This is a genomic window from Arthrobacter sp. 'calajunan', assembly GCF_046940185.1.
In the GTDB taxonomy this organism is placed as follows: Bacteria; Actinomycetota; Actinomycetes; order Actinomycetales; family Micrococcaceae; genus Glutamicibacter; species Glutamicibacter soli.
Genome location: NZ_JBKZDY010000006.1, coordinates 1 through 114691 on the forward strand (window position 1 = coordinate 1; position 114691 = coordinate 114691).

Annotated in this window: 104 protein-coding genes and 1 pseudogene (1 of these 105 cut by a window edge); 53 read left to right on the forward strand and 52 right to left on the reverse strand. The window is 63.5% G+C overall.

The window, feature by feature from the left end:
• Positions 1-160: pseudogene (locus RF641_RS10730) on the reverse strand (serine hydroxymethyltransferase); the annotation flags it as partial.
• 153 nt (positions 161-313) lie between these two features.
• Between RF641_RS10730 and RF641_RS10735 the strand changes: the two are divergent.
• Complete coding sequence (locus RF641_RS10735) at positions 314-973, forward strand: GntR family transcriptional regulator (RefSeq protein ID WP_120991801.1); 660 nt, start codon at positions 314-316, stop codon at positions 971-973.
• Here RF641_RS10735 and RF641_RS10740 read toward each other — a convergent pair.
• Positions 939-2489, reverse strand: a complete 1551-nt coding sequence (locus RF641_RS10740) for a PucR family transcriptional regulator (protein WP_424573142.1) — start codon at positions 2487-2489, stop codon at positions 939-941. The genes RF641_RS10735 and RF641_RS10740 overlap by 35 nt on opposite strands.
• A gap of 183 nt (positions 2490-2672) precedes the next feature.
• Between RF641_RS10740 and RF641_RS10745 the strand changes: the two genes are divergently transcribed.
• From RF641_RS10745 to RF641_RS10780, 8 genes are all read left to right on the forward strand, one after another.
• The gene (locus tag RF641_RS10745; protein WP_424573143.1) at positions 2673-4301 is read left to right on the forward strand and encodes a purine-cytosine permease family protein; all 1629 of its coding nucleotides are present in this window, start codon (positions 2673-2675) and stop codon (positions 4299-4301) included.
• 85 nt (positions 4302-4386) lie between these two features.
• Positions 4387-4866, forward strand: a complete 480-nt coding sequence (locus tag RF641_RS10750; RefSeq protein WP_424573144.1) for a nucleoside deaminase — start codon at positions 4387-4389, stop codon at positions 4864-4866.
• Positions 4867-5001: 135 nt separating this feature from the next.
• Entirely contained in the window at positions 5002-5796 is a 795-nt protein-coding gene (locus RF641_RS10755) for a creatininase (RefSeq protein WP_424573145.1), read from the forward strand.
• A gap of 1 nt (position 5797) precedes the next feature.
• Complete coding sequence (locus tag RF641_RS10760; protein ID WP_424573146.1) at positions 5798-7540, forward strand: BCCT family transporter; 1743 nt, start codon at positions 5798-5800, stop codon at positions 7538-7540.
• Between the two features lie 266 nt (positions 7541-7806).
• Positions 7807-9063: an aminopeptidase P family protein gene (locus tag RF641_RS10765; RefSeq protein ID WP_120991805.1), complete on the forward strand. Its 1257-nt coding sequence runs from the start codon at positions 7807-7809 to the stop codon at positions 9061-9063.
• A gap of 96 nt (positions 9064-9159) precedes the next feature.
• Positions 9160-9570 carry a cupin domain-containing protein gene (locus tag RF641_RS10770; RefSeq protein WP_120991806.1) on the forward strand — a complete coding sequence of 137 codons (411 nt, stop codon included), beginning with the start codon at positions 9160-9162 and terminating at the stop codon, positions 9568-9570.
• A gap of 126 nt (positions 9571-9696) precedes the next feature.
• The gene (locus RF641_RS10775; protein WP_120991807.1) at positions 9697-11043 is read left to right on the forward strand and encodes an MFS transporter; all 1347 of its coding nucleotides are present in this window, start codon (positions 9697-9699) and stop codon (positions 11041-11043) included.
• A gap of 73 nt (positions 11044-11116) precedes the next feature.
• Positions 11117-11929 carry an IclR family transcriptional regulator gene (locus tag RF641_RS10780; protein WP_424573147.1) on the forward strand — a complete coding sequence of 271 codons (813 nt, stop codon included), beginning with the start codon at positions 11117-11119 and terminating at the stop codon, positions 11927-11929.
• Between the two features lie 82 nt (positions 11930-12011).
• On the opposite strand, the gene RF641_RS10785 is transcribed toward RF641_RS10780, so the two are convergent.
• The 8 genes from RF641_RS10785 to RF641_RS10820 all read right to left on the reverse strand — a co-directional run bounded on the left by RF641_RS10785 (position 12012) and on the right by RF641_RS10820 (position 23028).
• Complete coding sequence (locus RF641_RS10785) at positions 12012-14597, reverse strand: exo-alpha-sialidase (protein ID WP_424573148.1); 2586 nt, start codon at positions 14595-14597, stop codon at positions 12012-12014.
• A gap of 241 nt (positions 14598-14838) precedes the next feature.
• A complete protein-coding gene (locus tag RF641_RS10790; protein ID WP_424573149.1) occupies positions 14839-15528 on the reverse strand; it encodes an N-acetylmannosamine-6-phosphate 2-epimerase in 690 nt (229 codons plus the stop codon).
• Positions 15528-16475 (reverse strand): ROK family protein, encoded by a 948-nt coding sequence (locus RF641_RS10795; RefSeq protein ID WP_424573150.1) that lies wholly within the window; start codon positions 16473-16475, stop codon positions 15528-15530. Before RF641_RS10795 ends, RF641_RS10790 begins: the two co-directional genes overlap by 1 nt.
• An 11-nt stretch (positions 16476-16486) precedes the next feature.
• A complete protein-coding gene (locus RF641_RS10800) occupies positions 16487-17428 on the reverse strand; it encodes a dihydrodipicolinate synthase family protein (protein WP_424573151.1) in 942 nt (313 codons plus the stop codon).
• Positions 17429-17502: 74 nt separating this feature from the next.
• Positions 17503-18309, reverse strand: coding sequence for an ABC transporter ATP-binding protein (locus RF641_RS10805; RefSeq protein WP_424573152.1), 807 nt, complete (start codon positions 18307-18309; stop codon positions 17503-17505).
• Entirely contained in the window at positions 18306-20324 is a 2019-nt protein-coding gene (locus RF641_RS10810) for a dipeptide/oligopeptide/nickel ABC transporter permease/ATP-binding protein (protein WP_424573258.1), read from the reverse strand. The genes RF641_RS10805 and RF641_RS10810 overlap by 4 nt, the downstream gene beginning before the upstream one ends.
• Positions 20325-20336: 12 nt before the next feature.
• On the reverse strand, positions 20337-21293 hold the full coding sequence (locus tag RF641_RS10815) for an ABC transporter permease (protein ID WP_424573153.1): 957 nt from the start codon (positions 21291-21293) through the stop codon (positions 20337-20339).
• Positions 21294-21408: 115 nt separating this feature from the next.
• Positions 21409-23028, reverse strand: a complete 1620-nt coding sequence (locus RF641_RS10820; RefSeq protein WP_424573154.1) for an ABC transporter substrate-binding protein — start codon at positions 23026-23028, stop codon at positions 21409-21411.
• 141 nt (positions 23029-23169) lie between these two features.
• Between RF641_RS10820 and RF641_RS10825 the strand changes: the two genes are divergently transcribed.
• From RF641_RS10825 to RF641_RS10845, 5 genes are all read left to right on the forward strand, one after another.
• The gene (locus RF641_RS10825) at positions 23170-23898 is read left to right on the forward strand and encodes a FadR/GntR family transcriptional regulator (RefSeq protein WP_047120413.1); all 729 of its coding nucleotides are present in this window, start codon (positions 23170-23172) and stop codon (positions 23896-23898) included.
• A gap of 243 nt (positions 23899-24141) precedes the next feature.
• Entirely contained in the window at positions 24142-24918 is a 777-nt protein-coding gene (locus tag RF641_RS10830) for an electron transfer flavoprotein subunit beta/FixA family protein (RefSeq protein ID WP_424573155.1), read from the forward strand.
• Between the two features lie 13 nt (positions 24919-24931).
• A complete protein-coding gene (locus RF641_RS10835) occupies positions 24932-25912 on the forward strand; it encodes an electron transfer flavoprotein subunit alpha/FixB family protein (protein WP_424573156.1) in 981 nt (326 codons plus the stop codon).
• A gap of 2 nt (positions 25913-25914) precedes the next feature.
• Positions 25915-27741, forward strand: coding sequence for a cytochrome b/b6 domain-containing protein (locus RF641_RS10840; RefSeq protein ID WP_424573157.1), 1827 nt, complete (start codon positions 25915-25917; stop codon positions 27739-27741).
• A 109-nt stretch (positions 27742-27850) separates the two neighbouring features.
• A complete protein-coding gene (locus RF641_RS10845) occupies positions 27851-28501 on the forward strand; it encodes a class I SAM-dependent methyltransferase (RefSeq protein ID WP_424573158.1) in 651 nt (216 codons plus the stop codon).
• Between the two features lie 131 nt (positions 28502-28632).
• Here the strand turns inward: RF641_RS10845 and RF641_RS10850 are convergent, their stop codons facing one another.
• Both RF641_RS10850 and RF641_RS10855 read right to left on the reverse strand, forming a co-directional pair.
• Positions 28633-30399 (reverse strand): plasmid pRiA4b ORF-3 family protein, encoded by a 1767-nt coding sequence (locus tag RF641_RS10850; protein WP_424573159.1) that lies wholly within the window; start codon positions 30397-30399, stop codon positions 28633-28635.
• A 183-nt stretch (positions 30400-30582) separates the two neighbouring features.
• The gene (locus RF641_RS10855) at positions 30583-31383 is read right to left on the reverse strand and encodes an IclR family transcriptional regulator (RefSeq protein ID WP_053799068.1); all 801 of its coding nucleotides are present in this window, start codon (positions 31381-31383) and stop codon (positions 30583-30585) included.
• Between the two features lie 254 nt (positions 31384-31637).
• On the opposite strand from RF641_RS10855, the gene RF641_RS10860 reads away from it, so the two are divergent.
• From RF641_RS10860 to RF641_RS10880, 5 genes are all read left to right on the forward strand, one after another.
• The gene (locus tag RF641_RS10860; RefSeq protein ID WP_424573160.1) at positions 31638-32453 is read left to right on the forward strand and encodes a fumarylacetoacetate hydrolase family protein; all 816 of its coding nucleotides are present in this window, start codon (positions 31638-31640) and stop codon (positions 32451-32453) included.
• Positions 32453-33427, forward strand: a complete 975-nt coding sequence (locus RF641_RS10865; protein WP_424573161.1) for an acetaldehyde dehydrogenase (acetylating) — start codon at positions 32453-32455, stop codon at positions 33425-33427. The genes RF641_RS10860 and RF641_RS10865 overlap by 1 nt, the downstream gene beginning before the upstream one ends.
• Positions 33424-34431: a 4-hydroxy-2-oxovalerate aldolase gene (gene dmpG, locus RF641_RS10870; protein ID WP_424573162.1), complete on the forward strand. Its 1008-nt coding sequence runs from the start codon at positions 33424-33426 to the stop codon at positions 34429-34431. Before RF641_RS10865 ends, dmpG begins: the two co-directional genes overlap by 4 nt.
• A 32-nt stretch (positions 34432-34463) precedes the next feature.
• Positions 34464-35645: a flavin reductase gene (locus RF641_RS10875; protein WP_424573163.1), complete on the forward strand. Its 1182-nt coding sequence runs from the start codon at positions 34464-34466 to the stop codon at positions 35643-35645.
• A 312-nt stretch (positions 35646-35957) separates the two neighbouring features.
• Positions 35958-36398 carry a hypothetical protein gene (locus RF641_RS10880; protein WP_113607380.1) on the forward strand — a complete coding sequence of 147 codons (441 nt, stop codon included), beginning with the start codon at positions 35958-35960 and terminating at the stop codon, positions 36396-36398.
• 25 nt (positions 36399-36423) lie between these two features.
• On the opposite strand, the gene RF641_RS10885 is transcribed toward RF641_RS10880, so the two are convergent.
• The 7 genes from RF641_RS10885 to RF641_RS10915 form a co-directional block, all read right to left on the reverse strand.
• Complete coding sequence (locus RF641_RS10885; RefSeq protein WP_113607379.1) at positions 36424-36669, reverse strand: hypothetical protein; 246 nt, start codon at positions 36667-36669, stop codon at positions 36424-36426.
• Positions 36670-37094: 425 nt separating this feature from the next.
• On the reverse strand, positions 37095-38396 hold the full coding sequence (locus RF641_RS10890; protein WP_424573164.1) for a TetR/AcrR family transcriptional regulator: 1302 nt from the start codon (positions 38394-38396) through the stop codon (positions 37095-37097).
• 209 nt (positions 38397-38605) lie between these two features.
• Entirely contained in the window at positions 38606-39976 is a 1371-nt protein-coding gene (locus RF641_RS10895; RefSeq protein ID WP_424573165.1) for a cytochrome b/b6 domain-containing protein, read from the reverse strand.
• Positions 39976-40965, reverse strand: coding sequence for an electron transfer flavoprotein subunit alpha/FixB family protein (locus RF641_RS10900; RefSeq protein WP_424573166.1), 990 nt, complete (start codon positions 40963-40965; stop codon positions 39976-39978). The genes RF641_RS10895 and RF641_RS10900 overlap by 1 nt, the downstream gene beginning before the upstream one ends.
• Position 40966: 1 nt before the next feature.
• Positions 40967-41752 carry an electron transfer flavoprotein subunit beta/FixA family protein gene (locus RF641_RS10905; protein WP_424573167.1) on the reverse strand — a complete coding sequence of 262 codons (786 nt, stop codon included), beginning with the start codon at positions 41750-41752 and terminating at the stop codon, positions 40967-40969.
• A 55-nt stretch (positions 41753-41807) separates the two neighbouring features.
• Complete coding sequence (locus RF641_RS10910) at positions 41808-42614, reverse strand: MaoC/PaaZ C-terminal domain-containing protein (protein WP_053799075.1); 807 nt, start codon at positions 42612-42614, stop codon at positions 41808-41810.
• Positions 42611-43513 (reverse strand): SDR family oxidoreductase, encoded by a 903-nt coding sequence (locus RF641_RS10915; protein WP_047120426.1) that lies wholly within the window; start codon positions 43511-43513, stop codon positions 42611-42613. Before RF641_RS10915 ends, RF641_RS10910 begins: the two co-directional genes overlap by 4 nt.
• A 107-nt stretch (positions 43514-43620) precedes the next feature.
• On the opposite strand from RF641_RS10915, the gene RF641_RS10920 reads away from it, so the two are divergent.
• The 5 genes from RF641_RS10920 to RF641_RS10940 all read left to right on the forward strand — a co-directional run bounded on the left by RF641_RS10920 (position 43621) and on the right by RF641_RS10940 (position 48047).
• Positions 43621-44367, forward strand: a complete 747-nt coding sequence (locus RF641_RS10920; RefSeq protein WP_113607375.1) for an enoyl-CoA hydratase family protein — start codon at positions 43621-43623, stop codon at positions 44365-44367.
• A gap of 2 nt (positions 44368-44369) precedes the next feature.
• Positions 44370-45215, forward strand: coding sequence for a CoA transferase subunit A (locus tag RF641_RS10925; protein WP_424573168.1), 846 nt, complete (start codon positions 44370-44372; stop codon positions 45213-45215).
• Positions 45208-45975, forward strand: coding sequence for a CoA-transferase subunit beta (locus RF641_RS10930; RefSeq protein ID WP_053799076.1), 768 nt, complete (start codon positions 45208-45210; stop codon positions 45973-45975). The genes RF641_RS10925 and RF641_RS10930 overlap by 8 nt, the downstream gene beginning before the upstream one ends.
• On the forward strand, positions 45972-47063 hold the full coding sequence (locus tag RF641_RS10935) for an NAD(P)H-dependent flavin oxidoreductase (RefSeq protein ID WP_113607373.1): 1092 nt from the start codon (positions 45972-45974) through the stop codon (positions 47061-47063). Before RF641_RS10930 ends, RF641_RS10935 begins: the two co-directional genes overlap by 4 nt.
• 567 nt (positions 47064-47630) lie before the next feature.
• Positions 47631-48047 (forward strand): hypothetical protein, encoded by a 417-nt coding sequence (locus RF641_RS10940; RefSeq protein WP_146956025.1) that lies wholly within the window; start codon positions 47631-47633, stop codon positions 48045-48047.
• Positions 48048-48055: 8 nt separating this feature from the next.
• Here RF641_RS10940 and RF641_RS10945 read toward each other — a convergent pair whose 3' ends face one another.
• On the reverse strand, positions 48056-48334 hold the full coding sequence (locus RF641_RS10945) for a hypothetical protein (RefSeq protein ID WP_146956024.1): 279 nt from the start codon (positions 48332-48334) through the stop codon (positions 48056-48058).
• Positions 48335-48493: 159 nt separating this feature from the next.
• Positions 48494-48943 carry a MarR family winged helix-turn-helix transcriptional regulator gene (locus tag RF641_RS10950; RefSeq protein WP_231735873.1) on the reverse strand — a complete coding sequence of 150 codons (450 nt, stop codon included), beginning with the start codon at positions 48941-48943 and terminating at the stop codon, positions 48494-48496.
• Positions 48944-49025: 82 nt separating this feature from the next.
• Between RF641_RS10950 and RF641_RS10955 the strand changes: the two genes are divergently transcribed.
• Entirely contained in the window at positions 49026-50474 is a 1449-nt protein-coding gene (locus RF641_RS10955) for an MFS transporter (RefSeq protein WP_424573169.1), read from the forward strand.
• Positions 50475-50627: 153 nt separating this feature from the next.
• Here the strand turns inward: RF641_RS10955 and RF641_RS10960 are convergent, their stop codons facing one another.
• From RF641_RS10960 to RF641_RS10970, 3 genes are read right to left on the reverse strand one after another with little or no spacing between them, the layout of a single operon-like run.
• On the reverse strand, positions 50628-51779 hold the full coding sequence (locus RF641_RS10960; RefSeq protein ID WP_113607372.1) for an acetyl-CoA C-acetyltransferase: 1152 nt from the start codon (positions 51777-51779) through the stop codon (positions 50628-50630).
• Positions 51780-51791: 12 nt separating this feature from the next.
• Positions 51792-52595: an SDR family oxidoreductase gene (locus tag RF641_RS10965; RefSeq protein ID WP_047120433.1), complete on the reverse strand. Its 804-nt coding sequence runs from the start codon at positions 52593-52595 to the stop codon at positions 51792-51794.
• Positions 52592-53761 (reverse strand): acyl-CoA dehydrogenase family protein, encoded by a 1170-nt coding sequence (locus RF641_RS10970; RefSeq protein WP_082124024.1) that lies wholly within the window; start codon positions 53759-53761, stop codon positions 52592-52594. The genes RF641_RS10965 and RF641_RS10970 overlap by 4 nt, the downstream gene beginning before the upstream one ends.
• 151 nt (positions 53762-53912) lie before the next feature.
• Between RF641_RS10970 and RF641_RS10975 the strand changes: the two genes are divergently transcribed.
• The 5 genes from RF641_RS10975 (at position 53913) to RF641_RS10995 (ending at position 58706) form a co-directional block, all read left to right on the forward strand.
• Complete coding sequence (locus tag RF641_RS10975) at positions 53913-54764, forward strand: enoyl-CoA hydratase (protein ID WP_047120435.1); 852 nt, start codon at positions 53913-53915, stop codon at positions 54762-54764.
• The gene (locus tag RF641_RS10980; protein ID WP_047120436.1) at positions 54765-55943 is read left to right on the forward strand and encodes an acyl-CoA dehydrogenase family protein; all 1179 of its coding nucleotides are present in this window, start codon (positions 54765-54767) and stop codon (positions 55941-55943) included. It begins immediately after the preceding gene.
• On the forward strand, positions 55940-56926 hold the full coding sequence (locus tag RF641_RS10985; RefSeq protein WP_047120437.1) for an acyl-CoA dehydrogenase family protein: 987 nt from the start codon (positions 55940-55942) through the stop codon (positions 56924-56926). Before RF641_RS10980 ends, RF641_RS10985 begins: the two co-directional genes overlap by 4 nt.
• An 8-nt stretch (positions 56927-56934) precedes the next feature.
• Positions 56935-58050 (forward strand): acyl-CoA dehydrogenase family protein, encoded by a 1116-nt coding sequence (locus RF641_RS10990; protein WP_424573170.1) that lies wholly within the window; start codon positions 56935-56937, stop codon positions 58048-58050.
• Positions 58051-58244: 194 nt separating this feature from the next.
• Positions 58245-58706, forward strand: a complete 462-nt coding sequence (locus RF641_RS10995) for a DUF3817 domain-containing protein (protein ID WP_047120439.1) — start codon at positions 58245-58247, stop codon at positions 58704-58706.
• 258 nt (positions 58707-58964) lie between these two features.
• Here the strand turns inward: RF641_RS10995 and RF641_RS11000 are convergent, their stop codons facing one another.
• Positions 58965-59696, reverse strand: coding sequence for a hypothetical protein (locus RF641_RS11000; RefSeq protein ID WP_146956022.1), 732 nt, complete (start codon positions 59694-59696; stop codon positions 58965-58967).
• 615 nt (positions 59697-60311) lie between these two features.
• Here RF641_RS11000 and RF641_RS11005 point away from each other — a divergent pair.
• The 3 genes from RF641_RS11005 to RF641_RS11015 all read left to right on the forward strand — a co-directional run bounded on the left by RF641_RS11005 (position 60312) and on the right by RF641_RS11015 (position 63004).
• Positions 60312-61184 carry a CoA transferase subunit A gene (locus tag RF641_RS11005; RefSeq protein WP_047120441.1) on the forward strand — a complete coding sequence of 291 codons (873 nt, stop codon included), beginning with the start codon at positions 60312-60314 and terminating at the stop codon, positions 61182-61184.
• Positions 61177-61944 carry a CoA-transferase subunit beta gene (locus RF641_RS11010; protein WP_113607368.1) on the forward strand — a complete coding sequence of 256 codons (768 nt, stop codon included), beginning with the start codon at positions 61177-61179 and terminating at the stop codon, positions 61942-61944. Before RF641_RS11005 ends, RF641_RS11010 begins: the two co-directional genes overlap by 8 nt.
• A gap of 361 nt (positions 61945-62305) precedes the next feature.
• On the forward strand, positions 62306-63004 hold the full coding sequence (locus RF641_RS11015; protein ID WP_424573171.1) for a hypothetical protein: 699 nt from the start codon (positions 62306-62308) through the stop codon (positions 63002-63004).
• A gap of 172 nt (positions 63005-63176) precedes the next feature.
• Here RF641_RS11015 and RF641_RS11020 read toward each other — a convergent pair whose 3' ends face one another.
• The 6 genes from RF641_RS11020 to RF641_RS11045 all read right to left on the reverse strand — a co-directional run bounded on the left by RF641_RS11020 (position 63177) and on the right by RF641_RS11045 (position 70073).
• Complete coding sequence (locus tag RF641_RS11020; RefSeq protein ID WP_047120443.1) at positions 63177-64397, reverse strand: acetyl-CoA C-acetyltransferase; 1221 nt, start codon at positions 64395-64397, stop codon at positions 63177-63179.
• A complete protein-coding gene (locus RF641_RS11025; RefSeq protein WP_424573172.1) occupies positions 64397-65212 on the reverse strand; it encodes an SDR family oxidoreductase in 816 nt (271 codons plus the stop codon). The genes RF641_RS11020 and RF641_RS11025 overlap by 1 nt, the downstream gene beginning before the upstream one ends.
• Positions 65213-65345: 133 nt before the next feature.
• Complete coding sequence (locus RF641_RS11030) at positions 65346-66101, reverse strand: ABC transporter ATP-binding protein (RefSeq protein ID WP_204676033.1); 756 nt, start codon at positions 66099-66101, stop codon at positions 65346-65348.
• Between the two features lies 1 nt (position 66102).
• Complete coding sequence (locus tag RF641_RS11035; protein WP_424573173.1) at positions 66103-67926, reverse strand: ABC transporter permease subunit; 1824 nt, start codon at positions 67924-67926, stop codon at positions 66103-66105.
• 1 nt (position 67927) lies between these two features.
• Positions 67928-68785 (reverse strand): branched-chain amino acid ABC transporter permease, encoded by an 858-nt coding sequence (locus RF641_RS11040; protein WP_047120447.1) that lies wholly within the window; start codon positions 68783-68785, stop codon positions 67928-67930.
• Positions 68786-68861: 76 nt separating this feature from the next.
• A complete protein-coding gene (locus RF641_RS11045) occupies positions 68862-70073 on the reverse strand; it encodes an ABC transporter substrate-binding protein (protein ID WP_424573174.1) in 1212 nt (403 codons plus the stop codon).
• 133 nt (positions 70074-70206) lie between these two features.
• On the opposite strand from RF641_RS11045, the gene RF641_RS11050 reads away from it, so the two are divergent.
• The 7 genes from RF641_RS11050 (at position 70207) to RF641_RS11080 (ending at position 77503) form a co-directional block, all read left to right on the forward strand.
• A complete protein-coding gene (locus RF641_RS11050) occupies positions 70207-70974 on the forward strand; it encodes an SDR family NAD(P)-dependent oxidoreductase (protein ID WP_424573175.1) in 768 nt (255 codons plus the stop codon).
• Between the two features lie 106 nt (positions 70975-71080).
• Positions 71081-71524 (forward strand): acyl-CoA thioesterase, encoded by a 444-nt coding sequence (locus RF641_RS11055; protein WP_424573176.1) that lies wholly within the window; start codon positions 71081-71083, stop codon positions 71522-71524.
• Positions 71525-71573: 49 nt separating this feature from the next.
• Positions 71574-73010 carry an MFS transporter gene (locus tag RF641_RS11060; RefSeq protein WP_424573177.1) on the forward strand — a complete coding sequence of 479 codons (1437 nt, stop codon included), beginning with the start codon at positions 71574-71576 and terminating at the stop codon, positions 73008-73010.
• 64 nt (positions 73011-73074) lie between these two features.
• The gene (locus tag RF641_RS11065) at positions 73075-74286 is read left to right on the forward strand and encodes an NADH:flavin oxidoreductase/NADH oxidase (RefSeq protein WP_424573178.1); all 1212 of its coding nucleotides are present in this window, start codon (positions 73075-73077) and stop codon (positions 74284-74286) included.
• Between the two features lie 376 nt (positions 74287-74662).
• Positions 74663-75613: an ABC transporter ATP-binding protein gene (locus tag RF641_RS11070; RefSeq protein WP_424573179.1), complete on the forward strand. Its 951-nt coding sequence runs from the start codon at positions 74663-74665 to the stop codon at positions 75611-75613.
• Positions 75613-76878 (forward strand): hypothetical protein, encoded by a 1266-nt coding sequence (locus tag RF641_RS11075; RefSeq protein WP_161449102.1) that lies wholly within the window; start codon positions 75613-75615, stop codon positions 76876-76878. The genes RF641_RS11070 and RF641_RS11075 overlap by 1 nt, the downstream gene beginning before the upstream one ends.
• A 1-nt stretch (position 76879) precedes the next feature.
• A complete protein-coding gene (locus RF641_RS11080; protein WP_161449100.1) occupies positions 76880-77503 on the forward strand; it encodes a hypothetical protein in 624 nt (207 codons plus the stop codon).
• A gap of 116 nt (positions 77504-77619) precedes the next feature.
• On the opposite strand, the gene RF641_RS11085 is transcribed toward RF641_RS11080, so the two are convergent.
• Entirely contained in the window at positions 77620-78201 is a 582-nt protein-coding gene (locus RF641_RS11085) for a recombinase family protein (protein WP_161449098.1), read from the reverse strand.
• A 200-nt stretch (positions 78202-78401) separates the two neighbouring features.
• Here RF641_RS11085 and cmtR point away from each other — a divergent pair, with 200 nt between their 5' ends.
• The 4 genes from cmtR (at position 78402) to RF641_RS11105 (ending at position 82155) form a co-directional block, all read left to right on the forward strand.
• Positions 78402-78770: a Cd(II)/Pb(II)-sensing metalloregulatory transcriptional regulator CmtR gene (gene cmtR, locus RF641_RS11090; RefSeq protein ID WP_161448516.1), complete on the forward strand. Its 369-nt coding sequence runs from the start codon at positions 78402-78404 to the stop codon at positions 78768-78770.
• Positions 78767-80695, forward strand: coding sequence for a heavy metal translocating P-type ATPase (locus tag RF641_RS11095; protein ID WP_424573180.1), 1929 nt, complete (start codon positions 78767-78769; stop codon positions 80693-80695). Before cmtR ends, RF641_RS11095 begins: the two co-directional genes overlap by 4 nt.
• Positions 80696-80786: 91 nt before the next feature.
• Positions 80787-81476, forward strand: coding sequence for a DsbA family protein (locus RF641_RS11100; RefSeq protein WP_161448512.1), 690 nt, complete (start codon positions 80787-80789; stop codon positions 81474-81476).
• A 271-nt stretch (positions 81477-81747) separates the two neighbouring features.
• On the forward strand, positions 81748-82155 hold the full coding sequence (locus RF641_RS11105) for a four-helix bundle copper-binding protein (protein WP_161448510.1): 408 nt from the start codon (positions 81748-81750) through the stop codon (positions 82153-82155).
• Positions 82156-82290: 135 nt separating this feature from the next.
• Here RF641_RS11105 and RF641_RS11110 read toward each other — a convergent pair whose 3' ends face one another.
• The 13 genes from RF641_RS11110 to RF641_RS11170 all read right to left on the reverse strand — a co-directional run bounded on the left by RF641_RS11110 (position 82291) and on the right by RF641_RS11170 (position 95146).
• On the reverse strand, positions 82291-82524 hold the full coding sequence (locus tag RF641_RS11110; RefSeq protein WP_161448508.1) for a hypothetical protein: 234 nt from the start codon (positions 82522-82524) through the stop codon (positions 82291-82293).
• 47 nt (positions 82525-82571) lie between these two features.
• Entirely contained in the window at positions 82572-83255 is a 684-nt protein-coding gene (locus RF641_RS11115; protein ID WP_424573181.1) for a GNAT family N-acetyltransferase, read from the reverse strand.
• A complete protein-coding gene (locus tag RF641_RS11120; protein WP_161448504.1) occupies positions 83252-84124 on the reverse strand; it encodes a F510_1955 family glycosylhydrolase in 873 nt (290 codons plus the stop codon). The genes RF641_RS11115 and RF641_RS11120 overlap by 4 nt, the downstream gene beginning before the upstream one ends.
• Positions 84125-84253: 129 nt before the next feature.
• Entirely contained in the window at positions 84254-84859 is a 606-nt protein-coding gene (locus tag RF641_RS11125) for a DUF305 domain-containing protein (protein WP_424573182.1), read from the reverse strand.
• 1425 nt (positions 84860-86284) lie between these two features.
• Complete coding sequence (locus RF641_RS11130; protein WP_424573183.1) at positions 86285-87811, reverse strand: multicopper oxidase family protein; 1527 nt, start codon at positions 87809-87811, stop codon at positions 86285-86287.
• A gap of 207 nt (positions 87812-88018) precedes the next feature.
• On the reverse strand, positions 88019-88627 hold the full coding sequence (locus tag RF641_RS11135; protein ID WP_424573184.1) for a DUF305 domain-containing protein: 609 nt from the start codon (positions 88625-88627) through the stop codon (positions 88019-88021).
• 95 nt (positions 88628-88722) lie between these two features.
• Positions 88723-89205 (reverse strand): hypothetical protein, encoded by a 483-nt coding sequence (locus RF641_RS11140; protein WP_424573185.1) that lies wholly within the window; start codon positions 89203-89205, stop codon positions 88723-88725.
• Positions 89206-89294: 89 nt separating this feature from the next.
• Positions 89295-91376 (reverse strand): copper-translocating P-type ATPase, encoded by a 2082-nt coding sequence (locus RF641_RS11145; protein WP_424573186.1) that lies wholly within the window; start codon positions 91374-91376, stop codon positions 89295-89297.
• 208 nt (positions 91377-91584) lie between these two features.
• Entirely contained in the window at positions 91585-92268 is a 684-nt protein-coding gene (locus RF641_RS11150; protein ID WP_424573187.1) for a GNAT family N-acetyltransferase, read from the reverse strand.
• On the reverse strand, positions 92265-93137 hold the full coding sequence (locus RF641_RS11155) for a F510_1955 family glycosylhydrolase (RefSeq protein ID WP_424573188.1): 873 nt from the start codon (positions 93135-93137) through the stop codon (positions 92265-92267). The genes RF641_RS11150 and RF641_RS11155 overlap by 4 nt, the downstream gene beginning before the upstream one ends.
• 354 nt (positions 93138-93491) lie before the next feature.
• Positions 93492-93938: a DUF6153 family protein gene (locus RF641_RS11160; protein WP_424573189.1), complete on the reverse strand. Its 447-nt coding sequence runs from the start codon at positions 93936-93938 to the stop codon at positions 93492-93494.
• A 696-nt stretch (positions 93939-94634) separates the two neighbouring features.
• Positions 94635-94901: a Txe/YoeB family addiction module toxin gene (locus tag RF641_RS11165; protein WP_161449083.1), complete on the reverse strand. Its 267-nt coding sequence runs from the start codon at positions 94899-94901 to the stop codon at positions 94635-94637.
• Complete coding sequence (locus RF641_RS11170) at positions 94898-95146, reverse strand: type II toxin-antitoxin system Phd/YefM family antitoxin (protein ID WP_022876888.1); 249 nt, start codon at positions 95144-95146, stop codon at positions 94898-94900. Before RF641_RS11170 ends, RF641_RS11165 begins: the two co-directional genes overlap by 4 nt.
• Before the next feature lie 142 nt (positions 95147-95288).
• Here RF641_RS11170 and RF641_RS11175 point away from each other — a divergent pair, with 142 nt between their 5' ends.
• Positions 95289-96425, forward strand: coding sequence for a ferrochelatase (locus RF641_RS11175; protein WP_161449082.1), 1137 nt, complete (start codon positions 95289-95291; stop codon positions 96423-96425).
• 352 nt (positions 96426-96777) lie between these two features.
• On the opposite strand, the gene RF641_RS11180 is transcribed toward RF641_RS11175, so the two are convergent.
• The 4 genes from RF641_RS11180 to RF641_RS11195 all read right to left on the reverse strand — a co-directional run bounded on the left by RF641_RS11180 (position 96778) and on the right by RF641_RS11195 (position 100701).
• Positions 96778-98337, reverse strand: coding sequence for a molybdopterin-dependent oxidoreductase (locus tag RF641_RS11180; protein WP_161449079.1), 1560 nt, complete (start codon positions 98335-98337; stop codon positions 96778-96780).
• Positions 98338-98476: 139 nt separating this feature from the next.
• Positions 98477-99283, reverse strand: coding sequence for an anti-sigma factor (locus tag RF641_RS11185; protein WP_424573190.1), 807 nt, complete (start codon positions 99281-99283; stop codon positions 98477-98479).
• The gene (locus RF641_RS11190; RefSeq protein WP_161449076.1) at positions 99283-99861 is read right to left on the reverse strand and encodes a sigma-70 family RNA polymerase sigma factor; all 579 of its coding nucleotides are present in this window, start codon (positions 99859-99861) and stop codon (positions 99283-99285) included. Before RF641_RS11190 ends, RF641_RS11185 begins: the two co-directional genes overlap by 1 nt.
• Before the next feature lie 147 nt (positions 99862-100008).
• Complete coding sequence (locus RF641_RS11195; RefSeq protein ID WP_022876894.1) at positions 100009-100701, reverse strand: fasciclin domain-containing protein; 693 nt, start codon at positions 100699-100701, stop codon at positions 100009-100011.
• Between the two features lie 268 nt (positions 100702-100969).
• Between RF641_RS11195 and RF641_RS11200 the strand changes: the two genes are divergently transcribed.
• A complete protein-coding gene (locus RF641_RS11200; RefSeq protein WP_161449074.1) occupies positions 100970-101203 on the forward strand; it encodes a hypothetical protein in 234 nt (77 codons plus the stop codon).
• A 437-nt stretch (positions 101204-101640) separates the two neighbouring features.
• Here the strand turns inward: RF641_RS11200 and RF641_RS11205 are convergent, their stop codons facing one another.
• A complete protein-coding gene (locus RF641_RS11205) occupies positions 101641-102063 on the reverse strand; it encodes a hypothetical protein (protein ID WP_424573191.1) in 423 nt (140 codons plus the stop codon).
• A gap of 517 nt (positions 102064-102580) precedes the next feature.
• On the opposite strand from RF641_RS11205, the gene RF641_RS11210 reads away from it, so the two are divergent.
• Positions 102581-103669, forward strand: a complete 1089-nt coding sequence (locus tag RF641_RS11210; protein WP_424573192.1) for a PDDEXK nuclease domain-containing protein — start codon at positions 102581-102583, stop codon at positions 103667-103669.
• A gap of 198 nt (positions 103670-103867) precedes the next feature.
• Here the strand turns inward: RF641_RS11210 and catA are convergent, their stop codons facing one another.
• Complete coding sequence (gene catA / locus RF641_RS11215; protein WP_235359867.1) at positions 103868-104572, reverse strand: type A chloramphenicol O-acetyltransferase; 705 nt, start codon at positions 104570-104572, stop codon at positions 103868-103870.
• Between the two features lie 497 nt (positions 104573-105069).
• Between catA and kdpA the strand changes: the two genes are divergently transcribed.
• The 6 genes from kdpA to RF641_RS11245 all read left to right on the forward strand — a co-directional run bounded on the left by kdpA (position 105070) and on the right by RF641_RS11245 (position 114042).
• Entirely contained in the window at positions 105070-106740 is a 1671-nt protein-coding gene (gene kdpA / locus RF641_RS11220; protein ID WP_161449068.1) for a potassium-transporting ATPase subunit KdpA, read from the forward strand.
• Positions 106741-106744: 4 nt separating this feature from the next.
• The gene (gene kdpB, locus RF641_RS11225) at positions 106745-108907 is read left to right on the forward strand and encodes a potassium-transporting ATPase subunit KdpB (RefSeq protein WP_161449066.1); all 2163 of its coding nucleotides are present in this window, start codon (positions 106745-106747) and stop codon (positions 108905-108907) included.
• A 22-nt stretch (positions 108908-108929) separates the two neighbouring features.
• On the forward strand, positions 108930-109532 hold the full coding sequence (gene kdpC, locus RF641_RS11230) for a potassium-transporting ATPase subunit KdpC (RefSeq protein WP_161449064.1): 603 nt from the start codon (positions 108930-108932) through the stop codon (positions 109530-109532).
• Positions 109516-112020 (forward strand): DUF4118 domain-containing protein, encoded by a 2505-nt coding sequence (locus RF641_RS11235; RefSeq protein WP_047117819.1) that lies wholly within the window; start codon positions 109516-109518, stop codon positions 112018-112020. Before kdpC ends, RF641_RS11235 begins: the two co-directional genes overlap by 17 nt.
• A complete protein-coding gene (locus tag RF641_RS11240; RefSeq protein ID WP_047117820.1) occupies positions 112020-112697 on the forward strand; it encodes a response regulator transcription factor in 678 nt (225 codons plus the stop codon). Before RF641_RS11235 ends, RF641_RS11240 begins: the two co-directional genes overlap by 1 nt.
• 271 nt (positions 112698-112968) lie before the next feature.
• Positions 112969-114042, forward strand: a complete 1074-nt coding sequence (locus RF641_RS11245; RefSeq protein WP_424573193.1) for an AAA family ATPase — start codon at positions 112969-112971, stop codon at positions 114040-114042.
• A 119-nt stretch (positions 114043-114161) separates the two neighbouring features.
• On the opposite strand, the gene RF641_RS11250 is transcribed toward RF641_RS11245, so the two are convergent.
• On the reverse strand, positions 114162-114691 hold the end of the coding sequence (locus RF641_RS11250; RefSeq protein WP_237562315.1) for an APC family permease. The gene runs 817 nt beyond the window's last position; the window shows 530 of its 1347 coding nt (coding positions 818-1347); its start codon lies beyond the right edge, outside the window; it ends in the stop codon at positions 114162-114164.

The window sequence follows — 114691 nt, forward strand, 5'->3', positions numbered from 1 at the left end:
CCTGCATCACGGCCTGGGCCGTGTGGTTTTCCGAGGCGATCATTTCCAGGCCGCGCTGCTGGCGGGCCAGCTCAGCATCGATCCGCTGCGCCACCTCCGGATCCAGCGAAGCAAGGGACTCGGTCAGTGAATCTACGACAAGTGATTGGGTGTGAAGCAAAGCATTCTCCCTAAATGTACGAATTGCCGACGGTTGATATATCAATGTTTGAACACTAGCGTATGATCTAACTCACAGCGCGTCAACGGGTCGACCAAAATATTTCTCCCCGGCTTCATATCGGGGCAGAATTGAAACGAAGGGAGCATGGGAATGACAAGCACGACCGAACTGATAGCTGGCAGCGAGTCCATGGCGGAACGCTCGTATCGCGTCCTGCGAGACCGGCTGATCATGATGGACATCGGCCCCGGCGATCCAATTAACGAGGCGGCATTGGCAGCGGACCTGGGCATGGGACGCACGCCCATCCGCGAGGCGCTCAAGCGCCTTGAGGTGGACCACCTCGTGGTTTCCTACCCGCGCCGCGGAACCTTCGTCACCAACGTGGACATCACCGAGCTGGCGGCCATCTCGGAGATGCGCATGGTGCTCGAGCCGCTGGCCTCGCGCAAGGCGGCGGAGAACCGCGGAGGCATCCACCGCACCGAGCTGGAACGCACCATGCAGGCCATCTTGTCGCTGGACCCCAAGGGGAACCGCCGCGAACTGATGGAATACGACCTGGAGGTGCACCGCCTGATCTACCGGGCGACGCAGAACCACCACCTGGAGGAAACGCTGGTCCGGCTGGACAATCTGGCCACCCGGATCTGGTGCATGGTGCTGGACCGGCTGCCCGATATCCACGAGCACATTTCAGAGCACGCCACGCTCATCCGGCTCATCCTGGAGGGCGACGACCTGGAGGCTTCGCGCCTGGCCGCCGAGCATGTGGTCAGCTTCGAGCAGACGGTGCGCGCAGTCCTCTAGCGACCGGCTCATGGCCCCGCGGCACCCCCAGGGCCAACCGGCAGGCCAGGTGCACAACCAGGATCCGCCCGTCCTCGCGCGGGTCGCCTCCGATGAGCGCAAAGATCTTGCCCAGGCGCTTGTGCAGCGTCTGGCGTTCCAGGTACAGCTTGGCGGCGGTGGCAGTCGTATTGCATCCGGTGTCCAGCCAGGTCAGCAACGTGGTTACCAGTTGTCGGCTGCGCGGCTGGCCCAGCTCCAGCAGCCCGTTCAGTTGCTCGCGCACATACTCGCCCAGTTCCGAGGCGTCGGGGAATTTCACCGCAAGCCGCTCCAGCGCGTAGTCGCTGGCATCGCGCACCCGCCCCTCGGCCGGATTCAACGCGGCAAATGACTCCAGCTGCAGCGCCTCTTCCAGCGAGCGAGCGGCGCGGCCCACGCCGTCCACGACCGGCCCCACGCAGCATTCGACGGAGATCCCGGACAGCGCATTGCGCAGGGTTTCGACCAGCGCCGTCCGGGTGGCGCGCGGCTCGTCGCCGGCCAGGACCTGCAGCGCATAGAGCCGGCTTCCCTCCAGGTAGGTGCGGATTGACGGCACATGCTGGCGCAGCACGCGCTCCATGCTGGCCCTGATGCGCGACATGTCGTAACTCTGGAACACCATCAGGCATACCGGCATCTCGACATCCAACTGCGCCTGGTGCGCCAATTCCACGACGTAGTTCTCCCCCGCGCCATTCACCACCGCCTGGAGCAGCGAGGTGGTGGCCAGCTGCACCGCGCTGGGGCGGTAATGCTGCGCATAGGCCAGCCCCACGATGCTGCCCAGCCGGTCCGCGATCACCTCCAGGCGCTCGCGCGTGAACCCCCCGCTGCTGCGCAGGACCAGCTGCGCGGCCACATCGCTGCCGACGAACAGGTCCGTGGCCACCTCGACGCCCTCGTCCTCGGACGCAGCGGTGCCCGGCATGGCAGATTCCAACATCACCCTGCCGGCCAGGTCGACCAGACTCGCGCGCACCGAGAGCGCGTGAGCGATCATGTCCAGCAGCGGACGCAGGTTGGGGCCGACCGAGGCGATGTGCCGGGCCAGGTACTGCGAGACCTCGTCGGCCTGCTGCAGCGTGACGGCCTGGTCCGAGACGATGCGCCGGTTCACCTTCTCCGCCAGTTCCACAAAGGGCACCGTGGATTGCAATCGGTACAGCGGCAGTGACAGCCGGTCGGCCTCGGCAATGAAATCGGCCGGAATCAGCGTCTCGGGTACCAGCGGTTCCAGCACCAGCGCGGCGACCCCGCGCTCTGCCAGCGACTGCAGGTAGGCGTGCTGCGCCTCGGGCCGCAGCTTGAACACCGCCTCACCGGTGGTCAGTAACATTTCGTTGCCGTGCAGCAGGCTCGCAATTTGCACCACCTCGCTGGGATGCACCCAGCGGACCTGGGATTCCGCGACTTTTGCGGCGCCGGCAAGCAGCTTCGGACGGGCGCTGCGGAATAGCGGCTCGTTAATAATTGAGCCCAGTGATACGAGCATGAATACCTCTAAAACTGCAGGTCAGAAACTTTATTCGATGAAGTAGGTGTCAGTTTGTCACCTTTTTGATGACAAAATACGACGATATGAGTGTATCGCCGATCACATTCAATCCCTAGGCTTTGTAGCGATCCACTAACCACTAGGTAGCCGCAAACTCGCTGCGGCATGGAATGAGGAGACATGCACGTGCAAAGTCCCAAGGGTTCCGAAGAGGCAACCCATGAAGTTGAGGACATGCTCCAGCCAATTCCCGAATCGGTACGCACCACCAAGCTGTCCGGACAGTTCTGGATCTGGGCCGGCGCCAACGTCGCCCCGATCAACTGGATCCTCGGAGCACTGGGCATCCAATTGGGCCTGGGCTTCGCCGACACCATCACCGTTCTGGTCATCGGCAACGTCATCGGCATGCTCGGCTTCGGCTGCTTCGTCCTGCTCGGACAGAAGACCGGCGCGACCGGCATGCTGCTCGCCCGCGGAGCCTTCGGCCGCCGCGGCGCCTACCTGCCGGCAGCCATCCAGGCGGTCATCGCCATCGGCTGGTCGGCCATCAACACCTGGGTCATCCTCGACCTGGTGCTGGCACTCTTCGGCAAGATCGGATGGGTCGACCCGGAGCAGGAAAACATGCTCATTCGCATCGCCGTTGCTGCGGTCATCATGACCCTGCAGGTCATCATCTGCTACCGCGGCTACCGCGCCATCTCGCGTTTCGAACGCCTGACCATGCCGCCGACCGTGATCGTACTGGTTGCCATGTCGATCATCGCCTGGACGCAGCTGGACATCGACTGGAGCTACGCAGGCCCGGAAGGCGCCGTGCTGACCGGCATGCCGCGCATTGCCGCCATGAGCTCGATCATGACCGCCATCGGCATCGGCTGGGGCATCGGCTGGTTCACCTACGCACCCGACTACTCGCGCTTTGTCTCCAAGAGCATCAAGCCGCACAAGCTGTACATCGTCTCGGTGCTCGGTCAGTTCCTGCCGGTGGTCTGGCTCGGCGTACTGGGTGCCTCGCTGGCAACCAAGCACGGCACCGCCGATCCGGGCGAGCTGGTCGTCGAGAGCTTCGGCGCCCTGTCCATCCCGGTGATCCTGCTGGTCATCCACGGACCGATCGCCACCAATATCATTAACATGTACACCTTCGGCGTGGCGGTCCAGGCCCTGGACATCGAGGTCTCGCGCAAGAAGATCTCCATCCTGGTCGGCGTGCTGGCCATGGGTGCGGTCATCGCCTTCCTCTACGCGCACGACTTCGCCGAACTGCTGCACAACTTCATCGCCTCCATCGCAGCCTGGGTCGCCACCTGGGGCGGCATCATGGCGGTGCACTACTTCATCTTCGAGCGCAAGCACAAGGACTTCTCCTACCTGTTCCTCGATCCGAAGTCCTCGCGCCTGAAATCGGTCAACTGGTCGGCATTCATCGCGTTCGCCGCCGGCATCGTGATGACGTGGATGTGCATGTACGGCTCGGTTCCCGCACTGCAGGGCCCGATCGCCAGCGCCGTGGGAGGCATCGACTTCTCCTGGCTGGGCGGCACGCTGACCAGCGCCGCGGTCTACTTCGCCCTGGGCTACCCACGCTTCCGCGCCCGCATCAACGCCGGGGTCCCGCTGGGGCTGAAGATGGACCTATCCGAGGGTGAATTCCTCAAGGAGTTCGGCAGCGCCGAGGACCTGCGCCTCGAACAGCGTTACGACCTGGGCACCGCCCAGGCCCCGGATGCCGCGGCCCCGCCGGTGAACCGGCCAGAGGCCCCGGGTGCCACGGAGTCCACCAAGGCCACCGTCGACAGTTGAACCCAATCAATAATCCCCATTCCATGGCGCCGACCCCGAGTTCTCGGGATCGGCGCCGTGGCGCACCCACCGAAAAGGACAACCCATGAACCTGACGAGCATCGACCACGAAGGCTACCGCGCGGCGCTGGACGCTGCCCGTGCCGGCGCAGCTGAGGGTGGGGTCCCGATCGGCTCATCGCTCGCCGACTCCCGGGGAGTCATCGCCGCGGGTCACAACCGCCGCGTGCAGCAGGCGGATCCGACCGCGCACGCCGAGATTGACGCGCTGCGTGCCGCCGGGCGTCGCGCGGACTACCGCGACACCACGCTCTACACCACCCTGGCCCCCTGCGCCCTGTGCTCCGGGGCCATCGTGCAGTTCAAGATCCCTCGGGTCGTGATCGGAGAGGCCGAGAATTTCCCTGGCGAGCTGGACTGGCTGCGCCAGCGCGGCATCCAGGTGTTGGTCTTGGATGACCCGGAAGCCACGGGGCTGATGGAACGCTTCATCCGCGAGCAGCCGGCGCTCTGGCACGAGGATATCGCCGAGGAGGCTCCAACGCGGGTCGAGCCGCGCAGCTGAGCACCAACCCCTTGACTGTGACTGGTGTCACTGGCAAGATTTTGCACAACCCTGTTGCACTGGACGCAACACAACGCTGCGTCCCCGCGTAAATAGTTCCCGCGGCCTTCGGCCGCCATCACCGAGGAGAGCCCAGTGCCCGCCATTTTCCTTGAAGATCTTGACGCCGAGACCTTCGCCGCCCGAGTCGCCCAAGAGGGCTCGACGGTCATCATTCCCACCGGCGCCACCGAGCAGCATGGCCCGCACATGCCGCTGGGCGTGGATGCCATGCTGTCCCGGGCCATCGCCGGCCAGATCGCAGAAAAGATCGGCGCCCTGGTGGCCCCGGTCTTCTCCTACGGCTACAAGTCCCAGCCGCGCTCCGGCGGCGGCAACCACCGCATCGGAACCACCAGCCTGGGCGCCGCAGCGCTAACCGGAATGGTCGACGACGTGGTCTCCTCCTTCATTGCCCAGGGCTTCACGAACGTCGTGGTGCTCAACGGGCACTTCGAGAACTACCAGTTCATCTACGAGGGACTGGACAACGCCGTGGCCCGCTCGCGGCGCGACGGCTCCGGATCCCGCGCCGTGCTGCTGTCCTACTGGGACTTCGTCAACGAAGACACCTTGCAGAAGGTCTTCCCGGATGGGTTCCTGGGCTGGGACATCGAGCACGGCGGGGTGCTGGAAACCTCGCTAATGCTGCTGCTGCACCCGGAGAAGGTCGACATGTCGCGCGTGGTGGACCACCCGCCGGCCAAGCTGACCCCATACGATATCTTCCCCGAGGACCCGGCACGGACCCCGGCCAGCGGCTGCCTGTCCAGCGCTGTGGGCGCCAGCGCCGAGAAGGGCAGGCTGCTGCTGGACGCGGTCACCACCGCGGTCAGCGAATCGCTGCAGGCCGAGCTGATCCTCGGCTCGCTGCCGGCGGAGGTCAAGTAGCATGTCCCGCAACGACATAGACCAACGCGACAACCGCGAACCCCTCACCACTGCGAAGAATGACCTGCCCCCTCCGGCGGTGGAGGTGCCGCGCTTCATGGGGCGCAACATCCCGCCGCTGGACCGCCTGCTCATCCGCCTAATCCCGCCCACGCTGATCATCGGCGTGCTCGTCTGGGTGCTGCTGCAGCCAGCAGCGGCCGCGGAGACCATCTCGCAGCTGCGCACCTTCGTCACCGGTCGCTTCACCTGGCTGTTCATCCTATATTCGGTGTTCACCGTGGCGGTGTGCATCTGGCTGTCCACCAGCAAGGTCGGCCGCATCCGCCTAGGCGGGCCGAAGGCCAAGCCCGAGCACAGCAAGTTCGCCTGGTACTCGATGCTCTTCGCCTGCGGCCAGGGCATCGGGCTGATTTTCTGGTCAGTCGCCGAGCCGATCATGCTGCGTGACGAGAACCCGGTGATCCCCGCGGCCGATGGGCAGGGCGCGGCCGAGGGAGCCATCGTGTGGACCTATTTCCACTGGGGCCTGACCGCCTGGGCCATGTACTGCGCCGTGGCGGTGTGCCTGGCCTATTCGCACCACAACCTGGGCAAGACGCTGACCTTCCGCGAGGCCACCGTGGACATCCTGCCGCGCTGGTCCCAACGCGGGGCTGGGGTCATCGTCGAACTGCTGGCGATCATCGCCACCGTGCTGGGGCTGGCCACCTCCTTCGGCTTCGCCGCGCTGCAGTTCACCTCCGGGCTGGCCTCCTTCACCGGGCTGTCCTCGACCCCCATGATCTGGCTGATGGTCATCGCGATCTTCGCCGGCATCACCTGCATTTCCGCGATCGTGGGCATCAGCAAGGGCATGGCTCGCATCTCCAGCCTGAACTCGATCCTGAGCATCGTGCTGGTTGCCGGCGTGCTGATCTTCGGCCCCACCCTGTACATCATCTCGATGATCTCGCAGACTTTCGGCAGCTTCATGGCCAACTTCGTGAACATGAGCCTGTGGACCGATGCGGGGATCACCGCGAACCCGCTGGCCAGCTGGCAGGACAGCTGGAACGGCTGGTGGACGGTCTTCATTTGGTGCTGGGTCATCGCCTTCTCCCCCTTCGTGGCCGGGTTCATCGCACGGATTTCCCGCGGGCGCACCATCCGCGAATTCGTGCTCGGCGTGACCGTCATCCCGACCCTGATCGTGATGATCTGGGTTGGAGTGATCGGCGCCAGCGCCATCTACTACGACGACCAGACCAACCGCGCGGTCAGCAACGCTGTCGGCGAGGATACCTCGGCCGGGCTGTTCGCGATGCTGGAGCACCTGCCCTGGGTGGGCACCATCCTCATGGTGGTGGCCACGATCCTGGTGGCGACCTATTACGTCACCTCGCTGGACTCGGGCATCTACGCCCTGAGCGAGTTCGTCTCCGCACCGCACAAGTCCGGCCCGGTGTTCCGCGTCGTGCTGGTGCTGAGCATCGGCACCGTGGCCACCGTGCTGCTGACGCTGGGCGGCACCGCAGTGGTGGATACCGTGCAGACCGGCACCATCATCGGCGCATTCCCGTTCTCCTTCGTGATCATCCTGATGATCATTAACCTGATACGACGCCTGATCAAGCGAGACAAGGCGATCAAGCAACTGGAGAAGGACATCAACAACCCTGACCCGTCGCTGACCTTCGTCCCGGATCCCGATGGGACCCAGGCATTACGCGCCCCGCAGGACCGCGGCTCAACGGAGCAGTAACCGCGCTTCAACGACACCGGGGTCGCCGCCGAAAGGTTGGCGGCCCCGGTGTCGTATTTAATTCCCGCGGATGACGCCGGAGCGGCGTGTGAAGTGCCCGCGAAAATTCTTTTCCTGCAGCCCTTGACAGTGACGTGAACCACAAATAGTCTAGGTGCAACAGCGTTGCAGACAATGCAACTTTGATCTGAATAAGTTGACTGAAAGCGCTGACCACTTTTCTTCTTCAAGCTCTATTTGAGCCCTAGACTCCAGGAGATTTCGACATGACCACTACCGCAAACAACGCAACCAACGTCTCCGAGCTGGAGCGCCTGAAGACCCTGCACAACGGCACCAAGCAGCAGCTGACCTTCTCGGACGCCGAGTTCGAGCGCCGCCTGACCGGCCTGCGCCAGATCATGGCCGCCAAGAACCTGGACGCCGCGATCCTGACCAGCTACCACGGCATCAAGTACTACTCGGACTTCCTCTACACCACCTTCGGCCGCAACTACGCGCTGGTGGTCACCGCGAACAACACCACCACCATCACCGCCAACATCGACGCCGGCATGCCATGGCGCACCAGCTACGGCGACAACATCGTGTACACCGACTGGCGTCGTGACAACTTCTACTTCGGCCTGCAGGAGGCCCTGCGCCGCGATGGCGTCAAGGCCCGCCGCATCGGCGTCGAGGACGACTTCCTGCCGGGCCTGACCCGCGAGAAGATCGCCGCCGCCTTCGACGGCGCCGAGCTGGTCGACGTCTCGCAGGACGCCATGCGCCAGCGCATGATCAAGTCCGCCGAGGAGATCGAGGTCATCAAGCACGGCGCACGCATCGGCGACCTGGGCGGCGAGGCCATCAAGGCAGCGATCCGCGAGGGCATCACCGAGTACGAGGTCGCGCTGATCGGCACCGAGGCCATGGTCCACGAGATCGCCAAGACCTTCCCGCACCGCGAAGTGCGCGACACCTGGGTCTGGTTCCAGTCCGGCATCAACACCGACGGCGCCCACAACTGGGCCACCACCCGCAAGCTGGAGCGCGGCGACATCCTGTCGCTGAACTGCTTCCCGATGACCTCCGGCTACTACACCGCACTGGAGCGCACCCTGTTCCTGGGCGAGCCGGATGCCCGCAGCCTGGAGCTGTGGAACATCAACGTCGAGGTGCACAAGCGCGGCCTGGAGCTGATCAAGCCGGGTGCAGTCTGCAAGGACATCGCCGCAGAACTGAACGAAATCTACATCTCCCACGGCCTGCTGCCCAACCGCACCTTCGGCTACGGCCACTCCTTCGGCGTCCTGTCGCACTACTACGGCCGCGAAGCGGGCCTGGAGCTGCGCGAGGACATCGACACCGTGCTGCAGCCGGGCATGGTCGTCTCGATGGAGCCGATGATCACCGTCGCCGATGGCGAGCCGGGCGCCGGCGGCTACCGCGAGCACGACATCCTGGTGATCAACGAGGATAACACCGTTGAGAACATCACCAAGTTCGGCTTCGGTCCGGAAAACAACATCATCGATGCCTAAGGCCCCGCAGGCCTGAAGCCCCAGTGCCGGGACGCCGTTCAGCGTCCCGGCACTGGGGCGTTAAAAGCCCCCGCAGACCCCCAGGAGTAACCCACCATGTTTGAGCGGCGCGATGACTCGGCGTTCGACTACTGCATGCACGAAGGCACGCCCCTACAGGTCAGCCACCACTTCCTCGGCAGCACCGGGCTACCGGTGGCGATCCAGACCTGGAGCATCCCGCCCGGCGGCTTCGAGGGATTCCACCGCCACGAGGGCGAGGAAGCCCTGACCGAGTTCTACCAGGTGCTCAGCGGCACCGCACGCATGCGCATCGGCGAGGACACCCGCATCCTGGGCCCCGGCGACAGCGCACTGGCCCTGCCCGGGGTGGACCACGACCTGGTGAATCCCGGCCCGGAGGAGCTACGCGTCCTGGTGGTCTGGGGGCCGCCGGGAGAACTCGACCTATCGGGCTTCGGCTCCCACCGGGCGGCCCTCGCGGCCCGCAAAACCGCGGAAAAATGACCCCCGGCGCACGCACCGGTCACATTCCACAAAACCCTTGACCGTGAGCCAAATCACCCATAGCTTTAAGCAACGAAGTTGCAATCACTGCAACCAATATTCCTTCGACACCAATGGCGGTGGCACATGACAACCCCCGAGCATTCACCGGCACCCAGCGCGGTGCGCACCTCTTCCGAACCGCAGCAGGCACCGCGCAGCATCGACAGCGCCACCCGGCGCAAGGTCGTGGCCGCCAGCTTCATCGGCAACTTTGTTGAGTGGTTCGACTATGCCGCGTACGGCTACCTGGCGGTGACCATCGCCGCGGTCTTCTTCCCGTCCGAGGACCGCCAGCTGGCGCTGATGATGACCTTTGGCGTGTTCGCCATCTCCTTCCTGGTCCGTCCGCTGGGCGGCTTCATCTGGGGCCACCTGGGCGACAAGATCGGCCGCCGCGAGGCGCTGTCCTGGTCGATCCTGCTGATGACCGGCGCCACCGCCTGCATCGCCCTGCTGCCGGGCTACGCCAGCATTGGCTTCGGCGCACCGCTGCTGCTGCTGGGCCTGCGCCTGATCCAGGGCTTCTCCGCGGCCGGCGAATACGCCGGCGCCTCCGCGTTCCTGGTCGAATACGCCCCGGCCAATCGCCGCGGGCTGTACGCCGCGGTCGTGCCCGCCAGCACCGCCACAGGCCTGCTGCTCGGTTCGCTGATGGCCGCGGTACTCACCGGCGTGCTGGAGCCGGCGCAGATGGAAAGCTGGGGCTGGCGTATTCCGTTCCTGCTGGCAGCGCCGATGGGCCTGATCGGCCGCTACATCCGCACCAAGCTGGAAGATTCGCCCGCCTTCCTCGAGGCCTCCGAGGAATCCGAGACGCAGGAAGCCTCCCCGGTGCGCGATCTGTTCCGCAACTACTGGCGCCAGCTGTTGCAGGCCGCCGGCGCGGTGCTGCTGAACGCCGTGGGCTTCTACGTGATCCTGTCCTACATGCCGACCTACCTCTCCGAGGAACTCGGCCTGGACGCCACCCGCTCCTACCTGGCCACCACGGTGGCACTGGCCACCTACATCGGCTTCATCTTCCTCACCGGCATGCTGTCGGACCGCTTCGGGCGCAAGCGGGTGCTGATGAGCGCTTCGGTCGTGTTCGTGCTGTTCACCGTGCCGGCCTTCATGCTACTGGACACCGGCAACTTCCTGGTGATCATCCTGGTGCAGGTCCTGCTTGGCGGCATGCTGACCCTGAACGACGGTACGTTGCCCAGTTTCCTTGCCGAAATGTTCCCGACCAAGGTTCGCTACTCGGGCTTCGCGGTCTCGTTCAACCTATCGAATGCGCTGTTCGGCGGCACCGCGCCGTTCGTGGCGACGCTGCTCATCGCTACCTCGGGCAACCTCCTCGCCCCGGGCTGGTACCTGATGGGCGCCGCGGTCATCTCGCTGATCGCTGTGGCCTGCTCGATGGAAACCAGCCGCAAGCCGCTGGCCTAGCAACTGTCCGCCGAGTGCCTAGCGCACCCGGCTAGGATGATTTGTAGTTGAAGACAACCCCTCAGGAGTCCGAATGACCACCATCGAGAACGAAAGCTCCGCCAAGGCGCGCACCGAGAGTGCCGGCGAGGGCCGCGGGGCCTCGGTCATCGTCAACGTGATCGATGTCCTGCGCTGCTTCACCGTGGACCGCTCGCTGGTGGGAGTCACCGAGATCGCCGCCGAGGTGGGCCTGCACAAGTCCAGCGTCTCGCGCATCCTGGCGACCCTGGAGCAGGAGCGCATCGTGGAACGCGACGAGCAGTCGCGCAAGTACAAGCTCGGCCTGGGGCTGATCGCGATCACCGGTCCGCTGCTGGCCAACCTGGACGTGCGCCAGGTCGCCTACCCGCTGCTCAAGGACCTGCGCGACAGCACCGACGAAAGCGCCGCGCTGACCATCTGGGACGGCGGGGAGTCGGTCACCGTGGAGCAGATCCCCTCCACCCGCCTGGTCAAGCACACCTCGGTCATGGGCAGCCGCTACCGCACCGCGCTGAGCGCCACCGTCCAGGTGTTCCTCTCCGCCCAGCCGCACGAGCTGGTGCGCGAGCTGCTGGACTCCGGGAAGATCGAACTGCCACAGGTGATGGCCCCGGAGGACTACCTGACCCGGCTGGAGGTGGCGCAGCGCCGCGGCTACGCGTTCAACTACGGGGAAACCTCGCGCGATGAGGTAGGCGTGGCGGCCCCGGTGTACGACCACCGCGGCGAGGTGATCGCCAGCGTCATGGTGGCCGCCCCGTACTACCGCATTTCCTCCGAGGACCTGGAGCGCCTGTGCACCGAGGTGGTGCGCACCGCGCGGAGAATCAGCGCACGGCTGGGCTACCAGAACAACTCCTAATTCTCCGGGCAAGAAGTTCGGCCCCAACCCCGTGACGGGGGTGGGGCCGAACTTCTGGGTTCAGGCGCTGTTCCGGCCGGGACTATCCGGCGCGGTCCACCTTGACCGTCTGGGTGGCGGTCTTCTTGCTTCCCGCCTCATTGACCAGCACGCCCTGGAAACGGTGGTTGCCCTTGGACAGGCCGGGCACCTCCACGAGCGCCTGTTGTACGCCGCCGGTGGCGGCAGTCAGCTCCTGGCGCGCGATGTCCTTGCCGTCCTGCAGGAGGATGAACTCGGTGGCGTTCGCTCCCGAGCGCAACTGCATGCGGATGGCGAAGGTATCGCTGCCCGGCTCGCCCTCGCTGGAGAGCACTGCCTTGCCCGGCTTGGCGGAAGCCTGCCCGGCAGGGGCCAGGGTGAGCGTGGTCTCGGCCAGCCGCACCTGAGTGGCAGCCTGCTTCAACCCGTTGGCACCTCCCAGCGGCACGGTCTGCGCTGCGAGCACGCCGGCCTCCAGGTCCGCGGCGCCCAGCTGGCGGGTGAGGGTGCCGGTGGCGCTGGCCCCGGCGGCCAGGTCACCGAGCTCCAGGCCGTTGCCGGCGACGCCGGTCAGCCGGACGTTGCCGGTATTGGTGGCGGTGACCTCGTAGCTGACGGTGTCGCCCTGGGAGGCGTAGCCGTCCCCGTCCAGGTCGTGGAAGACCGGCTCCGCGGACCGCGCATCCAGTGCCGGACGGCGGGTGAGCAGGTCGACCTCGCCGCCGTTGACCTGGTAGTCATTGACCACGGCGCGGTAGTCGCTGAGCTTTCCTGCGGTCCAGGTGCTCAGCGGGGTGAAGAAGCCGTCGGCCAGCTCCTGGGCGGTGACGGTGTGCCGTGGGGTGGTGCAGCGGTAGGAGGCCCCGGCGGCCAGGTTGGAGTAGCGGCAGTTGCCTGCATCGCTCGGCTCACCGACCGGGCGCGCGGCGAAGGGCGCGAAGTTGCCTTCGGTAGGGACCACCCACTGGTTGATATTGCCGGTGTTCTTCACCGAGAAGGTGTAGGGAAGCTTCTCCCCGGCCGTGTACGGGTTGGTGCCCAGGTCGCGGCCCGTGTCGGCGCGTTCGCCCTCGACGCTCAGGCCGGTGACTTCCTTGCCGGCGATGGACGCATCGATGAGCGACTGCGACATGGTGCCGTCCGCGGCGGTGAATTCGAGCTGGATACGGTGCTTGCCATTGGCCAGCGCCGACACTGCCACCGGGAGGGTGAGCGTGCGCTGCCCGCCGGCGGGCACGCTGTCCACGCGCAACGGCTCGGAGCTGATCGGCTGGCCCGCGGCAACCTGCAGCGTGCCCTCGATCGCGTGCTCCTCCTGGTTGCTGATGGTGACTTCCAGCTGGCTGTTGGCGCCTGCCTGGGCATTCAGTTGCGGGGCGCTCAGCGGTGCGCAGACGTAGTTGAGCCATTCCTCGTCGAAAGCGGCGAACTGCATCGAGTCCGTGTAATTGCCCTCGTAGAAGACACCGAAGCGCCCGTGATCCAGCGCGGTGGCCACCGAGTAGGCGGAGAAGCCGCGGCGGATGGTGCGCAGTCCCGGCCAGGTCTTGCCGTCGTCGCAGGACACCCGGGCCGACACGTTTTCGCGTCCGGTCTGCGAGTTGGCGCCGGTGTACAGCAGTTTCCTGGCGTCGTCGCTGCCGGCCTGCGCCTGGGGGAACATCTGGGTCAGATGCGCGTTGTTGGTCGGGTCCGGCAGCTGGCGGTCTTGGTTCACGGCGGAGTAGCTATGGCCGCCGTCCTCGGAGATGGCGACCTTGCGGAAGCCGCCGCCGGCCGAATCCCGCGAGTTGAGCATGATCCTGCCGTCGGAAAGCTCGACCACTTTGTTTTCGTCCATGGAGGTTCCGGTGAACTCGCCGCGCCGCCAGGTGGCCCCGTGGTCGTCCGAGTACACGGAGTACGCCTGGTAGGTTCGCGAGCCGTTGGCCTGCACCACGTCGCCGGCGTACTGCTGGATCAGCCGGCCCTTGTAGTCTCCGCGGGCGACCTGGATGCCGGCGCCCGAGGTGGCGAAGGTGCTGCGCACCGCACCGGGAACTGGCCCGTCCCCGGGCTTGACCACTTCGGTGATCAACCGCGGCGCGCTCCAGGTCTCGCCGCCATCCGAGGATTCGACCACAGCGGCACTGATCACCTGCCGGTTGCTGTCGTCATGGCCCCAGGTGCTGCCATGGAAGCCCTGGTCCTTGGAATAGACGAAGAAGTTGAAGACCTTTCCGGATTCTTTGTCGAAAATGTAACTCGGATCAGAGTAGCCGTACTTGCCTTCGGCGGCGCTGCCGGGGAAGCCGGCGGCCACGGTGGTCATCGGACCCCAGGTCTTGCCGTTGTCGACGCTGCGGTGCTGGACGATGGAGTTCGGGTTCGGCGCATCGGCCGCACTGCCCGGTCGCGCGTCCCAGGAGGCCAGCACGACGCCGTCGCCCAGATGGACCAGGGCGGGGATGCGGTAGAAGAAGTTCGCGTCGGTGCGGTCCTGCGCGAGGTTCTGTTCCTCGAACTGGCCAGGGGCCGCGGCCGGGTTGGCTTCGCTGAGCGAGCCGGAGGCCTGGGCCGGGGCGGCCAGCGACAGCGGCACCAGCAGGGATGCTGCCACCGACAGGGCAAGGGATCGTCGGCGGGTACGGGTGGAAGGCTGCGACATGGGGGCATGTTCCTCTCATTGGGGGTGCACTGCGATGCCATCCCTCGTCGGAGATCAGACGTAGGATGTCACCCCAGCCTAGGTGTTCCGCGTCACCTTGAGAAGCCTTTTAATCTTAAATCATGAATATTTCATAACCAGTCATCGCATTATTCGCTTAAAAAGAGAAAACACCCCAGCGGGCGGAGCTGTGCGGGGCTCCACCCGCTGGGATGGGGGTCAGGGTGCGCTGCGCGCAATCCTAGCCGCCTCTTAGTGCGTCCCCGAACCAGGAGGTGATGGTCGCCGGGTGCGTGATGGCGGTGCCCACGACCACGGCGAAAGCGCCGGCGTCCACGGCCGCGCGCGCCTGGGCCGGGGTGTGGATACGTCCCTCCGCGACCAGCGGGCGGTCCAGCCCGGCACCAGCGATCTGGGAGATCAGCTCCAGGTCCGGGCCCTCGGTCTTCGCCCGTTCACCGGTGTATCCGGCCAGCGTGGTTCCGATCAAATCCGCTCCGGCCTCGGCCGCGGCCAGCGCATCGCCCAGTGAACCGCAGTCGGCCATGACCAGTGCGCCGCTGTTCTCGTGCACGGCGCGGATGGTCTGCTCCAGACTCAGCCCGTCGGGCCGCTCGCGGCGGGTGCCGTCCAGCGCCACGATGTGCGCCCCGGCCTGCGCCACTGCCAGCGCATGGTGCACGGTGGGCGTGATGAACACGCCCTCGTGGCCGTCCTTGAACAGGCCGATGACCGGGACTTCCACCGCGGAACGGGTGAACTGGATATCCGCCAGGCCCTGCACGCGCACCGCTGCCGCACCGCCGACGACCGCCGAGGCGGCCACCTGCGCCATGGTCTGCGGCAGCCGCATGGGTTCGCCGGGGTAGGCCTGCGCGGAAACGATGAGTTTGCCCCGCAGGCTTTCAAGTTGGGCTGGAGTCAGCAGCATCAGGGAGTTGTCCTTTCGGGGGTCCAGAACAGGCTCGCGGCGCCGTAGAAGGCGGCGCTGGTGCCCAGCTGCGCGGGCACCAGCTGCGTGCCCTGCAGTGAGTCGATCGCGGAGGCGGCGTAGCCTTCGCGCAGCCACTGCCACCAGGCGGCCCCGGCGTTGGCCATGCCGCCGGAGATGATGACCAGCTCGGGGTCGAGGATGTTCGCCAGCGACCCCGCGGCCATGCCCGCGGCCAGTGCGCCGGCGCGCAGCGCCGCCACGGCCAGCTCGTCGCCGGATTCGGCCCGGCGGGCCACCGCGCGGGTGTCGACCGCGCCCGGGTCGCCGCCCAGCCGCAGGTAGTGGCGGTGGATGGCGGGCCCGGCGGCGATGGCTTCCAGGTGCCCGGTGCGCCCGCAGGAGCACGGGATCCCGGCGGCCAGCGGGGAGTCGAGGTGGCCCATGTGCCCGGCCACGTGGTGCGCGCCGGAGTGCGCCTGCCCGTCGATGAGGTGGGATCCGCCGATGCCGGTACCGACGGCCAGCAGCAGCACCTCGCGGGCGCCGCGGCCAGCACCGAACCGGGCTTCGCCCAGCCCGTGCGCGTGCACGTCGTTGACCGCCCGGGTTTCCAGGCCCGTGCGCTCGCGCAGCTGGCCGGCCAGGTCGGTGCCCGCCCAGCCGGAGATGGTGTCCGTGGCCGAGAGCACGCGGGCGGTGGCCGGGTCGATGACCCCGGCCGCACCCAGGCCCAGGCCGTCGATGCGGCACCCGGTCCGCGAACGCAGGTCGGCGACCAGCCGGGCCATGGCCTCGAGCACCGCGCCGGCGCCCTGCGTGGCAGGGGTGGGCAGTTCGCTCGAGGCCAGGATGCCGGCCTGCGGGTCCATGACGGCGCCGGCGATCTTGGTGCCGCCCAGGTCCAGGGCGATCACCGCACCGGCGCCGCGGGGATTGTGCTGCATGCCGGGCGGACCTACTTGGCGCCCAGCAAGCCGGTCTCGGCCAGGATCTCGCGGATGGCGGCGGCCTCGGAGACGTTGAGGTCGGCCATCGGCGCGCTCATCGTGTTGCCGGCGATGATGCCCATTTCCACCAGGGCGGTCTTGAAGGCGCCCAGGCCTGCGGCACCGCCGGAGACGCGGGAGGAGTCCGGGGTGTAGACGATGTCGAAGACGCGGGCCAGGCGGTCCTGCTCCTTGGCCGCCTGCGCCCAGTCGCCGGCCACGGCGGCGTCGAACAGGCGGCGGTAGCCTGCCGGATCCACGTTGCCCAGGCCCGGCACCACGCCGTGCGCGCCACCGAGCAGCGCGCCGTCCACCACGACCTCGTGGCCGGTGAAGACCGAGAAGCCCTCAATGTCCTTGGTGGCCAGCAGCAGCTGGCGGAAGGAGACGTCGTCGCCGGAGGAGTCCTTCACGCCCACGATCACCCCGTCCTTGGCCAGGCGGACCGCAACGTCCAGCGGCAGCTTCACGTGGGTGCGCACCGGCACGTCGTAGGCGAAGATGTCGGTGTCCAGGGCGGCGTGGATGATGCGGAAGTGCGCCTCGATCTCCGCGGCGTTGGACAGCGCGTAGTACGGGGTGGTGACCACCAGCGCCTGGGCGCCGAGCTCGATCATGCGGCGGCCCTCCTCGATGACGCGCTGCGTGGTCTGCTCGTTGGCGCCGACGATCAGCGGCACGCGGCCGTTGTTGGCCTCGGCGATGGTGGAGACCGCCAGCTCGCGTTCGGCGTTGGTCATGTAGGGGACCTCGCCGGAGGAGCCGAGCACGAACAGGCCGGTCACTCCCCCAGTAACCAGGTGCTCCACGACCGAGCGCAGGCCCGGCACGTCGATGGCGCCCTCGGCGGTGCGCGGGGTGACTACCGGCGGGATGACGCCGGTGTACTTGGGGTTGTTCGCAAATGCCACGAAACTTGTTCTTTCTACTGATGATCCGGCGGACGCCGGGTCGAATTCTTCTGTGCCCGCAAGGATGCCGGCGGCTAGTGCTCCAGCAGCTCGGGGGCGGCGCCGAGCAGGGTGCGGGTATAGTCGTTGGTCGGGGTGTCGAAGACCTGCGCCGCGTCGCCCTCTTCCACGATCTGCCCGGCGTTCATCACGCAGATGCGGTCCGAAACGTAGCGCACGGTCTGGATGTCGTGGGAGATGAACACCATGCCCAGGTTCAGCTGCGCCTTCAGGTCGGTGAGCAGATTCAGCACCTGTGCGCGCACTGAGACGTCCAGCGCGCTGGTCGGCTCGTCCGCGACGATGACTTCGGGCTCAAGGGCCAGCGAGCGGGCGATGGCCACACGCTGGCGCTGGCCGCCGGAGACCTGGCTGGGCAGCGCGGAGGCGGCCGAGGGCGGCAGGCCCACCACGGAGAGCAGCTCCAGGGCCTTGGCCCGGCGGCTGGCCGCGGTGCCGATGCCGTGCACGCGCAGCGGATCGGTGAGCGTGTCCATGATGCTCATGCGCGGGTTCAGCGCGGTGGCCGGGTCCTGGAAGACCACGCCGACCGAGCGGCCGAAGCTCTTGCGCGCGGCGGCGTTGCGCCGGCCCACTTCCTTGCCCTGGAACAGGACGGTGCCGCTGGTCGGCTCCTGCAGGCCGACCAGCACGGAGGCCAGTGTGGACTTGCCGCAGCCTGACTCGCCCACGATGCCCACGGTTTCCCCGCGGCTCACCGAGAAGTCCACGCCGTTCACTGCCTTGACCAGCCGCGGGGAGAAGAGCTTTGACCCGCGGATCTTGTGGTGGACGTGGATGTCCTTCAGTTCGATGACCGGATGGCGATTGGTGGTGCTCATCGCGCTGCTCCTGACTGTTCTGCAACCGGGGTGTCGCCCGCGCCGCGGTGGCTTGCCCAACGGTGCTCGCTGCCGGCGGACACCGGCACGAAGGCCAGGTGCGCATCCGGGTCGGCATCCGGGCGCTGGGAGCGCTCGGCAAAGCGGTCGCCGTCGGCGAAGTCGTACGGGCTGGGGACGGTGCCGGGGATCTGGTGCAGGCGGTCGGCCTGCGACTCGATGGAGAGCACCGCGCCAAGCAGGCCGCGGGTGTATTCGTGGTGCGGGGCGATCAGCACGTCGCTGATCGGCCCGGATTCGACCACCTGTCCGGCGTACATCACGGTGACACGGTGCGCCAGCGAGGCCACCAGGGCCAGGTCGTGGGAGACGAAGACCATCGCGAAGCCTAGCTGCTCGCGCAGCTCGTTGAGCAGGTCCACGACCTGCTTCTGCACGGTGACGTCCAGCGCGGTGGTCGGCTCGTCGCAGACCACCAGCTTGGGGCTGCGCGAGAGGGCCATGGCGATCAGCACACGCTGGCGCTGTCCGCCGGAGAGCTCGTGCGGGTAGGACTTCATGGTCCGCGCCGCATCCAGCTTCACCAGGGTCAGCAGCTCCTCGGGGCTCTTGCGCCCGCCGCGGCGGGTCAGCTGGCGCAGCTGGTCGCCCACGAGCATCGAGGGGTTCAGGCTAGACAGCGCATCCTGGTAGACCATGGCGATCTGCTCGCCGCGCAGGCCCTTGTAGACCTTGTCGTCCCCGGCCAGGGTTCCGCCGTCGGCGGTGGCCGGCAGCAGCTCGCGGCCCTCGAAGGTGATGGAGCCCGACAACTTGGCGCTGGGGCCCAGCAGGCCCATGATGGCCAGCGAGGTGATGGACTTGCCGCAGCCGGATTCCCCGACCAGCGCCATGGTCTCGCCCTCGCGCACCGAGAATGACACGTTCTGCACGATCGGGGTGTCCTCGTAGCGTTCCGGGAAGCGGATGGACAGGTTCTTGACCTCGAGGATGGTGCGCGGGGCCCCGGAGGACTCGTCGAGCACCAGGCGGTCGGTGCGCGCGGCCTCGGTGCGGGCCAGCGCGGCGAGTTCGGCTTCCAGGCGTTCGGCTTCGGCGGTGTCAGCTGCCTGCTTGGCAACCTGCGCCTTTTCCTCGCCGGCGGCCTTCTTCTTGGCCGAGCCCTTGACGTTGACCAGCGCGTCGGTCATTCCTTCGGCCAGGATGTTCAGCGCCAGCACGGTCAGCAAGATGGTCAAACCGGCGAAGGTGGTGGCCCACCATGCGCCGTTGAGCACCAGGGTGCGGCCGTAGGAGATCACGTTGCCCCAGCTCGGGGCCGGGTCCTGGATGCCCGCTCCGAGGAAGGATAGCGAGGCTTCGAGGATGATCGCGTCGGCGACCATCACGGTGGCGAACACCAGCACCGGGGCGGCGCAGTTGCGCACCACGTGGGTGATGAGGATGAAGAAGCGTCCGGCGCCGATCACGCGTTCGGCGCGCACGTAGTCCTCGCCCCACTGGGCCAGCACGTTGGCGCGCACCACGCGGGCGATCTGCGGGGTGTAGATCACGGCGATGGAGATGATGATGACCGGCAGGGTGTTGCCCAGCGAAGCCAGCAGCGCGGCGGCCAGGGCGATGCCCGGGAACGCCATGAGCATGTCCATGATGCGCATGATGGTCTCGTTGGCCCACTTGGAGCCGGTGGCCGCCAGCGAGCCGAGCAGGCCGCCGGCCAGCAGGGCCAGCGCTACCGAGCCGAGGCCCACGAGCAGCGAGGACTGGGCGCCGTAGAGCAGGCGCGAGAAGATGTCTCGGCCCAGGCGGTCGGTGCCGAAGGGGTTCTCGGCGCTGGGCGGCTGGGCGGGGATTCCGGTGGCCAGCGGGTCGTGCGGGGCGATCAGCGGCGCGATGACCGCGATGATGCCGATGACCAGCAGGAAGGCCAGGGCGATTTTCGAACCCAGCGTCAGTGACTTGAAGCGTGCGCCCGAGTCGCTCAGGCGCGCCACGAGCTTGTTGCGCGGTGCCATGATGGTCATTTGCTACACCGTCCTAATACGCGGGTTGATCAGCAGGTAGAGCAGGTCGACGACGATGTTCACCAGCACGAAGGTGATCGCGATGGCCAGCACCACGCCCTGGACCAGGTTGGTGTCCTGGTTGGTGATGCCGTTCATGATCAGCTGGCCCATGCCGGGCAGCGAGAAGATCATTTCGATGACCACCGCGCCGCCGAGCAGGTAGCCGATGCGCAGGCCCAGCACGGTCACCGGGGTGACCAGCGCATTGCGCAGCACGTTGCGGCTGATGACCTCGTTGCGCGGCACTCCGTTGCCGATGGCGGTGCGGACATAGTCGCGGTCCAGCTCCTCCACCATCGAGGTGCGCACCACGCGGATCAGCGAGGCGGAGACCGGGATGGCCAGCGCGAGGGCCGGCAGCGCCATGTGCTGCAGCCAGGTTCCCGCACCGGATCCGGCCGGGGCCGCGCCGCCGGAGGGGAACAGCGGGTTCTCACCCAGGGCCAGCCACTGGATCAGCAGGATGCCAAGCCAGAAGGACGGGGTGGCAATGGCCGCGATGGAGAAGATGCGCACCAGCTGGTCCGGCCACTTGTCGCGGTACAGCGCGCCGATGACGCCGAAGATGAGGGAGATGACCACGGCGATGATGACGCCCAGGAAGGTCAGCTGCAGGGTCAGCGGGAACGCCTTGGCGATCATCTCGGAGACCGGCTGGGCCGGCGGAGTGGTCACGCCGAAGTCCAAGCGGATCAGGCGGCCCAGGAAGGAGAAGTACTGGATGAATAGCGGGTCGTCCAGGCCGCGCTCCTCGCGGTAGGCCTCTTTGGCCTCGGCGCTGGCGCCTTCGCCCAGCGCGCTGGTCGCCTCATCGCCGGGGGCGAGTTTGAGGATGATGAACACCAGCAGCGAGATGCCCAAAATCATCACCGGCAGCGCCGCCAGGCGGCGCAGCAGCAAGTTCAGGAAATTTCCCACGCAATGACTCCGTTGGGTTTTGGGGAAGAATATTTCGGCGGGTGTGCAGGGCGCCGCACCCGGGTGCGGCCGGACGCGGCGCCCTGCACGAGGCCTTCATCGAAGCAGGAAGGCGCTAGCCCTTCGGTGCAACTCCGACGAAGGAGATTCCGGTGGTCGGCAGCGGCTGGAAGGCATCGAGCTTGGCCGAGTCCCAGGCCGTTGGCAGCTGGCGGTGCAGGATCGGGTACAGCGGCACCTGCGCGGCGACCAGGTTGATGGCCTTGGCCCAGGCGGCCTTGGCGCCGGCCTCGTCCTTGGCCTTCACCGCGGCGTCCAGGTTCTTCTGCAGTTCCTTGTACTCGGCGGTACCGGTCCAGCGGAAGCGGTTCTTCGGCCAGACGTCGCCGCGGTAGAACCAGGACAGCAACAGGTCCAGGTCGTTGCCGAAGACCGACGGGTCGCCCGGGGCGGCCACCACGGTGAACTTGCCGGCGTCCACGTTATCCGCGTACAGCGCGCCGGACTGCAGGTTCTGCATGGTCACGGTGACGCCCGGCAGCTTGTTCCAGGATTCGAGCATCAGCGGGGCGATGTCCTTGACCCAGGAGGTGTCGGTGGTCAGCAGCTCGAAGTTCAGCGAGGTGACGCCGGCTTCCTTGAGCAGCGACTCGGCCTTGGCCGGGTCGTAGGTGTAGACGGTGTCGGCTTTCACGTACTGCGGATGGGTGTCCTGCACGTAGGAGGTCGCGGCTTTGGCGTTGCCCAGCAGCGCGGTCTTGATGATCGATTCGGTGTCCAGCGCGTAGTGCAGGGCCTGGCGGACGCGGACGTCGGTGAACGGCTTCTGCTCGCAGTTGAACATCAGGAACAGCAGCCCGAAGGACTGCACGGACTCGACGTTGACCTTGGACTTCAGGCGGTCTACGTCCAGGTACGGCACGTCCTCGATGGCTGCGACGCGGCCGGACTCCATGGCGGTCACGCGGGCCGCGGCGTCCGAGAGCAGGAACCAGGTCATGGTGTCGGCCTTGGCGGCGTACTTGCCGTTGTAGTCAGCGAACTTGGCGAACTCGATCTTGTCGTCCTTGGTCGCCGAGACGAACTTGTACGGGCCGGAGCCGATTGGCTTGGCGTCGAAGCCTGCCTGATCTTTGGAGGCAACGGCCTTCGGGACGACCTTGACCACGGAGATGCGGGTCGGGAACAGCGGGAAGGCGTAGTTCAGCGTGAAGGTCACGGCGGAATCTCCCTTGGCCTTGACCGACTTGATGAACGGGATGAACTGGGCGAACAGCGAAGCGTTCTTCTCATCCAGCACGCGCTCGAAGGAGTAGACCACGTCGTCCACGGTCACCGGCTCGCCGTTGTGGAACTTCGCGTCCTTGCGCAGTTCGACTTCCCAGGTGGTGTCGTTGACCTGCTTCGGATCGGCCGCGGCGAGGGCCAGGTACGGCTCGCGGGTTGCCGGGTGGAGGTCGACCAGGCCTTCGAAGATGTGCATGTTGGCGGCGAACGGGGTCGCGCCCGACGAGGTCATCGGGTCGAAGCCGGTCGACAGCGCGTAGGAGATGCCGGCGGTGAGCGCCAGGGATCCTGCCGCGCCGCTGGCATCAGCGCCGGTGCTGGTGCCGGTGTCGCCCGAGGAGCAGGCGGCGAGGGTTGACGAGAAGACCGCCGCGGCACCGATCATGCCGCTGATCTTGAGGAAATTTCGACGTTCCATGGATTTGTTTGCCACGTCCTTGATCGGCATTGTTTTCCACCTCCGAGAGAAAAATGTCTGTTCGTCGGACGTGGGATGTCCGATCTATGGATTAGACTGTAATAGGAATCACGCAATTTCGTCAACAGCATCACATTCCGCACCGAAGCCCCCGGAAAGGAAACCCGAAATATGAGTACAGCCGCTCGGCGATCCGACGCCAGATCTCGCCTTCGCGCTCTGACGAACGACATCACGGGGATCATTCTCGATCGCAACCTGGCTCCGGGCGATCCCATGCCCACCGAGCAGGAACTCATGGCCGAGCTGGGCGTCGGACGCAACTCCCTGCGCGAGGCGATCAAGGTACTCCAGGCTCAGGGCATCATCGACACCCGCCACGGCTTCGGCATGTTCGTCGCCGAGGAAAATCTCAGCGCCCTCTACGACACGCTATCCTTCCGCGGCCAGATGTCGCTGCGCCAGAACGGCCAGAGCGCCAGCGAACTGGTCGACGTGCGCCAAGCCCTGGAAACCGGACTGATCGGCATCGCCATCGCCTCCGCCACCGAAAACCACCTGCAGCGCTTGGGCGACTGCGTGCAGCAGATGGAGCAGCACGCCGCCGCCGGCGAGGGATTCACCGAAGCGGACCGCCAGTTCCACCAGATCCTCTTCGAACCGCTGGACAACCGGCTGCTCTCCAACCTGATGGGCGTCTTCTGGGACGTCTACCACTCGATCCACGATTCAATCAGCAACTTCCCGCACGACCAGGAAATACTGGTCGAGACCGCCCGCGGCCACCGGCGCATCCTGGATGCGGTCATCGCCAAGGACGTCCAGACCGCCCAAGCGCTGATGGCACACCACTTCGACGGCATCCGCACCCTGCTGGAACAGCGTTCCGCGGCGACCTGAAGAAGCTAGCGGCTCCGAGCCCCGCGCGCCCCTCCTCCCCCTGCCGGCGATTCCCGCTTCACCTCGCCTTTTCCATGACATGACGGTGAACCACGACCCGCAATCCGACACCAGGCGGCATTAATCAGTATTGTGTTTTACAACACATGCTTCATTTGGCGGTCGGCATCCTCGACCGCCCGACAGCGGCCCGACAACCACCGGGCTGCGTGCAGCGCGTGGCGATTAGCTGAGGAGAGATTGATGAAGATCGCTGTTCTGATCAAGGAAGTCCCCGACACGGGGGCGGACCGGCTGCTGAATCTGGAAACCGGTTTGGCGGACAGAGTGGCATCCGAGGCAGTCCTCGATGAAATCGGCGAGCGCACCCTGGAAGTCGCGCTCAAGTACGCCGACGGCACCCCGGGAACGGAGATCACCGTGCTGACCATGGGCCCGGATTCCGCTCAGGCAACCCTGCGCAAGGCCCTGGCCATGGGGGCAGCGTCCGCAGTGCACATCAGTGACGAGCAGCTGCTCGGCGCCGACCTCCTGCTCACCGCAGACACCTTGGCCGCCGCGCTGCGCCGCGGGAACTACGATCTGGTCCTGACCGGCAACATGTCCACCGACGGCGCCGCCGGGGTGCTTCCCGCCATGCTGGCCGAGCTGCTGGACCTGCCGGCCGCCACGGGACTCTCCGAAGTCCGGATCAGCCCGGAGGCTGTGGAAGGATCCCGCGAATTCGACGGTGTCCGCGCCCAGATCAAGGTGCCCCTGCCGGCCATCGCCTCCATCACCGAGTCCCTGCCCGATGCGCGGTTCCCGAACTTCAAGGGCATCATGGCCGCCAAGAAGAAGCCGATCGAGGCCCTCGGCCTGGCGGACCTGGGCATCGACCCGCTGCCGGCGGACACAGCGAGGACCATCATGCTCTCGGTGGCCAAGAAGCCGCCACGCGAGGCCGGCACCGTCATCACCGATGACGGCGAGGCGGGCAACGCCCTGGCCGATTTCCTGGTCAAGAACAACCTGGCGTGAACGGAGAACACTCATGACAACTTTTGCCACCGATTCAATTCTCGTTCTCCTGGAAACCGCGCCGGGTCCCGCCTTGGCCAAGAACCATGCCGAGCTGCTGGGCGCCGCGGCGGCCGTGGGAACCCCCGTGGCACTGGTGTCCGGGCCGGCGCAGGCCCTGCCCGCGCTGGCGGCGCAGGCCAGCTCCTCCGGGGCCGTCCAGGTGCTGACGGTGCCGTTGGAGGGCCGGCCGACCGTCCCGCTGGTGGATGCCCTGCAGGCAGCCGCCGCTCTGGTCCAGCCGCAGGCGGTCCTGGCCGGCCACACCGACTCCAGCCGCGAGGTCGCGGCCCGTTTCGCCGTGCGCGCGCGGGCCTCGCTGAGCGTCGACGCCGTCGGAGTTTCCCGGGATGACCAGGGTGTTGTCGCATCGCATGCGATCTACGGCGGAAGCTTCTCCACCACCAGCGCCCCAACCTTCGGCGCTCCGGTGATCACCGTGCGGGTGGGCAGCATCGAGACCCGCGCCGACGCGCAGCCGGAGCAGTCCACCGCATTGGAGGTCGCCGCCAGCGGCAAGCCGGACATCGAGGTCACCAACCTGGAGACCATCGAGTCGACTTCCTCTCGCCCGGAACTGCGTTCTGCGGACCGGGTGGTCTCCGGCGGCCGCGGTCTGGGCAGCGCGGAGCAGTTCGCGCTGGTGGAGCAGCTGGCCGATGCATTGGGGGCCGCCGTGGGCGCATCCCGCGCCGCAGTGGATGCGGGCTTCGTTCCCCATGCAGCGCAGGTTGGCCAGACCGGCGTCTCGGTCTCCCCGCAGCTGTATGTGGCGCTGGGAATTTCCGGGGCCATCCAGCACAAGGCGGGGATGCAGACCGCCAAGACCATCGTGGCCATCAACAAGGACGCCGACGCACCGATCTTCGACATCGCCGACTTCGGCGTGGTCGGCGACGTGTTCAAGGTGGTTCCGCAGCTGATCGCGGCGCTGGAAGCCGCGAAGGGCCGGTAGCCATGAGCACCCCGACTCGTCTGCCGCGCCAGGGGCTGCCGCGCATTCCCGGCGGCGAACCGTGGCCTCCTGCCAAGTTCCTGGCCGCGGCCTCCGAAGCGCTCCCTGCCGATCCCGGCCAGCTCGATGCCGCGCAGCCATCCGCCACGGCTCCCGCTGTCGAAGGTCCCGCCGCCGAAAGTTCCACTGTGGACAGTCCTGCGGCCGGGAATCCGGTGGTTGAGGCTCCTGCGCCACCGGTGCAGTCCGCTTCCCCGGCGGCTGCAGTAGCAGGCACCCTGCGTCGCGGTCTGCCGCGTGTGCCGGGCGGGGAGTCTTGGCCTCCGGCGGAAAGGTCCGTGGCGTCGGCCGGTTTGGCCGATGCAACCGAAGCTGCCTCCCTGCCGGCGGAAGTCGCGCCCGCCGCAGAACCGGCCGTCGCCGCGTCAGCTGGCACGGTAGCTTCCGAACCATCTGCCCCTGAGGTCCAGGCATCGGCCGATCCGGCCGCTGAATCCGCTCCGGCGGAGAAGCTACGCCGCGGGCTGCCCCGGACACCCGGCGGCCAGCTATGGCCTCCGGTCTCGGCCGCTCCGGCCCACTCGGCTCCGGCGACTCCTGCCCCCAAGAGCACTGTACCCGCACAGCCCGCAGCCCCCGCTGCGCAGGAACCCGTCGCACCGGCAACGCCGACCAAACCTGCCGCGGCACGTGTGGCGAAGCCCGAAGCACCTGAACCCCAGGCTAAGTTGACCCAGCCCGTTGCGGCGGCAGCCTCGGTTGCCGAGCCCGCGCCAGCGCCTGCCCCAGCGGCGGCCGCATCGGCCAAGCCGACTGCGGCACCACAGCCGCGCAAGCCGCTCGCCCCGGCAACTGCCCCAGCAAGGCCTGCCGCGGCTGCCACGGCGGCACCCAGGAAGTCCGAGCCGAAGCGCCACGGCCCGCTGACCACCAGGCAGTGGGTGCTGGCCGGGGTGCTGGGCGCCTTCTGCGCACTGGGCATGGCCACCGCGGTCGTCCTGCTGGCCCGCTGGTTCGTCGGGTTCGACGCGATCTCCAGCTTCATCGCCCGCTACCCGGGCGAATACCACCTGCCCGAATCGGCACCCGTGGGGATCCCGGGATGGCTGGCCTGGAACCACTTCTTCAACCTGTTCCTGATGGTCTTGATCATCCGTACAGGGTTGCAGGTCCGGCACCAGCGCAAACCGCCTGCCTATTGGTCCTCGAAACGCAGCCCCAAGGTGAGCATCAACCTGTGGCTGCACCAGAGCCTGGACCTGCTCTGGCTGGTTAACGGCCTGGTGTTCGTGGTCCTGTTGTTCGCTTCCGGGCACTGGATGAGAATCATCCCGACCTCCTGGGAAGTTTTCCCGCACGCCATCTCCGCCGCACTGCAGTACATGACGCTGGATTGGCCCACGGAGAACGGCTGGGTGAACTACAACGCGTTGCAGCAGCTGGCCTACTTCGCGACGGTATTCATCGCCGCGCCGCTGGCGGCCGCCACCGGATTCCGCCTCAGCGCGTTCTGGCCCAAGAACGCGACGGCGCTGACCAAGCGCTATCCGATCGAAGTGGCCCGCGCGCTGCACTTCCCCACCATGCTCTACTTCGCGCTGTTCATCGTGGTGCATGTGGCGCTGGTGTTGTCCACTGGGGCCCTGCGCAACCTGAACCACATGTTCGCAGCCCAGGGTTCCACGGATCCGACCGCGTTCGCCGACAATTGGACCGGTCTGTGGCTGTTCGCCGTGGCCATCATGGCCACCGCGGCCGCCTGGGCTGCCTGCCGGCCGATGATCCTGGCGTCCATTGCCCGGCTCTTCGGAAAGGTCAGCGCACGGTAGGCAACGTATGGGTTTTTGCCGGTGGCGCAAACTGCCTCGCCCGGCCCGCCGCCTGCGCCTAGGATCGTTGATGACGACCCATCGGCTACGGACTAAGGGGAATGCAGGCATGGACCACCATCACGATACCGAGGAGCTTCGCGGAGTCGAGTTCTGGGAGAAGCACTACGGCGGTTCAGAGCGCGTCTGGTCAGGGAAGGTCAACCAGGTCATTGAGCGTCTGGTCGCACCGTTGGCCCCGGGCACCTCCCTGGACCTGGGCAGCGGCGAGGGCGGCGACGTGATGTGGATGGCATCGCGGGGATGGCAGGCCACCGGCGTCGACATCTCCCCGACCGCTGTGGAACGCGCCCGGCAGGACGCTACGAAGCACGGCTTCACCGAGCCGCAGGCCACCTTCATCGCCGCGGACCTGTCCGAATGGAATACCTCCCAGACCTTCGACCTAGTGACGCTGAGCTTCTTCCAAGCGCCGTTCGAGTTCGCGCGCGCCGAGATCCTGCGCAGAGCCGCACAGCTGGTGGCACCCGGCGGGCATCTGCTGGCGCTGTCCCACGCCGCACGCCCGTCCTTCGCCCCGGCCTTCGACGGCGACGTTCCTGCTTTCCCGCAGCCGGATACCGAGCTCGAAGCGCTGCAGCTGGATTCCGATGCTTGGAACATCCTGCAGGCGGAGGTCGTTGAACGGGAGATCACCGACCCGAATGGGAATCCGGCCACCCTTGAAGACACCGTGGTGTTCATCCAGCGCAAGCCGTAACGTCAACACCAAAGATCCCCTTGGACCTGCATCACAGCAGGTCCAAGGGGATCTTTTGCCGGCTTGAATACCGGGTCACAACGCGGCCCAAGGGAAGTTGGGCGCTGCGGGGCCAACGACGGCTTGGAGTCTTAGAACTCCGCCATCAGCCGTTCGTTGACCGATTCAATGGTGAACTCCGCAGGATCCGGGATCTCAAAATACGTGTCGGCCAGCCACTCCTGGACTTCCTCGTGTTCCGGATGCCCAGCGTCCCGGATGATGTCCATTTTGGCGTCCCACCCCTCGGTTCCGCCCGAGTTCTCCAGCGGCGAGAAGCGCCGGCCTCCGGTGCACCGCGGCAGGAATTCCCCGTCCCCGTCGAGGACCTTCTCCACGTCGATGCGCACCCGCCAGTCGTCGCCGAAGTCGTAGCTGTACTCCAGCCTGTCGTTCTCGGCCTTGAGCACCTCCGAAACCAGGGCCGCGGTTTCATCGACGTCGACTTCCAGCTCGGGGATGTCCGCCCCGTAGCTGGTTCCGTCGTAGAGTCCGGTGCGGAAGATGTGCAGGTGGGTGTTGTCCCAGTCGAAGGCGGCTTGGATGATGTCATGCAGGTCGCCGAGGTGCAGGTCCATAGGCACCAGCACCCGGCGCCAGATCGGCGGCTTGGTATCCCGCAGTCCGAGCTTCAGCTGCAGGACCTTCCCGGTATACGGCTCGGTGCGTGCGGGGCGGAACAGCTCTTCTTCCTCCCAGTCCGCGGCGTCGCCGTAGAGTGATTCCTCGTCGTCTTCGGGGCCCAGATCCTCGTCTTCCAGGTCTGCCAGAATGGTCTGCACCATGGGCGGCACCGTGTAGTAGTCGCCGGATTCGACGATTCCCAGATCAATCATTTCCCGCATTCGTGCGTGGGCCTTCGCCCAGACTTCCTCGCTGCGGTCCGGGTACCGATCTTCCGCCACCAAATGGGGCTCGCCGTCCTGGGCTGCGGTAAGCCAGCCCAGCGTCAGATCCCAAACTTCGTCGGCTTCCTCGTTGCCTTCTTCCGGCGTCGCGATCAGCAGCTGGACCATCGAACGCACCAGCAGATAGGTGGCACCCAGGCCCACGTCACCTTCGGCCGTCGCGAATCCCTCGGCATTCTCCATGAGCTGCGGCTGGCCGAAATCGAGGCTCAGCACCCCTGCCATAACCAGGCTCATGAAGACATAACCCATGATGATCTCACGGCGTTCGCCGGTAATTCCGGAGGGAATTGATGCTTCCAGCTCCTGCATGGCGGACTGGATGAAAGGCTGCGGATCATTGGAGTCCCACCGGCGTTCCGGCGATTGGACAACCCACGCGGCCATCGCGTGCCCGAGCGCGACTACCGGCATGGCATCGAACTGCGCTTTCGCAGCGGCCTCGCGTTCTTCCGTGCTCAGCTCGGCTTCTTCCTCGAAGATCCCGCCGATTCCAGGCCCCCCGTTGAACGAGAACTGCGTGCTGTGCAGGCCGTCGCGCAGCATCTCCAGCTCTCTGGCGTGATGCTTCCAGAGTCCGGACTCTTCGAGGAACAGGCTGTAGGAAATCCAGGCCTCGGACAGGATCATGCCGAGGTGCTTCTGGTCCTCGCGGTGCTCCTCGCGCTCAACCAAGCCGTGGACAATGGCCACGATTGCCTGGGGATCGAAATCCGTCACCGAATCCAAACCAACGAGATCCGCGTAGAAGCTCAGCGAATCGCGCACCGCCATCAGATCCATTTCCACCGCACCGGTGCCCTGGTAGGTCTGCTCGTACCACCGCACGTAGTCCGGCGTCAGCGCGTCGAGACCCCGCTTGACCTTTGCATGGGCCAGCGACATCACGTTGGCGTTGACCTTCGCCGGATGCCCCTGCTTGCGTTGCGGCTTCTTCTTTTTCTTGGCCATGGGGACCACCTCTTTCCAGCGTCACCTTGCTTTCTTCAAGGTTACGGTGGTTCGCGTCCCGTTATCGCCTTATTGCCCGCGCAAAATACCGAACGACTGGAAATGCTGCCAGACTTCCGTGGAGCAGGGGCTGGCAGCATACATGCGATGCCGGTCAACGAGCGGAGCGCCGCCGGGTGCGAGTCAGGCGGTCATGGAGGCCGGAGCGCTCAGCGCTTCGGAGATTCGATGCGCAGCCTGCTGGACCAGCGGAGCCACCAGCTCCATGGAGTCGCGGCCTCGCCCCACGAGCGACAAGGCGGCAACCGGCTTGCGGCGAACGCGGATGGCCGCTGCCACGCAGGTGATACCCTCATAGCTCTCGCCGGATTCGTAGGCCAGTCCCCCACGGCGTCGAATGCGGGCGAGTTCCGAGTACAGCAAGGTCGAGTCGGTCAGCGTCTTGCCGGTGACCCCGGGCAGGCCGTTGGCGAAAATCTCGTCCAGGTCCTCCGGGTCCATCCACGCCAGCATCGACTTGCCCAGTGCGGTTCCGTGGGCGGGGTTGACGCCGCCCACGCGGGACGGGATGTTCACCGCGGTCGGGCCGCCCAGCTTATCCAGATAGCGGATGTTCGCGCCCTCGAGCACCGCGAGGTGCACCACCTTGCCGGTGCGGATCTGCAGATCGTGCAGCAGCGGCGCAGCTTCAGCGCGGATGCGGCTGCTGATCGAGTCGTTGTTGCGGTACTTCAGCGAGCGCCACCCCATGCCATAGCCGTCGGGGGCGTGCTCCAGCCATCCGAGCTGCACCAGCTGGTCGAGGATGCGGTGGGTCGTGGACCGCGGAAGGCCTGCACGGACGGTGATCTCGTCCAGAAGCAAGCGAGCATCCTGCGGCTCGAAGGCCTCCATGATCATCGTCATCCGGGAGACCATGGACGGCGCCTGGGTGGTGGCCTGAACGGTCGGGACAAGGGTTGGGGCAGAGGTCAGAACGCTCATTTGGAAACCTTCCTGGGAAAAGGGATTCAGGTCTTCTACTGCGCTTCGCTGCGCAGGCCATGCTTGTGTCCACCTCGCGGAAGCTGCTGCAAAACTTCCATGTGATGTGAACCACGTCTTCGTTTTCATTCACTGTACACGTCACTACAGAGAAAAACTAGAACTAGTTTCAATTTATTTATCCCGCTCTCTGAGACAACAGAATCACGCCTCGAAGCGAGCTGTAGATACTGGAGTTTCACTTTGGAGGACGGATGACTACACACACTCAAACGGTTCGCGCACAGTCCACGGCACTGGCGGATCTCGCCCTGCGTCTGCGCGAGGCTGAACTCAACGGCGTTGCCATCAGCCCCATCCGCGACGAGCTGGCAGCCGGCGGCATCGAAGCCGCCTACGAGGTCCAGCGCCTGAATGAGGACCACGCGATCAGCGCCGGGCGCCGTGTCGTCGGCCGCAAGATCGGACTCACTTCGCCGGCCGTCCAGGCCCAAATGGGTGTGAACCAGCCTGATTTCGGGGTGCTGTTCGCAGACATGTGCCTGGCCGACGGCGAGCCGCTGGCCGCCAACGCGGTGCTGCAGCCGCGGGTCGAGGCGGAAATCGCGCTGGTCCTGAACAAGGACCTGCCGCACCCGGACACCACCATCAACGAGCTGATCTCCGCGGTGGACCACCTGCTTCCGGCCATTGAAATCGTCGGCTCCCGCATCGAGAACTGGGATATCTCGATTCTGGACACGATTGCGGACAACGCCTCCTGCGGGCAGATCGTCACCGGCACGGTGCCGGTGCTGCCCACGGCGCTGGACTTGTCGGCCGTCGGCATGGCCATGGAAGTCAACGGCAAGGTCCGCTCGGTCGGATCCGGCGCCGCCTGTCTAGGCCACCCGTACCGCGCCGCGCTCTGGCTGGTGCGCCGCATGGCTTCGCTCGGCCGGCCGCTGCGCGGCGGAGAAATCCTAATGACCGGGGCGCTGGGCCCCATGGTCGACTTCCCCGCCGGAGCCAACGCGGTGGCAACCATCCAGGGCCTGGGACAGGTCCGCATCACGCACGAGGAGAACTAATGGAACAGCACAATCGCTGGCCGGTGGCCATCATCGGCTCCGGCAACATCGGCACCGATTTGATGATCAAGGTCATGCGCGGCTCGACGCGCCTGGAAATGGGCGCCATGGTCGGCATCGACCCGGAATCCGACGGTCTGCGCCGCGCGGCCAAGTTCGGGGTGGCCACCACCGCTGAGGGCATCGACGGGCTGCTGGCGCTGCCGAACTTCAAGGACATCAAGATCGTTTTCGACGCGACCAGCGCCGGCGCGCACCGCGCCAATTGGGAGAAGCTGAAGGACACCGGGGTCCGCGTCCTTGACCTGACCCCTGCCGCCGTCGGCCCGTCCTGCATCCCGGTGGTCAACCTGGAAGACCACCTGGATGACTCGAACCTGAACATGGTCACCTGCGGCGGCCAGGCCACCGTGCCGATGGTCGCGGCCATCAGCGCCGTCGCCCCGGTGCGCTACGCGGAAATCGTTTCCTCGGTTTCCTCGCGCTCCGCAGGCCCGGGCACCCGCGCCAACATCGACGAATTCACCGAGACCACCTCGCAGGCGCTGGTGGACATCGGCGGCGCGGGCCGCGGCAAGGCCATCATGATCCTGAACCCGGCCGAGCCACCGATGCTCATGCGCAACACCGTCTACGCGCTGGTGGAGGGCGATCCGGACCTGGGCCAGATCGAATCCTCGATCCTTGAGATGGCCACCAAGGTGCAGGGCTACGTCCCGGGCTACCAGCTCAAGCAGGCTGTGCAGTTCGAGACCTTCACCGAGGAGAACCCGCTGCACCTGCCGGAATCGGGCAACTTCACCGGCGTGCGCGTCACCGTGATGCTCGAGGTCACCGGTGCGGCGCACTACCTGCCGGCCTACGCGGGCAACCTGGACATCATGACCTCGGCGGCCATGGCCGTGGCCGAACGCTGGGCGCAGCACCACTCAACCACCGCAGAAAACCCAGAACTCCAGGAGGCCCGGGCATGAGCAAGCTCTACATCTCAGATGTCACCCTGCGCGATGGCATGCACGCCATCCGCCACCAGTACAGCGTCGAGTCGGCAGTCGCCATCGCCACCGCCCTGGACAAGGCAGGGGTCGCCTCCATCGAGGTGGCGCACGGCGACGGCATCAACGGCTCCTCCTGCGTCTACGGCTTCGGCGCCCACACCGACCTGGAGTGGATCTCCGCGGTGGCCGCCGCGGTGAAGAACGCCAAGGTCGCCACCCTGGCGCTGCCGGGCATCGCCACCATCACGGATCTCAAGGCCGCCAACTCGGCCGGCGCCACCGTGGTGCGCATCGCGACCCACAGCACCGAAGCCGACGTCTCCGCGCAGCACATCGCCGCCGCGCGCGAGCTGGGCATGGACACCGTCGGCTTCCTGATGATGTCCCACATGACCGAGCCGGCCGAGCTGGCCCGCCAGGCCAAGCTCATGGAAAGCTACGGCGCGACCTGCGTGTACGTGGTGGACTCCGGCGGAGCGTTGACCCCGAAGGGCGTGGGCGAACGCGTCGACGCCTTCCGCCAGGTGCTGGATCCGACCACCGAGATCGGCATCCACGCGCATGAGAACCTGTCGCTGAGCATCGCGAACTCGCTGACCGCCGTGGAGCACGGCGCGAACCGGGTGGACGCGTCGCTGGCAGGCATGGGCGCAGGAGCGGGCAACGCCCCGCTGGAGGCGTTCATCGCCGCCGCGGACAAGTACGGCTTCGAGCACGGCTGCGATTTGCCAACCCTCATGGACGCCGCGGACGACCTGGTCCGCCCGCTGCAGGACCGCCCGGTGCGCGTGGACCGCGAGACCCTCTCGCTGGGCTACGCCGGGGTGTACTCCAGCTTCCTGCGCCATGCCGAAGCCGCCAGCGAGCGCTACGGCATCCCGACCACCGACATCCTCATGGAACTGGGCAAGCGCCGCATGGTCGGCGGCCAGGAAGACATGATCGTGGACGTCGCGCTGGACCTCATCGGCCAGAAGTAGCTGCGCCAGCGAAGTACTGAAAGGAAAAGACCGTGAATGCAGTAGCACTGGGGGCACAGACCCCGCCCGTCTCAGATCCGATGGCGTTCCGCAACGTCCTGGGACACTTCCCGACCGGCGTCGTGCTGATCACCGGCATCACCGAGGACGGCGAACCGGTCGGCATGATCGTCGGTTCCTTCACCTCGGTGTCGCTGGATCCGCCGCTGGTGGGCTTCCTGCCCACGGTGGCCTCCTCCACCTTCAAGAAGCTGCGCACCGCCAGCTCCTTCTGCGTGAACGTGCTGGCCGCCGACCAGGAAGAGCTGTGCCGCCGCTTCGCCGGCCGCGCGCCGAACAAGTTCGAGGACATCGAGTGGACCCCCGCTCCGTCCGGAGCCCCGGTGCTGGAGGGAGCGGTCGCCTACATCGACTGCACCTTCGAATCCATCACCGACGCCGGGGACCACTACATCGTGGTCGGCGCGGTGCAGGAGCTGCAGGTCTGCTCCCCGGTGGCCCCGCTGCTGTTCTTCCAGGGCGGCTACGGGCGCTTCGCCCCGCTGTCGCTGCATGCGCCGTTCGAGACCGACCTGATCCGCGGGGTGCGCCGCGCGGAACGCCACAGCTCGACGATGAAGCAGCTCGCGGCATCGCTGGACGCGGATATTTCCACCATGGCGGTCATCGGCGACGAGATGGCGGTGATCGTCTCCGGCACCGGCGAGTTCCACGACGGGCAGCGCCTGGGCGAACGCATCCCGCTGATGCCGCCCATGGGCGAAATGTGCCTGGCCTGGGAGGACGAGGAAACCATCGAGCGCTGGCTGGCCCGCGCCCTGCCGGCGGACGAATGCACCCCCCAGGACTACCGCGCCCGCCTGCAGGTGGCCCGCGACCGGGGCTGGTCGGTAACCATGCGCGGGGACTACGCGGATGAAGAGGTCTACTCGGTGCTGCGCGAATACTCCTCGGGCCTGTACACCCCGGCCCAGGAGCGCAGGCTGCGCGAGATCATCGCGCAGACCTCCTCCGGCTACGCCCCGGTGGACTTCGGCGCAGAGGGAAGCTACGACGTGGATTCGCTGCTGGCTCCGGTCCGCGACGCCGCCGGCAAGGTCCGTCTGGTGCTGCGCGCCTCCGGCCTGCCGCAGGGCGCTTCCGGCGCCCAGGTGCTGGCTTGGGCCCAGGAACTGGTGCGCACCGCGGAAGAAATGAGCGGCACCGAAGACTAGGCCGCCTCATCCTCCAGCCCGGGTAAGACCTCCGACGGAAATTTTCCGCCGGGGGTCTTCTCCGTCGCATTGCTCACAAGCGCCGAGCCGGATCGACCGCCGAGGGACAATCCGAACTCGCAGAGCGTATTATCCGTACATAGTGGTAGACAGCGAATGTGATATTCGGGATTATGGGCGTATTGTCAGAGGAATACTCCACGATGATCACCGAGCGCCGAAGGCGACACCCGGGGATTCCTGCGGGCACGAGCTGCCTCAGGATTTCGTGGGCAATCACCTTGCGGAGAGCTGCCGTCAGCGGAGGAAAATATGGAATACCCGGAGCTGCGCACATACGCCAGCCAGCGCGTCGAAGAGCTTCTCAGTTCTCCCGCCGCCAAACGGCATCTAGCTAGCTACGGTTGGGTCGAAGGCATGCCCGTGGTGCTGGCCGACCCCACCGAGCGGGTCGACGACGTGATGGGATTTGTATCCATCCACGGCCGCGCAGTGCTTCTCGCGTTATGCGACACGGACAGCGAGCATTTGGAGCTGTGGCACATTACCATCCCCAGCCCCATTTTCACCAGAGTCGAGCCCTTGCGGCCCGAAACCACCTTGGCCGAACTATGCGTCAGGAACGACCGCAGCCGGCTTTCGCCATTCCGGGTATCTTTTTGGGCCCATAGCGCTGCGATCCACGAGGTGCCGTGCTTCGTCCGCACGGATGCATGCTGGGCTAGGACAGCGACGCCCGCAGAGCCGCACTAGGATCGGAAATTCAGGCGGTCCGCCGCTAGGATTCCTCGTAGCCCGCCGTGCGCGAGCCGAGGTCATCTTCGCCGACCAGGCGATGCACCGTGTCGAGCAGGTTCTGCACATCATCCACCCGCCCCTGCCAATAGGTGGAATCCAAGCCGAAACCCAGGCTGGCTTCCGCAGCCAATTTCTTGAATCCGTCGCGATGCGCTTCCAACGCACTGACGAGATCGTCCAGCTGGTCGCTTGTCAGCGACAAGGGAATGGCGGTCTGCCGACCCATCATGATCTCCTCGGTAATCCAATAGATTCATGTTCCCTTGGCATTGAGCACTGCAATCATCGTCACGCGCTGTGGCCAGGCGCCGCATTCCACCAGCGTGATGGAGTATCGAGGAGCCTGCATTTCGTTACCTGCGGAAAAGCTCGACGGGGAATATGAACGTTCTTCCCTAAAGTATAAGCATCAGGGGCGAAGCGCGGAACATTGGCGTATGTATGACTCGGCGCACCGCGCTTCCGAGGTCCCCAATCGTCTGGTTCCGGCATCCGGACAGCCTTGCCTGATGCCGCCGGATGGAGCCATCCTGCGCCTCGGGCGCATACCTGCCAGGATCGGACCCCTGCGGGGTGGCACCGTTGCCGCGGCCAAACCGCCTGTAGGCAGCTTGTACGGAATTCTCCGGAAAACGATGCCCCGCGGAGGATTCACGCGGCTTGGGCGTCCCGTTGCGCAATCTGGACGATGGCGTTGCTGATCAACGTTGCCAGCAGCTGCGGATCATAGAACTGATCGTCAACCCGGCGTCCGATGAGCATCCCGTCAAGCATGCGGAACAGGCAGATGGCGACATCCTGGGCATGGCGGCGTTGCGGCCCGGCTGCGGAGCCCAGCAGCGCGGCGAACCATTCGACGGTCGCTTCGAATGTCTCCTGCAGTACTCCTTCAAGCTCGCTGCGGCCTGCGTGGACGTGCTCGGCACGCTGCAGGAGCAGCAATAGGCTCATCGGCACCGCGCTCTGGCCGTGCTCCGAGCCCTTAAGCGATGGCAGGATGAACGAGCGGATCTGTTCGGCCCAGTGCTCGCCCGGGGGCAGCGCGAATTCCTTTTCGCGCAGCTGCTTCCACCCAGCGCAGGCGTTGGATATCACCGTGGACAGCAGCTCGTCCTTGTCCTTGAAAGACCAATACAGGGAGCTGGCGGGAAGCCCGGCACGTTCGCAGACCTTGGAGATGCTCACCCCGTCATATCCGGACTGGCCAATGACCTCCTGCGCAGCCCGCAATAAGGCTTCACGCCCCGATTCCGCGTCTTCGGCGGATACCAGCACCGCCATCTGCGGCGGGGTCGGCGTGGATGGCGTGAGGTCATGGGTCTCGGCCAGCACCGGCAGCTGCTCTGCCACCGTGTCCAGCGCGGCGGCGATCATCCGGGTCAGCCGGGCGGTATCGGTGGTGCGCGGGCCGCGCAGCTTCAGGAAGCTGCCTTCGCGCTCGGCGACCGTGAAGTTCCCCATCAGGCGGGCCGCGTCCCGGCGTTGCGGCATGTTTTCCGGCAGCGTGCGCTCCCACCAGTCAGCCGTCCATTCGATGGCTTCTGCGCGGATTTGCAGGAAGCGGTCGCGGGCCGGGATCGGTTCTTCGGGTTTGGTCAGCGCCAGCTGGAGGCCAACGCGCCAGTAGCCCATTTCACCTTCGCCATTGGGCAAGTGCATGAGCTGCGAATACAAGTCGTGCGCGCGCGAGGAGGATGGCGGGGTGTCCAGCCAGTTCGGCAGCCGCTGGGCCTGGGAACGGTAGGCGTGCTCGAGGGCGGCCGCGACCAGCTCATCCTTGCCCGAATAGTGCCAGTAGATGGAGCTTGCGGATACGTTGCAGGTCCTGCGCACCATGCTGAGGCTGGTTCCAGAGTATCCGTGGACCGCGACCAGTCGCATGGTCTTTTCAAGAATTCTGGTTCGGGTTTCTTCGCCCTGCAGGTTCTTTCGTTCTGTCTTGCGCTGTGCCAAACGTCTACTCGTTTCTCAATCCTGCCCGGTCCCCAACCCGAAATGATGGACTCTCGATATTCAAGTGAACCCCGCGCGAGGGAACCCTGCAAGGGCAGTCCCACTTTCGCACTCTCAAGGATCAATTAATCGCTTATCATCCCGTTGGAAACCACGAAGGACCGCCCCGTCGCAGAAATGCGCGGAGCGGTCCTTCCAGAGTGCAGCAGCTAGCGCCCGACCTTGCCGAACAGCGAGGCCAGCGGGGCCAGCAGGATCGGCCGGGCGGCGAACCAGCCGCCGACGATGACCAGCAGCGAAGCGAAGAAGATCCAGAATCCGGTCCAGTTCACCGCGTCCTGCGCCGCGTACATGTGGTTCAGGTTGCGCAGCGCCCCGGTGGAGAAGACCAGGGCCACGTGCACCACGATGAATGCCGCGAAGTAGAACATCACCGGCAGGTGGATCGCCCGGGCTACCTCGATCGGGTAGGCGCGCGACAGCTTCTCGGCCCTCGTAGGCCAGGCTCCGGACATCCGGAATCCCGTGATCGCGGCCAGCGGCGCGGCCAGGAAAATGGTCGCGAAGTAGGCCAGCACCTGCAGGCTGTTGTAATTCACCCAGCCGTTCTCGGTCGGCCAGTCCAGGGACAGGTACTGCAGCGCGGCCGAGAGCGCGTTCGGGAAGACTTCCCAGCTGGTCGGCACCACGCGCATCCACTGGCCGGTGGTCAGCAGCAGGATGACAAACACCGCGCCGTTGACCAGCCAGAGGATGTCGAGGAATTGGTGGAACCACAGGTTGATACCGATCTTCTTGGGGTTCTTGCCGAATTTCGCGGTCCAGCTGGCTGGCGGGCGGCGCTGCGTGCGCACCTGCCATCCCGAACGGATGATCAGCACCATCAGGAAGATGTTGAAGAAGTGCTGCCATCCCATCCACGCCGGCAGCCCGACCGGAGCTCCTTCGGGCAAGTGGGTCTCTCCCGGGTAGCGGGCCAGGAAGGATTGCACCGAGTCCAGCGAGACCAGCCAGCGGGCAGCAAGCACCGCGGCGCCCAGCAGCACCAGCAGTCCCACGGCCAGCAGCAGCGTTTTGCCGCGGGCGGTGGCCCAGAGCTTGGCCAGGGCGCCGGGCGCGCTCGGAGCCGGCTTGGCCGGCGCCGCAGACGGCTTGGCGGCAGGCTGGGCCTGCGTCTTCGCCGCCGCGGGTTGCGGCGCGGCAGGGACCTGCGCTTGCTCCGGAGCCGGTGCAATAGGCGCGGCGGGTGCCGATTCCGCAGCGGCCGGGGTGCTTGCGGCACCCGGGCGCGGAAGCCCGCGACGTCCGGACGCGGCGGCCAGCGGCGCGGACACCGGCTCGGCGGGCTGCTCAGCCTGTTCAGCTGCCGCCGAAGCGGCCTGCTGCGCCGGAGCTTGGCCGGCCGCCGCCTGCGTGGCGCCTGTACGCGGCAACCCGCGGCGCACGCCGCCCGAGGCCGCCGGCGCCGAGGTGGCGGCAACGGGCTCGGCGGCCTGCTGGGGCTGTTCGTTTTCCTGCACCGGAGCCGGAGGCTGGGCCGGGGCGGCCCCGGGGGTGCGCGGTAGTCCCTGCCGTGCCATTAGTTAGCCCGCTTCCCCTCGATAGCCTCGACCAGCTGGGGAACCACCGTGAACAGGTCTCCGACCACGCCGAAGTCGGCGACGTCGAAGATCGGCGCCTCCGGGTCCTTGTTGATGGCGATGATGGTCTTGGAGGTCTGCATGCCGGCCCGGTGCTGGATGGCACCGGAGATTCCCAGTGCGATGTACAGCTGCGGGGCAACGGTGACGCCGGTCTGGCCCACCTGCATGGTCTGCGGCACGTAGCCGGCGTCCACCGCGGCGCGGGAGGCGCCAATGGCACCGCCCAGGGCGTCGGCCAGCGACTCGACCAGGGAGAAGTTCTCCCCCGAGCCCAGCCCGCGTCCGCCTGAGACCACGATGTCAGCTCCGCGCAGGTCGGGGCGCGAGGACTCGATAACCGCTTCTTCGCGGGAGGTGATCACGGCGTCCGGCGCGCCCGAGGACTGCACGGCCAGCAGCTCGAGCTGGGCCGGCTGCGCGGTGGCGCGGGCATCGCTGGAGCCCTGACGCAGGGTGATGACCAGGGCGCCGGTGGTGGCTGCCGAATCAACCAGGTAGGCGCCGCCGTACACCGAGTGGTGCGCGATGATGCCCTCCTCGTCGCGGTCGATGCCCACGGTGTCCACTGCCAGCGCCAGGCAGGCGCGGGCGGCGAAACGCGCGGCGGCGTCGCGGCCGCGGATGGAGTTCGGGGCCAGCACCGCCTCGGGCTGCACCTGTGCGTAGGCGGCGGCCAGCGCATCTACCAGGGGCGCGATGACCGCGTTGCCGGCGGCCGCGGAGTCGGCGACCAGTACGCGCGTCGCGCCCAGTTCAGCCAGCTCCTGCGACAGGCGCTCGCCCTGTGCGGCGGGGGCCAGGGCCAGCGCCACGGCGCTGCCCACCGAGGCGGCCGCGCCGAGCAGTTCGCCCGCGCCTGCGCGCAGCTGCCCCTCCGGCGAGGTGTCCACCAGGACCAGGATCGGGTTCCCGGAATTGCTGCTCATCTTAGTGCCCCTTGATCAGTTGGTTCTTGGCCAGGAATTCGGCGATCTGCTCGCCGGCGTCGCCTTCGTCGACGATCCGCGTACCGGCGCTGCGCGCCGGGCGGGCGGCGGCGGAGATCACGATGGACCGCGCTTCCTCTTCGCCCGGGGCCATGCCCAGGGCTTGCAGGTCCAAGGTCTCGAACGGCTTCTTCTTGGCCGCCATGATGCCCTTGAAGTTCGGGAAGCGGGCATCGGGCAGCGCCTCGGTGATGGAGATGACGGCCGGCAGGTCAGCGCTGGCTTCGTAGCGCTCCACGTCGGTGTTGACCTGGCCTGCCACGGTCAGCTCGTCGATCTGCACGCTGGACAGCGTCGCCAGCCCGGCCACGCCGAGCAGTTCGGCCAGCATGGACGGCAGTGCGCCGCCTCCGCCGTCCGTTGACACGTTGCCGGCGATCACCAGGTCGAACCCGATCTGCTTGGCCGCGGCGGCGATCACCTGGGCGGTCTGCGTCAGGTCCGCGCCGAGCAGCGCCGGATCCTGCACGTGCACCGCGCGGTCCGCGCCCATGGCCAGGCCCTTGCGCAGGGTGGTCGGCAGGCTGCCTTCCGGACCCACGCTCAGCAGCACCACTTCGGTGCCCGGCTGCGCTTCGCGGTGGCGCAATGCCACCTCCAGCGCGCGCTCGGTGATCTCGTCGAGCACCGGCTCGGCGTCCGCGCGCTTCAGCAGCCCGGTTTCCAGATCTATGGCGCGTTCGCCGTAGGTATCCGGGACTTCCTTCATCAAGACGATGACTCTCATGTGTTCCCTCTATCTAGCTGTCGTGGCGCTGCCGCGCCCCGGTCTGCGGCTGTGCTTAGCCGAAGACCGCCAATCCGTCGGCGATTACCGTACGGTCGGCCACTGCGGCCTCGAATCGTCCGTTGTCCCAGGTCTTGACCTCGATGCGGTCCCCGGGGAAAACGACCCCGGAGAAGCGTCCGCCGAATTGAACCAGGTCCGCCGGGTGCGCCCCGGCCAGTTCGGCCAGCGGCAGCGTGGTTGCGGCCAGCGAGGACAGCCCGTGCAGGATCGGGCGGTCCTGCCCGATGCGCTTGGCTGCCTGCGGATCGATGTGGATGTGGTGCTTGTCCCCCAGCAGCCGGTAGAGCGCTGCCTGGTTCGGCGCGGTCTGCATGCTGGCGGTGCCCGTGGCCGGGGTCTCGGGGGCGGCGGCGCGGGCCGGGCCGCGATCGCCGTCGAAACCGCCGAAGCCGGGGGCGAAGATCTGCCAGGTGGCCTGGAAGTAGTCGCATTCGACGATGATGTTGAAGACGGCGGCGCCGCCCTTGTCCCAGACCTCGCCCACGCGGGCGTTCAGCGCCAGCTCCCCGCTGCGCGGCAGCGGCTTGGAGACCAGCAGCTCCTGGGCCCCGTGCACGGCGCGGTTGTCGAAGGCGCCGCGGTCGGCCAGCAGGTCCGGGGCCCACTGGGCCAGGGTCAGGCCGAAGGACGGCAGCACGCGCAGCCGGTCCTCGAAGATCAGGTCGAGGTCGGTGGGCCGGGCGCCGACGGCGAGCGCGTACAGGATCGCCTGGTCCTGGGTGTAGCCGACGGTCTTCTCGCCCAGATGCTGGCCGGCCCAGGCGCCGGCGGTCATCGGGTCCACTGCTGCGGTGCTCATGATCCGTACACCGGTTCCGGGACGGCGGCCTGGGCCAGCAGCTGCTCGATCTGGGCGCCGACGGCCGCGGCCTCCCAGCGGGCTCCGGAGTCGACCTGCGGGCCGTGGTTCCAGCCTTCCTCGATGCATACGCGGCCGCCTTCGACCTCGATGACGCGGCCGGTGACTTCACTGCCGGCGCTGGCCAGCCAAGCCACGACCGGGGAGACGTTGGCCGGGTTCATGGCGTCGAAGCCCTCTTCCGGGGCGGCCATGGTCTCGCCGAAGGCGTCTTCGGTCATGCGGGTGCGGGCGGCCGGGGCGATGGCGTTCACGTTGACGCCATAGCGGGCCAGTTCGTGGGCGGCGACCAGGGTCAGGCCGGTGATGCCCGCCTTGGCGGCCGAGTAGCTGGCCTGGCCGACGCTGCCCTTCAGGCCTGCGCCGGAGGTGGTGTTGATGACGCGGGCCTGCGGGGTGCGCCCGGCCTTGGCCTCGTCGCGCCAGTACTTGGAGGCGTGGCGCAGCGGGGCGAAGTGGCCTTTGAGGTGCACGCGGATGACCGCGTCCCATTCCTCTTCGGTGGTGTTCACCAGCATGCGGTCGCGCACGAATCCGGCGTTGTTGACCAGGATGTCCAGCCGGCCGTAGGTGTCGATGGCCTGCTGCACCATGGCGCCGGCCTGCTCGAAGTTCGCCACATCGGCTCCGTTGGCCACGGCCTGCCCGCCCTCGGCGCGGATGGCCGCGACCACTTCGTGGGCCGGGTTCGCCGGGTCGATGGCGCCGCCCAGGGTGGTGCCGAAGTCGTTGACCACGACCATCGCTCCCTGGCGGGCCAGTTCTAGTGCATGTTCGCGTCCGAGTCCGCGGCCTGCGCCGGTCACGATGGCGACGCGGCCGCTCAAAATGCCAGTCATGGGCTTTTTCCTTTCGTCGATGTGGTGCTTATGGATTGCCAGTGTACCTGAAACCAAGCAAGTGCTAGGGTAACAAACAAGCAAACGTTTGGTACAGGGAGGTCCCAATGTCGATCACTTCAGCAATGCACTCCAACGGAGTCCGAGTCATCACCATGAACTACCCGCCGGTCAACGCGCTGCCGGTCGCCGGATGGTTCGGCGTCGCGGACGCCATGAACGAAGCCACCAAGGACGCCAAGACCCGCGCGGTCATCCTGCGCGCCGAGGGCCGCGGCTTCAACGCCGGCGTGGACATCAAGGAAATGCAGTCCACCGAGGACTTCAACGCCATCCTCGGCGCCAACCGCGGCTGCTTCGCCGCATTCAAGTCCATCTACGAGTGCGCGGTGCCGGTCATCGCCGCGGTCAACGGCTTCTGCCTGGGCGGCGGCGTGGGGCTGGTGGGCAACGCGGACACCATCGTGGCCAGCGACACCGCCTACTTCGGCGTGCCGGAGGTGGACCGCGGCGCGCTGGGCGCAGCCACCCATCTGGCCCGGCTGGTCCCGGCCCACATGCTGCGCACCTTGTACTTCACCAGCAAGAACATCAGCGCCCAGCGCCTGGCGGAGCTGGGCTCCGTGGCCGAGGTGGTCAGCGCCGACAAGCTCGACGAGACCGCGTTCTCCTACGCCAACGAGATCGCCGCCAAGGACCCGCGCGTCATCCGCGCGGCCAAGGAGGCGCTGAACTGCATCGACCCGATCGACGTGAACCGCAGCTACCGCTTCGAGCAGGGCTTCACCTTCGAGCTGAACCTCGGCGGCGTCGCCGACGAGCTGCGCGACGACTTCGTCGCCACCGGAGCCTAGGCATGACCGGCAAGGTCATCGAGGCGCAGTCGCTGCAGGGCTTGTTCCAGGACGGGATGACCATCGGCATCGGCGGCTGGGGGTCCCGGCGCAAGCCCATGGCCCTGGTCGCCGCGCTGGTGCGCTCCGGAGCCAAGGACCTGCGCATCGTCAGCTTCGGCGGCCCGGACGTCGGCACGCTGTGCGCCACCGGGCAGGTGCGCGAGGTCGTCCACGGGTTCGTCACCCTGGATTCCATCGCGGTTGACCCGCACTTCGCGGCCGCCCGCCAATCCGGGGCCATCGCCACCACGGAACTTGACGAATCGATGCTGGTCTCCGGGCTGCGCGCGGCCGGCCGGCGCCTGCCCTTCGAGGTCACCCGCACCGGACTGGGCTCGGACGTGCTGACAGTCAACCCGCAGATCCGCACCATCACCTCACCCTACGAGGACGGCGAAACGCTGGTGGCGATGCCGGCGGTGCCGCTGGATCTGGCGCTGATCCACCTGAACCGCGCCGACGCGCTGGGCAACGGGCAGTGCCTGGGCCCCGACCCCTACGTGGACGACCTGTTCGCCCGGGCCGCCGCGCGCACCGTCCTCAGCGCCGAATCGGTGGTTAGCACCCGGGAACTGACCGAGGGCGCGCACCCTTCCACGCTGCTGCTGAACCGCACCATGGTGGACCACGTCTACGAGGCCCCCGGCGGCGCCCACTTCACCACCTGCCTGCCGGCGTACCCGCGCAACGAGGAGCTGCAGCGCGAGTACGCCCGCGCGGCGTCCGATCCCGCACTGTGGGAGCGCTACCGCGCCGGGTATCTGGAAAATGAGACCATCTGGCGGAAGGAGGCCGTACATGCCTGAGACCCTGAGCACCGCCACCCGCGCGGAGATCGCCGTGGCAGCCTGCAGCGACCTGTTCCGCGGGCAGCACGACATCCTCGCCAGCCCGGCCGGCATCATTCCCACGCTCGGCGCCCGGCTGGCCGCGCTGACCCACGCGCCCTCGCTCATGCTCAGCGACGGCGAGTCCACCATCTACGGGGACGTCCCGGCCCTGGGCGGGGTAAGCGAGTTCAGCGCCGGCTACCTGCCCTACCGCGAGCTCTTCGAGCTGATCGCCGCCGGCAAGCGCCATGTGGTGATGGGCGGAGCGCAGATCGACCGGGAGGGAAACCACAACTTCTCGGCCATCGGGGACCACTTCCAGCCGCACCGCCAGCTGCTCGGCTCCCGGGCCGCGGCCACCAACACCATCAACCACGCCACCAGCTACTGGATCGCCCGGCAGTCCACGCGCAGCTTCGTGCGCGACGTCGACTTCGTGACCGGGGTCGGCGCGAACCGCGCCAAGGCCGCCGGCCCCGGGGCGGCGCGCTTCCACCACGTGCACCGGGTGGTCACCAACCTCGGAGTCTACGACTTCAGCGGGCCGGGCGGCACCATGGCGCTGCTCAGCCTGCACCCCGGGGTTCCCCTGGACGAGGTGCTGGACGCAACCGGCTTCGAGCTGCACGTGCCGGAAACGATCCCTGCCACCCGCCTGCCCGACGAGCAGGAGCTTCGACTGATTCGCGAGGTCCTGGACCCCGCCCACCGCAGAGAACAAGAGGTCAGCCCTTGAGCACCACGAACCGCATCCGCACCTCCCTGACCGAGCTCACCGGAATCCAGCACCCAGTGGTGCAGACCGGCATGGGCTGGGTCGCCGGGCCAAGCCTGGTCACCGCCACCGCCGAGGCCGGCGGCCTGGGCATCCTCGCCTCGGCGACCATGACCTACGACGAGCTTGAAAAGGCCATCGTGGAGACCAAGTCCCGCACCGACAAGCCCTTCGGCGTCAATCTGCGCGCCGATGCGGCCGACGCCATGGACCGGGTGAATCTGCTGATCAAGTACGGCGTGAAGGTGGCCTCCTTCGCACTGGCGCCCAAGCGCGAGCTGATCGACAAGCTCAAGGAAAACGACGCGGTGGTCATCCCCTCGGTCGGCCTGCCGCGCCATGCGGAAAAGGTCGCCTCCTGGGGGGCCGACGCGGTGATGATCCAGGGTGGCGAAGGCGGCGGCCACACCGGCGCCACCCCGACCACCCTGCTGCTGCCCACCGTGCTGGATGCGGTGGACATCCCGGTGATCGCGGCCGGCGGGTTCTTCGACGGGCGCGGCCTGGCCGCCGCGCTGTCCTACGGCGCGGCCGGCATCGGCATGGGCACCCGCTTCCTGCTCACCAGCGACAGCGCCGTGCCCGAGCACATCAAGAAGCGCTACCTCGAATTCGGGCTGGACGGCACCGTGGTGACCACCAAGGCCGACGGCATGCCGCACCGCCTGCTGCGCACCGAGTTCATCGACAGCCTGGAATCCGGCTCGCCGCTGGGCCGAATGCTGGGCACCGCGCGGCGCACCCTGCAGTTCAAGGAACTTTCCGGGCAGACCTGGCTGGGACTGGCCCGCGACGGACTGCGCATGAAGCGCAGCACCGGGCGCAGCTGGGGCCAGATGATGCTCGCCGCCAACACCCCGATGCTGCTCAAGGCAGGTCTGGTCAATGGCGATACGCAGGCCGGCATGCTGGCTTCCGGACAGGTAGTCGGCGTCATCGACGACCTGCCGACCTGCGAGCAGCTCGTGGACCGCATCATCGATGACGCTGTTGAACGCCTCTCGGTGCTTCCGGGCTTCGTGCAGAACAGCAAGGACGCCCTCGCGTAGGACAGTCCCTCAGGCCATGCAGCCCGCCGTGCGGGCAGCGAGTTATCGCTGCCGGCACGGCGGTTTTTGCGTGCCGCCGCGTCCGCGCGGCAGTTCCAGCGACCGGACCGCGGGATGCGCGCTCTGGAATCACTCGAATTCTGGCAGGGCCCGATAGTTCTTGCCAGGCGATTCGACATGTTTGCGCCAGTGCAGCGCACCCTGGATTCGAAAAACAATTACCAGCCCGCTGAGGGAACCAGTCCGACTTTGTCGCGAAGCTCCGGGCGCTTTGCATGGGAAATCCCCGGCGCGAACTTCACCGTCCACCGGAACATTCACGTGGGGCTTCGCGCAAGTTCCTCGAAAAGTGGACTACTTTTTCCCATGGTATTTCTTGGACACTGCGCAGCATCGCGAATCCACGCCGAAACCTGCGTTGGCGAGGTGTGCGCCGTGACTGATGTGACCGCTCGGAAAGATACAAACAAGGTGGAGCCAGTACACATGCCGGTTGCCATGATTGGAGCCAAGGAATCCGTCACCGATGCCATGGGCCTGGTGTGAATGCGCGGGAAAACGGTCCTCGTGGCCATCATCGACCCAGCTTCCGATGAGCTCAAGCTACTGAGTTGCCAGGCCCAATCAGGCATTGAAACCGTTGACGTTGAAGCGGATGCCATGCAGATCGGATCGCTGTTCGCGCGAGCCGAGCTCGAAGTCATGCTCACCTGCCGGGTGAAGTATTGGAAGCACAGCGCAGTCGCGCATCTGGTCCCGAGTTTCCGGGTACGCCGGCACCAGGATGCCGCAATACGTGCGGCGGCTCGCCATCTAGTCCGACACGGCCATTGCGGAGCGTCGGTACGCCGCCCGCGCATGATTGAGGCCGTTCCATCAAGATGGAACGGCCTCAACTCTTGTGCCAAGCAATCCTGCTCCGGAAAGCTCGGACGCCGCGAATACAGCTGGCAACTCGAATCGCCCTTTCGACTATCAATATGAACTGCCCGTCATTTCGGAGGGAAGCGCCTCGACGAATTACCTGAAGCATCATTGACTCCGGAGGAATTTTCGCCTTGCGCAAGCCGGCGCACACAGCTCAAAAGCTCCTGGACTTCCTCGGCCCGCCCATTCCAGTATCCGGAACCCAGACCGAAGCCGTTGGCGGCTTGGCCGGCGATGCGGCGCAAGCCGTCACGATGCGCTTCCAGCGCGGTTGTCAGGTCGTCATATTGATCCGTTGTCAGGGACAGTGACAAGTTGTAGTTTTTGCTTTCGCATCCATCCATTGTTCACTCCTCGCTGGTCCAAACGTTCAACGGTCGTCCCGAGACTACGCTTCAATACACCGATCTTCGATGCATCCAAGGTTTCATTCAGACTTCGTGCCCGTCTGGCCATGGTCGAGATGGCAGCTGGAAAAGCCCCGCACGCGGCTACCGCGGGGGTCAACGTGAATTCTTGACGTCCCGGAACTCCTCGATGGCCCCGTTGTAGCGCCGCAGCAGTTCGGCAAAAGTGTTGACGTCCTCCGCCGACCAGTCTGCAGTGATGGCGTCGAGGTCCTGGATATATCCGTCACGATCGGTTTCCAGCATGTCGCGGCCATGCGAGGTCATCGTCAGCTTTCGGGCGGCGCTTCCGTTCGGGTCCAAGCCCCGCTCCAGCAACCCGTCGCGCACAATCGCGGCCACTTGCCGCTGCAAGGTCGAGGCGTCCAGACGCAGCGCGGAGCTCAGCTCGCCGATCGTCATCGGCCCGCGCGCATCGATGTGGCTCAGGATCAGGTACGCGCTGCGGTCCAATCCGTTTCCCCGCCGATGCTGCGCCACGAAATAGCGGCTGAGAAGCATCTGCTCGTACTCGATATCTGCAGTGTGTCGCTTGATGGTATTCACGCCCTTTCAGGCCTTCCATCGTACCCCGGAATGTGTATTATGAATACTGTATGTATCTTACACATCACCCTGAAAGGACCCCTTGACGCATCGCGCCAAAAAATCCGCCACTCCTCCGGGAACCGCCGTCGGCATCCTGGCAACTGCCGGCATCGCTTCTGCACTGACGCAGACGATGGTTGCGCCCCTGATCCCGCAACTGCCCGAGATCTTCAATACCTCCGCCGACAACACCGCCTGGATCGTGACGGCCACGCTGCTCGCCGGAGCGGTGGCCGTCCCGATTTCCGGACGCCTGGGTGACCTCTTCGGCAAGCGCCGGATGATCCTGATCCTCGCTCTGCCTTTGATTCTCGGCGGATTGGTCTGCGCCTTCGCCCCCAACGTCACGATCATGATCATCGGCCGCGCCCTGCAGGGCTTCGGTTCGGGCATGATCCCGCTGGGCATCGCCATGCTGCGCGACCTCGTGCCCAAGGAACAGCTCTCCTCCGCCATCGCCACAGTCAGCGCCACCCTGGGAGCTGGCGGCGCCATCGGGCTGCCGATTTCCGCCGCGGTCATCGAATTCTCCGATTGGCGCGCATTGTTCGTCGGCGGCTCCGTGGTCACCTTGATCGTCGCATTGCTGATCTGGAAGTTCATCCCGGGCATGAAGGCCGGAGCCGCCGGCCAGCGCTTCGACTGGCTCGGCGCCATCGGCCTGTCCACGGGCATCCTGGCGCTGATGCTGGCCATCTCCAAGGGCTCTTTCTGGGGCTGGGCCTCGCCGCTGACCCTGTGCCTCTTCGGCCTGTCGCTGCTGGCGCTGGTCTTCTGGGGCTTCTGGGAGCTGCGGACCACCGACCCCCTGGTTGACCTGCGCACCGCGGTCATCCCCCGCGTATTGCTGACCAACATCGCCTCGATCTTCGTCGGCTTCGGCATGTACGTCAGCATGCTGCTCATGCCGCAGATCCTGCAGCTGCCATCCAGCACCGGATACGGCTTGGGCCAGTCCGTCCTGGCCGCCGGTCTGTGGGTCGCCCCAGCCGGCTTCATGATGCTGATCCTCTCCCCGGTGGGCGGCAAGCTCTCCGACAAGCTGGGCGCCAAGTTCACGCTGATGCTGGGCATCTCCATCCTGGCCGTCGGCTACGTGGTGGGCCTGTGGGGCATGGGAAGCACCTGGGGCCTGCTGCTCACCGCGACCCTGGTCAACAGCGGCGTGGCCTTCGCCTACGGAGCCATGCCGTCGATCATCATGAGCTCGGTGCCGCGCAGCGAAACCGCCGCGGCCAACGGCTTCAACACGCTGATGCGTTCGCTGGGCACCACCGCCAGCGCCGCGGTCATCGGCCTGGTGCTGGCCCAGATGTCCACCGACTTCCATGGCGCCATGATCCCGACCGAGCAGGGTTTCCGCGCGGCACTGCTGCTCGGCGCCGGGTTCTCCGTGGCCGCCGTGATCCTGGCCGGCTTCATTCCGAAGAACCCGCCGCATGGCGAGCTGGAACCTGTCGACGTTCCGTTGTCGGTCAACGCCAAGTAGTTCCCCGGGCAGTGCCGATGCCCTGCATAGGGCAGGCACAGTTTCGGGTCCTACAGTTATAAGTACCTCATAAAGGTGCGAGTGATGATCGAAAAGATCCCCGCCGGGTCTACCCGGCGGGGATCTTTGGTTAATGGGCTTGCGGGCCGAAGGCTAGAGCCGCTCGATGATCGTGACGTTAGCCTGGCCGCCGCCCTCGCACATCGTCTGCAGGCCGTAGCGGCCGCCGGTGCGTTCCAGCTCGTTGAGCAGCGTGGTCATCAGCCGGGTGCCGGTGGCGCCGATCGGGTGGCCCAGGGCGATGCCGCCGCCGTTGACGTTGACCTTCTCGCGGTCGATACCCAGCTCGTCCATCCAGGCCAGCACGACCGGGGCGAAGGCCTCGTTGCATTCGAACAGGTCGATCTCGTCCACGCCCATGCCTGCGCGCTCCAGCGCATACTTCGTTGCGCGGATCGGGCCGGTGAGCATCCACACCGGGTCGTCGGCGCGCACCGACATGTGGTGGATGCGGGCACGCGGGGTCAGCCCGTGCTCTTCCACCGCCTTCTTGGAGGCGATCAGCACGGCGCTGGCGCCGTCGCAGATCTGCGAGGCCACCGCGGCGGTCAGCCGGCCGTCCTCGGTGAGCGTGTTCAGCGTCGCCATCTTTTCCAGCGTGGTGCCGCGGCGGATGGTCTCGTCCTGCTCCAGGCCGTTCAGCGGAACAACCTGCGAGTCGAAGCGGCCCTCGTCCACGGCGGCGGCTGCGCGCTCATGGCTTTCCAGCGCGAACTGCTCCATGCGCTCGCGGGTGATGTCCCACTTCTCGGCGATCATCTCCGCCCCGCGGAACTGCGAGACCTCCTGGTCGCCGTAGCGGGCGACCCAGCCAGGGGACTCGGCGAAGGGCGTGGTGAATCCGAACTCAGCGCCGGCGATCATGGCCGCAGAGATCGGGATCTTGGACATGTTCTGCACACCGCCGGCGATGATCAAATCTGCGGTGCCGGACATGACGCCCTGCGCCGCGAAGTGCACCGCCTGCTGGCTGGAACCGCACTGGCGGTCGATGGTCACGCCCGGCACATGGTCCGGCAGCCCGGCCACCAGCCATGCGGTGCGGGCGATGTCGCCGGCCTGGGAGCCCAGGGTGTCGGTGCATCCGAAGATCACGTCGTCCACCGCGCCGGGGTCGATGCCGGTGCGCTCGACCAGCGCCGAGATCACGTGGGCGCCCAGGTCGGCCGAGTGGATTTCGGCCAGCGAACCGCCGCGGCGGCCCACCGGGGTGCGCACGGCGTCAATAATGTAAGCCTCAGTCATCTGTTCTCTCCTTTAGGCCTGCTGGCTGCTGACGGGGACCACTTCACCGGTCATGTACGAGGAATAGTCGCTGGCCAGGAAGACCATGACGTTGGCGATTTCCCAGGGCTCGGCGGCGCGGCCGAAGGCCTCGCGGGAGGTCAGCTCCTCCAGCAGCTCGTCCGAGGTGACCTTGGCCAGGAACGGGTGCATGGCCAGCGACGGGGCGACCGCGTTGATGCGGATGCCGTGCGGGGCCACGTCCATGGCTGCCGAGCGAGTCAGTGCCATGACGCCTGCCTTCGCGGCGGCGTAGTGGGCCTGCCCTTCCTGGGCGCGCCAGCCGATCACCGAAGCGTTGTTGATGATGACGCCCTTGGTGCCGTTCTTCACCATGCGCTGGCTGGCGGCGCGCACGGAGCGGAAGGTGCCGGTGAGGGTCACGTTCACGACCTTCTCCCACTGCTCGTCTTCCATGTCCAGGATGGAGGCGGTGCCGCCCAGCCCGGCGTTGTTGATCATGACGTCCACGCCGCCGGCTTCCTCGGCGACGTCCAGCAGCGCCTGGACCTGCTCCTCGTTGGTCACGTCGCAGACGGCGAAGCGCACACGCTCGGCGCCGAACTCAGCGCCGAGTTCATTGGCGGAGGCCTCGAGCCGGCCGGCGTGGGTATCGCCCAGCACCACCAGGTCCGCACCTTCCTCCAGGCAGCGGCGTGCCGCCGCGGCCCCAATGCCGGCTCCGGCTGCAGCGGTCACGACAACGCGTCGTCCGGCGAGCAGACCATGGGCGGGAACGTATTCTGGCGCCGGCTGTGCGATGCGCTGGATGGTCATACTCGTGCCTCCTTGGGCAGGCCGAGCACGCGCTCGGCGATTACGTTGCGTTGGATTTCGTCCGATCCCCCGTAGAGGGTATCGGCGCGGCTGAAGAGATACAGGGCCTGCAGCTCGTCGAGCTCATACGGCGCCTGCGCGACGGTCAGCCCGCCAGCGCCGGCTACGGCCATGGCCAGCTCGCCCAGCGAGCGGTGCCATGGAGCCCACAGCAGCTTGGTGATCGAGGCCTCGATACCCTGCTCGCCGCTGAGCGTGCGCAGCCCGTGCATGCGAAGCATATCCAGCCCCATCTGGGACTTGACGATCTGGTCTTGGATAATGGGATCCTCGATCGCTCCGTTGGTGCGCGCCAGGTCGATGATCAGCTGCAGCTCGCGCTGGAAGGCGATCTGCTGGGCGAGCGTGGAGACGCCGCGTTCGAAGCCCAGGGTGCCCATGGCCACCGACCAGCCCGCGCCGGGCTCGCCCACCACCAGGTCCTCATCAGTGGTGGCGCCGTCGAAGAAGACCTCGTTGAACTCCGAGGTTCCGGTCAGCTGCAGGATCGGGCGGATCTCCACGCCGGGCTGGTCCATCGGAACCAGCAGGTAGGACAGGCCGCGATGCTTCACGGATCCCGGCTCGGTGCGGGCGATGACGAAGCACCAGTCAGCGGTGTGCGCCAGCGAGGTCCACACCTTCTGGCCGTCGACAACCCACTTTCCGTCTTCCAGCCGGGCCTTGGTCTTCACCCCGGCCAGGTCGGAGCCTGCTCCCGGCTCCGAGTAGCCTTGGCACCATAGTTCCTCGACCGCGATGATCTTGGGCAGGAACCGGGCCTGCTGCTCGGGAGTGCCGAAGGCGATCAGGGTCGGGCCCAGCAGTTCCTCGCCCAGGTGGTTCACGCGAGCCGGTGCATTGGCCCGGGCGTACTCCTCGTGGAAGATGACCTGCTGCTGCAGGCTCAGCCCGCGGCCGCCGTGCTCCTTGGGCCAGCTGACGCAGCTCCAGCCGTGGGCGGCCATGTGCTGGTTCCACTCCAGGCGTTCCTCGAAGGCTTCGTGCTCGCGCCCCGAGCCGCCCAGTCCGCGCAGTGCGGCGAACTTGCCGACGAGGTTTGCTTCAAGCCAAGCCCGGAATTCCTGACGAAACGCGTCATCTTCCGCCGAATAATTCAGATCCACGACATCTCCCTCACTCTCGATATCCATTGGTCTCTCGGTTGATCTTCGCTTATGCTAGCAAACCAAGCACTTGTTTGGTTACTGTAGTCCCAAGCAAGTTTTCACGGCTGGGTTCCCAGCCGAAATGCGACACAGGATAAGGAGGCCCGCGATGACTCTGAACGACAGTGACGGCGTCGTAACCTACGAAGTGCGCGGCACCACGGCGATCATTCGACTGAACCGCCCCGAGTACCGCAACGCACAGAACTCGAAAATGACCTATGCCCTGGACGCCGCGTTCACCCGCGCCGTCGAGGACGACGCGGTCAAGGCCATCGTGCTGGCGGGCAACGGCAAGCACTTCAGCGCAGGCCACGACATCGGCACCCCGGAGCGCGACGCCGACCAGAGCTTCGAGCGCAAGGCAGTGGTCTGGTGGGACCACGTCGGCGCCGAGGGCGTCGACTCCCGCTTCGCCCGCGAATCCGAGGTCTACCTGGGCATGTGCCGCCGCTGGCGCGAACTGCCCAAGCCCGTCATCGCCATGGTCCACGGCGCCTGCATCGCTGGCGGCCTGATGCTGGCCTGGTCTTGCGACTTCATCGTGGCCAGCGAAGACGCATTCTTCTCGGACCCGGTGGTCCGCATGGGTATTCCCGGCGTGGAATACTTCGCCCACCCGTGGGTCACCAACCCCCGCGCGGCCAAGGAAATGCTGTTCACCGGCGACCGCTTCACGGCCCGCCGCGCCTACGAGCTGGGCATGGTCAACCACGTCGTTGACCGCGAACTGCTCGAGGAGCACACGCTGAATTTGGCCGAGCGCATCGGCGCCATGCCCCGCCTCGGCCTGGCCCTGGCCAAGAAGGCGGTCAACCAATCCGAGGACCTGCAGGGCCTGCGCGCCGGCATGGACTCGGTCTTCGGGCTGCACCACGCAGCCCACGCACACAACGCAGAGGTCGGCAAGGATTCCCTGGCCGGCATGGGAGCCAAGAACATGGCGGAGGCGGCAAAATAAATGGATCTTGACCTGACAGAAGAGCAGCTCGCGTTCGCTGCCGAAGCACGCGCCTGGCTGGCCGAAAACGTGCCGGCCACCCCGCTGCCCTCCATGGACACCGAGGAGGGCTTCGCCGCCCACCGTCAGTGGGAAGCCAAGCTGGCCGAAGGACGCTGGTCCGTCGTGTCCTGGCCGGAGGAATACGGGGGCCGCGGCGCCGGGCTGATCGAGTGGGTGCTCTTCGAGGAGGAGTACTACCGCGCCGGAGCCCCGACCCGCGTGGCGCAGAACGGCATCTCGCTGCTGGCCCCGATCCTGTTCGGGCACGGCACCGTGGCGCAGCATGAGCGTTTCCTGCGCGACATGACCGACGGCACCCTGATCTGGGCCCAGGCCTGGTCCGAACCGGGCGCCGGCAGCGACCTGGCCTCCATCCGCAGCACCGCCAAGCGCGACGACGAGCGCGGCGGCTGGATCCTGAACGGCCAGAAGACCTGGAGCTCGCGCGCCCCGTGGGCCGACCGCGGCTTCGGCCTGTTCCGCTCGGATCCCGAGGCGCAGCGCCACCGCGGCCTGACCTACTTCCTGTTCCCGCTGGATGCGCCGGGCCTGACGGTCCGCCCGATCACCCAGCTGGATGGCACCACCGGGTTCGCGGAGCTGTTCTTCGACGACGTGTTCGTCGCGGACGAGGATGTGCTCGGCGCCCCGGGCGACGGCTGGCGCGTGGCCATGAGCACCGCCGGCAACGAGCGCGGCCTGTCGCTGCGCTCCCCCGGCCGCTTCTGCGCCGCCACCGACCGCCTGATCGACTTGTGGCAGCGCAACCAGGAGCAGGATCCATTCGCCCAGGACGCGGTGGTGGACGCCTGGATCAAGTCCGAGGCCTACCGCCTGTACACCTGGGGCACCGTCAGCACGCTGCAGGAAGGCGGCGACATCGGCGCCGAGGGCAGCGTGAACAAGGTCTTCTGGTCCGAACTGGACATCGCGATCCACCAGACCGGCCTGGACCTGCTCGGCCCGGCCGCGGAACTGCGCTCCGCCTCCGCGGAGGCCGGCGGACGCTGGGTGGATGACTACATCTTCGCCCTGGGCGGCCCGATCTACGCGGGCACCAACGAAATCCAGCGCAACATCATTGCAGAACGCATACTTGGCCTGCCACGCGGCGGCGACGGACGGAAGGCGTCATGAAATTCGTAATCAGTGAGGAACAGCGGGCGCTGGCCGAGGCCATCGACCAGGTCATCGAATCCGTGGGCGGCACCGCCGTGGCCCGCGCGGCCTCGGAAGGCGATGCGGCTCCGGCCCGCGCACTGTGGGAGCAGCTTGCCGAGCTCGGCCTGCTGGGCCTGTGCATCGACGAGGCCGACGGCGGCATGGGCGGCACCCCGGTGGACCTGATCGTCGCCTTCGAGCGCCTGGGCTACCACGCAGCCCCGGGCCCCTACCTGGAATCCGCGGCATTGCTGCCGGATCTGGTGGACCCAGCCCTGCGCGAATCCCTGGCCGACGGTTCGGTGATCGCCACCGCCGCGATCCCTGGCTTCGTGCCTTACGCGCTGGATGCGCAGCTGTGCTCGCAGCAGTTCATCGTCACCGAGGATTCCATCACCCCTGCCGAGGCAGGGGAAGGCCAGGAGTCCATCGACGCGGCCCGCACCCTGCATGAGCTGGCCCCTGCCGGACCGGCCTCCGCGCTGGATCCGCAGGCCGTGGCGCTGGCCATCGACCGCGCCACTCTGGGCAGCGCCGCCATGCTGCTCGGCGCCGGCGAACGCCTGCTGGAAGAGGCAGTGGCCTACGCCAAGCTGCGCGAGCAGTTCGGCCGCGTCATTGGCGAATACCAGGGGCTGAAGCACCAGCTGGCCAACGTCCGCGTGGCGCTGACCTTCGCCCGCCCGCTGCTCAAGGGCGCGGCCTTGGATCTGGGCACCCCGGCCGGCGAACGCAGCGTGTCCGCCGCCAAGGTGGCCGCCTCGGACGCCGCAATCCTGGCCGCCCGCACCGCACTGCAGGTGCACGGCGCCATCGGCTACACCCAGGAGCACGACCTGAGCCTGTGGCTCACCCGGGTGCACGCGCTGGCTTCGGCCTGGGGCACCGGCCGCTACCACCGTTCACGCATCGCCGCGTCGATCCTGGCTCCCGCCGCGATCCTGTCGCCTGCCAGCTAGAGGACATCATGGACTTCTCATTAACCGACGAACAAAACGAACTGGCCAAGACCCTGCACGCGGTACTGGCCCGCCATGCCGACCCGCTGGCAGTGCGCAGCGCGGCCGAATCCGAGCGCGGCTACGACCCGCAGCTGTGGCAGGTGCTCGCCCAGGAAATCGGCGTCGCCTCCCTGGCGATCCCGGAGGAATTCGGCGGGGCAGGCTGCGGCTGGCTGGAGACCGGACTGGTCCTGGAGACCCTCGGCTACCACCTGGCTCCGTCCCCGCTGCTCTCCTCGGCCGTGCTGGCCACCGCGGCCATCCTCGAATCCGGGAACACCGAGGCCTGCGAGCGACTGCTGCCGGGCATCGCCGAAGGCAAAACCCTGGCCACGCTCGCCTGGGCGGACTCCAAGGGCCGCTGGGATCCCGCATCCAACGACCTTGCCGCCGCCCCGCAGGGCGAGGACTGGGTGCTGAACGGCGAGGCAACCCTGGTGATCGACGGATTGGGCGCCAACCTGGTGCTGGCCGTGGCCCAGACCGAGAACGGACCAGGCATCTTCGAGATCCTGGATCCGGAAGCGATCGGGCGGATCTCCACCCCTGCGGTGGACACCACCCTGCGTTTCGCCACCTACACCCTGGACCAGGTGCCGGCCCGCGCACTGGCCCTGGACGCCGAAGCCGCCCTGGCCAAGGTCCGCGACATCGCCCTGGTGTCGCTGGCCTGCTGGCAGGCGGGCACCGCCCGGCGCGGACTGGACATGACGGTTGAATACTCCAAGCAGCGCGAGCAGTTCGGACGCGCCATCGGATCCTTCCAGGCGCTCAAGCACCGCATGGCCGACATGCTGGTGCAGGTGGAGACCGCGCGCACCGCGGCCTGGGCCGCCGCATGGTCCGCCGGCACCGGAGCCGACGACCTGCCGCAGCGTGCGGCATCCGCCGCGGCCTGGTGCTCGGACGCGCTGGACCACATCGCCGCGGAGTGCGTGCAGCTGCATGGCGGCATCGCCATCACCTGGGAGCACGATGCCCAGCTGGTCTTCAAGCGCGCCCATGCCACCAGCCAGCTCTTCGGGCAAGCCCGGACGCACCGCCAGCGTCTCGGCGAACTGCTGGGCCTGACCGCGGCCTAACCGCATCGGCCTCGCAGCAGCCATCCCGTCCGCCGCAGATTCTCGGCGGACGGGATGGCGTCTTTTTTTGCCTCATGCCGGAGCCATAGCCGGCCCATCGTTCAAATTGTGCACACAGGAGCACCCGTTAGACTTTGGTGGGTTCTAAACGGAGAACCGACTTATTCGCAATCCCGAGGGACAGAAATCAAGTTATGTCACCACGCACCCTATTCCGCATCGTTGCCCGGGCCGAGGCTGTCACCTGGACGCTTCTGATCATCGCCATGCTGTTGAAGTACGTCGTGAAGGTGGGCGACTGGCCGGTTTCCATTGCCGGATTCATGCACGGTTTCGTGTTCCTGTCCTACGTTGCCACCGGCGTGCTCGTCGGCATCAACCAGCGCTGGACCAAGCGCTCCATCGTGCTTGCCGCAGCCACCTCGATCGTCCCTTACCTGACGATTCCCTATGAACGCCGCTTGGAGAAGCAGGGACGCCTGGAAGGCGAATGGCGCACCACCAAGAGCGATCACCCGGACGATGACAAGTGGATTGACACCCTGTTCCGCTGGATGGTCGGCCGCCCAATCCTGACCGCGGTGATCGCAGTCGTGAGCGTCGCACTGATCTTCACCGTCATGCTGATCCTGGGCCCTCCAGGAGGCCGCGCCTAGCCCCGGCTTTCCCCGGCAACAGCGCCTAACTACGACAAAGCCCCGTCATTTGGCGGGGCTTTTCGTTATGCAGTTCTTGGTCCGGGAGGAACGTAATTTGCCAGGGCAATAATCGCGTCGCTTGGCCTCTTACCGTCCAAGGTAGCCAGTTGGTAGGCTGACTTCGCCCCGTCCGTTATGTATCGAAAGCTGTCAGCGGGATACCTTGCAGTCAGTGGCTCATTGTTCTGGCCGAGCACAATGTAATTGTCCCCAAGTTTAACCACGCGAGCCTTGGTCGTCAGCTGAATATCCGTATCCGTCGCCTTCTTTTTTGGGCTCATCTGCTACCTCCTCTCCCATGCTCATTCTACGGCCGGACCCATGATTCGGCTGAGAAGTTTTGTTTTTGGCAGTTGACGTTTCTATCGTCGCATCACTTGGATCGGCGTTCTCCAACTGGGCGGCACACGATCTCTTACCCTCTTTCTCCTTAGCTTCTAATTCTTCGAGCTCCTTGTCGGTCAGGGAGTCCGGGGCGCTCCCTTCCAAAGCTCTTTGAAGAATTCGATTCAGCATCTCTTTCTCATCCTCCGACACCCGCCATCCGTAGGCTCCAGCTCGCTTGCGCGCTTTCCTTGCCTTTTTCACCGGGGCACCGTCCTCGGCGTTTTTGAGCCAAGGACCGAGAAGCGTCTTGATGAGGTCACTCCCCGCAGCCTTCTGCGCGGCAGTCCCGTGAACCAGATCGATTCCGTATTGCGCTCGTTTCCACCACTGATCCGCGTCGTCAACACGGGTCCTGTAGCGAAGTGTTCGATAAGCGAGGAATGATGCCGTGCCTACAGCTACCAAGGTGCCAATGGGTGCGACCGCCGCCAATGCCTGAGCACCGGGGTGCATCCATTGGAACACCCCGTTTACATAGTCGGCAGGCCTCGTAAAAAACCAAAACAGCCCACACACCGTCAGTGTTCCTGCCACCAGCCAAGCAATTTTTCCTCTGCCCATGCGCAAATCGTAGTTTGTTCTCCGTCATGCCGGCAGCACTCTCCACAGGCAAAACACGCAACCGTCGGCCAGATAATTTCGGCAATTGGCCTACTTCTCGTGGTCAGCCACGCAGCGATGCAATCTACGGAGATGAATACAACGGAGCACCCAAGAGAATGAACCGCAGTGCAGGAAATGAACCCACTCTTGGGCAAAAGCGGATTATGTTCGCAATTCCGGATCCGTCCCGCACAGAATGCCCAGCTCGGGCTCGACAGAAATCGTCCGGGACATGCCAATAAGTTTTCACGGGCGATGACGTGCCAAATCCTTCGATCCAGCCGTTCGGCCTGCAGATCGCTTGGCCGACCCAACCAACGTTGGAATGTCTACTCGGGATTCAAGCACCGCTTGGTACCTTGCTAGCGCTTGCCGCAGCTGGCCAAACTGGGGCAACTACGTTGCGACCGCAGGCTTCACACTGATGCGAACCTCATGAACCATGAATCAAGTCAACATGCATCACGGTTGCTGACCGATGGGACTGCCCTGACTAATTCATTTCATTCATGCTAGCCTTACAACCAAGCGAGCGCTAGGTTTATTATTCGGTGAAGAAATGAGGGAAACCCAATGCCTGACAAGCGATTGGAACTCAGTGACGCGGTAGCGTCCATCAAGTCTGGAATGACCATCGGCATCGGCGGCTGGGGCTCGCGGCGCAAGCCCATGGCCTTCGTCCGCGAACTGTTGCGGACCGACGTCAAGGACCTGACCGTGGTCTCCTTGGGCGGCCCGGACGTCGGATTGCTGGTCGCAGCCGGCAAGGTCAAGAAGCTGATCTACGGCTTCGTCACCCTGGACAGCATCCCGCTGGATCCTCTGTTCACGGCAGCCCGTGAACGCGGCGAGCTGGAGCTGCAGGAATACGATGAGGGCATGTTCGTGACCGGCCTGCGCGCCGGCGCCGCACGTCTGTCCTTCCTGCCAACCCTTGCAGGTCTTGGCTCCGATGTCCTGCCAGCCAACAAGCATCTGAAGACGGTCAAGTCTCCGTATTCGGACGACGAGTACGTTGCGGTTCCGGCCATCCGCATGGATGTCGCGCTGATCCACGTCAACCGTGCCGACGCAGCCGGCAACGTCCAGTTCCTGGGCCCGGACCCGTACTTCGACGACCTCTACGCAATGGCCGCCGACCGCACCTTCGTGAGCACCGAGAAAATCGTTCCGACCGAAAATCTGCTCGATGAAGGTTCGTACCACACGTTGATGCTCAGCCGCATGTACGTCACCGGCGTCGTCGAGACCCCGCGCGGTGCGCACTTCACCACCTGCGAGCCCGACTACGGCCGCGACGAAGTCTTCCAGAAGCACTACGCTGCATCCGCCAAGGACCCGGCGGCGTGGGATGCCTTCACCGCAGAATTCCTGGCAGGCGACGAGGCGGCATTCCATGCAGCCGTCGAGCGCTTCCACGCAGAAAAGGAGAAAGCCAATGTCTAACGACGCCACCATTGCCGAGATCTGCGTTGCAGCCTGCTCGGACATCTACCGCGAATCCGGCGAGCTGCTCGCCCATGCGGTGGGCATTGTCCCATCCATTGGCGCACGCCTGGCCAAGCTGACCCATTCGCCGGACATCATCCTCAGCGACGGCGAAGCCTTCATGATGAGCGAAGCCTCCCCACTAGGCAAGCCGGCCTCCGCCGGTGGTGTCATCGAGGGCTGGGCTCCGTTCCGCCGCATCTTCGACATCGTGGCCACCGGCCGCCGCCAGAGCATCATGGGCGCGAGCCAGATCGACCAGTACGGCAACCAGAACATTTCGCTGATCGGCGACTGGGACAAGCCGAAGCGCCAGCTCATCGGCGTGCGCGGGGCGCCTGGCAATACCGCCAACCACCGCGTGGACTACTGGATTGCACGCCACAGCGCACGCTTGTTCGTCCCTTCAGTGGACATGGTCTCCGGCGTGGGCAACGACCGCGCCAAGGCGGCCGGCCTCAAGCATCACCATCTGGGTGTCATCATCACCAACCTCGCCGTGCTCGGCTACGACGAGGACGGCCGCGTGAAGGTGCTCTCGGTGCACCCGGGCGTGGATCCGCAGGAAGTCACCGACAACACCGGATTCCCGCTGGATGCCTCCAACGCGCCGGAAACGCGCCTGCCAACCGACGAGGAGTTGCGCCTGATCCGCGAGGTCATCGACCCGCGCGCGGTACGCAATCGTGAGGTACCGGTACCGCAGCCAGTAGGCTAGTCAATCGAATGATCGAGCCGGGCCGGGGAGCTGTTTCACAGCTTCCCGGCCCGGCTTTTAACGTGTCGGAACTCCGTGGGAACATTCGATAAGTAGACAGTTTCAAGGAGGACAATGGATCCGCAACTCCCCCCTCAGGATTTTGGAAGCAGTCAGGCTGCTTCACCGTCTCGGGTACCGGGGCTTGAGAATCTTGCCCGGATGGAATGCCTCGGGCACCGCTTGACGCATTATCATCTTCAACGTCACCGAGTGGCACGTCGGCGATGAGTTTGGCGCTCCCTACGACGCGGAAGAGTCATGTCGGTATACAACTGCCGACGGAAATGTCTTCAACGAATCTATTCAATTCCCCGCCGATGTGAGCCACGTCGACGTTGCCGAGGCCATTGTCGATGCGATGCCTTCCCTGAAGCGAAGTGGCTTCGAAGAAACCGGAAACCGCGCCTACGTGGACTGGTCTTCACAACTCATGAGCCAGGTCAGCATACCTACGGATCTACCCATCGCCTACGGCGATTACGGGGACTTCGACGAAGCTTGGGGGTTGGATTCGGGAACAGACCGGTATTTCCCCAAACCACCAAAGTACACACCCGAACCGCAGCCGACATCGAAACGGGCAAAGAGCGATGAGTACTATGTACTCAAACTATGCAATGAAGTGCTAGGTTCTGGTTGCGAGCAGCAGAAAACATTCGATTGGCTTCTGGGACTGCCTTCGAAAAAGACCGGGCTCCGAGCGCCGCTCCCGGTCGATGGCTATTGGGAAGACAGGGGACTCGTGGTCGAGTACCACGAGAAACAGCACTCAGAAGCCGTCCCATTCTTCGACAACAAGGTCACCGCATCGGGGCACCTGCGCGGTGAACAGCGCAAGCTATATGACGCCCAAAAGGCGACAATGATTCCTGAGCAAGGATTGACGCTGCTCATCATTGACTACCGTGATTTCCAGAACGTCAAGAGGAAAATTGTTCGCAATTACGAAAAGGATCTACTTGTCGTGGCAAGAATGATCGAGGATGTATTACCGCAGCCCGTTGGCGATCAGCGTTAGCCGTATTCGCAAGAACCTTGAATTGCCATAGATTCAAAGCCACAAAACTTCAGCGTGACTTTGGATCACCACAAAAAGCAGGGCCGGGCTATTGCATGAAGACGGAACCGCGCATGCCTCGGGAATTTCCTCCCCAGACATGCGCGGTTCTGTCGGTTCTCGTGGATTGGTGTTAGTTCAAGCGCTCCAGCACCAGCGCCATGCCCTGGCCGCCGGCCACGCACATGGTTTCGACGGCGAACTGCTCGTCGCGTTCCTGCAGCGCGTGGATCGCGGTGGTGGTCATGCGGGCGCCGGTCATGCCAAACGGGTGACCCAAGGCGATCGCGCCGCCGTTGACGTTGACCTTGTTCGGGTCGATGCCGATGTCGTCGATGGACGGCAGCACCTGGGCGGCGAAGGCCTCGTTGAGCTCCATGATGTCCATGTCCTTGATCGACATCTTGGCGTTGGCCAGGGCGCGCTTGACTGCATCGACCGGCCCCAGACCCATCAGCTCGGGAGTCATCGCGGCCACGCCGGTGGACACAATGCGTGCCAGGGGCTTCAGGCCCAGTTCCTTGGCTTTGGTATCACTCATGATCACCAGTGCTGCGGCACCGTCGTTCAGCGGGCAGCAGTTCGCAGCGGTCACGGTCCCGTGTTCGCGGAATACCGGGGCCATGGTGGCGAGCTTCTCCAGCTTCACGCCGGCGCGCGGTCCGTCATCGGTGGACACTACGGTGCCGTCGCCCAGGGTGACCGGGGTGATGTCCTTTTCCCAGAATCCGCGAAGCCCTGCTGCTTCGGCGAGGTTCTGGCTGCGCACTGCCCATTCGTCCTGGGCTTCGCGGGAGACGCCGCGCAGCTGCGCGACATTCTCCGCGGTGTCCCCCATGGCGATGTATATGTCCGGCAGCTCGCCCTTGGCGCGAGGGTCGCTCCAGCGCGAGGAAGCATCCTCATTCAGCGCCTTCGTGCGGTCCATGGCCGCGAGGAAGGCAGGGTTCTTGGTGTCCGGCATGCCGTCGGACTTGCCCAGGCCGAAGCGCGATACGGTTTCCACGCCGGCCGAGATGAAGACGTCGCCTTCGCCGGCCTTGATGGCGTGGAAAGCCATGCGGGTGGTCTGCAGCGAGGACGAGCAGTAGCGGTGCACGGTGGTGCCTGGAACCGAGTCCAGGCCCAGCTGCATGGCGACCATGCGGGCGATGTTGTAGCCCTGCTCGCCGGCTGGCTGCGCGCAGCCCATCATCAGGTCGTTGATGGTGTTCGGGTCCAGTTCCGGCACCGCGCTGAGCGCTGCCTGCACCATCTGCGCGGCCAGGTCGTCGCCGCGCATTTCGCGCAGCGAGCCCTTGTAGGCTCGGCCGATCGGCGAACGCGCCGCTGAAACAATAACTGCCTCTGCCATTAGAGTGCTCCTTCTACTTCAAGTTCAAGTGGTTTCAGTTCATCGGCGTTCGGGGTGTGCGCCAGGAAGGCCGGCCATTCTCCGCCGCCGTCCACGTCCAGCACCGCGCCGGTAATGTGGGATGCCATATCCGAGGCGAGCATGACGCAGGCGGCGCCGATCTCGCTTGGCGCTGCGAGCTGTCCGCGCGGGATGGTTGCCGCAACGCGCTCGAAGCTTTCCTCGTCGCCGTAGTGGTCTACGGCGCCTTCGGTGGCCACCAGGCCGCAGCTGACTGCGTTCACGCGGATGTGCGGCGCCCACTCCACCGCGAGGCTTCCAGTCAGGCTTTCCAGCGCGGCCTTGGCCGCGCCGTACACCGCGGTGCCCGGGCTCGGACGACGGGCACTGATGGAGGTGATGTTCACGATGGAACCCTTCTCCGGCTGGCGCATCATCACCGGCAGCACAGCACTGGCGACGTGCGCGGCCGAGAGGAAGTTCAGTTCCGTGATCGCCTGCAGGTAGCGGGCCGAACCCTTTTCGAAACGCCCGAAAGGCGAACCACCGGCATTGTTGACGGCAACGTCAATGCGGCCGCGGCGGCTGTGCACGTCGGCAACCCAGTCCTGAACCTGCTCTGCGTTGCGCACATCCAGCTGGGTGAAGTGTACCGAAGGATGTTCGCTGATTCCGTCGGCCGCCGGGAGGCTGCGGCCGCAGATCTCCACGATTGCCCCGGCGTCGAGAAATGCCTGGGTGATTCCGGCACCGACTCCGCGGGCGCCGCCCGTAACGAGCACCACCCGATCCTTAAGGTCAATAACGACTGACATCGCTTTCCCACCTTTCTCCTTGCCGCGAGACAATGTGCGACAACCAAGCAAATGCTTGTTTTTATGTTGACATGATTATAGTTTTATCGCCAATTGGCACGACGGCTCAATGGGATTGAGTAGCAATTCTTATCTACTCCGACATCTGCTTCGCAGGCACTGATTCACTGGTGCCGAAGTACGCTTCTTGGAGTTGCTCAAGGGTCATTGACGAGGCCGGGCCAGCTAGGGATGTCCGACCCATATCAAGCACGGAAACTTCATCAGAAATCTCCAGCGATTCCTGAACGGCCTGCTCAACGAGCAGAATCCCGAGCCCTGTGGCTTTGAGCGAGTGCACGCGCTCCATGACTTCTTTCATGATGGCAGGAGCCAGGCCCTGACTCGGTTCGTCAAGGATGAGAAGTTTTGGCTTGGCCATTAAGGCTTGGCCGATGGCTAGCATCTGTTGCTGCCCACCAGACATGCTGGACGCTGGGAGGCTTCTCTTGTCGCCGAGGATCGGGAAGAACTCGTAGATCTCCTGAACGGCCTCCAGCAGCGCACGCTTCTTCGACTTCGTTGAAAAACCGCCAAGCAACAGGTTCTGTTCAATCGTCAGTTCGTGGAAGACCCTTTTACCTTCTTGAACATATGACATGCCCTGTGCAACACGTCGATGAGCAACGGTCTCACCCAACTTCTTTCCAAGGTACCGGACCTCACCGCCGTAAGTTCGGTTCAGTCCCGTTATTGCTCGCAGGGTAGTAGTTTTTCCGGCACCGTTGCGTCCCAGGAGGACCGTGATCTGGCCACTGCGAACGGTCAAGGAAACATCACGCACGACTTTCAGGTCGCCGTAGCCAGTCTGCAGGTGTTCGACTTCGAGCAGGATATTCTCTTCAGTCATTTCATGCTCCTACCAAGCTAGTTCCATCAGAGTCCGAAACAATGCCCAGGTACTCTTCCATGACCCGCGGGTTCTTCTCAATCTCGGCAGGTGCGCCGTGAGCCATCACCGAGCCTTGGGCAAGAACGTAAATAACATCCGCTAGCCTCAGTACTAACTGGAAGTTGTGCTCGACGATGACAACGGTCAAGCCTGCCTCGCGAAGCCGCAGAATGAGATCAGCAAGGACATCAAGCTCGTCTTCATCCAGCCCCGAGGCAACCTCGTCCAACAAGATAACCTTGGGCGAGCCAATCAAACTACGGGCAACTTCCAACAACCGACGGTTGCCGAGCGGGAGCGAATCGGCATCAGCATTGAGCTGCGATCCGAGACCCACGAGGTTAAGCACACGTTGCGCTTCGGAACGATCCTCACGGCGAATACGGCGGAATTTTGGAGTGCGAAGGACTGCTTGAAGGATCGAAGCCCTCTGGGTCGAGTACCTGCCAGATTCGACCGTTTCAATGACGCTCAGATTCTTCGGGATATTGGGCGTCTGGAAAGTTCTCGAAACGCCGGATCGAGCGACCTTATAGGAAGGCAGTCCCTGGATCTGCAAATCGTCCAGCGCGATAACGCCTTCATCTGTTTCGTAGTATCCAGAAATCATATTCAGCAGTGTGGTTTTGCCAGAACCGTTCGGACCAATAATCGCTGTAACGGCTCCGGGCTTTGCCTCGAGACTGACCTGAGACAACGCCTTGTTACCACCAAATGCCTTTGAGACCGTTTGCACAGACAAATTTGCACCTTGCAGCACTTCCACATCCGCAACGGCATTCTCCGCAGAGTTTCCCTTTGAACGTCCGACCTGCTCGGCTGCCTTGTAGTCCAGCTTGCGGACAATCTTCTGCGCCACACCGGCGATTCCTCCGCTAAAGAGGACTCCGCCAAAGAGCAGGAATCCACCAGTGATAATCAGCCCATATTCTTGGAAGTTGGTTGCTTGGTTCAACCCGAATTGGAGAACCCCAGCGCCCACCAAGGCACCGTATACACTGGCCGAGCCTCCGAATACGGACGCGGCCAGAACGGTCATGGCCACGGTGAAGGTAAAGGCTTCTGGGGAAATGAACATGTCAAGATTGGCAAAGAGAACGCCGGCCAAGCCTGCCGGAATTGCACCCAGTGCGTAGGCAGAAAGTTTCATACGGAACACAGAAATGCCTACAGATGAAGCAAGCACGGGGCTTTGCTTGAGCACTTGAAATGCGGTTCCGTGCCGGGAAACCACAACGTTGCGCGTGAAAGCAAACCATAGAATCGCTATTACGACAACGAGAATGTAGTACTGATTCTCCGTTACCGGCTCCCCGAAAAGCGTGGGAATGGCGATTCCCGTCAGTCCATTGCGTCCACCGGTCGACTCCTTGAAAATCGAGAGGACGTCCGGAATCAGAAGGATCAGGAAGAATGATGTCATGGCCAAGGACCAGCCGCCGAGTCGCAGGCCCGGAATTCCCGAAACCAGTCCAACGACTAACGCAGCCAGGGCTCCGGCAAGAAGCTGGGCCCAGATTTCGGTGATTCCAGCCTTACTAATAAGGCCAGCCGTGTAGGCACCCGCCGCGTACATTGCGATATGCCCCATCGCCAATTCCCCGGCATAGCCCAAGTTGAGGTTCAGCCCCGAGACAATGAGAGCCAGCAACAAAGTGAGGATGACCTGTCGGGTCATTCCATAGTTCAGACCCAGGGAGGGCAATAGCAACAGCACGATTCCGAGAAGGAGCGGCAACGCCCATGTCGGCAGTGCCCGGATTTTCAGCCAAAGTGCTAACACGTCATACCGTCCGTTCTTTTTGCCGGCTAAACAGCCCCGAAGGCTTCGCCATTAGAATCACGACCAAGATCAGGAATACGCTCAGGTTCGCAAAGTCAGCACCGATGTATCGGCTGGCGAGCGCTTCTGTGAGTCCTACGATCAGTCCGCCAGCGAGAGTGCCGGTCAACGATCCAAAACCACCGATGGCAAGTACCACGAATCCTTTGAGTGCCAGTGACGCACCCAGCGTTGCTACCGCATAAGTTTTCGGGCCGACAAAGAGTCCCAGAAATCCTGCCAGAACACCAGTGAAGGCAAAAGCCAGGAATGCGAAACGTCGAACATCCACACCGCGCAACTGCGCAGCTTCACGGTCTTCGCTCATCCCCATAAGGGCAATGCCGATCAGGCTGTGCTTGGAGAACTGGTTCAGGCCGATGACCAGGAGAATCACCACTGCAACCAGCACAAGTTCTACGGGGTAAACGTTGCCGCCAAACAAGCTGATGACCTGATCACCAGCAAAGAAGGGAACTCGGTAGGGCTCTCCGCCCCAAATCAGCTGCGCGACTCCCTGCAGAATAATCGAAGCACCCAAAGTGGTCACCAGCAGATTATGCATGTCCTTCACAGGACGAATCGCAATCCGCTCTTCAAGGGCCGCTATAAGTCCAACAATGATGGCCGCCATGATGCCAACCAACCACCATGGCAGCTGCATGACTACGATGCCCACATAGGTGATGAAGGCACCGAGCATCATGAGAGAAGCTTGAGCAAAGTTGAATGTTTTCTGCGAAATAAAAACAATGTTGTATCCGATGGCAACCAGTGCATAGACGGCACCAATCGCCATACCCGACCAAATGATTGTCATGAGCGCTCCTGTTCTAAAACCGGATCAGGCAGGGGCCACGCCATTTTTGCAGCGTGGCCCCTGACGATTTGAATCGTTACTGGAACTGGCCGTTGACCATTTTTGACGGGGAGATAAAGATCAGATGTTCTGGTTCCATATGCGGGGCGTGGGATTCGCTCGTAAATGCGTACTTGGGAAGAATCTGCGTTTGCGCGGCTTCTTGGACTTTGCTATCCAAAAGTGCTTCGGCGATGTTTTTGGCCTCAAGGGAGTTCGAGGACTCCGCAGCCGACTTCAGCAGCCACATCGCATCGTAGTTGTAAGCAAGAATAAGCGAGGAGCCAATGGTGCCCGTCTCGGCCATCAGCTTTACCGCCGCGTTGAGCTTTTCGTTCTTTGGATCGAATTTGGTGCTCTCAAAGACCTGCATTGTCAGGTTTTTGACCTGGGACGTACCTAGGACTCCTGCGGGTGGGTCCGTGGCTACCAAGCTAGTGGCAGCTACCGAGTTGTTGCCAATTACTGGAACATCCCAGCCAAGCTTTTCAATTCCCTGCAGCACATATGCCAGTGGCGCACCATAGGAGTCAAGGACCAGCGCGTCAGGATTACTGCTCTTGAGCTTTTCCAGTTGGGGCGTCATGTCCAGGGCCGCATTGTCATAGCCCTCGTTACCCGTGACCTTCAGCCCCGAAGAGGTGAACGTTTGTTCGGTAAGTTTGCCGAACAGCTCGCCTGTCGCACTGGAGCCATGAAGAACAGCAACTTTTTCATACTTTTTGCTCTGGATTTCCGGGACAAAACCATCGATATAGTCCTGCACACTCGGTGAGAGATCAAAGTTGAGCGGGTTGACCGATGGATCTGTCGACGTTTCGGTTGGCCCGATGTTAAACGAGAGAATCTGCTTCTGCGTTAGAACCGGCAAGATTGCCTCCGCTACCGTTGACGGACCGGAGTTCATGACTGCAACGGGCTTTTCGCCTTCAGCAAGCTTCTCACGCAATTTTGTCACAGCCACGGTAGGGTCAGCGCGATCATCGATGACTTCGATCTCAAGCTTCTTGCCCAAGATTCCGCCGGCTTCGTTCACAGCTGCAACGGATGCTTCCGCGGCTGTTACCGAAGTCGCCGCGTTGTTCGCAAGAATGCCTTCAGCGCCAAGGCCTCCCAGAACCAGCACCTTCAGCGTACCGTCACCGTCGCCTGCACCGTCGGCAGAAGATGCCGAATTGGCGCAGCCAGTGAGCGCCAAACCCAGCACTGCCATGGATGCAACCAACGATTTTGCCTTGCCAAAACGCATAGCGCTCTCCTTACATAACAATCAGATAATCAACAACCTAACGCTTGCTACATAGAGCATAAGGCCTAGCGACACAGATACCAAGCATTCGCTTGCTTGGAACTATTCATCCAAAGCTGGTAGCTTGCACGGCATGACAAGAAAAGCTGCCGCCGGCACCAGGCAATCGGGAATTTCACTCGTCACGGGAGGCTCCGGAGGAATCGGTACGGCGATTGTCCGCCGCCTGATTAGGGGAGGAAAAAAGGTTGCATTCACCTTCCAGCACTCTGACCCGTCTGCACTCGTGGAACAGATGGGAAACAAGGCGACGGCGCACCGTGTCGACCTCCTAGATCCGCAGGCTTGCAGGAATCTGGCCGAAGACCTCATTGCACAGCACGGTGCAATTGAAAACTTCATCCACGCCGCAGGACCGCACGTCCCAATGGTGCACCTTTCGAAAGTCTCCCCCGAGAATTTCGCCGAACAAGTCAACGCTGATCTCGTTGGATTCTTCAACATCACTCATGCGGTACTCCCTTCCCTCCGAGCCGCATCTGGATCGATCACCGCTGTAACTTCGGCAGCCACTACTCGCTACCCCAAAAGAGATGGCCTGTCGGCGATTCCCAAAGGCGGGGTCGAGTCCATGATTCGCGCATTAGCTGCCGAAGAAGGCCGCTACGGTGTACGAGCAAACTCGGTTGCTCCGGGCATGCTGAGTGACGGGATGGCCGCGCGGCTTATCGATACTGGCGAACTGGATAGCAACGCCCTGCAGGTCACCATGGATAACATCCCCTTGAGAAAATTTGGCACTGCGGCAGATATCGCCGAGGCTGTCGCCTTCCTAGTTTCAGAAAAGGCAAATTTTATATCCGGCCAGAAGCTGAACGTGGACGGCGGATATAGCGTCTAGGATCGGTTCTTCCCGTTCACTCGGATCCGGCAAACTCCACCGAGCAAATGCTGGGTAATGTTTGCTTGCGCTCCATACAAATCGAATTCAGGAGGGACTTCCAGCTATGTCGCTCAATTTTGATACCGAACTTTCCACACCGGTCCACGAACATACCCAACGATTGAGCTACGCGGACACGGACCCCGCCGGAATCCTCTACTACGCCACCTGGTTCCCTCGCATGGAAGCGCTGCAGACCGAGTGGCTGCTGCTGAACGGATTCCGCCAGGACACCTTGCTGGAACGCTTCGGCTGGTGGACCGTCTCACGGGCCACCCACTGCGACTACCTGCAAGCGGCGCGGCTCTTCGAGGAAATCACCATCGAGCTGCGGGTCGGTGAAATCGGGAATTGCTCGGTCCGCTTCGACTTCCAGATGTGGAGGCGCAGCGACCAGACCTTGGTTGCGACCGCCTCCAATTGGCTGGTGACCGTCAGCCCCGAACAGAAAGCCATCCGCCTGCCGGAAGTCTTCCGCACCTTCCTTGAATCCGGCGCCGCCCAATGACTTCCATTGTCGTTGCCAGCCCAACCGCCGGCGAGCGCCGGTTGCTGCCATGAGCGCTACCCACAGCCTCGAAACCGGCGAGCCCCAGGCCAAGTGGGCCGCCGCCCGGTGGCCCACTGTCCTCCTGCTTGCCGTCAGCGGCATGCTCTCCTCTATGCAGTTCACGCTGATCGTCCCCTCGCTGCCCAGCTTCTCCGAAGACCTCGGGGTCTCGGCGGAGGATGCTTCGTGGCTGGTGACGATTACCCTGCTCGCCGGGGCCGTGGGCACCCCAGTGCTCTCGCGCATGGCGGACATGTACGGCAGGCGGCGCCTGCTGCTGGCCGCCTTGGGACTGCTGGTGGCCGGTTCGCTGACGGCCGCGGTGGGGCCGGGCTTCGGCTGGGTGCTGGCGGGCCGTGCCCTGCAGGGCTGCGCCTCCTCCATTGTTCCCATCGGCATCAGCCTGCTGCGCGACATCATGCCGGCGGGCCGTGCCGGTACCGCGATCGCCGTCATGAGCGCCACCGTCGGACTGGGGTCGGCCACCGGGCTGTTGCTCTCCGGGATCCTTGGCAGCAGCGCCCTGGGCACCTCGGGGATCTTCGTATTCTCCGCCGCCGGAGGGCTTCTGGCCATGGCCGGCGCACTGGCATTGGTCCGCGATGCCGGATCCTATCCGGGCGGCCGGTTCGACATGCTCGGTGCGCTGGGATTGTCGGTGGTGCTGGGCAGCGTTCTGTTTGTCCTCTCGAAGTCCGGCTGGTGGGGCACGCATCCGCTGCCGCTTGCGGTGATTTCAGGCCTCGGGATCCTGGCAGCCTGCCTGTGGATTCCGCAGCAGCTGCGCAGCGCCCGCCCGGTCGTCGATCTGCGCACCGCCTTCCGCCGTCCGGTGCTGCTGACCAACATCGCCACCTTCTTCGCCACCGCCGGAATGTTCGCCAACCACCTGCTGACCGCCCACGAGGTGCAGGCCCCGGCGGGCCTCGGCTCCGGGCTGGGCCTCAGCCCGGTGGACGCCGGGCTGGTCATGATCCCGGCATCGCTGACCATGGCCGGGCTTTCACCGGTGGCCGGCATGCTGCTCAACCGCATCGACGGCCGCAAGGTGCTGGCCTTGGGCGCGCTGGTCATGTCGCTGTCCTTCGTCTTCCGCCTGTTCACGCACGGCTCGCTCACCGCCATCGTGGTTGGCACGGCGCTGGTGGGCGTGGGCACGGCCCTGAGTTTCGCGGCCATGCCCGCACTGGTCATGGGGTACAGCCCGGCGCAGGATGCCGCGGCGGCGAACGGCATCAACTCGCTGATCCGCACCTTCTCCGGGGCCGCCGCCAGCGCCCTGTTCGCCGTCCTGCTCTCCGGCTTCGCGGTGTCCGCCGGAGGGTCGCAGTTCCTGACCCAGGCCGGCCTGGCGCTTGCCTTCGCAGCCGTCGCCGCAAGCTGCCTGTTCGCCTCGGTGCTGGCCCTGCTGCTTCCTTCGTCGCGGGACACCGCACGGCGCTGAGCTGGCGGTTCCGGGAAATGGGACTGGCGGCCCGGGCCGCCCGGCTGCTCGGTAGAGTGCTGGCATGACTATTGACGCGCGCACAGCAAACCCCGAGGAGCGGGCGCTCTTCACGCCCCTGACCATCCGCGGCACCACGCTGTCGTTGCGGGCCGGGGTCTCGCCCATGTGCATGTACGCGGCTGTCGACGGCTTCGTCAGCGACTTCCATCTGGCCCATCTGGGGCGCTTCGCCCTGGGCGGCGCGGGGCTGGTCATCGTCGAGGCGACGGCCATCGAGCCGCGCGGCCGCATCTCCCATTTCGACCTGGGCCTGTGGGACGACGCCCACGTGGAGGGCATGGCCCGCATCGCCAACCTTCTGGACGCCCACGGTTCGGTCCCCGGCATCCAACTGAGCCATGCAGGCCGCCGCGCTTCGGTGCGCGAGCCGTGGCATGCCGGCGCCCCGCTGGATGAGACGGACGCCCAGGCGGGCAACCCGCCGTGGCAGACCGTCGGCCCCTCGGCCTTGCCCGCCGGCCCGAACTGGCCGGTGCCGCACGAGCCGAGCGAGGCGGAGATCGCCGAGTCGGTGGCCCAGTGGGCATCCGCAGCGCGCCGCGCCGCCGAGGCGGGCTTCCGCTACATCGAGCTGCATGGCGCCCACGGCTACCTGCTGCATTCCTTCCTCTCCCCCATTTCCAACACCCGCACCGACGGCTACGGCGGGGACACCGCCGGGCGCATGCGCTACCCGCTGGAGGTCATCCGCGCCATCCGCGAGGTGATCGGCGACGAGATCATCCTGGCCTACCGGGTGTCCTCGGTGGACGGCGTGTTGGACGGCGGCTTGGGCATCGAGGACATCGTCGAATTCTCCCGGCATGCGAACGCCGCCGGCGTGGACGTCATCGACACCTCTTCCGGGGGCATCACCACCGACCGCTCCAGCGACACCCGCGTGCGCCGCGGCTTCGGCTTCCATGCGGACTTCGCCCGGGCCATCAAGGCGGAAACCGACGTGGTCGTGGCCTGCGTGGGCTTCATCGTGGATCCGGAGCAGGCCAGCCGGATGATCGAAGACCAGGACGCGGACATCGTGCTGCTGGGACGCGAGATGCTGGACAACCCGAACTGGGTGCACCATGCCCGGCGCGCGCTGGCATCCGATGAGTTCGACCACTGGGACCAGCGCTTCGGCAGCGCCCTGGGCCCGCGTTTGTCTACTCTGCAGCGGCTGGCGGAGTCCGGGGAAACCCCGCTGACGCGCTTCGAGCAGTACAGCGGTGCCTAGCGAAACTCGGCTAATACTTGTGATGCTCCTGGAAAACCAGGAGCATCACCTGCTTAATACGAATGCCTGTCGTTGAGTGTCTCTGATGAACCTATATGGTGGGCATGACCCGTGGCCCGCGTGCTCACGTGGGCACCGTCTGTGTGCATGACGTGCAGGGCCTCATCAGAGAAGAACCCTCCTGGTGGTGGAATCCCCTCTCCTTCGTGACTGATATGAAAACCGCTGAAAAGCTCACAGAAGATCCCAGCCGCCGACGGCCCCCTCTATAGCTGCCGCGAAGAAAGTTTTGTTTGGTGGAAGCGAGAAATGCAACGGGACAAGCTCGGTTGATTTCCGACTTGTGCATAATTACGAAAACTTGACAGATGTTCGTGTGAAGAACGTAAACATCATTGGTAAAAATCACTCGTACCACGGTACGACTTGTGATAATGGTACTAGGACGACAGAGTACTACTCGGAAATCGCTCTGCGTGGACTAAGCAAGGCTGTGCAGCGCCTGAGCAACTTAGACCCTGACCCACTGCTGATTGGCAATTTGAAGTTGACACCGGTTCAAGACCAAACATCGATACTGAGCGCTGAAGCGCTTAGCGCTAGACGAGGGCGGCGCCTGATTTACGATGGTCTTGATACATCGTTCGGCCCAGGAATTACTGCAATCCTTGGGCCGAACGGTGCTGGTAAAACCACCTTGTTTGAAAGCCTGCTCGAACCAACGAGTTTGCACGCCGGTAGCGTCGCGCTCAATGGCGAGACAATCAATACCCCAAGCCAGCTTCGCCAGTACTATTCCCGCATTGGGTATATGCCGCAAAACTGGCAATATTTTCCCGACTTTACAGTTCGTGAAATGATCGAATACGGTGCCTGGCTCAAAGGCGTACCGTCGAAAAGCCTAAGTCACCTCGCAGAACAAGCTATTGAATGGGTTGACCTTACGAGTTCAGCCGACACCAGAATTAGGAAGCTATCTGGCGGTTCCCGCCAACGTGTAGGTTTGGCCGAAGCGTTCGTCCACAACCCCGACGTCGTTCTGTTGGATGAACCTACTGTGGGATTGGACCCCGCGCAGAGGGCCCTGTTCCGCAAATTCCTAAAATCTCGTTCCGAGAACCGAGCAATTGTCCTCAGCACTCACTTGACAGACGACGTGGTGGCGATCGCCGACCGGGTCTGCGTAGTAAACCACGGAAGAATTCTGTTTAATGGGACGCCAACGGAACTTTCTGAAAAATCAACGGATTCTTCTAGCGCGGTGTCTGCAGTGGAATCGGGATACCTAACCGTGATTTCTGCAAGCGACGAAGGACATCAACACTAGTGCGGCACTTTTACCTGTTCATGAGGCAGAGCTTCGCCCTTTTTGGTGGGCTTTTAGTGTTCATCGTCAGTTTCTCCCTACCGCTGATGACCTTAACACCTGGGCTGAAACTGTGGCCGGATTTGGTCAACGGGCTCTCGGTGGCGTCGGTGTACAACGGAGTCGTAGTTTCGGGTATTGCAGCCTATGAGGCGGCGAAGTGGCGAACTAGCAACCGGGATCGTGTTCGCTTATCTTCAAAATCGCCGCTGGCCATCCAAGCCCAGCATCTATGTGCCATCGTGATGGCCCAGCTAGTCGGCTTCGTTCTAGCCGTGGTCGCACTGACCATTTACGCACAAATCAACGGATTCTACGGTTCCCCTTCAATCCCCTGGCTTGGAGCCATCGCGGCAGCACTCGTGGTCTCAGCGGTCTTCGGGTACGTTATAGGTTTCGTCCTAGGTACAGCATGGTTCGTGCCCCCGCTGGTTGCCGTCGGGTATTTCGTCACTTATATGATGGTGCGCGCCTCGGCACTTCCCAACGGGGTCAAAGCGATGTACCCGTCGATCACTGAAAATGATCATGTCTTCGTCAAACACCTGAATTCACCGATGTATGGGCAAATTTTGCTGTGGATTGGGCTATCGTTGCTGCTGCTATTGATCATTACACGGAGCACCGGGGCCGGATCTCGAGTCCAGCCGTCAATGATGTCGTTGGGAGGTCTTGCAATAGCTATGGCGATTGGTGGCGCCGGAACCCTCGTGGTCTCGAACGGTCAATACACTACCGGTTTCAATTCACGCGATTTCGCCTGTGAAGGGCAGCAAGTCGTCATTTGCCTCAACAAGGGATACCAAGCAGCCTACGAACCACTCAGCGAAGCCATCGACTACATGAACCTACGAGTGGCTGGAACCCCCGTAGAAGCTAGGCTCCTTGAGCAAAATGTTGAAGGATACGGGGACGAACCGTCCCCCAACGCACGAAGCATCTATCTCGAACAGCTGGATACACCTAACGACATCAGTTTCGTCGTGGAGCGTTATCTGCAAGCTTATGGCTCTCCCAACTGCATGTTTTCTACCGGTTCCGAGGCGACCGTAAACCTGTTCGTCAACAGCTGGCTATCTGAATCCCATTTCTACGATGAAGCCATTGCCAACGATGCCCGCTACCAATCCCTGTTGGCGCTAGACGCCAAAGAGGGAGCTGAATGGTTCAAGAAAAACTATGCGAAATATGCTTCATGTGACCTGAAATTCAAGGATTTACCATAGCGTGGGATTCTTCTTATTCACCCGGACCCGGCACTGGATCCAATGCTTAGGGATCACCGTTCTCAGCGGACTTTTGATCGTGTTATGCGGTCCTGTGAGCTACGAGCTCAACCCCCAAGGTGGCTATCTCATCGCAATTGCTGCTCAGATTCCGCTCATCCCTGCCATCGCCATTCAATCGTCGGCTAATGCCGGGCTTGGAGAACGTGAACGCTACGCCGTCCGCTCCACGCGCAAACTCAGGCTGCTACACCTCATCACGCTAGCAGGCGCGGCTCTCCTGCTCTTGGGAATTGCATCAAGATGGCTGGAAGCACCCGAATCGATCATGTCCAACGGCTACGCTGATCTGGGCCCGCTGGCAATCGGCCGAAATCTCATAGCGCTACTAGGCGCGGCATTGATCGGGGCGTCCATTTTCGGGCAGGCCTTCGGATGGATCATTCCATTGGCCTGGGCAATTCTTCCTTATTTGGTCCTGCCGGACCCACGCGACGACGATTTAGGACTACTCACGCTCATTATGCAGGGTGAAGAAGCCTTTTTACCGCTTATTTTTGCCATGGGAATTTGCGCTCTAGGTGTCTTGCTGGCAATAAACAACGTTGGCAGTCGCAGATCTTGACGACCAAGGCGATGTATAGCCGGCCGTGAAACAACAGCTGTGTATACCCCATTCTTCGGAAATTTCGGTCAGATGGTATGGCACGGTAGCGGAGTAAAGAAGACCGTTGTCGTGCCCTAGACTTCCTGCTTGTTGATCCGCCGGTAGAGGGTCGCCCGAGACATCCCCATGTCTTTAACGACTTGGGTTGCTGGTTCGCCGGCCTGGAGGAGTTTCGCTGCGGCGCGGATTTGGGATTCGGTGAAGGTGGGGCGCCGGCCGCCCAGGTCCCCGCCGGTGGTACGGCGTTTGGTCACCGAGTCGGTGATGCGTTCACGTTTGATCTCCAACTCCATTTGGGCCAGTGCTGCCATGACGGTAAAGACCATGGTGCCCATGGGTGTTTTGGTGTCTACGTCGCCGCCGCCGAGGTTCAGCACTCGCAGTCCGATATTGCGTTCGCGTAGATCTTCGGCCAGTTCGAGCATTTTCTGGGTGGAACGCCCGAGTCGATCCAGGGTAGTGATGACGAGGGTGTCATCCGGATGCAGCGCGTGAAGGGCTTTATCCAACCCCGGGCGCTTGGCGAGTGCTCCGGATTGGCCATGGTCGATATAGAGGTCATCGCGCCGGACACCGGCCGCCAGAAGATCTTGGATTTGCCGGTCGGCATCTTGGGCTTTGGTTGATACGCGGGCGTAGCCGATCAGTTTGTGCATTCGCCCTTCAGGAAGTGTCTCGCAACTAATGGTGTTGACATGATTTTACGGCATTGGTTGCGACACATAGTTGCGAGAATTTTGAACCGTTGAGTTTCCGCGGATTTTTCAGCAGGGGAGTGGTATCCGTTGAGACGTCTTGCAACTCTTCGTTAACGATACTCAACCAATAGTTCATTGATTGCTGTATAGTTCACTACATGATGACCATTGATACTAGGATTGATGCGATGAACCGGCTGGGCCGGGCTATGGCCGATCCCACCCGCTCCAAAATTCTCCTGTCCTTGCTCAATGCTCCGGGGTATCCCGCTGAGCTGGCCAGTGATCTGGGGATTTCACGCACCAACGTTTCGAACCACCTGACCTGCCTGCGTGGATGCGGCATTATCGTCGCAGAACCAGAAGGACGTAAAACCCGATATGAGATCGCCGATCCACACCTGAGTGCAGCGCTACTGGCTTTGGTGAACGTGACTCTAGCGGTGGACGAGCAGGTACCCTGCATTGACTCCGCCTGCACTGTGCCAGGGTGCTGCGCCACTTCCACCACGGAGAACGCATCATGAGTTCAGCATGCGGTTGCGAAGAGACCACTTCGACAGGCATTGAAGAGAACGAGGTCGAACGTCCCTGGCGGCGTGATCCAGCAATTCTTATCCCTTTAGCCTCCGGTGTCTTTTTCCTTGCAGGGCTGATTATTGAGTGGAGCAGTGCAGAGGCAAGCGGCGCGCATACAGTCGCGCTCGTCTTATTCTGGGTTGGCCTGTTGCTGGGGGCTTCGACTTTTGTTCCAGGAGCACTTCGAAGGCTTTTCACCCAGGGCAAGCTGGGCATTGCGCTGCTGATGACTATCAGTGCCACCGGAGCGGTCATCCTTGGCTATGTGGAAGAAGCCGCCGCCTTGGCATTCCTGTATTCCATCGCCGAAGCCTTGGAAGACAAAGCCATGGACCGGGCCCGTACCGGGTTGCGCGCATTACTCAAGCTTGTTCCCGAAACAGCTACGGTCTTGCGTCAGCAGCATGCAGTGGAAGTGCCCGCTAACGAAATCCGTGCTGGCGAAATCCTTCGGGTTCGTCCCGGTGAGCGGATTGCTACCGACGGCGTGGTGTCTGCCGGCAGCAGTAGCCTTGATACTTCGGCCATCACCGGTGAATCAATTCCTGTGGAAGTCACCACGGGTGATCAGGTGGCAGCAGGAGCCATCAACACCTCCAGCGCGTTGGAAGTGACCGCCACGGCGGCAGGGTCTGATAACTCGTTGACAACCTTGGTTTCCCTGGTCGAGCAGGCCCAGAATGATCGTGGTCAACGAGCGCGTCTGGCGGACCGCATCGCCCGGCCACTCGTCCCGGGGGTCATGATTCTTGCCGTCCTGGTCGGTATCCTCGGCTCCATTTTCGGCGACCCGGAAACATGGATCACCCGCGCATTGGTCGTACTTGTCGCCGCGTCTCCCTGTGCCTTGGCCATTGCGGTGCCTGTGACTGTTGTTTCAGCGATTGGTGCGGCTAGCAAATTCGGTGTCATCATCAAAAGCGGTGCAGCTTTCGAACAACTCGGCACGCTGCGCCGCGTGGCCTTGGATAAAACCGGAACGCTCACCCGCAATGAACCAACCGTCACCTCCATACACACACTAGGCGACGTCTCGAAGGCGGAAGTCCTGGCCCTGGCCGCAGCCTTGGAAGAACACAGCACACATCCCCTCGCGCGCGCCATCACCCACGCCGCAACCAACATTCCTCCGGCATTGAACATCACCGAGGAACCAGGCCATGGAGTGAAAGGGTGGGTCGATGGCGCGGAAATCGCTGTGGGCAGCCCCCGCTGGATCACCCCTGGGCCACTGGCTCAGGCAGTGGAAACCATGGAGAACCAGGGACAGACGTGCGTATTGGTGACCCGAAATTCCCGCATCATCGGTGCTATCGGTGTTCGCGATGAACTGCGCCCCGAAGCAAAGGAAGCCATCGAGCAGCTCCAAGCCCAAGGTGTGGACGTGGCCATGCTGACCGGCGATAACCAGCGCACCGCCCAAGCATTGGCGGAGCTGGCCGGGATTACCGAGGTTCATGCGCAGCTGCGACCTGAAGACAAGGCCGCATTGATCGCTGAATCGGTCAATCAACGGCCCACGGGAATGATCGGCGATGGCATCAATGACGCGCCCGCCCTGGCCACCGCAACCGTGGGCATCGCTATGGGCGCCAGCGGATCGGATGCCGCCATAGAGTCCGCCGAAGTCGCCTTCACCGGCCACGATCTCAGGCTCATCCCGCAAGCGTTAGGCCATGCGCGGCGCGGACGAAACATCATGAACCAGAACATCGTCCTGTCCTTGGCGATTATTGCGGTGCTTTTGCCCCTGGCGATCACCGGAACCCTCGGGTTAGCAGCTGTGGTGTTGGTACATGAAGTCGCCGAAGTCGTGGTCATTGGCAACGGGCTACGTGCTGCACGAGCTAAACGCACCGAGCACAACAACTAAAAGCGCGCTTGAGCCGGCAATAAGTTTGAACAGAACCAACAAAGGAAGTTGAGCAGTGAATACCACCGCAACCAACAAAGGAAGTTGAGCAGTGAATACCACCGCACGGAAACGAATCAAACCTACAACGATCGTCTGGATCGTGATTACCGTTTTGGTTCTTGGAGCCCTGACCGGGATCTTGATCGCCAAGAATTCCGCCCAGAATAAAACGGGCCTCGCCGCCGCACCGGGGCCAGAGGCAGTTCAAGGTCAAGTAGTCCGCCCTAACAGCCACGTATTATCCAAAGCACCGGAAGAGAAAGCAGTACTGGTCGAATTCCTGGACTTCGAGTGCGAAGCCTGCGGCTCCATATATCCCTTCGTTGAAGAACTCAGAAAAGAATACGGGCAGAACGTCACCTTCGTTCAACGCTACTTCCCACTCCCAGGGCACCGTAACTCAATGAACGCTGCGGTCGCGGTCGAGGCCGCAGCGGAGCAGGGCAAGTATGAGCAGATGTATCAAAAAATGTTTGACACCCAAAAACAATGGGGCGAATCGCAAGATGACTACAGCGAACTATTCCGTGACTATGCCAAAGAGTTGGGATTAGATATGAAGGCCTACGACGCATCCATCGCCGACCCGGCAACTCAACAACGCGTTTCTCAAGATCTTACCGACGGGAAAGCGCTAGGCATCACCGGCACCCCAACGTTCTTCCTCGACGGTCAACTACTGCAAATCCAGACGGCGGAACAGTTCGAGGCTGCGATTAAATCAGCGATCTCGAAGTAAGTTTTATGGATGATGCCGACCTCAGCAAATACTTATTTGCCGAGGTCGGCATCGAATGCTGCGAACACAGCGACACTTATTTCCGATATTCACCCCTGGCGTCGTCGGTTGTTACGACGACGCGTCGGATTTCTCGGATAGGCCGGTCTAGCATCACCGGGATTCTACTAAGTTCCTCAAAGGGGTGTTCTGCACGTTCCCGAGCAATTAGTCTGCAGAAGGGTGGTGTGGAGTTGCCGGGCCGCCCTCCTGGAATGGAAGGAGAAGGACCATGACACATGTGACTGCAATGATTAAAGCCCATTCGAAGGATCTGGCTGGGGTTGATCACGACAAGTTAGCCGCTTGCATCGAAGCATGTTTTGAGTGCGCGCAAGTGTGTACTGCCTGCGCTGATGCATGCTTAGGCGAGCAGATGGTAGAGAAGCTGACGACCTGCATTCGAACGGACTTGGATTGCGCGGATGTCTGTGCCGCGACGGGAAATGTTCTTTCCCGTCTTGCCAACTCGAACACCGCTGTTCTCCGTTCGATGCTCGAAACATGCCAGAAGGTTTGCCAGGTCTGCGCCGAGGAATGCGACCAGCACGCTCAAATGCATGAACATTGCCGGATCTGCGCGGAAGCATGTCGCCGGTGTGCGCAAGCCTGCGCTGAATTGCTGGCTTCCTTGGTTTAGACACGCACCAACTCTTGATGAGGATCTCCTGCGCCAACAAGATAAGTGGGTAGGTCATGTACCTGGTCGTTGATACCCACTTACGCCAGCGAGCCTTGCTGGTCCGGGACCTTGGAAGCTCCAGAACGATACCGTTCACTGGATTTTAAATCGGCAGACAGCACCAAAGCTAAAAGTAGTGATCGACTGGCTTTTAGCCTCTGTGCTGGACTTCGCTTCTAACGGCTTGTGGTTGGTCACTTCCATATCGTTCAATCGCTGGACCACCGGGTAAACGGCCATAGGTGAAGCACGAGCCAGCGACTCCTTGGTGGAGGATTCTGAAAGGACATGGTGCCCATGATCAAGGCCGTAATGGCTAGAGATCATGGGCACTACCCCGTCGCCGACAGAAGGAAGGCCTCACCCAGGGCTGGCTAGTGCAGGTATCGGTGATAGGTATGGGTTAGCGTTCCATCCTTGGAGAACCGTTGTTTGACGCGCCTCCATCCGAGTTGCTCGTAGAATTTTCCCGCGCCATCTTCCCCGGCCGTCGTGGCGAGTTCAGCCAAAGGGGCCTGCGCTGCTGCGGCACGCTTAAGGAATTCATCCACAAGGAGCCGTCCAAACCCTTCCCTGCGCATTGTTGGAAGCACCACCAGCGAGGTGATGACAGCAGGTGATACATCCGAACCGCTGCTGGAGGAAATTGGATTGGTCGTCGTCCGTCCGAGGAGACGACGTGCGTAGGGGCGGGCACGAGTGTACAGAAAGTGAAGCAGAACCCGTGGCCGGATAGCCAGCGCCGCGAGTCCCGAGAAGAGCAGTACCCACTTCTGATTGGCAAGAACGTCAGAGACATGGCGGATCTGATTGGTGGAGCCAATCAAGAAACCTGCGTATTGCCCCTCGTTCGTCACCGCTACAAGGGCAACCCCGTGCTGCTCGGTAAGAAATGTCTTCATCCAACGCCGCACGAAGCGTTTTCCCAAGTGGGGAAATAGGCCGTCGGGAAGGTATTGGATCATATCCGACGCCATTCGGTTAAGATCCTGCTCTGTGGCACCCCTAATGACCGAAAGTGAACCGGTGTCGGAATCCCTAGGGGTCATCGAGCTCATTTGGTTCCTTTGCTGAAAGTTGCTCCAGTGTCTGCGGAGTATTCGATGCCAGTATCGGTGGCTACCCAGATCTTCAGTTGTCCTGTGTCCTCCGCGGCGGCAATCGCTGCAGGCTGTCCGGTAACACCGCCTCCGGTCTCCTGCCAGGTAAGTCCCCCGTCGCGGCTGAGCTGCACCGTCCCATCAGGTGTCACCCCCACGACGGCGGACTTGCTGGCAAAAGTGGTCAGCAACAAAAGCGGGGCACCCTGGGGCAGCACCCAGGTATTTCCACCATCTCCGGAGCGGCGGACCCCTTGTTCCGTGGTGGCCAGCACGACTTGGGACTGTGAGGTCCCGGCAAGGTTGTAAGGCTGAAAGCCAGAATCAAAGGTGTTCCATGACTCTCTGTCATCCGTCCGCCAGAATGCGCCGTCGTACCCGATGATGCTCTGGCCAGAGACGGCCAAGGCGTGAAAATCGGAAGCACCCTGCAAGGAGAGCGGCTTCCATGTTTCCCCTCCATCGGTAGAGCGGATCAATCCTGCAGGGTCAGGTAGCCCGGTTTCTGGCGAGGGGTGCCCGGAAGCGTAATAATTGCCATTTTGATCGGCGGCGAAGCCCATGAGATCAATGGTGGGTCCGATCTTCTTTGGTGTGTCCGTGGTGACATCGAAGAGCCCTTCATGGGTGGCCAGAAGGATGCGTCCGGTGTCCGGGTCGACGCTCATGCCGTGGATATGGCTGAGAGCGGCGACACCAGTAGTTTCTTGGGTGACAGGTTCCTGCGCCGGAGGTTGCGTACATCCGGCGAGCAGGACAATACAGAGAGTAACTGCGGTCAGGACTGCAGGTTTTTTGGCGCGCGAAAAAGCGGTCTGGGAAAGCATAGTAGTTCCTTGGATCAAGCAAGAGATTTGGTCAGATGGAGTCTGAGAGCCGGTTCCTCAAGCGGAACTGGTTCACTCTTGCCGGACACGGGGAGAATCCCCGCGCCCGGCGGCTGTGGCCTATGCCCTCTAGAGCTCAGCCAGCAGGGACTGCATCTTCTGGATCTCTGCGCCCTGGCTGGCGACCACGGTCCTTGCTAGGTCGACGGCCTCAGGATTGGAGCCATTGGCGACTTCCTCCTCCGCCATCTTGATAGCCCCCTCGTGATGGGCGATCATTTGGTTCAGGAATAACCGGGAAGCTTCGGCACCTTGCGCGGACTCAAGAGTGGAGAGATCCTCCGGGGTCATCATCCCGTCCATCTCATGGCCCCCGGACATTTTCGTAGGCTCACCCCACGCCTGCAACCAGTCAGTCATTTTCTTGATTTCCGGTCCCTGGGCTGCCTTGATGTCCTGGGCAAGCTGGATGACCTGAGGATCAAGATTCTCCTTGGCCAGCATGATATCGCTCATCTGTACGGCCTGCTCATGGTGGGGCGTCATCATCTGCGCAAACATGGCATCGGCACTATTGTGAGCGGCTGCAGCATCTGTGGTCGTCGGTGACATGCTGCCATGATCCATACCGGACATGGTGCTTTCAGGCTCAGAGTCGCCGGAGTCCGTGGAGCATCCGGACAAGACGAGCGCTGCTGCAAGAGCAGTTGCCGAAATAGCGGTCAGGTGTTTCATGTGTGTATTCCTTCAAAGGGTTCTCAAACGGAGTATCAGTCAATATCCGGTTAAACCCGCACACGAGCGTGCGCACGCATAGCCGGAGCTCTTCCCTGAAGCGGGAAAGGCTGCCGGCATTTTTAAGTGCGACTGATAGAGAGTTCGATGAGTGAAGGAGTCCACTGCAACCGCAGTTCTGGAAGACGCAAGGCCGGCGGGGCTCGCAACCCCTTGCCCGGGATGATGAACCAGCGTTTGGGTAGGAACCACAAGACGGAGACGACAACAACCATCAGCATGCACATGACGGCCATGAGGTGATGCTCGCCATTGCACGGCCCGGAACAGGCACCATCTGCATGGCCATCGGCCCCACCGGGAGCTGGCATCATAGTAGGGCTGTGGTCGTGGGAGACGGCGAGTTGCGCAGAGGCCGCGCCATGCCCTGCAGTATCTAGCCCCTGGTGCGATACTCCCATGACATGCATTGCCAGGATTCCGAGAATGATTCCGGCTAGACCCAGAAATACAACAATGGGGCGGCGGACCACGTGACCGTCCAGCTTCGGAACAAGCAGACGCGGGAAAAGACGAGGCGTCATGTTCCGAGCCATCGCATCCTGCCTTCCCTGCTGAAGTTCTTCATTTTAAGAGTACCCGCACCCAAAGTGAATGCGTTCTCTATCCGTTACCCTTCGCAATGACGCCGCTAACCGATGTGCCGGAACCCGTGCTCTAGACAGCAGGTAACTCTGACTGGTTTAGGGGTAGGTGCTTCTTTTGCATCCGTGTTTGACTCTAACTGCGTCGTGATGGAATGGTATTTGGGTGGACTTACTTTGAGGAAACTGAGTGAGTTCTCAGGTCACGCATCGCCCTACCCAGGTGTTGCGCTGGCTAGTTGTCTGGGGTACCTCAAGATGCCAGGCAATAGCATCCGGGATTCTCCCTCAGAATTTCCAGGTGTGCCGGAAAACTCTCAACGTGTTGCGTTGGGAGTTTTCTTATAGGTTCAAGTGAGCATGCCGTGCACATGCATTCGCTTTTGTGCAAACGTCGTTTCCCATTGTGTGGGGCTAGGTAGTGCTACACCATTTCAAACCTCTTAATCAAACACAGTGGCCACCGGACTGACGCAAACACTTGCGAGAGCCGCGACATTTAACTCTGCGATTCACACCGCGGTGCACGAAACCGGAGGAGAAGTGTCTCGCGAACGATCGTTACCGGACGCCGCACGGGCTTAGCATCGGATATTTGACGAATTCACGCCTAAACGCGCAATCCTGTTCCCGTACTACTCATACCCCAACCTGTGGTGGTTTTCCGCCGAATCGCTGCCCGACCGGGGCCCTGCTGGACTGGCCTGCGATTCGGCGGAAAATTCCCTGCTGGTGTTAGAACTGCTTGGGACAGGGCGCCATGCCGCTGCGGCGGCCGGTTCTACTTGAGGTAGGAGAAGACGCCCATCATGCCGCGTTCGGCGTGGTATGCGTTGTGGCAGTGTGTGAGCCATTGGCCGGGGTTGTCGGCGTCGAACTGGACGGTGACGGTTTCCCGGGGGCGGACGATGACGGTGTCCTTGCGTGCGCCGGTGGTTCTGATTTGGAAGGTGTGGCCGTGGATGTGCATCGGGTGCCACATCTCGGTGTCGTTGACGAATTTCACCTCCACCCGTTCGCCGGCCTGGATGTCAAAGGCGTTCTCGAATGGTTTGGCCATGTCGAAGCGGTGGCCGTTGATGCCCCAATCGTAGTTCTCCATCCCGCCGGTCAGCCGCAGCTCGTGGACCCGGTCAGGTGTCTTGGCCGTCAGGTTCACCGAGGGGTCGGCGGTGAGTTGGCCGCCGTCGAGGACCTTGCCCGTCAAGGTCTTAGGGAGGTCGACCCTCGCCGGGGCGGTCCCGGATCCGGTGGAGAGAACTCCGTAGGCCATTTGGGCCTTGCCCTCGGCCAGTGCCAGCACGGGGGTGTAGCCGTCGCGGACGGTCAGGATCGCGTCGATGCGTTCGCCCATGCCCAAGACGATGGCATCGGCCTCGGTGTGCTCGACGGGGAATCCGTCGGTGTGGGTCACGGTGAGTTTCTGGTTCGGGACCCCGACACGGTAGGCGGTGTCGCCCGCGGCGTTGATGATGCGCAGGCGGATTCTTTCACCCGGCTTGGCCGTGAAGGTCTCCGGCTTTTCGGCGGTGGTTCCGTTGAACAGATGCATCGGGTAGGCCGCATCCCCGGCGTCGCCGCCCAGGACGTCGCTGGTGGCACCCATGAGCATGTGGCCCATGACCATGGGGTCGGCGGTGTCACCGTGGTCCATGCCGCCCATGTCTCCCATGCCGCCGGACAGTTCCTTCAAGACGTCATCCGGGGTCCCGGTGATACCGTCCATCCAGTCATCCAGGACGATCACCCATTCCTTGTCGTACGTCAACGGTTCCTGGGGATCCTCGATGATCAGGGCTCCATAGAGGGCCCGTTCTCGTTGCATCTCCACGTGCGAGTGGTACCAATAGGTGCCCGGGTGCGGCAACTTGAAATCATAGGCAAAATTCGTGCCGGCACCGATGCCCTCCTGCGTGAGGCCCGGCACGCCGTCGGCATCGTTGCGCATGGCAAGCCCGTGCCAGTGGATGCTGGTGGATTCGGTGAGCTTGTTGGCGACGGTGACATTGAGCTGGTCGCCGACGGTGCCGCGCAGGGTGGGGGCGACGAGGGAACCGTTGTATCCCCACGTGGCGATGTCCCTCCCGGCCCGGGTGGTGGTCAAGGGCCCCGGGGTGAGTGTTTGGCTGACGGTTTTGCCGGTGCTGGCCCGCCGGGCTTCGTAGGTGGCGATGATCGGGTCGGTGGGCAGAATGCGAGCGGCCCCTACCTTGGCGGGGGGCGTGGGGGTACAGGCGGCCAGGGCAGCCACTGCGGTCGTGGCGACGGAGAGCCCGAGGAACGAACGGCGGTTGAGTTGGTGGGACATGAATGAATCCTTCAAGAATGTATGTTCAGACGAGGAACGAACGGGGAGATGCGGTAGCGACCGAGCGCTGGCACAGGGGTATCGTCCGGGCACAGCAAAGAGGCATGCGGGAACAAGCCCGGTCGTACCCGGCAGGGAAGAAGAGGTGCAGGTGGTGGTTCCGAAACATCTCGGAACCACCACAGCAAAAGGCAATGCCGAGGGCTGCTAGAGGGTGGCGAGCAGGTCCTGCATCTCCTTGATCTCGGATTCCTGGGAAGAGACGATGTCCTTGGCCAGGGCCACCGCGTCGGCGTTCTTGCCGTCGGTGACCTCTGTATCGGCCATCTTCACGGCCCCTTCGTGGTGGGCGATCATCTGGGTCAGGAACAGCTTGCTCAACTCGGTGCCCTGTGCGGCCGTGAGCTTGTCCAGGTCTGACTCGGTCATCATGCCGTCCATGCCGTGGCTTCCGGACGTGGCCGTCGGTTCGCCCCATCCGGTGAGCCAAGCGGTCATCTTTTGGATTTCCGGGGCCTGCGCGGCCTTGATCTCCTGGGACAATGTCTCGATCTTGGGATCGAGGCCGGTCTTGGCCAGCATGATCTCACTCATCTCCACCGCCTGCTCGTGGTGGGGAATCATCATCTGGGCGAACATCGTGTCGGCGGAATTGTGCTCCCCGCCGGTGACCGCCGTTGTCTGGCTGGTGGTCGCCGAGGCGCTGTGGTCCATGCCGGGCATGTCTTCACCGGTCCCGGTGGAGCAACCGGTCAGGGCAATGACGGCGGCGACGGCGGTGGCTGAAAGGGCTAGAAATTTCTTCAAGGGGATCATTCCTTCACTACAGGGGTTTCGAGAGGTAAACGGCGCTCCCTGGCGGGAGTGCACCGATGGTGCTTGCCATCACGGCGGCGGCGCAGGTCATCGGTTTACGTCCGGTTGATCGAAAGCTGAATCAGTGAAGGTGGATCGGGAACGCGGCCCATTGACTTGGGTCCGGGGGCGCTGGTGAAAGCGGTTTCCGCATGGGGCCAGGCGAGCATCCCCGGCAGGGGGACGCCCGGGAGGCCTGGTCCGAAGGAAGGGACGCAGCTGCCGTGCCCGGCCACGGAGGAATGGCCGTCGGCAGGCGAGCCCCCACACGTCGGCGTGCCCCCGGGGTGCTCGAGTGTGGCATGCCCTGCCACCGGCGAGGCATGTGGCGATGATGCGTGGTTCGACACCGCGGCATGCACGGTGGGAGGGGCCGGGGCGGACGGGCTGGCCATCGGCGCCGGAACCATCGACGCTGTGTGGATTCCACCGACGACATGCATGCCCAGCAGGCCCCCGATAATGGCCACCACGACGGCGAACAAACCGAGCCTGAACAGGAAGGAACCCTCCACGGGCTGGGTTTTGCTTGTACGCACGGCGGGGTCCTTCCTCTGGATGGCCGGAATTATCGGGTTCTTGCGGATTCTGCGGGTGCCGGCTGGGGTTCTTCTCAATTTCCCGAGGCTCAGCGGGCGTCGGTGGGGTTGAGCCTGAGCCGGCGCAGCAATTGGGCGTTCAGGGCGACCACGATGGTGGACAGGGACATCAGCACCGCGCCGACTGCAGGCGAGAGCACGATCCCGGCAAACGCGAACACCCCTGCTGCCAAGGGTACGGAAATGATGTTGTAGCCGGTGGCCCACACCAGGTTCTGCCACATTTTCCGGTAGCTCGCGTGGGAGAGATCCACCATGGAGAGTACGGCGCGGGGGTCGTTGCCGGCCAGCACCACTCCTGCAGATTCCATGGCGACGTCGGTGCCGGCACCGATCGCGATGCCGACCTCGGCGCGGGCCAGGGCCGGGGCATCGTTGACGCCGTCACCGACCATGGCCACTTTCAGGCCGCGGCCCTGCAGTTCGGCGACCTTCTGGTCCTTGTCCTGGGGCAGGACCTCGGCGAACACCTCATCGATGTGCAGTTCGGCGGCCACGGCCTGGGCTACCTGGCGTGCGTCTCCGGTGATCATGGCGACCTTGATGCCTCGGTTTTGCAGCGCTTGGACGGCCTGGCGGGATTCATCCCTGACCTTGTCTTCCAGGGCGAGGGCCCCGATCACGGCCCCGTCGCGAATCACGTGCAGCACCGAGGCGCCCCGGTTCTTCCAGCCCCGTGTTGCCGCGGAGATCTGTTCGGGTTCGGTCAGGTTCATCTCCGCCAGAAGTGCGGGTCCTCCCACGGCGAGGGTTGAGCCGTCAACGGTTGCCTGGACCCCGCGGCCGGTCATGGACCTGAAGTCCGTGGCCGTCGGCACGGGTGAACCCGTGAGGTGGGCGGCGTTGACGATGGCGCGGGCCACGGGGTGTTCGCTGTCGGATTCGGCGGCGGCGGCGAGGGCCAACAAATCATCGGTCAACAGGCCATGGATCGCCTCGATATCGGTGAGTGCCGGTTCTCCCTTGGTCAGGGTGCCGGTCTTGTCGAACAAGACGACGTCGATGGTGCGCATCCGTTCCAGGGCCATCCTGTTTTTAATCAGCACCCCGGCGCGGGCTGCCCGCTCGGTGGAGATCGCAATCACCAACGGGATGGCCAGCCCCAGGGCATGCGGGCAGGCAATGACCAGGACCGTCACCGTGCGGGTCACGGCATCCGGGATGCTGCCCAACAGGGACCAGACGATGAAGGTCATGACGCCGGCACCGGCCGCAAAGTAAAACAGGAACGCGGCGGCCCGGTCGGCCAGCGCCTGGGCCCGGGAGGTGGATGACTGGGCCTCGGCCACCAGACGCTGGATCCCGGCCAGTGCGGTGTCGTCCCCGACGGCGGTGACCTGCAGGCGCAGGGAACTGTCGGTGGCCACGGTCCCTGCCACCACCCGGTCCCCGATGGTGCGGGGGACGGTTTTTGACTCCCCGGTGATCATCGACTCATCCACCTCGGCGGACCCCTCGGTGACCACGCCGTCGGCAGGCATCCGTGCCCCCGAGCGCACCAGGACAATGTCCCCGGCCACCAGTTCGGTGATGCCGATGGTTTCGGTGCCGCCGTCGATGACCCGCTCGGCCTCATCGGGGAGCAGCGCTGCCAGTGCGTCCAGGGCGCCGCGGGCCGATCCCAGCGCCCGCATTTCGATCCAGTGCCCCAGCAGCATGATGGCCACCAGCAGGGCCAGTTCCCACCAGAAATCCAGATCGAATCCGCCGATCCCCAGGCTGGTCACCCAGGAGGCGATGAACGCGACGGCGATGGCCATGGAAATCAGCAGCATCATGCCCGGCTGGCGGACCTTGGTTTCCTGCCAACCGCCCCTGAGGAACGGTTGGCCGCCGTAGAAGAAGATGACCGTGCCCAGAATCGGTGCAATCCACGGTGAGCCGGGAAACTGCGGCGGGGTGTAGCCGAGCAGGTGCCCGACCATGGGGCTGAAATACACCACGGGAACAGACAGTGCCAGGGTCAACCAGAAGCGGTTCTTGAACATGGCGGTGCTGTGTCCGGCATGCTGGCCCTGGGTGTGGACCGCATGGTCATCGTGCCCCATGGCCGCGTGGTCCATGCCCGGCATTGCCTCCTGGCGGACGTGCCCGTGGCTGTGCTCTTCCATGATTCTCCTTCGTTGAGTACTGGACGGCCTCGGCGGCTGGACCCGTCAATGGCTGAACCGTGAGGCTTCACTGGGAACACCTCCAAACATACCCCCCCCTGGGGTATGTTTGTTCAAGTGTCGATCTCCACGGAAGTACTGGCTTTGGCCAGAGCCCGGTGCCGTGGACATGGTTTGGACGGGGCCCTGCGTTGTCACCTGCATCTTGCTATGGCAGGGAACGTTGGTAGGTGTGGATGGGTGTCCCGTCCTTGGAAGAGCGTTCCCCAACGCAGGTCCAGCCAAGCTTCTTGTAGAACGCCCCGGACCCTGCGGACCCTGCCGTGGTGACAAGCTCGGCCAGGGCTGCCCGGTCCGCCACGGCGCGGTCGAGGAATTCCTCCACGAGAAGCCCTCCGATGCCCCCGCCCCTCTCGGTCGGCAGCACCACGAGCGAGGTGATGACGGCCGTGGCCGGACGGGCCTCGACATTGTCCCCGGCGTTGGCCGTGCGACCCAAAACCCTGCGCAGGTACGGCCTGGCCCGGGTTCGCAGGAAGTGAAGAAGCACCCGCGGCCGGAGGGAAAGTGCCGCCAGCCCCGCGAACAGGAGGCTCCACTTGTGCTGGTGCAGGACGTCGGCCACGTGGTGGATCTGGTTGGTTGAACCGATGAGGAAACCCACTTGCTGACGCGGGTCATCGATGGTTACCGCCACTAGGGCCACCCCGTATTGTTCGGTGAGAAAGGTTTTCATCCATCGCCGCACGAAGCGTTTTCCCAGGCGCGGGAACAGCCCATCGGGCAGATACCGGATCATGTCGGAAGCCATCGAACGCAAGTCTTCTTCCGTGGCTTCCCTGATGACCACGAGGGGGCGGATGCTAGAAGGCTTCGGGATCGTTAGACTCATCGGGTTTCCTCGACGAAGGTTGTGCCGTCGTAGGTGAACTTCACCAGTCCGCGTTCCATGGCCATCCAGGCGGACAGCGCCCCGTCCGCGGTCCGGGTGGCTCCCATGGCCGCCGGTTGGCCCACCTCGGTGCCTGCTGCTTTCCAGGACAGGCCTGCATCGGCACTGAGGTAGACGCTGCCTTCGGGTGTGACACCCACGATGGTCATCGGATCCGCGAAGGCAGCCGTGAGGAGCCTCGGGCCTCCACTCGGCGCCGACCAGGTTCTGCCACTGCCGATGGATCGCCATACACCTTCCTCCGTGGTGGCCAGAACGACGGTATTGTCGGGGCTTCCCACCAACGCATACGGGGAGGGTGACATCGGCCCGACATCCGACCACTTTTGGCCATCAGCCGTCGACCGAAGGATCCCGTCGAATCCAACAATTTGGTCGCTGGTCACGGTCAGCGCATGAAAATCCGATTCTCCCTGCAAAGAGAGGGGGGTCCAGGATTCTCCGCCGTCGGTCGATTTCATCAAACCCAGGGGATTGGGCAGATCAACACCCGGACCGGGATGCCCGGAAGCGTAGAAGGACCCGTCCGCTGCGGCGGTGAAGCCCATGAGGTCAATCGTGGGGCCGATCTTTTGGGGAACAGTCGCGGTCGCGTCGAAAAGGCCGTTGTGGGTGGCGAGCAGGAGCCGTTGGATTGATTCTTCGATGCTGATGGCGTGGATGTGGCCATAGGGGTTGGCCTGTGGCACGTCGCCGGCACTGGACTTCGTGGGTTCACCGCACGCGGCAAGTCCCAGGGTGGCGAGCACGGCGATGGCCGTCGCCGTCCACGTTCGGGTACGACGGAAAATGGGCAGGGAGGAAGACATGGTTCTCCAAGGGAAAATGAGCAGGAATGAGCCTGCTGGAGTGATTTTGGGTGCCCGACACCCACTCAATGCGTGGATGGCGGCAGCGGGCCGCCGACCGAACACGTCGGTCGGGCCGGCAAATGCCACTCGTTGGGCAGAGGTGGTTTTCCCATGGCGTTCATCGCCGGTTCGTGGTGTCGCTCAACAGCCGGAACCACCGCGGCAACTACTGATGTGGAGCCGGTGAAGACAGGGCCGGTGGTCCCGGGGAGGAAACCCCGGTGGCGCCAAGGAGGTGCCGGTATTGGGGCTTCCCTGGCGGAACTGGGCACGAAAAAGGGGATGAATGACCCGGGGGCAATCCACGGCTTTTTACGTACGACTGATCGAAAGCTGCACCAGCGAAGGTGTTGTACGGGCGCGGCTTTGTGGAATCCGGGTCACCGGCGGGGCAGTCAGCCCGCGACCGGGGACCGGCCGGAAGGCCCGGGAAACCAGGTGGAAGAAGAGCCCACCCAGGGACAGTGCAAGGACACACATGCCGAGCACGGCGGATTCGATGCCGCCCAGGGAATCGGCCGCAAGAGATGCGAGGGACTCGTCGACTGGGGCGTGCTGCCCCGACGCCGACAGGTGGGTCAGGTCCGAGGAGGAATCCGGAATCAACTGGTCGGTGACCGCGGCGGGGGAACCATGGGTTCCGTGCGGTACCTGGTGATCCACGCCGAGGATGTGCATCGCGAGCAGGCCAAGGACCAGCGCCACCATGAGGAACGCAGGGCGAAACCCCGCGAGCAAGGGTGCTCGGCGTTTGTTCACGGCGGGCTCCCCTCCCTAAAAGTAGTGTCGTCCTGTTCATGTGGTGTTCCCGGGCTGAAACGCAGAGCCAGCGAAACCATGGTCAGGGGCAGGGTCGCCCCGGATGGCCCTGCATCATTTTACGGGAGCGCGTGCGAGAAAGGACAATCACGCAGTACCCTCACCCGGAGAGGCCGTCCAAGGCACAGAATTCATCATCCGGCGCTCCGGCTCGCGGCAGCGGCCCTCATCGGCGTCGGGATCACCATACCTCTTGGGTTCAACCACCTCGCAGCAATAACTCCTCCGGAACGAATGGGCGGCACCATGGAGTCGGCAGAACTCGGCCGGGAAATCGGTGACGCCGGAGGACACCTCCTTGTCGATTCGACAGCAATGGCCGTCAGCATCGCCGCGGAGTTCGAAGTGCTCGCGCTCCTCGCGGCCGTCGCATCGGGACCGTGCGCGATATTTCTGCGCACCCGACCCCCACCCGTGAACGCAGAAGTCCAATCCTCTGGGGAACCGAAATGACAGGAAGCTGCGACACTGAACTAATCCTTAGCGTCGGATATTCCACTTTTTCACAAGCCACCCCGTTATGTGCGTGGAAGCAAATAAAATCTTTTCTGCTTTACATAACGGAGGTTATCGGCGTGAAGAATTCACTCAGGGGAGTGGGCCCCAGGGATAAACCAAGAACGCCAAAAGGCGGTGTCAGTAGTGGTATTTCGCTTGAAGAATCGTCACTGCACGGTCATCAGCGATATACACCAGTCGGTTGACGTCATCGATGCGGCGCGACCACGCACCAGCTAATGCATGCTTCAACGGTTCAGGCTTTCCGATACCTTCAAAAGGATCGTCACGGAGCACGTCCTCGATCAGCAAGTCAATGCGTTTGAGTGTCTTACGATCCTGGGTCTGCCAGTAGACATAGTCTTCCCATCCACCAGTAGTCCAGGTCAGGAGTCTATCGCTCACGGTTCGATGAGCCCGTGTTCTGCAGTCTGGTCATTACGTGCCGCTTCCAAGGCTGCCAGCAGACGTACTGCGTTTTTGGGTGAGCGCAGTAGGTGGCTGGTTTCGACGAGGGAGTCGTACTCGTCTTTCGACATGAGCACTGCAGACCCACGCTTGGACATGATTTCAACCTCGGTGTGGTCCAGGTTCACTCGTTCAATAAGACCAAACAAGTCGCGTCGCGCTTCGCTGGTGGTGATTGCCATGCCGCCTCCTAGTGGTACTAGATATGGTACCACTTTAGTTATTCTCTCAGGCAACTTCAAGAATGAAACGGCAAACTCAGCAAAGCTGGAGACACCCTGAATTAGGGACTCACGCTTTTTCTACAGTACGTAAAATTCAGGCATGGAAAGCAGCAATCTAACCCCCTTCGACGCAGTCATCCTCATGTCCTTCGGCGGACCGGAGAAAGATGAAGATGTTCTTCCGTTTCTCCAGAATGTCACTGCGGGACGAGGCATCCCGGATGAGCGACTAGTCGAAGTAGGTGAACACTATTACGGCTTCGGCGGGAAGTCCCCCATCAACGACCAGAACCGCCAGCTACTAGAAGCCCTACGTCAAGAGTTCGAACAACGTGGAGTCACGACGCCAGTATTGTGGGGCAACCGCAACTGGGATCCTTACCTCACTGACACCGTGCGCGACTTCGCCAAAAGGACGGGAGGGTCGCGGTTCCTTGCCATCGATACTTCCGCGTATTCTTGCTATTCCTCGTGCCGGCAGTATCGCGAAGATTTCGCCCATACCCAAAATGTCCTGGCCCAGGAAGGTATCGAGGTATCTTTCGAGAAGATCCGACAGTATTATAACCATCCCGGCTTTGCCTATGCGGAATTGGATTGTGTGCATCGCGGACTCACCGAATTGATCCAGAAAGTCGGGGTACTGGATCCGCAGAAGCATCGTTTGCTCTATGTCACTCATTCGATCCCTCTAGCAATGCAAGAAGCCTCGGAGCGGCGCACTGTTGGGTATCGTGAACAGCATCTGCAACTGATCGAATGGATCAATCAAGAACTGGAAGAAAAGCAACCGTTGGATGCTGAGCTTGTCTTCTGTTCACGTTCTGGTTCACCCCGGACTCCGTGGTTGGAGCCTGATATCAATGATCGACTCGAGGAGCTCGCTAGCTCGGGCGTGGAAGGTGTAGTTGTTGTTCCGCTGGGATTCGTGTCCGATCATATGGAGGTGAAATACGATCTTGATACTGAGGCAGCGCAGACTGCCAAGGATCTTGGACTGGATTATGTGCGGGCCGCGACTGTTGGGGTAGATCCAATATTTGTGTCGGGGCTTGTTGATGCCGCCCTGGAGCGGACGGCTCAGTATCGCGGGGAACCGGTCGATTCTCCTGCGGTGACTCCCGAAGGTCCGTTGAGCCCAGGTAGCGGATCCTGTTCGACGACCTGCTGCATGGGAAGGGATGAGAAGCCGACAACACCTAACTGGGATTCCCTAACGGCGAGTAACCGATCCTAGCAACCCGAGGGGTATCTGCGGGTATGAGGGCTACTAAGAAGTGAAGACACTGCGGTTCTTGAATCTTGATGGCTTGGCCGGTTGCTTCATCGAAGAAAGAGCTTAACGAGTTACTCAAATGAAGAGGGGCGAGATGGGCCGTACACCCATCTCGCCCCTCTTCATAGAATTACTAGGTGCGTTTAGCGCACCTGAATTTCGGTAGCCTGGGGACCCTTAGCGCCCGCTTCAAGCTTGTATTCACCGGTTTGGCCTTCTTCAAAGTTCTTGAAACCGAAGCCCTTTTCGGAGTTGAATAGAGTGGATGGTTCAAGGTCTTGATGGCTTGCCAGTTCCTAGCGCATGGTTTCTGCTATTCGACACTGAATTGCAGCCGGTGCCAGCCGGAGGAACCGTTAGGAACAGGCGCTGCCGTGTCTTCTGTCTGCAGTTCGCCTTGGGCATTGGTCATGCGGACAGTTGCAGAGTGATTGCCCGCAGTAGCATCACTCCATTCGAACCGCCACTGACGCCAGGTGTCTGCAGAAAGCTCGGTGGCGAGTTCTACCTCTTGCCATGGCCCGTTATCAATACGGATCTCTACTTTGGAAACTCCCGTGGTTTGAGCCCAGGCGGTGCCACCGAAGACAACTTTTCCGGCGGGCAGCTTTGCGAAGGACCGTGGGGTGTCAATCCTGGATGACATCTTGATTGGTCCTCGTTCCGACCAGCCTCTAGTCGTCCAGTAGGCTGCTTTGTCTTGGAACCTTGTCACTTCTAGATCAACCACCCATTTGGTGGCCGAAACGTACCCGTAGAGTCCAGGAACCACCATGCGCACCGGAAAACCGTGTTCGAGTGGCAGGGGTTCGTTGTTCATTCCAATGGCCAGCAGGGCTTCGCGGCTATCGGTGAGCGCTTCTAGCGGCGTAGAGGCGCTGAAGCCGTCGATGGAGGTGGAAAGGACCATATCGGCACCCGGTAATGGTTTGGCTTGGGCTAGCAGTTCTCGTACCGGGTAGCCAAGCCATTTGGCGTTACCAACGAGATCGCCACCTACTGGGTTGGAAACACAGGTCAAGGTGAGGTAGTGCTCGACAAGGTCCATATCCAAGAGTTCATTGAATGTGAGTGTGAATTCTTTCTCGACCATTCCGTGAATCTTTAATGACCAGTCTTGGGGGTCGATCTGCGGCACGGACAGGGCTGTGTCGATCCGATAGAAGTCCTGGTTCGGTGTGACGAATCGGGCGGCGCCGGGGACGTCCAGTTCAGCGCCTGGGGGCGGAGCTTGAGCTTTCACTTTCGCGGGGGGAAGACCAAGGGCTGCGCGGGCTGACTCGGCGGTATTCCTAAGGGTCCGTAGGGCGTGGGTTGCGCCAACGGCGAGCAATCCAAGTGCCACGGTGCCGGCTGATCCGAGGAGAAATTTTCTTCGGGATGTTGTGTTTTCGGCCTGGGGCTTGTCCGTTGGTGCAGCGGCACCGGTAGCCATACTGGTAAGAAGTGTGAGTGTTCCCAGGCCTAATACGGTGCCAACGATCGTCGGTATTAGATCCAGGAAGTTTGTTGCTGAGCGGCTCAGCACCGAGGCACCTAATAGTACTGATAGCCCCAAAACCAAGATCATTCCGAGTTTCAGGCTCCGCGCTGCGGCAAGTCCTACGGCGGCGGCTAAGAGGGCGGCGGTGATCGATAGGGTGATGAATAGAAAAAGCTTGTCGTTGGTGCCGAATAAGCCGATGGCAAGATCTTTGAGCCATGGCGGGGTGAAGTCAATGATTGTTGACCCGAGGGCGACGAATGGTGCTGAAGCAGTCCCGAAAAATGTGGACACTGCTTGAGCGGTCGTGAAAAGGACAATGGCTGAGCAGATGCCAGCTATTGGATAGCGCCAGATACGACGCTTGTTTGTTCTTTGGCTTTGCTCCATGTCACTGAACCCCACACTTCGTTGCGGTGTGTTCGGATGCGTTACTCGAACACCGGATAAGTCCTATTCGGAGTCACCCTGCGTCTGGATTGGATTTCACGGAATTGTCCCGTGGGCGCTGTATGGTTGGCGGTCGTTTCTATAGGCTTTGCAAGAGGATTGGTTCGGTGGTCGGAGCAGGTGATCCCGTTGAGGGCTCCACTGTGATCCCGAAGTGGGTGATTCCTTCCATTGAACCGGTGATCAGTGCTGTTGCTGAAGCGTTTGAAAGGTCTAGCATGCCGGCAGGGGTGGCTTTCTCAGCGGAGATGAGCCACAGTTCATAGCCTTTCCCTACTGGAAGTTTGGGCATTGAGTGGGTTGACACGGCCATGGCGCCAAACTCTGCGGAGTAGGAAAGCCTAATTGTTGCACCGTCATCTAGCGTCTGGGATTTGGACTGCATGTCTGGGGCGCTCAAGATCTGCATCATGGTGTCCCGCTCACTCTTCATAGCCTGAATCAGGGTATTCATCTGCTGCTGCTGAGTATTCAGGTTCCACACCATCGCGCCAAGTGCACCAGAAGCGACAAGTAAGATCCCCGCGGCCAGCGCAAAGAACTTCTGCGACTTTTTGCGAGCCTTCTGCATGCTTTCGGCGGGTGCATTAGCAGGATATGGCTGAGCTTTTGCCTCCGTTGCGAAACGCACGGCCTGGGTTTCAGCGACGCTGGCAGGGATCTGTTCCACGGTGCGAATCGCATCCATGACGTTGGCCTTGATTCTCGGGGGCGGCTGGATCTCCGGAACAGTAAGACCGAGGTAGGCAGCAGTCTGTTGCAGCGAGTCAAGTTCTTGACTGGCCGTATCGGAGGTGGCCGCGTGCTGCAGCACCTTATCGCGTTCAGCCTGGCTCAGCGCGTTCAGTGCGAAGCCGCTGAACAGCTCACTCTTGTGCTTGTCCATCACGCGACTCCCATCAAATCTCGTAGTTTCTTCATTCCGTCTCGTATGCCGGATTGAACCGTGCCCACTGGTATTTGGAGATGCTCGGCGATCTCACAGTGCGTTAGACCTCCGAAATAGGCCAGTTGGATCGCCTCTCGCTGCGCTTTAGTCAGCTGGCGGAGGGCCGTAGTCATGCGTTCGCCCTCATTCTGGAATGCCGCCCCATCTTCCAAACGGTGATCGCTTTCTTGTGGGGTTCTAGAATCGATTATCAGGTCAGGTTCCGGACGCTGTGATGTTGAGTGGATCTGATCCACGGCGCATCGGTGGGCGATCGTCAACAGCCACGTTAGCGCGGTAGTTCGCCGGGGGTCGAAGCTAGCGGCATGCTGCCAAGCATCGACAAAGATTTTTTGGGTGACTTCCTCTTTATGACCCTCATCGCTTAGCAGACGGCTAACTAGACCGAAGACTTGAGGGGCAAATCGATCATATAGCTGCTCAAAAGCTGCCTCGTTTCCTCCAGCTATTTGAAGCACGAGAGCTTCATCCGGCGTATAACCGTCGGAGGGTTCGCTTGATCGATTCGGAATCATGGATTCAAGGATCTCACACCGCTAAGGATCATTTGTCTCCCCCTGCCATGCGTGCAGGCCGGGCCGTGGGTAGACAGAAGCCAGAGAACGAACAGTAGCTAGATTCCAACCGCTCATTCCCTGGCTTCTTCAAAGGGTGGTCCTGTGTTACTTCTTTGCTGGCGGCATCAGCACCGAATCCACGAGGTAAACGGTTGCGTTGGCAGTCTGGACTCCGCCGCAGATGACCTTGGCGTCGTTGACCATCAGATCATCGCCGCTGCCGCTGACCTTGACCGTGTCGCCTTCCACAGTTTTCAGGTCGCCGGAGAGTTCATCGGGGGTCATCTGCCCGGGCACCACGTGGTAAGTCAGCACCTTGGTGAGCATGTCAGCATCTTCGGTGACAGCCTTCAGATCCTTTTCCGGAATAGCCTTGAATGCATCGTCTACTGGGGCGAAGACCGTGAATTCATCGCCGTTGAGGGTATCGACGAGGTCAACGTCCTTGTTGAGTTCTCCTGAGACAGCCTTGGTCAGAGTAGTCAGCAAGGGGTTATTGGATGCGGCAACGGCTACCGGGTCTTTAGCCATGCCGGCGACTGAGCCATCGCCCTCGGGCACTGCTTCAGCGTATGCGGCACATCCTGGGCCGACCAGGTTAGCTGCTGGATCCATCGCGGACTCGCTCGACATCTCAGTCTCTTCCGGCATTGAGCTGCTTGGCGCCATGCTCGATGCCGAGGCCTCACTGCTTGGAGCGGATTCGGAGGCGTTGTCCATCGAGCAGGCACTCAGTCCGAATGCGGCCAACGCGGCAATCGAGAGCAGTCCAACCGTCTTGCGCTGCATGCTTTTCATGTCGTTCTCCTTGCCTGGTGACCCACGAGGGGTCAGTCGGTTTCCAAACCACGGGTTTGGTTTGTCATGAGGCATTCGACGCCATAGGCAGTACGGATTGGATTTCTCTGAAAAATTTTTTTTGCTCGATGGCCCAGCCATGCAAACAACGGCACGTTTCCCATTCAAAGGGTCAGTTCAAGAGAGGTTTCGGAAACCTGACCCTGTCCAAAAACAGGAATAATTCGATGCACATCTCATTTCTGTAGCCCTCGGCGTTGTTAACATCATGCTGATCAGGAACAACGAGATAGATCAGTTCGGCAACCAGATGCAAGAACTCATCGGCGACCTTTGCGAGCCGCGGGATGCCTACGAAGATATCTTGGCTTGCTACTTCTTCATCAATGACAGTTGGATCACTGTTACCGCACGCCAAGACGGCACCGAAAAACAGTTCCGGGACAAGTACCAAAACCTGGCAACGAAGTTCGCCGAACAAGCAGAATTCGGCATCAAGTAACGACGACATTCCGGTACTTTCCAACCAACCAAAGAATGGGCTGGCACTCACCTCACGGTGAGTACCAGCCCTTTCTTTTCGACCGTGGTTGCGTGTCCCGCCTCCTGTCCACCTGTGCACAGCAAAAGCCCAATCCGCTCCGCTGCTTTTCCTGCACCCACGTGGACAGCAGGAACCAAACGAGCGCCCGCACACAAGCCACAAGCTGTGGTACCCGAGTTCACCTGCGATGGGGGATCGTGGCCCGTGCGCGGCCTCCATAATTGCGCGCAATGGCACAGAAATTCAGCGCTGCCTACCGGCCTCCCCTAATGCCTATACCCCCTCCGTCGAAGCCAACAGTACCGGGTGCTAGGGCCTTCAACTCAAGACTCATTTGCACGCCACAAAATCAACGATGGCCCTGAACGCGCGAGCGTTCAGGGCCATCCATCGAACTACTTGCCATAGTCCGGAAGATACGGTTCACACAATCCATCAATCTGCCTGAAATCCTGCGGATCCATCCCCTCCAAAGCCTCTGGACCATCTGACTGACCGCTCGCCCAGTACCAGAACGCTTCCCTGCTGATCGCCAGGTTTCGGGCCTCGCAACTGCGATACCAGCGCGCGGCCACATCACCTTCCACATAGGTGCAATACCCGAACAGCTGCCCCTTTTCATCACTCGCTACGGCGGCAGCGAAGATAATATATGGCCAAGATCCCAAGTCCCAACCATCGCGGCCCCACCCTGGAACCTCGTACCAACCGCTACCCTCCAACGACTGAATCCAGTCATACCCCTGGCCATACACATCACGCTCAACAGTCGCGGGAACAATCACAGTTTCGCCGGTGTCCTTAGTAGTTGTCTGCACAGGTTTTACCTTTCGCTTCACGCAGGAGGGGCAGGTTGCCAGCCACCCACCGAACTCCTCCCCCGGTTGTTTTTGCCTGCTGGCGAAATGCAATGAAGCGGGGCCATCCGGAAAACCCATCAACCCACCAGGGGTGCGCAACCCACGAAAATTTTGGGCCGAAACAAGCGACTTTGGAGCGCGGCCCAAAAATTTCTGGGTGAAGCACGCCCGAAGCGCAGCGAGCGGCTTGTGGGTTTGGAGATGGCCCGTACACTCCGAAGGACAGCAGCAAAAACCGGAAAAGAACGGCCGCCAGGCCGGTCCACAGCCGGCCGCGCCAGCGGACGCCAGCTTCCTGCCCAAACCCAGCCACCCCGCCTGGCCTAACCACACCGCGCCAGATCCAACAGTTACCTGACCGCATCTCAGTCTTGCACCCAAGGCAAGACAAGGACCCCTAGCTCTGACTACACCTGAGGCAAAAGCATCACAACATCACAAAGGATCAACACAGCTGACCGATAAACTGAGGTTCATGTCCTCGAAAGATGCATTGATACCAGATGGCTACGCCCAGTTTCTCGCAGACCTCAAAACCCGAGTCACTACCGCGCAGGTAGAAGCCAAACGAGTACTCAACACTGCCCTAGTAGATCTGTACTGGAACATCGGCCACCGCATCCTCGAAGAACAAGAACGCCAAGGATGGGGCAGCGCAGTCATCACCCGCCTAGCCGAAGACCTGCACCGAGAATTCCCCGAAATGACCGGCTTCTCCCGCAGCAACCTGCACTACATGCGATCCTTCGCCGCCGCCTGGCCACAATGGGATCCAAAAGTCCCACAGCCTGTGGGACATTTACCCTGGGGCCACATCCGAGTCCTACTCGACAAAAAACTCAGCCCCAACGCACGAGAATGGTACGCCGCCGAAGCAGTACAGCACGGATGGTCCCGCAACGTGCTCATGAACATGATCATGAACAAAACCTTGGAACGCACCGGCGCCGCACCATCCAACTTCGGACAGCACCTCTCCTCACCAGATTCAGAACTCGTCCAACAAATGGCCAAGGACCCCTACGCGCTCGAATTTCTCGGCCTCACCGGCGAAGTAGCCGAACGAGACCTAGAACAAGCGCTCATGGACCGCATCGTAGAAACCCTCCAAGAACTTGGCCCAGGATTCGCCTTTGTCGGACGCCAAGTCCACTTCGACGTCGACGGTGACGATTTCTACCTGGACCTGCTCTTCTTCCACGTCGAACAACTCCGCTACGTCGTTGTCGAACTCAAAACCGGCAAGTTCCAACCCGAATATGCCGGAAAACTCCAGTTCTACATCGCCCTAGTAGACGACAAACTACGCAGACCCGCACACGCACCCACCGTCGGTATCCTCATCTGCGGAAGCCGCAACGACCACACCGTACGCTACGCACTGAACCAATCCAACACCCCCATGGCAGTCTCCACCTACACCTACGAAACACTGCCCGCCACGGAACAACAAGCACTCCCCGACGCCGAAGATCTCGTCGCAGCCCTAGACTGGACCACCCCGAAAGAACACAACGAAGCACATCATCCCGACCAAAAACGCTCCGACACCCAGAAACCATAGACCGGGAAATTATCCAGTGAGCGCATCAACGAATAATGCCTTCATCCGCCTCCTGATACAAAACACGAAACATACCTAAGCAGGGAAGCTACAGTTTCAAGAAATGATCGTTCATGACACATCAATTGGCCGTTAGAGGCACACGCCTGCTACCCGAACCCGCCAGCGCTCATCAAGCCAACAAGGCCTGTCTACCAGCTAATGCAACCATCTGGAATCCCGGATCAAGGCTTGCAACTCGTCAACCAACCGCGCAACGTGAAATCCATCGACAACGGCATGATGAACTTGAACGGCCAAAGGGAGGATGGTTTGGCCATGCTTTTCAATGTATCTTCCGAGAGTAAAAATCGGAGCGAAATGATCGGTCACACCTACAACATTGAGGTTAAAACCCGTAAAGGATGCCCACGGGATACTCGATACATCAAACAAATTCGACGGCGGCGACCCCTGCGGGAAGAGAGTGGTTCCGCCACTGTATTCGCGAATGGCCGAAGCTGCGGCTGCGTGAAACAAAGAAAAATCAGTGTCGTAGGGAACCCACACACTTGAGAACGTTTCTTGCACACGATTAAAGATTGTGAAGGAAGGATGCACTTCTCCCCACACACCAAGTTGACCGTCCTCTGTAAGAGCCATTCTGAACTCATGATGCCTATTGACAATCGTTGCGATAGCCCAGATCTGCGCAATATATGTCTTCCAGGAAGTCTTCCTTAGCTCCTCGACAAAATCTGTTGCATCAAGTTCAACGCACATCGAATACGTACAAGGCACTACCTGGCGATAGTGATGGAAATGCTCACGACGAGACCACTTATCAACATCAAAAGGGATTAGGTTGCTCATCCCATCGAGCCTACCTGTTCCAAGAAACACGGTCGCACCGATAAATGCCATGCCGGCCTCCTCGCGGAAAGAGCGGCCTCCTCGCGGAAAGAGATTGATAAGACAACAAAGATATTCTGCACAAGCTCACGATGATGACAGTAGAACACTTGCGCCATCGGAGACGCCATGTAGCTGGCATAGATGGAACACCAAAAACGATTGTGTGTGGGACGAGTGACACGGCGCGCGCCTTAGCCGTGTATGGATTTTTATTGATGGATGTATGGGTTCCGTTAGGATCGATGATTTCGAGCGCGCGGAGTGCCACCGTAGTCGATGGACCCGCTGTGGATCACCGGCCGAACCGCGGCCGGCGGCGCGTCCCGAGGAGAATCCCGTGCTTGATCTCGTGTACCTGGCCGTGGGTGTCGCGGCCTTCGCAGCCTTCGCGCTGTTCGCTAAGGTGGTGGGCAAGCTATGACCTTCGTGCTGATTGCCACCAGCACCCTGGGCATCGCCTGCATCGTCTATCTGCTGTACGTGCTGGCCCACCCGGAGGAATTCTGATGGGCGCTTTTTCTGCTGCGGCGCAGTTCGCCGCGCTCGTGCTGGTGCTGGGGGTGCTGCACAAGCCCCTGGGCGACTATATGGCGCACGTGTATACCAGCGGGCGCCACCTGCGGGCGGAGCGGGCGGTCTACCGCGTGATCGGGGTCAACCCCGATGCGGTCCAGACTTGGCGCTCCTACCTGCGCGCGGTGGTGGGCTTTTCGCTCATCGGGCTGCTGGTGCTCTACGCGCTGCTGAGGCTGCAGCAGTTCCTGCCAGCCTCGCTGGGCATGGAGCCGATGGACCCGGCGCTGGCCTTCAATACCGCCGCCTCCTTCGTCACCAACACCAACTGGCAGGCGTACTCCGGGGAAAGCGCCCTGGGCTACACGGCGCAGATGGCAGGCCTGGCAGTGCAGAACTTCGCCTCCGCCGCGGTGGGCCTGTGCATCGCCGTCGCGCTGATCCGCGGGTTCACCGCCAAGGCGACCGGCACCCTGGGCAACTTCTGGGTCGATCTGACCCGCAGCATCTTCCGCCTGCTGCTCCCGCTGGCCTTCGTGGCGGCGCTGGGGCTGCTGGCAGGCGGGGTCATCCAGAACTTCAACGACCCGCTGGCGGTGCACACCCTGACCGGGCAGCTGCAGTCGATCCCGGGCGGGCCGGTTGCCTCCCAGGAAGCGATCAAGCTGCTGGGCACCAACGGCGGCGGGTTCTTCAACGCGAACTCCGCGCACCCCTTCGAGAACCCGAGCCCGATCACGAACTTCGCCGAAATCGTGCTGATGCTGCTGATCCCGTTCAGCCTGCCGCGCACGCTGGGCACGATGCTGGGCAGCGCCAAGCAGGGCTACGCGGTGCTGGCGGCCATGGGCGCGCTGTTCACCGTGAGCTTCGTGCTGCTGGCCCTGGCCGAGCACTCCACGGCGGGCACCGCCACCGCCGCGGCCGGTGCGGCCATGGAGGGCAAGGAGGTGCGCTTCGGCATCCCGGGCACCGTGCTGTTCGCCACCACCTCGACGGGCACCTCCACCGGCGCGGTCAACGCGGCGCACGATTCCTTCACCGCGCTGGGCGGCATGCTGCCGATGCTGAACATGATGCTCGGGGAGATCGCCCCGGGCGGCGTGGGTTCCGGGCTCTACGGCATGCTGGTCATCGCGATCCTCGCGGTGTTCATCGGCAGCCTGCTGATCGGGCGCACCGCGCAGCTGTTCGGCAAGAAGATCGGGCCGACGCAGATCAAGCTGGTCGCTCTGTACATCCTGGTGACCCCGGCGCTGATCCTCGGCGGTCTGGCAGTCTCGCTGGCTATCCCCGGCGCGCGCGACTCCGTGCTGGACTCGCGCGCGAACAACGGGCCGCACGGCCTGTCGGAGCTGATCTACGCGTTCACCTCCGCCGCGAACAACAACGGCTCGGCCTTCGCAGGCCTGTCCGCCGACACCCCGTGGCTGAACACCGTGCTGGGCCTGGCCATGCTGATCGGGCGTTTCGCGCCGATCGTGCTGGTGCTGGCCCTGGCCGGATCGCTGGCTACCAGCGCACCGGCCGCCGAGCACGGCAGCATGCTGCCCACGCACCGCCCGCAGTTCGTCGGGCTGCTGCTCGGCGCGGGCTTGCTGACCACTGTCCTCACCTATTTCCCGGTCCTCGCACTGGGACCACTCGCCGAAGGGCTGGGCTAGAAAAATGAGCATCCACCATTCAACCGTCGACCGCGTGCCGGATGCGCCCGAGCGGCCGCACGCGCCGTACCCCGAACCGGGCAGCGCGTCCAGCTTCTCCGCCCGCGCCATCGCGTCCGCGCTGAAGCTCGCGGTGCGCAAGCTGGACCCGAGGCTGATGTGGCGCAACCCGGTGATGTTCATCGTGTTGCTCGGCGCGGTGCTGCTCACCGGCATGGCCGCCGCCAGCGGCTGGCTGGGCGCCGAGCAGGCGCAGCTGGCGCCGCTGACCTGGGCGCTGGCCGCCTGGCTGTGGGCCACGGTGATCTTCGCGAACTTCGCCGACGCGATGGCCGAGGGGCGCGGCAAGGCGCAGGCCGAATCGCTGAAGGCCACCCGCCGCGACACCCTGGCCGAGGTGGTGCAGGACTACGACGAAGCCGGAGACCCTGGCGCTGTGCACGCGCGCGTGGACCGCGTGGGCAGCCAGCAGCTGGCCATCGGGCAGGTGGTGCGCGTGCGCGCCGGGGAACTGATCCCTGGCGACGGCGAGATCATCCACGGCATCGCCACGGTGGACGAATCGGCCATCACCGGCGAATCCGCCCCGGTGCTGCGCGAGGCGGGCACCGACCACAGTGCCGTCACCGGCGGCACCCGGGTGCTTTCCGATGAGATCCTGGTGCGCATCACCACGCGGCCCGGGGCCAGCTTCGTGGACCGCATGATCGCGCTGGTCGAGGGCGCCAACCGGCAGAAAACCCCCAACGAGATCGCGCTGAACCTGCTGCTGACCGGCCTGGGCATCGTGTTCCTGCTGGTGGTGCTGACGCTGAACCCGATCGCTTCGGCCAACGGGCACACGGTGTCCATCCCGGTGCTCGTCGCGCTGCTGGTCTGCCTGATCCCGACCACCATCGGGGCGCTGCTCTCGGCGATCGGCATCGCCGGCATGGACCGGCTGGTACAGCGCAATGTGCTGGCCACTTCCGGGCGCGCTGTGGAGGCCGCCGGGGACGTGAGCACGCTGTTGCTGGACAAGACCGGCACCATTACCTACGGCAACCGCATGGCCACCCAGGTCACCGCGCTGCCCGGCCTCGAGGAGCAGGAGGTCCTGCTGGCGGCCGTCCGCGCCTCGCAGGGCGACCCGACCCCGGAGGGCAAGTCCGTGATCGAGCTGGCCGCCCGCTGCGGTGTTGCCGCGCAGCCCGACGAACGTGCGCTGGTGGTCCCGTTCACCGCGCAGACCCGCATGTCTGGACTGGATTTGGCCGACGGCACGCAGATCCGCAAGGGTGCTGCCAGCGCCGTCGAGGCCTGGGCGGTCGGGCAGGGGTACAACCCGCAGGATGCCGACGCGCAGTTCTGGCGCGACGCGGTCTCCTCCATCGCCTCGGCCGGGGCCACCCCGCTGCTGCTGGCCGACTCCCGTCCCGGGCAGCCCGCGCGCATGCTCGGGATGATCGCGCTGGAGGACGTCATCAAGGACGGGCTGGTTGAGCGCTTCGAGCAGCTGCGCGCCATGGGCATCCGCACCGTGATGGTCACCGGCGACAATCCGCTCACCGCGGCGGCGATCGCCCGCAAGGCAGGCGTCGACGACTTCCTGGCCGAAGCCACCCCGGAGGAGAAGCTGGCGCTGATCCGCCGCGAGCAGGACGGCGGCCACCTGGTGGCGATGACCGGCGACGGCACGAACGACGCACCGGCGCTGGCCCAGGCGGACGTCGGGCTGGCGATGAACTCCGGCACCGCGGCGGCCAAGGAGGCGGGCAACATGGTGGACCTGGATTCGGACCCCACCAAGCTGATCGACGTGGTGCGCATCGGCAAGCAGCTGCTGATCACCCGCGGGGCGCTGACCACGTTCTCCATCGCCAACGACCTGGCCAAGTACTTCGCGATCATCCCGGCGATGTTCACGGTGTTCTACCCGGGGCTGGGCGCGCTGAACATCATGGGCCTGCACTCGGCCTCCTCGGCCATCCTCTCTGCGGTGATCTTCAACGCGCTGGTGATCATCGGGCTGATCCCGCTGGCTCTGCGCGGGGTGCGCTACCGGCCGATGAGCCCCTCGCGCATGCTCACCCGCAACCTGTGGATCTACGGCCTGGGCGGGGTGATCGCCCCGTTCATCGGGATCAAGCTGATCGACCTGCTGATCTCCTGGCTGCCGGGCCTCTAGCACTTCAACGAAGGAGAACGACATGAAGCTTTCAACCTCGATCCTGCGCCAGTTGTGGACCGCGGCGCGCGCCACGGCGCTGCTGGTGGCGCTGCTGGGTGTCGCCTACCCGCTGGTGGTGACGGCCGCCGGACAGGTGGTGTTCCCGGCGCAGGCCAACGGTTCGCTGCTGGAGCACCACGGGCAAACGGTGGGCTCGGCCCTGATCGGCCAGGCGTACCTGAAGCCCGACGGCTCCCCGGACCCGCGCTACTTCCAGCCGCGGTCCTCGGCCGGGGACTTCGACGCGCTGGCCTCCGGCGGCAGCAACCTCGGTCCGAACGACCCGGAGCTGACCAAGCAGATCACCGAGCGCCGCGCGCAGATCGCGCAATTCAACGGCGTGCCCGCGGCGCAGGTCCCGGCCGACGCGGTGACCGCCTCCTTCTCCGGGCTGGACCCGGACATCAGCCCTGACTACGCGCAGCTGCAGGTCAACCGGGTGGCGGCGGCGCGCGCGCTGAACCCGGCGCAGGTGCAAGAATTGGTGCACAGCCTGACCAAGGGCCCGGATGCGGGGTTCCTGGGCGCGGGCAGGGTGAATGTGCTGGAGCTGAATCTCCAGCTGGATGCGATCAAGGAGTAGCCGCGTGGGCGCTGCCGGCCGATTGAAGGTGTTCCTAGGGGCGGCCCCCGGGGTGGGCAAGAGCTACGCCATGTTCCGCGAGGGGCACCGGCTGGCGGCGGAGGGCCGGGACGTGGTGGTGGCGCTGGCAGAAACCCACGGCCGCACCGAGACCGAGCGCATGCTGGGCGGGCTGGAAATCGTCGAGCGCCAAGAGGTCGAGCACCGCGGGATGACGCTCACGGAAATGGACACCGACGCGGTGCTGGCCCGCCGCCCCGAGGTGGCGCTGGTGGACGAGCTGGCCCATTCGAACCCGGCCGGCTGCCGCAACGCCAAGCGCTACCAGGACGTGCAGCGGCTGCTGGAGGCGGGGATCGACGTGCTGAGCACGGTGAACATCCAGCACGTGGATTCGCTGAACGACGTGATCGAGAAGATCACCGGGGTCAGCCAGCGCGAGACCCTGCCCGATGCGGTGCTGCGCGCGGCCGACGAGATCGAGGTGGTGGACCTGGCCCCGCAGGCGCTGCGCGGCCGGCTGGCCGAGGGCTCGGTCTACCCGGCCGAGCGCATCGACGCGGCCATGTCCAACTACTTCCGGCTGGGCAACCTGACGGCGCTGCGCGAGCTGACCCTGCTGTGGATGGCCGACGAGGTGGACCACGCGCTGCTTGACTACCGGCGGCTGCACGGCATCGACAGCTCCTGGCAGGCGCGCGAGAACGTGCTGGTCTCGCTCTCCGGCGGACCCGAGGGCCAAGCGCTGATCCGCCGCGGCGCACGCATCGCCGCCCGCTCCGCCGGAGGCACGCTGATCGTGGTGCATGTGAGCACCCAGGACGGGCTGCGGCGCAGCGACCCGCACGAGCTCGGCGCCCAGCGCCTGCTCGCCGAGTCGCTGGGCGGCAGCTACCACCAGGTCGTGGGGGAGGACATCCCCGCGGCGCTGCTGGAATTCGCCCGGGAGGTCAACGCCAGCCAGGTGGTCATCGGCCAATCCCGGCGCAGCCGGCTGCAGGCGCTGTTCACCGGCGAGGGCATGGGCGCCGGCATCATCCGCGCCGCCGGGGACATCGACGTGCACATCGTCAGCCACGCCGCGGCCCACGGCCACCGGGTGCTGCCGCGGCCCGGCCCGCCGCTGTCGCTGCGCCGCCGGCTGCTGGGTTTCGCGGTGGCGCTGGTCGGAGGGCCGCTGCTGACCATGCTGCTGACCGCATTCTTCAGCACCGACACGCTCAGCGCGGCCGCCCTGGGCTACCAGCTGCTGGTCACCCTGGCCGCGGTCGCCGGCGGCAAGTGGCCGGCGCTGTGCACCGCGATCGGCTCCGGGGTCAGCCTGAACTTCTTTTTCATCGAGCCGCTGTACACCGTCACAGTTTATGAGCCGGTGCACGTGCTGACCCTAGGGCTTTATGTGCTCACCGGGCTGATCACATCCTACGTGGTGGACCTGGCCGCCCGGCAGACCCGCAACGCGCGCCGCTCGGCCAGCGAATCGCAAATGCTGCAGGCCGTGGCAGGCAACGTGCTGCGCGGCCAGGACGCGCAGCACGCCCTGCTCGAGCGCACCCGCGAGGCCTTCGGCCTCAAGGCCGCGCGGCTGGTGGACGCGGGCCGCGAAATCGATCTCGTGGGCGCCGCCGACGGCGCCCCGGACCAAGTTCTGAGCGTGGACGACGCCGCGGTATTGGAACTGTACGGATCGGTGCCGAACACCGGGCGACGGCTGCTTCAGGTGGTCACCGCGCAGCTCGCGGCGCTGCGCGAACTACGCGCACTAGAGGACACCGCCAGCCAGCTGGAGCCGCTGGCCGAAACCGACCGGGTGCGCTCGGCCCTGCTCTCGGCGGTCAGCCACGACCTGCGCCGCCCGCTGGCCGCCGCGATGGCCGCGGTGGGCAGCCTGAAGGCCACCGACATCCAGTTCTCCGAGGAGGACCGCGGCGAGCTGCTCAGCACCGCCGACCAGTCCCTGCATGCGCTGGCCGAGCTGGTGACCGACCTGCTGGATGTGTCCCGGCTGCAGGCCGGAGCGCTGGCAGTGCATCCTCAGCGGATCTACGTGGACGAGGTCATCCTGGCCTCGCTGGACGAGCTGGGCGCCGGCCCGGCGCAGATCCAGCTGGACCTGGACGCGGACCTGCCGGCAGTGGACGCCGACCCGGTGCTGCTGCAGCGCGCGCTGGTGAACGTGCTGGCCAATGCGCTGCGCTTCAATGCCGGCAAGCCGGTGCTGGTGGGCAGCAGCGCGCTGGGGGATACCGTGCAGATCCGCGTCGCTGACAGCGGGCCCGGGGTGGACGAGGGCCGCAAGAAGACCATGTTCCTGCCCTTCCAGCGCTTGGGCGACACCGACAACCAGACAGGGCTGGGGCTCGGGCTGGCGGTGGCCAAGGGATTCATCGAAGGCATGGGCGGGGCGCTGTACGCTGAAGACACCCCCGGCGGCGGGCTGACCATGGTGGTTGACCTGTTGGTTTCCGCCACGCAGAAGGACGGCTGATGAAGATTTTGATTGCGGACGACGACCCGCAGATCCTGCGGGCGCTGCACGTGATCCTGCGCGCCCGCGGCTACCAGGCGCTCGGCGCGGCCAACGGGGCCGACGCGCTGAACCTGGCCATCGAGCACCGTCCGGACCTGTACGTGATCGACCTGGGTATGCCGGGGCTGACCGGGCTGGAGCTGATCGCCGGCATCCGCGGCTGGAGCCGGGCGCCGATCCTGGTGGTTTCCGGGCGCACCGACGCGGTGGACAAGGTGCAGGCGCTGGATGCCGGGGCGGACGACTACCTGACCAAGCCCTTCGACATCGACGAGCTGCTCGCCCGGCTGCGGGCCCTGGGCCGGAGGCACGGCGCGGTGGAAACCCAGGCAGTGCTGCGCCTGGGCAAGGTCGTCGTGGACCTGAGCAGCAAGCGGGTGCTGGACGAACACGGCGCTGAAATCCGCATGACCCCCACCGAATGGAAGGTACTGGAAATCCTCGCGCGCAACGAGGGCAAGCTGGTCACCAGGCAGATGCTGCTCACCGAGATCTGGGGTTCGGAGCACGTCGCGGACACCGGCTACCTGCGGCTATACATTTCCCAGCTGCGCCGCAAGATCGAGGCCGACCCGGCGAACCCGGTGCACCTGCTGACCTCCCCGGGCATGGGGTACCGCCTAGAGATCAATTAGTGAATAAACCGGGTCAGATACGGTCGTTTATGGGAATGTGAAGACCGCTGGTGAAGAATGACTCTTCACCTGCGGTCTTCTACTTTCTACATGTCCCGATACTGGGGACCGAAACGTCGCTTCTCGTAGACACCAGCGGACGGTTTTTGGGAAGTCTCAAGGCGGTCAGTTTTCGTCGCTGGCCGCACCTGCCGCCGACAAAACCCCATCCGCGCCTGTGCCTAAGGAATCAGCCGCAGCAGAAGGTACGCCCGGACCGGAGGAACCAGCAATGCAACCCGCGCCAGCTGACCAGCAGGCGAAAGCCACCCCACCGGCCCCAGTCGCCCCAGCCCCCGCAACCAAGGTTCAGCAGCCTAACCCGTTCGCGGCCAAAACCCAAGACCAGGCGGCAGCAGTCCAGGAGAAGGCTCCAGCGACCCGCCGCGAAGCCCGCCAAAGCTTCCTCACCCAAGAACAAATCGAAGAACCCGCCACCAAGGGCTGGCGCGGCACCATGACCCGCCTGGGCCTACGCATGGCTCCCGGCGAGGACGAACGCGCCGGGAGCGCCGACGTACAGGCCGTGAGCCAGCACTGGCCAGGGCCACGCACCATCGCCATTGTGAACGGTAAAGGCGGGGCAGGAAAGACCCCGACCACAGTTCTACTCAGTGCAATCTTCGCCCGCTACGGCGGTGCCGGAGTGCTGGCCTGGGATAACAACCAAACCCGAGGCGCCCTCGGGTGGCGCACCGAACAAGGCCCACACGAAGCGACCTTGTTAGAGTTGCTGCCCGAATCCGAAAAACTCTTAGGCACCAGGGCACAATCCGCCGACCTTGACCACTTCGTCCACCACCAGAACCGCGACCGGTTCGACGTGCTGCGCTCCAAACCCATGGAACTGGCCAGCGCCCAACGCGTCGACGCCGAGGACGTGGACGCAATCCACCGCGTAGCCTCAAAGTACTACCGGCTGATCTTCATCGACTCCGGCAATGACGAATCAGATCCCATGTGGCGACGCATGATCGACCACACCGACCAGCTCGTCATGGCCACCACGACCCGCGATGATCATGCCGAAGCCGGCGCACTGCTGCTCGAAGCACTCGCTCAGCAAAACAACAAAGCCCGCGCCTTGGCGCAGAACGCCGTAGCCGTAGTGACCCAGGCAGATTCCAAGGCGACCGTAGCTGATGTGAATCGAGTGGCCGACGGCTACAAGACCCTCGCCCGTGACGTGGCAACGATTCCGTTTGATCCGGCCATGGTTGACGGGCTGCTACGCTACGAAGCTTTACGCCCAACCACGCAGCGCGCGTGGCTTGCAGCTGGGGCAGCGGTAGCGCGAGGACTATAAACCATTCGAGTTCCTTACTGGCCAACTGGATAGCCGCGGTGTAATAGCGCATTGAGGGCTTTCTATCCGTAGTGCCAGGCAAGCATGCCGCTCGGTACTATCGAGTTTCCTCCCGTATTTTAGTCGTCGCGTTTGGAAGATTTCTCGGTAGGGGCGTTCTGGCGTCGACGTACTGCTATCCATTGCAGAGCGATGATTGCCCCCGCTACTGCTGCCGTCACAACAATCGTCAGCAGGTTAGTCTGGAGTTTCACCAAGGCAAAGGGCACTAAAACAATCAAATCCAGAATGATAGCCACGCCAGGAATCCAGATCTTAGCGTTTACCTCATCCTTTAGATGACGAATAATGCCCCAGTGGATGGCAATATCCATACTCAGATACAAAATCGCCCCCAGAGACGCGATCTGTGACAGATCGAAGAACGCGGCCATCACGATGGCCAGTAACGCCGTGAGGATCAGGGACTGATGGTTTTTGCCGAATGGAAGCCCTGGAGCCTGCCCCATCTCACGGAGCATGTCGTAAAGGCGAGACACGGAAAAGAGGCTAGCGATGAGCCCAGATAAAGTTGCCACGACGGCGATAACTACCGTGATCAAAACTCCCCAGTGACCAAACAGGGGTTCAGAAGCTTCGGCAAGAGCGT

Bases quoted from the DNA above. Each gene is read 5' to 3' on its own strand.
- RF641_RS10735 (WP_120991801.1), top strand. From the start codon at position 314: ATGACAAGCACGACCGAACTGATAGCTGGCAGCGAGTCCATGGCGGAA.
- RF641_RS10740 (WP_424573142.1), bottom strand. From the start codon at position 2,489: ATGCTCGTATCACTGGGCTCAATTATTAACGAGCCGCTATTCCGCAGC.
- RF641_RS10745 (WP_424573143.1), top strand. From the start codon at position 2,673: ATGCACGTGCAAAGTCCCAAGGGTTCCGAAGAGGCAACCCATGAAGTT.
- RF641_RS10750 (WP_424573144.1), top strand. From the start codon at position 4,387: ATGAACCTGACGAGCATCGACCACGAAGGCTACCGCGCGGCGCTGGAC.
- RF641_RS10760 (WP_424573146.1), top strand. From the start codon at position 5,798: ATGTCCCGCAACGACATAGACCAACGCGACAACCGCGAACCCCTCACC.
- RF641_RS10765 (WP_120991805.1), top strand. From the start codon at position 7,807: ATGACCACTACCGCAAACAACGCAACCAACGTCTCCGAGCTGGAGCGC.
- RF641_RS10770 (WP_120991806.1), top strand. From the start codon at position 9,160: ATGTTTGAGCGGCGCGATGACTCGGCGTTCGACTACTGCATGCACGAA.
- RF641_RS10775 (WP_120991807.1), top strand. From the start codon at position 9,697: ATGACAACCCCCGAGCATTCACCGGCACCCAGCGCGGTGCGCACCTCT.
- RF641_RS10780 (WP_424573147.1), top strand. From the start codon at position 11,117: ATGACCACCATCGAGAACGAAAGCTCCGCCAAGGCGCGCACCGAGAGT.
- RF641_RS10785 (WP_424573148.1), bottom strand. From the start codon at position 14,597: ATGTCGCAGCCTTCCACCCGTACCCGCCGACGATCCCTTGCCCTGTCG.
- RF641_RS10790 (WP_424573149.1), bottom strand. From the start codon at position 15,528: ATGCTGCTGACTCCAGCCCAACTTGAAAGCCTGCGGGGCAAACTCATC.
- RF641_RS10795 (WP_424573150.1), bottom strand. From the start codon at position 16,475: ATGCAGCACAATCCCCGCGGCGCCGGTGCGGTGATCGCCCTGGACCTG.
- RF641_RS10805 (WP_424573152.1), bottom strand. From the start codon at position 18,309: ATGAGCACCACCAATCGCCATCCGGTCATCGAACTGAAGGACATCCAC.
- RF641_RS10810 (WP_424573258.1), bottom strand. From the start codon at position 20,324: ATGGCACCGCGCAACAAGCTCGTGGCGCGCCTGAGCGACTCGGGCGCA.
- RF641_RS10820 (WP_424573154.1), bottom strand. From the start codon at position 23,028: ATGCCGATCAAGGACGTGGCAAACAAATCCATGGAACGTCGAAATTTC.
- RF641_RS10825 (WP_047120413.1), top strand. From the start codon at position 23,170: ATGAGTACAGCCGCTCGGCGATCCGACGCCAGATCTCGCCTTCGCGCT.
- RF641_RS10830 (WP_424573155.1), top strand. From the start codon at position 24,142: ATGAAGATCGCTGTTCTGATCAAGGAAGTCCCCGACACGGGGGCGGAC.
- RF641_RS10835 (WP_424573156.1), top strand. From the start codon at position 24,932: ATGACAACTTTTGCCACCGATTCAATTCTCGTTCTCCTGGAAACCGCG.
- RF641_RS10840 (WP_424573157.1), top strand. From the start codon at position 25,915: ATGAGCACCCCGACTCGTCTGCCGCGCCAGGGGCTGCCGCGCATTCCC.
- RF641_RS10845 (WP_424573158.1), top strand. From the start codon at position 27,851: ATGGACCACCATCACGATACCGAGGAGCTTCGCGGAGTCGAGTTCTGG.
- RF641_RS10850 (WP_424573159.1), bottom strand. From the start codon at position 30,399: ATGGCCAAGAAAAAGAAGAAGCCGCAACGCAAGCAGGGGCATCCGGCG.
- RF641_RS10855 (WP_053799068.1), bottom strand. From the start codon at position 31,383: ATGAGCGTTCTGACCTCTGCCCCAACCCTTGTCCCGACCGTTCAGGCC.
- RF641_RS10860 (WP_424573160.1), top strand. From the start codon at position 31,638: ATGACTACACACACTCAAACGGTTCGCGCACAGTCCACGGCACTGGCG.
- RF641_RS10865 (WP_424573161.1), top strand. From the start codon at position 32,453: ATGGAACAGCACAATCGCTGGCCGGTGGCCATCATCGGCTCCGGCAAC.
- dmpG (WP_424573162.1), top strand. From the start codon at position 33,424: ATGAGCAAGCTCTACATCTCAGATGTCACCCTGCGCGATGGCATGCAC.
- RF641_RS10880 (WP_113607380.1), top strand. From the start codon at position 35,958: ATGGAATACCCGGAGCTGCGCACATACGCCAGCCAGCGCGTCGAAGAG.
- RF641_RS10885 (WP_113607379.1), bottom strand. From the start codon at position 36,669: ATGGGTCGGCAGACCGCCATTCCCTTGTCGCTGACAAGCGACCAGCTG.
- RF641_RS10895 (WP_424573165.1), bottom strand. From the start codon at position 39,976: ATGGCACGGCAGGGACTACCGCGCACCCCCGGGGCCGCCCCGGCCCAG.
- RF641_RS10900 (WP_424573166.1), bottom strand. From the start codon at position 40,965: ATGAGCAGCAATTCCGGGAACCCGATCCTGGTCCTGGTGGACACCTCG.
- RF641_RS10905 (WP_424573167.1), bottom strand. From the start codon at position 41,752: ATGAGAGTCATCGTCTTGATGAAGGAAGTCCCGGATACCTACGGCGAA.
- RF641_RS10910 (WP_053799075.1), bottom strand. From the start codon at position 42,614: ATGAGCACCGCAGCAGTGGACCCGATGACCGCCGGCGCCTGGGCCGGC.
- RF641_RS10915 (WP_047120426.1), bottom strand. From the start codon at position 43,513: ATGACTGGCATTTTGAGCGGCCGCGTCGCCATCGTGACCGGCGCAGGC.
- RF641_RS10920 (WP_113607375.1), top strand. From the start codon at position 43,621: ATGTCGATCACTTCAGCAATGCACTCCAACGGAGTCCGAGTCATCACC.
- RF641_RS10925 (WP_424573168.1), top strand. From the start codon at position 44,370: ATGACCGGCAAGGTCATCGAGGCGCAGTCGCTGCAGGGCTTGTTCCAG.
- RF641_RS10930 (WP_053799076.1), top strand. From the start codon at position 45,208: ATGCCTGAGACCCTGAGCACCGCCACCCGCGCGGAGATCGCCGTGGCA.
- RF641_RS10945 (WP_146956024.1), bottom strand. From the start codon at position 48,334: ATGGATGGATGCGAAAGCAAAAACTACAACTTGTCACTGTCCCTGACA.
- RF641_RS10960 (WP_113607372.1), bottom strand. From the start codon at position 51,779: ATGACTGAGGCTTACATTATTGACGCCGTGCGCACCCCGGTGGGCCGC.
- RF641_RS10965 (WP_047120433.1), bottom strand. From the start codon at position 52,595: ATGACCATCCAGCGCATCGCACAGCCGGCGCCAGAATACGTTCCCGCC.
- RF641_RS10975 (WP_047120435.1), top strand. From the start codon at position 53,913: ATGACTCTGAACGACAGTGACGGCGTCGTAACCTACGAAGTGCGCGGC.
- RF641_RS10980 (WP_047120436.1), top strand. From the start codon at position 54,765: ATGGATCTTGACCTGACAGAAGAGCAGCTCGCGTTCGCTGCCGAAGCA.
- RF641_RS10985 (WP_047120437.1), top strand. From the start codon at position 55,940: ATGAAATTCGTAATCAGTGAGGAACAGCGGGCGCTGGCCGAGGCCATC.
- RF641_RS10990 (WP_424573170.1), top strand. From the start codon at position 56,935: ATGGACTTCTCATTAACCGACGAACAAAACGAACTGGCCAAGACCCTG.
- RF641_RS10995 (WP_047120439.1), top strand. From the start codon at position 58,245: ATGTCACCACGCACCCTATTCCGCATCGTTGCCCGGGCCGAGGCTGTC.
- RF641_RS11000 (WP_146956022.1), bottom strand. From the start codon at position 59,696: ATGGGCAGAGGAAAAATTGCTTGGCTGGTGGCAGGAACACTGACGGTG.
- RF641_RS11005 (WP_047120441.1), top strand. From the start codon at position 60,312: ATGCCTGACAAGCGATTGGAACTCAGTGACGCGGTAGCGTCCATCAAG.
- RF641_RS11010 (WP_113607368.1), top strand. From the start codon at position 61,177: ATGTCTAACGACGCCACCATTGCCGAGATCTGCGTTGCAGCCTGCTCG.
- RF641_RS11020 (WP_047120443.1), bottom strand. From the start codon at position 64,397: ATGGCAGAGGCAGTTATTGTTTCAGCGGCGCGTTCGCCGATCGGCCGA.
- RF641_RS11025 (WP_424573172.1), bottom strand. From the start codon at position 65,212: ATGTCAGTCGTTATTGACCTTAAGGATCGGGTGGTGCTCGTTACGGGC.
- RF641_RS11030 (WP_204676033.1), bottom strand. From the start codon at position 66,101: ATGACTGAAGAGAATATCCTGCTCGAAGTCGAACACCTGCAGACTGGC.
- RF641_RS11040 (WP_047120447.1), bottom strand. From the start codon at position 68,785: ATGACAATCATTTGGTCGGGTATGGCGATTGGTGCCGTCTATGCACTG.
- RF641_RS11045 (WP_424573174.1), bottom strand. From the start codon at position 70,073: ATGCGTTTTGGCAAGGCAAAATCGTTGGTTGCATCCATGGCAGTGCTG.
- RF641_RS11050 (WP_424573175.1), top strand. From the start codon at position 70,207: ATGACAAGAAAAGCTGCCGCCGGCACCAGGCAATCGGGAATTTCACTC.
- RF641_RS11055 (WP_424573176.1), top strand. From the start codon at position 71,081: ATGTCGCTCAATTTTGATACCGAACTTTCCACACCGGTCCACGAACAT.
- RF641_RS11060 (WP_424573177.1), top strand. From the start codon at position 71,574: ATGAGCGCTACCCACAGCCTCGAAACCGGCGAGCCCCAGGCCAAGTGG.
- RF641_RS11065 (WP_424573178.1), top strand. From the start codon at position 73,075: ATGACTATTGACGCGCGCACAGCAAACCCCGAGGAGCGGGCGCTCTTC.
- RF641_RS11085 (WP_161449098.1), bottom strand. From the start codon at position 78,201: ATGCACAAACTGATCGGCTACGCCCGCGTATCAACCAAAGCCCAAGAT.
- cmtR (WP_161448516.1), top strand. From the start codon at position 78,402: ATGATGACCATTGATACTAGGATTGATGCGATGAACCGGCTGGGCCGG.
- RF641_RS11095 (WP_424573180.1), top strand. From the start codon at position 78,767: ATGAGTTCAGCATGCGGTTGCGAAGAGACCACTTCGACAGGCATTGAA.
- RF641_RS11105 (WP_161448510.1), top strand. From the start codon at position 81,748: ATGACACATGTGACTGCAATGATTAAAGCCCATTCGAAGGATCTGGCT.
- RF641_RS11110 (WP_161448508.1), bottom strand. From the start codon at position 82,524: ATGATCTCTAGCCATTACGGCCTTGATCATGGGCACCATGTCCTTTCA.
- RF641_RS11115 (WP_424573181.1), bottom strand. From the start codon at position 83,255: ATGAGCTCGATGACCCCTAGGGATTCCGACACCGGTTCACTTTCGGTC.
- RF641_RS11120 (WP_161448504.1), bottom strand. From the start codon at position 84,124: ATGCTTTCCCAGACCGCTTTTTCGCGCGCCAAAAAACCTGCAGTCCTG.
- RF641_RS11125 (WP_424573182.1), bottom strand. From the start codon at position 84,859: ATGAAACACCTGACCGCTATTTCGGCAACTGCTCTTGCAGCAGCGCTC.
- RF641_RS11130 (WP_424573183.1), bottom strand. From the start codon at position 87,811: ATGTCCCACCAACTCAACCGCCGTTCGTTCCTCGGGCTCTCCGTCGCC.
- RF641_RS11135 (WP_424573184.1), bottom strand. From the start codon at position 88,627: ATGATCCCCTTGAAGAAATTTCTAGCCCTTTCAGCCACCGCCGTCGCC.
- RF641_RS11145 (WP_424573186.1), bottom strand. From the start codon at position 91,376: ATGGAAGAGCACAGCCACGGGCACGTCCGCCAGGAGGCAATGCCGGGC.
- RF641_RS11150 (WP_424573187.1), bottom strand. From the start codon at position 92,268: ATGAGTCTAACGATCCCGAAGCCTTCTAGCATCCGCCCCCTCGTGGTC.
- RF641_RS11155 (WP_424573188.1), bottom strand. From the start codon at position 93,137: ATGTCTTCCTCCCTGCCCATTTTCCGTCGTACCCGAACGTGGACGGCG.
- RF641_RS11170 (WP_022876888.1), bottom strand. From the start codon at position 95,146: ATGGCAATCACCACCAGCGAAGCGCGACGCGACTTGTTTGGTCTTATT.
- RF641_RS11175 (WP_161449082.1), top strand. From the start codon at position 95,289: ATGGAAAGCAGCAATCTAACCCCCTTCGACGCAGTCATCCTCATGTCC.
- RF641_RS11180 (WP_161449079.1), bottom strand. From the start codon at position 98,337: ATGGAGCAAAGCCAAAGAACAAACAAGCGTCGTATCTGGCGCTATCCA.
- RF641_RS11185 (WP_424573190.1), bottom strand. From the start codon at position 99,283: ATGGACAAGCACAAGAGTGAGCTGTTCAGCGGCTTCGCACTGAACGCG.
- RF641_RS11190 (WP_161449076.1), bottom strand. From the start codon at position 99,861: ATGATTCCGAATCGATCAAGCGAACCCTCCGACGGTTATACGCCGGAT.
- RF641_RS11195 (WP_022876894.1), bottom strand. From the start codon at position 100,701: ATGAAAAGCATGCAGCGCAAGACGGTTGGACTGCTCTCGATTGCCGCG.
- RF641_RS11200 (WP_161449074.1), top strand. From the start codon at position 100,970: ATGCTGATCAGGAACAACGAGATAGATCAGTTCGGCAACCAGATGCAA.
- RF641_RS11210 (WP_424573192.1), top strand. From the start codon at position 102,581: ATGTCCTCGAAAGATGCATTGATACCAGATGGCTACGCCCAGTTTCTC.
- catA (WP_235359867.1), bottom strand. From the start codon at position 104,572: ATGGCATTTATCGGTGCGACCGTGTTTCTTGGAACAGGTAGGCTCGAT.
- kdpA (WP_161449068.1), top strand. From the start codon at position 105,070: ATGGGCGCTTTTTCTGCTGCGGCGCAGTTCGCCGCGCTCGTGCTGGTG.
- kdpB (WP_161449066.1), top strand. From the start codon at position 106,745: ATGAGCATCCACCATTCAACCGTCGACCGCGTGCCGGATGCGCCCGAG.
- kdpC (WP_161449064.1), top strand. From the start codon at position 108,930: ATGAAGCTTTCAACCTCGATCCTGCGCCAGTTGTGGACCGCGGCGCGC.
- RF641_RS11235 (WP_047117819.1), top strand. From the start codon at position 109,516: ATGCGATCAAGGAGTAGCCGCGTGGGCGCTGCCGGCCGATTGAAGGTG.
- RF641_RS11240 (WP_047117820.1), top strand. From the start codon at position 112,020: ATGAAGATTTTGATTGCGGACGACGACCCGCAGATCCTGCGGGCGCTG.
- RF641_RS11245 (WP_424573193.1), top strand. From the start codon at position 112,969: ATGCAACCCGCGCCAGCTGACCAGCAGGCGAAAGCCACCCCACCGGCC.